This is a genomic window from Fluviicola sp. (assembly GCF_039596395.1).
Lineage (GTDB): Bacteria > Bacteroidota > Bacteroidia > Flavobacteriales_D > Crocinitomicaceae > Fluviicola.
In genome coordinates, this window is record NZ_JBCNJT010000001.1 from 57,672 (window position 1) to 173,014 (window position 115,343).

General features: G+C 42.9%; 100 protein-coding genes, 2 tRNA genes and 1 pseudogene (2 of these 103 cut by a window edge). 53 read left to right on the plus strand and 50 right to left on the minus strand.

The window, feature by feature from the left end; genetic code table 11:
* Window positions 1-1,791 carry the 3' portion of a T9SS type A sorting domain-containing protein gene (locus ABDW02_RS00195; RefSeq protein WP_343630949.1) on the plus strand. The gene continues 63 nt to the left of window position 1, outside the view, so 1,791 of the gene's 1,854 nt are visible here — the last part of the coding sequence; its start codon lies beyond the left edge, outside the window; it ends in the stop codon at window positions 1,789-1,791.
* Window positions 1,792-1,861: 70 nt separating this feature from the next.
* Here ABDW02_RS00195 and ABDW02_RS00200 read toward each other — a convergent pair whose 3' ends face one another.
* Both ABDW02_RS00200 and ABDW02_RS00205 read right to left on the minus strand, forming a co-directional pair.
* Window positions 1,862-2,470, minus strand: a complete 609-nt coding sequence (locus tag ABDW02_RS00200) for a sigma-70 family RNA polymerase sigma factor (protein WP_343630951.1) — start codon at window positions 2,468-2,470, stop codon at window positions 1,862-1,864.
* The gene (locus tag ABDW02_RS00205) at window positions 2,461-3,675 is read right to left on the minus strand and encodes a glycosyltransferase (RefSeq protein WP_343630953.1); all 1,215 of its coding nucleotides are present in this window, start codon (window positions 3,673-3,675) and stop codon (window positions 2,461-2,463) included. The genes ABDW02_RS00200 and ABDW02_RS00205 overlap by 10 nt, the downstream gene beginning before the upstream one ends.
* Window positions 3,676-3,679: 4 nt before the next feature.
* On the opposite strand from ABDW02_RS00205, the gene tgt reads away from it, so the two are divergent.
* The 4 genes from tgt (at window position 3,680) to ABDW02_RS00225 (ending at window position 7,026) form a co-directional block, all read left to right on the plus strand.
* The gene (gene tgt / locus ABDW02_RS00210; RefSeq protein WP_343630955.1) at window positions 3,680-4,810 is read left to right on the plus strand and encodes a tRNA guanosine(34) transglycosylase Tgt; all 1,131 of its coding nucleotides are present in this window, start codon (window positions 3,680-3,682) and stop codon (window positions 4,808-4,810) included.
* Complete coding sequence (locus ABDW02_RS00215; RefSeq protein ID WP_343630957.1) at window positions 4,811-5,923, plus strand: LptF/LptG family permease; 1,113 nt, start codon at window positions 4,811-4,813, stop codon at window positions 5,921-5,923.
* Complete coding sequence (locus tag ABDW02_RS00220; protein ID WP_343630959.1) at window positions 5,920-6,681, plus strand: DUF481 domain-containing protein; 762 nt, start codon at window positions 5,920-5,922, stop codon at window positions 6,679-6,681. The genes ABDW02_RS00215 and ABDW02_RS00220 overlap by 4 nt, the downstream gene beginning before the upstream one ends.
* A 129-nt stretch (window positions 6,682-6,810) precedes the next feature.
* Complete coding sequence (locus ABDW02_RS00225; RefSeq protein WP_343630961.1) at window positions 6,811-7,026, plus strand: hypothetical protein; 216 nt, start codon at window positions 6,811-6,813, stop codon at window positions 7,024-7,026.
* Between the two features lie 207 nt (window positions 7,027-7,233).
* Here the strand turns inward: ABDW02_RS00225 and ABDW02_RS00230 are convergent, their stop codons facing one another.
* Together ABDW02_RS00230 and ABDW02_RS00235 are read right to left on the minus strand one after the other, a co-directional pair.
* Window positions 7,234-8,463 carry an MFS transporter gene (locus tag ABDW02_RS00230; RefSeq protein ID WP_343630962.1) on the minus strand — a complete coding sequence of 410 codons (1,230 nt, stop codon included), beginning with the start codon at window positions 8,461-8,463 and terminating at the stop codon, window positions 7,234-7,236.
* 122 nt (window positions 8,464-8,585) lie between these two features.
* The gene (locus tag ABDW02_RS00235; protein ID WP_343630964.1) at window positions 8,586-10,721 is read right to left on the minus strand and encodes a DNA mismatch repair protein MutS; all 2,136 of its coding nucleotides are present in this window, start codon (window positions 10,719-10,721) and stop codon (window positions 8,586-8,588) included.
* 291 nt (window positions 10,722-11,012) lie between these two features.
* On the opposite strand from ABDW02_RS00235, the gene ABDW02_RS00240 reads away from it, so the two are divergent.
* Window positions 11,013-11,780: an exodeoxyribonuclease III gene (locus ABDW02_RS00240; protein ID WP_343630966.1), complete on the plus strand. Its 768-nt coding sequence runs from the start codon at window positions 11,013-11,015 to the stop codon at window positions 11,778-11,780.
* Window positions 11,781-12,081: 301 nt separating this feature from the next.
* Window positions 12,082-12,711, plus strand: a complete 630-nt coding sequence (locus ABDW02_RS00245; RefSeq protein WP_343630967.1) for a porin family protein — start codon at window positions 12,082-12,084, stop codon at window positions 12,709-12,711.
* 416 nt (window positions 12,712-13,127) lie between these two features.
* Here ABDW02_RS00245 and ABDW02_RS00250 read toward each other — a convergent pair whose 3' ends face one another.
* Window positions 13,128-13,967 (minus strand): hypothetical protein, encoded by an 840-nt coding sequence (locus tag ABDW02_RS00250; protein WP_343630969.1) that lies wholly within the window; start codon window positions 13,965-13,967, stop codon window positions 13,128-13,130.
* A gap of 167 nt (window positions 13,968-14,134) precedes the next feature.
* On the opposite strand from ABDW02_RS00250, the gene dnaB reads away from it, so the two are divergent.
* The 13 genes from dnaB (at window position 14,135) to ABDW02_RS00315 (ending at window position 31,217) form a co-directional block, all read left to right on the plus strand.
* Window positions 14,135-15,709: a replicative DNA helicase gene (dnaB, locus tag ABDW02_RS00255; RefSeq protein ID WP_343630971.1), complete on the plus strand. Its 1,575-nt coding sequence runs from the start codon at window positions 14,135-14,137 to the stop codon at window positions 15,707-15,709.
* A gap of 80 nt (window positions 15,710-15,789) precedes the next feature.
* Complete coding sequence (locus tag ABDW02_RS00260; RefSeq protein WP_343630973.1) at window positions 15,790-17,043, plus strand: asparagine synthetase B; 1,254 nt, start codon at window positions 15,790-15,792, stop codon at window positions 17,041-17,043.
* A gap of 296 nt (window positions 17,044-17,339) precedes the next feature.
* Entirely contained in the window at window positions 17,340-18,383 is a 1,044-nt protein-coding gene (locus ABDW02_RS00265) for a rhodanese-related sulfurtransferase (protein ID WP_343630975.1), read from the plus strand.
* A gap of 32 nt (window positions 18,384-18,415) precedes the next feature.
* Window positions 18,416-19,300: a prolipoprotein diacylglyceryl transferase gene (gene lgt, locus ABDW02_RS00270; RefSeq protein ID WP_343630977.1), complete on the plus strand. Its 885-nt coding sequence runs from the start codon at window positions 18,416-18,418 to the stop codon at window positions 19,298-19,300.
* 132 nt (window positions 19,301-19,432) lie between these two features.
* On the plus strand, window positions 19,433-20,746 hold the full coding sequence (gene rimO / locus ABDW02_RS00275) for a 30S ribosomal protein S12 methylthiotransferase RimO (RefSeq protein WP_343630979.1): 1,314 nt from the start codon (window positions 19,433-19,435) through the stop codon (window positions 20,744-20,746).
* 199 nt (window positions 20,747-20,945) lie between these two features.
* Window positions 20,946-21,248, plus strand: coding sequence for a hypothetical protein (locus ABDW02_RS00280; protein ID WP_343630981.1), 303 nt, complete (start codon window positions 20,946-20,948; stop codon window positions 21,246-21,248).
* Between the two features lie 10 nt (window positions 21,249-21,258).
* Complete coding sequence (locus tag ABDW02_RS00285) at window positions 21,259-23,544, plus strand: choice-of-anchor J domain-containing protein (protein WP_343630983.1); 2,286 nt, start codon at window positions 21,259-21,261, stop codon at window positions 23,542-23,544.
* 222 nt (window positions 23,545-23,766) lie between these two features.
* Window positions 23,767-24,120 (plus strand): hypothetical protein, encoded by a 354-nt coding sequence (locus ABDW02_RS00290; protein ID WP_343630985.1) that lies wholly within the window; start codon window positions 23,767-23,769, stop codon window positions 24,118-24,120.
* Between the two features lie 11 nt (window positions 24,121-24,131).
* The gene (locus ABDW02_RS00295) at window positions 24,132-26,411 is read left to right on the plus strand and encodes a choice-of-anchor J domain-containing protein (protein WP_343630987.1); all 2,280 of its coding nucleotides are present in this window, start codon (window positions 24,132-24,134) and stop codon (window positions 26,409-26,411) included.
* 240 nt (window positions 26,412-26,651) lie between these two features.
* Window positions 26,652-27,905 (plus strand): hypothetical protein, encoded by a 1,254-nt coding sequence (locus ABDW02_RS00300; protein ID WP_343630989.1) that lies wholly within the window; start codon window positions 26,652-26,654, stop codon window positions 27,903-27,905.
* Window positions 27,906-27,984: 79 nt separating this feature from the next.
* Window positions 27,985-28,989: a hypothetical protein gene (locus ABDW02_RS00305; protein WP_343630991.1), complete on the plus strand. Its 1,005-nt coding sequence runs from the start codon at window positions 27,985-27,987 to the stop codon at window positions 28,987-28,989.
* Between the two features lie 147 nt (window positions 28,990-29,136).
* A complete protein-coding gene (locus ABDW02_RS00310) occupies window positions 29,137-29,676 on the plus strand; it encodes an RNA polymerase sigma factor (protein WP_343630993.1) in 540 nt (179 codons plus the stop codon).
* Window positions 29,673-31,217 carry a hypothetical protein gene (locus tag ABDW02_RS00315; RefSeq protein ID WP_343630995.1) on the plus strand — a complete coding sequence of 515 codons (1,545 nt, stop codon included), beginning with the start codon at window positions 29,673-29,675 and terminating at the stop codon, window positions 31,215-31,217. Before ABDW02_RS00310 ends, ABDW02_RS00315 begins: the two co-directional genes overlap by 4 nt.
* Window positions 31,218-31,282: 65 nt before the next feature.
* Here the strand turns inward: ABDW02_RS00315 and xerD are convergent, their stop codons facing one another.
* Window positions 31,283-32,188 (minus strand): site-specific tyrosine recombinase XerD, encoded by a 906-nt coding sequence (gene xerD, locus ABDW02_RS00320; RefSeq protein WP_343630997.1) that lies wholly within the window; start codon window positions 32,186-32,188, stop codon window positions 31,283-31,285.
* Between the two features lie 2 nt (window positions 32,189-32,190).
* Between xerD and aroQ the strand changes: the two genes are divergently transcribed.
* A complete protein-coding gene (gene aroQ, locus ABDW02_RS00325; protein ID WP_343630999.1) occupies window positions 32,191-32,622 on the plus strand; it encodes a type II 3-dehydroquinate dehydratase in 432 nt (143 codons plus the stop codon).
* 470 nt (window positions 32,623-33,092) lie between these two features.
* Here aroQ and ABDW02_RS00330 read toward each other — a convergent pair.
* From ABDW02_RS00330 to ABDW02_RS00340, 3 genes and pseudogenes are all read right to left on the minus strand, one after another.
* Window positions 33,093-33,443, minus strand: a pseudogene (locus ABDW02_RS00330) (DUF1304 domain-containing protein); the annotation flags it as partial.
* Between the two features lie 12 nt (window positions 33,444-33,455).
* The gene (locus tag ABDW02_RS00335; protein WP_343634243.1) at window positions 33,456-34,253 is read right to left on the minus strand and encodes a class I SAM-dependent methyltransferase; all 798 of its coding nucleotides are present in this window, start codon (window positions 34,251-34,253) and stop codon (window positions 33,456-33,458) included.
* The gene (locus ABDW02_RS00340) at window positions 34,228-35,016 is read right to left on the minus strand and encodes a sterol desaturase family protein (RefSeq protein ID WP_343631001.1); all 789 of its coding nucleotides are present in this window, start codon (window positions 35,014-35,016) and stop codon (window positions 34,228-34,230) included. Before ABDW02_RS00340 ends, ABDW02_RS00335 begins: the two co-directional genes overlap by 26 nt.
* Before the next feature lie 299 nt (window positions 35,017-35,315).
* Here ABDW02_RS00340 and ABDW02_RS00345 point away from each other — a divergent pair, with 299 nt between their 5' ends.
* The 4 genes from ABDW02_RS00345 to ABDW02_RS00360 all read left to right on the plus strand — a co-directional run bounded on the left by ABDW02_RS00345 (window position 35,316) and on the right by ABDW02_RS00360 (window position 42,635).
* Window positions 35,316-37,685, plus strand: coding sequence for a T9SS type A sorting domain-containing protein (locus tag ABDW02_RS00345; protein ID WP_343631003.1), 2,370 nt, complete (start codon window positions 35,316-35,318; stop codon window positions 37,683-37,685).
* 249 nt (window positions 37,686-37,934) lie between these two features.
* Window positions 37,935-40,286 carry a TonB-dependent receptor plug domain-containing protein gene (locus ABDW02_RS00350; RefSeq protein WP_343631005.1) on the plus strand — a complete coding sequence of 784 codons (2,352 nt, stop codon included), beginning with the start codon at window positions 37,935-37,937 and terminating at the stop codon, window positions 40,284-40,286.
* A gap of 51 nt (window positions 40,287-40,337) precedes the next feature.
* The gene (locus ABDW02_RS00355; RefSeq protein WP_343631007.1) at window positions 40,338-41,573 is read left to right on the plus strand and encodes a DUF4374 domain-containing protein; all 1,236 of its coding nucleotides are present in this window, start codon (window positions 40,338-40,340) and stop codon (window positions 41,571-41,573) included.
* 210 nt (window positions 41,574-41,783) lie between these two features.
* Window positions 41,784-42,635: a hypothetical protein gene (locus tag ABDW02_RS00360; protein ID WP_343631009.1), complete on the plus strand. Its 852-nt coding sequence runs from the start codon at window positions 41,784-41,786 to the stop codon at window positions 42,633-42,635.
* 21 nt (window positions 42,636-42,656) lie between these two features.
* Here the strand turns inward: ABDW02_RS00360 and ABDW02_RS00365 are convergent, their stop codons facing one another.
* The 4 genes from ABDW02_RS00365 to ABDW02_RS00380 are packed head-to-tail and all read right to left on the minus strand — an operon-like array spanning window position 42,657 to window position 46,461.
* On the minus strand, window positions 42,657-43,538 hold the full coding sequence (locus tag ABDW02_RS00365; RefSeq protein ID WP_343631011.1) for an SdiA-regulated domain-containing protein: 882 nt from the start codon (window positions 43,536-43,538) through the stop codon (window positions 42,657-42,659).
* A gap of 60 nt (window positions 43,539-43,598) precedes the next feature.
* Window positions 43,599-43,970 (minus strand): hypothetical protein, encoded by a 372-nt coding sequence (locus ABDW02_RS00370; RefSeq protein WP_343631012.1) that lies wholly within the window; start codon window positions 43,968-43,970, stop codon window positions 43,599-43,601.
* Window positions 43,970-44,998 carry a glycosyltransferase family 2 protein gene (locus ABDW02_RS00375; protein ID WP_343631014.1) on the minus strand — a complete coding sequence of 343 codons (1,029 nt, stop codon included), beginning with the start codon at window positions 44,996-44,998 and terminating at the stop codon, window positions 43,970-43,972. The genes ABDW02_RS00370 and ABDW02_RS00375 overlap by 1 nt, the downstream gene beginning before the upstream one ends.
* A gap of 8 nt (window positions 44,999-45,006) precedes the next feature.
* Window positions 45,007-46,461, minus strand: a complete 1,455-nt coding sequence (locus ABDW02_RS00380) for a GWxTD domain-containing protein (RefSeq protein ID WP_343631016.1) — start codon at window positions 46,459-46,461, stop codon at window positions 45,007-45,009.
* A 176-nt stretch (window positions 46,462-46,637) separates the two neighbouring features.
* Here ABDW02_RS00380 and ABDW02_RS00385 point away from each other — a divergent pair.
* Window positions 46,638-46,722 (plus strand) — tRNA-Ser (locus ABDW02_RS00385).
* 261 nt (window positions 46,723-46,983) lie between these two features.
* On the opposite strand, the gene ABDW02_RS00390 is transcribed toward ABDW02_RS00385, so the two are convergent.
* The 5 genes from ABDW02_RS00390 to ABDW02_RS00410 form a co-directional block, all read right to left on the minus strand.
* Window positions 46,984-47,904 (minus strand): helix-turn-helix domain-containing protein, encoded by a 921-nt coding sequence (locus ABDW02_RS00390; protein ID WP_343631018.1) that lies wholly within the window; start codon window positions 47,902-47,904, stop codon window positions 46,984-46,986.
* Window positions 47,905-47,916: 12 nt separating this feature from the next.
* Window positions 47,917-48,801 (minus strand): NAD(P)H-binding protein, encoded by an 885-nt coding sequence (locus ABDW02_RS00395; RefSeq protein WP_343631020.1) that lies wholly within the window; start codon window positions 48,799-48,801, stop codon window positions 47,917-47,919.
* Window positions 48,802-48,898: 97 nt separating this feature from the next.
* On the minus strand, window positions 48,899-49,936 hold the full coding sequence (locus ABDW02_RS00400; RefSeq protein WP_343631022.1) for an MBL fold metallo-hydrolase: 1,038 nt from the start codon (window positions 49,934-49,936) through the stop codon (window positions 48,899-48,901).
* Between the two features lie 71 nt (window positions 49,937-50,007).
* Window positions 50,008-50,784 (minus strand): DNA-formamidopyrimidine glycosylase family protein, encoded by a 777-nt coding sequence (locus ABDW02_RS00405; RefSeq protein ID WP_343631024.1) that lies wholly within the window; start codon window positions 50,782-50,784, stop codon window positions 50,008-50,010.
* Window positions 50,751-51,782: a manganese catalase family protein gene (locus tag ABDW02_RS00410; RefSeq protein ID WP_343631026.1), complete on the minus strand. Its 1,032-nt coding sequence runs from the start codon at window positions 51,780-51,782 to the stop codon at window positions 50,751-50,753. Before ABDW02_RS00410 ends, ABDW02_RS00405 begins: the two co-directional genes overlap by 34 nt.
* A 177-nt stretch (window positions 51,783-51,959) precedes the next feature.
* Here ABDW02_RS00410 and ABDW02_RS00415 point away from each other — a divergent pair, with 177 nt between their 5' ends.
* The 3 genes from ABDW02_RS00415 to ABDW02_RS00425 all read left to right on the plus strand — a co-directional run bounded on the left by ABDW02_RS00415 (window position 51,960) and on the right by ABDW02_RS00425 (window position 53,548).
* Window positions 51,960-52,319 carry a nuclear transport factor 2 family protein gene (locus ABDW02_RS00415; protein WP_343631028.1) on the plus strand — a complete coding sequence of 120 codons (360 nt, stop codon included), beginning with the start codon at window positions 51,960-51,962 and terminating at the stop codon, window positions 52,317-52,319.
* Window positions 52,320-52,365: 46 nt separating this feature from the next.
* A complete protein-coding gene (locus ABDW02_RS00420) occupies window positions 52,366-52,899 on the plus strand; it encodes a Crp/Fnr family transcriptional regulator (protein ID WP_343631030.1) in 534 nt (177 codons plus the stop codon).
* A gap of 85 nt (window positions 52,900-52,984) precedes the next feature.
* A complete protein-coding gene (locus ABDW02_RS00425) occupies window positions 52,985-53,548 on the plus strand; it encodes a DinB family protein (protein ID WP_343631032.1) in 564 nt (187 codons plus the stop codon).
* Window positions 53,549-53,579: 31 nt separating this feature from the next.
* Here ABDW02_RS00425 and ABDW02_RS00430 read toward each other — a convergent pair whose 3' ends face one another.
* Together ABDW02_RS00430 and ABDW02_RS00435 are read right to left on the minus strand one after the other, a co-directional pair.
* A complete protein-coding gene (locus ABDW02_RS00430) occupies window positions 53,580-53,921 on the minus strand; it encodes a tRNA-binding protein (RefSeq protein WP_343631034.1) in 342 nt (113 codons plus the stop codon).
* A 1-nt stretch (window position 53,922) separates the two neighbouring features.
* The gene (locus ABDW02_RS00435; protein ID WP_343631036.1) at window positions 53,923-54,324 is read right to left on the minus strand and encodes a hypothetical protein; all 402 of its coding nucleotides are present in this window, start codon (window positions 54,322-54,324) and stop codon (window positions 53,923-53,925) included.
* A gap of 245 nt (window positions 54,325-54,569) precedes the next feature.
* Between ABDW02_RS00435 and ABDW02_RS00440 the strand changes: the two genes are divergently transcribed.
* Window positions 54,570-55,226 carry a hypothetical protein gene (locus tag ABDW02_RS00440; protein ID WP_343631038.1) on the plus strand — a complete coding sequence of 219 codons (657 nt, stop codon included), beginning with the start codon at window positions 54,570-54,572 and terminating at the stop codon, window positions 55,224-55,226.
* Between the two features lie 60 nt (window positions 55,227-55,286).
* Here ABDW02_RS00440 and ABDW02_RS00445 read toward each other — a convergent pair whose 3' ends face one another.
* Window positions 55,287-58,559 (minus strand): S41 family peptidase, encoded by a 3,273-nt coding sequence (locus ABDW02_RS00445; protein WP_343631040.1) that lies wholly within the window; start codon window positions 58,557-58,559, stop codon window positions 55,287-55,289.
* A gap of 397 nt (window positions 58,560-58,956) precedes the next feature.
* Here ABDW02_RS00445 and ABDW02_RS00450 point away from each other — a divergent pair, with 397 nt between their 5' ends.
* The 4 genes from ABDW02_RS00450 to ABDW02_RS00465 all read left to right on the plus strand — a co-directional run bounded on the left by ABDW02_RS00450 (window position 58,957) and on the right by ABDW02_RS00465 (window position 65,456).
* Window positions 58,957-59,541: a plastocyanin/azurin family copper-binding protein gene (locus ABDW02_RS00450; RefSeq protein WP_343631042.1), complete on the plus strand. Its 585-nt coding sequence runs from the start codon at window positions 58,957-58,959 to the stop codon at window positions 59,539-59,541.
* A 132-nt stretch (window positions 59,542-59,673) separates the two neighbouring features.
* Window positions 59,674-60,960: an aminotransferase class I/II-fold pyridoxal phosphate-dependent enzyme gene (locus ABDW02_RS00455; protein WP_343631044.1), complete on the plus strand. Its 1,287-nt coding sequence runs from the start codon at window positions 59,674-59,676 to the stop codon at window positions 60,958-60,960.
* Between the two features lie 254 nt (window positions 60,961-61,214).
* Window positions 61,215-64,085: a M43 family zinc metalloprotease gene (locus ABDW02_RS00460; RefSeq protein ID WP_343631046.1), complete on the plus strand. Its 2,871-nt coding sequence runs from the start codon at window positions 61,215-61,217 to the stop codon at window positions 64,083-64,085.
* Window positions 64,086-64,343: 258 nt separating this feature from the next.
* Complete coding sequence (locus ABDW02_RS00465; protein ID WP_343631048.1) at window positions 64,344-65,456, plus strand: hypothetical protein; 1,113 nt, start codon at window positions 64,344-64,346, stop codon at window positions 65,454-65,456.
* 70 nt (window positions 65,457-65,526) lie between these two features.
* On the opposite strand, the gene creD is transcribed toward ABDW02_RS00465, so the two are convergent.
* The 3 genes from creD to ABDW02_RS00480 are packed head-to-tail and all read right to left on the minus strand — an operon-like array spanning window position 65,527 to window position 67,775.
* Window positions 65,527-66,813, minus strand: coding sequence for a cell envelope integrity protein CreD (creD, locus tag ABDW02_RS00470; protein WP_343631049.1), 1,287 nt, complete (start codon window positions 66,811-66,813; stop codon window positions 65,527-65,529).
* A 54-nt stretch (window positions 66,814-66,867) separates the two neighbouring features.
* Window positions 66,868-67,167: a transcriptional regulator gene (locus ABDW02_RS00475; protein WP_343631051.1), complete on the minus strand. Its 300-nt coding sequence runs from the start codon at window positions 67,165-67,167 to the stop codon at window positions 66,868-66,870.
* A complete protein-coding gene (locus ABDW02_RS00480) occupies window positions 67,167-67,775 on the minus strand; it encodes a hypothetical protein (protein ID WP_343631053.1) in 609 nt (202 codons plus the stop codon). Before ABDW02_RS00480 ends, ABDW02_RS00475 begins: the two co-directional genes overlap by 1 nt.
* Window positions 67,776-68,007: 232 nt before the next feature.
* Between ABDW02_RS00480 and ABDW02_RS00485 the strand changes: the two genes are divergently transcribed.
* Window positions 68,008-69,225 (plus strand): YCF48-related protein, encoded by a 1,218-nt coding sequence (locus ABDW02_RS00485; protein WP_343631055.1) that lies wholly within the window; start codon window positions 68,008-68,010, stop codon window positions 69,223-69,225.
* Between the two features lie 32 nt (window positions 69,226-69,257).
* Here the strand turns inward: ABDW02_RS00485 and yidD are convergent, their stop codons facing one another.
* The gene (gene yidD, locus ABDW02_RS00490) at window positions 69,258-69,527 is read right to left on the minus strand and encodes a membrane protein insertion efficiency factor YidD (protein ID WP_343631057.1); all 270 of its coding nucleotides are present in this window, start codon (window positions 69,525-69,527) and stop codon (window positions 69,258-69,260) included.
* A 64-nt stretch (window positions 69,528-69,591) separates the two neighbouring features.
* On the opposite strand from yidD, the gene ABDW02_RS00495 reads away from it, so the two are divergent.
* Both ABDW02_RS00495 and ABDW02_RS00500 read left to right on the plus strand, forming a co-directional pair.
* Window positions 69,592-70,698: a hypothetical protein gene (locus tag ABDW02_RS00495; RefSeq protein WP_343631059.1), complete on the plus strand. Its 1,107-nt coding sequence runs from the start codon at window positions 69,592-69,594 to the stop codon at window positions 70,696-70,698.
* A 152-nt stretch (window positions 70,699-70,850) separates the two neighbouring features.
* The gene (locus tag ABDW02_RS00500; protein WP_343631061.1) at window positions 70,851-71,804 is read left to right on the plus strand and encodes a transglycosylase SLT domain-containing protein; all 954 of its coding nucleotides are present in this window, start codon (window positions 70,851-70,853) and stop codon (window positions 71,802-71,804) included.
* A 3-nt stretch (window positions 71,805-71,807) separates the two neighbouring features.
* On the opposite strand, the gene ABDW02_RS00505 is transcribed toward ABDW02_RS00500, so the two are convergent.
* Together ABDW02_RS00505 and ABDW02_RS00510 are read right to left on the minus strand one after the other, a co-directional pair.
* Window positions 71,808-72,179: a methionine-R-sulfoxide reductase gene (locus ABDW02_RS00505; RefSeq protein ID WP_343631063.1), complete on the minus strand. Its 372-nt coding sequence runs from the start codon at window positions 72,177-72,179 to the stop codon at window positions 71,808-71,810.
* 269 nt (window positions 72,180-72,448) lie between these two features.
* Window positions 72,449-73,939, minus strand: coding sequence for a hypothetical protein (locus tag ABDW02_RS00510; protein ID WP_343631065.1), 1,491 nt, complete (start codon window positions 73,937-73,939; stop codon window positions 72,449-72,451).
* Between the two features lie 101 nt (window positions 73,940-74,040).
* Between ABDW02_RS00510 and ABDW02_RS00515 the strand changes: the two genes are divergently transcribed.
* Window positions 74,041-74,607 (plus strand): hypothetical protein, encoded by a 567-nt coding sequence (locus ABDW02_RS00515; protein WP_343631067.1) that lies wholly within the window; start codon window positions 74,041-74,043, stop codon window positions 74,605-74,607.
* 81 nt (window positions 74,608-74,688) lie between these two features.
* On the opposite strand, the gene ABDW02_RS00520 is transcribed toward ABDW02_RS00515, so the two are convergent.
* The 5 genes from ABDW02_RS00520 to ABDW02_RS00540 form a co-directional block, all read right to left on the minus strand.
* Entirely contained in the window at window positions 74,689-75,564 is an 876-nt protein-coding gene (locus ABDW02_RS00520; protein ID WP_343631069.1) for a choice-of-anchor V domain-containing protein, read from the minus strand.
* 112 nt (window positions 75,565-75,676) lie between these two features.
* Complete coding sequence (locus ABDW02_RS00525) at window positions 75,677-76,042, minus strand: cytochrome c (RefSeq protein ID WP_343631071.1); 366 nt, start codon at window positions 76,040-76,042, stop codon at window positions 75,677-75,679.
* On the minus strand, window positions 76,043-76,447 hold the full coding sequence (locus ABDW02_RS00530) for a hypothetical protein (protein WP_343631073.1): 405 nt from the start codon (window positions 76,445-76,447) through the stop codon (window positions 76,043-76,045). It lies immediately after the preceding gene.
* 4 nt (window positions 76,448-76,451) lie between these two features.
* Window positions 76,452-76,991, minus strand: a complete 540-nt coding sequence (locus tag ABDW02_RS00535; protein WP_343631075.1) for a YceI family protein — start codon at window positions 76,989-76,991, stop codon at window positions 76,452-76,454.
* Window positions 76,992-77,075: 84 nt separating this feature from the next.
* Complete coding sequence (locus ABDW02_RS00540; protein WP_343631077.1) at window positions 77,076-77,990, minus strand: DUF5777 family beta-barrel protein; 915 nt, start codon at window positions 77,988-77,990, stop codon at window positions 77,076-77,078.
* 216 nt (window positions 77,991-78,206) lie between these two features.
* On the opposite strand from ABDW02_RS00540, the gene ABDW02_RS00545 reads away from it, so the two are divergent.
* Window positions 78,207-78,989 (plus strand): hypothetical protein, encoded by a 783-nt coding sequence (locus ABDW02_RS00545; protein ID WP_343631079.1) that lies wholly within the window; start codon window positions 78,207-78,209, stop codon window positions 78,987-78,989.
* Window positions 78,990-79,046: 57 nt separating this feature from the next.
* Here the strand turns inward: ABDW02_RS00545 and ABDW02_RS00550 are convergent, their stop codons facing one another.
* Window positions 79,047-80,003 (minus strand): acetyl-CoA carboxylase carboxyltransferase subunit alpha, encoded by a 957-nt coding sequence (locus ABDW02_RS00550; RefSeq protein WP_343631081.1) that lies wholly within the window; start codon window positions 80,001-80,003, stop codon window positions 79,047-79,049.
* Between the two features lie 59 nt (window positions 80,004-80,062).
* On the opposite strand from ABDW02_RS00550, the gene ispE reads away from it, so the two are divergent.
* A complete protein-coding gene (gene ispE / locus ABDW02_RS00555; protein WP_343631083.1) occupies window positions 80,063-80,866 on the plus strand; it encodes a 4-(cytidine 5'-diphospho)-2-C-methyl-D-erythritol kinase in 804 nt (267 codons plus the stop codon).
* Between the two features lie 104 nt (window positions 80,867-80,970).
* On the opposite strand, the gene ABDW02_RS00560 is transcribed toward ispE, so the two are convergent.
* The gene (locus ABDW02_RS00560) at window positions 80,971-83,226 is read right to left on the minus strand and encodes a T9SS type A sorting domain-containing protein (RefSeq protein WP_343631085.1); all 2,256 of its coding nucleotides are present in this window, start codon (window positions 83,224-83,226) and stop codon (window positions 80,971-80,973) included.
* A gap of 90 nt (window positions 83,227-83,316) precedes the next feature.
* Here ABDW02_RS00560 and ABDW02_RS00565 point away from each other — a divergent pair, with 90 nt between their 5' ends.
* Both ABDW02_RS00565 and ABDW02_RS00570 read left to right on the plus strand, forming a co-directional pair.
* Complete coding sequence (locus ABDW02_RS00565; RefSeq protein ID WP_343631087.1) at window positions 83,317-84,552, plus strand: PKD domain-containing protein; 1,236 nt, start codon at window positions 83,317-83,319, stop codon at window positions 84,550-84,552.
* Between the two features lie 417 nt (window positions 84,553-84,969).
* Window positions 84,970-93,267, plus strand: a complete 8,298-nt coding sequence (locus ABDW02_RS00570) for a T9SS type A sorting domain-containing protein (RefSeq protein WP_343631089.1) — start codon at window positions 84,970-84,972, stop codon at window positions 93,265-93,267.
* 289 nt (window positions 93,268-93,556) lie between these two features.
* Here ABDW02_RS00570 and ABDW02_RS00575 read toward each other — a convergent pair whose 3' ends face one another.
* The 3 genes from ABDW02_RS00575 to ABDW02_RS00585 form a co-directional block, all read right to left on the minus strand.
* Entirely contained in the window at window positions 93,557-94,075 is a 519-nt protein-coding gene (locus tag ABDW02_RS00575) for a YceI family protein (RefSeq protein ID WP_343631091.1), read from the minus strand.
* Window positions 94,076-94,179: 104 nt separating this feature from the next.
* Window positions 94,180-94,797: an NAD(P)H-dependent oxidoreductase gene (locus tag ABDW02_RS00580; RefSeq protein WP_343631093.1), complete on the minus strand. Its 618-nt coding sequence runs from the start codon at window positions 94,795-94,797 to the stop codon at window positions 94,180-94,182.
* A gap of 41 nt (window positions 94,798-94,838) precedes the next feature.
* Complete coding sequence (locus ABDW02_RS00585) at window positions 94,839-95,558, minus strand: pirin family protein (RefSeq protein WP_343631094.1); 720 nt, start codon at window positions 95,556-95,558, stop codon at window positions 94,839-94,841.
* A gap of 412 nt (window positions 95,559-95,970) precedes the next feature.
* Between ABDW02_RS00585 and ABDW02_RS00590 the strand changes: the two genes are divergently transcribed.
* The 6 genes from ABDW02_RS00590 to ABDW02_RS00615 all read left to right on the plus strand — a co-directional run bounded on the left by ABDW02_RS00590 (window position 95,971) and on the right by ABDW02_RS00615 (window position 99,321).
* A tRNA-Asp gene (locus ABDW02_RS00590) sits at window positions 95,971-96,044 on the plus strand.
* A 241-nt stretch (window positions 96,045-96,285) separates the two neighbouring features.
* On the plus strand, window positions 96,286-96,513 hold the full coding sequence (locus ABDW02_RS00595; RefSeq protein ID WP_343631095.1) for a hypothetical protein: 228 nt from the start codon (window positions 96,286-96,288) through the stop codon (window positions 96,511-96,513).
* Between the two features lie 6 nt (window positions 96,514-96,519).
* A complete protein-coding gene (locus ABDW02_RS00600) occupies window positions 96,520-97,407 on the plus strand; it encodes a hypothetical protein (RefSeq protein ID WP_343631096.1) in 888 nt (295 codons plus the stop codon).
* A 505-nt stretch (window positions 97,408-97,912) separates the two neighbouring features.
* The gene (locus tag ABDW02_RS00605; RefSeq protein WP_343631098.1) at window positions 97,913-98,131 is read left to right on the plus strand and encodes a hypothetical protein; all 219 of its coding nucleotides are present in this window, start codon (window positions 97,913-97,915) and stop codon (window positions 98,129-98,131) included.
* Window positions 98,132-98,192: 61 nt separating this feature from the next.
* Window positions 98,193-98,483, plus strand: coding sequence for a helix-turn-helix transcriptional regulator (locus ABDW02_RS00610; RefSeq protein ID WP_343631099.1), 291 nt, complete (start codon window positions 98,193-98,195; stop codon window positions 98,481-98,483).
* Window positions 98,464-99,321 (plus strand): reverse transcriptase family protein, encoded by an 858-nt coding sequence (locus ABDW02_RS00615; protein ID WP_343631101.1) that lies wholly within the window; start codon window positions 98,464-98,466, stop codon window positions 99,319-99,321. Before ABDW02_RS00610 ends, ABDW02_RS00615 begins: the two co-directional genes overlap by 20 nt.
* A 42-nt stretch (window positions 99,322-99,363) precedes the next feature.
* Here the strand turns inward: ABDW02_RS00615 and ABDW02_RS00620 are convergent, their stop codons facing one another.
* The 7 genes from ABDW02_RS00620 to ABDW02_RS00650 all read right to left on the minus strand — a co-directional run bounded on the left by ABDW02_RS00620 (window position 99,364) and on the right by ABDW02_RS00650 (window position 104,676).
* A complete protein-coding gene (locus ABDW02_RS00620) occupies window positions 99,364-100,008 on the minus strand; it encodes a hypothetical protein (RefSeq protein WP_343631103.1) in 645 nt (214 codons plus the stop codon).
* A gap of 8 nt (window positions 100,009-100,016) precedes the next feature.
* The gene (locus tag ABDW02_RS00625) at window positions 100,017-101,630 is read right to left on the minus strand and encodes a DUF6035 family protein (protein ID WP_343631105.1); all 1,614 of its coding nucleotides are present in this window, start codon (window positions 101,628-101,630) and stop codon (window positions 100,017-100,019) included.
* Between the two features lie 122 nt (window positions 101,631-101,752).
* Entirely contained in the window at window positions 101,753-102,478 is a 726-nt protein-coding gene (locus ABDW02_RS00630; RefSeq protein WP_343631107.1) for a sulfite exporter TauE/SafE family protein, read from the minus strand.
* A 54-nt stretch (window positions 102,479-102,532) separates the two neighbouring features.
* A complete protein-coding gene (locus ABDW02_RS00635) occupies window positions 102,533-102,970 on the minus strand; it encodes an Hsp20/alpha crystallin family protein (protein WP_343631109.1) in 438 nt (145 codons plus the stop codon).
* 32 nt (window positions 102,971-103,002) lie between these two features.
* A complete protein-coding gene (locus ABDW02_RS00640) occupies window positions 103,003-103,407 on the minus strand; it encodes a hypothetical protein (RefSeq protein WP_343631110.1) in 405 nt (134 codons plus the stop codon).
* A gap of 10 nt (window positions 103,408-103,417) precedes the next feature.
* Entirely contained in the window at window positions 103,418-104,239 is an 822-nt protein-coding gene (locus tag ABDW02_RS00645; RefSeq protein WP_343631111.1) for a universal stress protein, read from the minus strand.
* 11 nt (window positions 104,240-104,250) lie between these two features.
* On the minus strand, window positions 104,251-104,676 hold the full coding sequence (locus ABDW02_RS00650) for a hypothetical protein (protein ID WP_343631113.1): 426 nt from the start codon (window positions 104,674-104,676) through the stop codon (window positions 104,251-104,253).
* Window positions 104,677-104,851: 175 nt separating this feature from the next.
* Between ABDW02_RS00650 and ABDW02_RS00655 the strand changes: the two genes are divergently transcribed.
* The 5 genes from ABDW02_RS00655 to ABDW02_RS00675 all read left to right on the plus strand — a co-directional run bounded on the left by ABDW02_RS00655 (window position 104,852) and on the right by ABDW02_RS00675 (window position 109,212).
* Window positions 104,852-105,535: a BON domain-containing protein gene (locus ABDW02_RS00655; RefSeq protein ID WP_343631115.1), complete on the plus strand. Its 684-nt coding sequence runs from the start codon at window positions 104,852-104,854 to the stop codon at window positions 105,533-105,535.
* A gap of 183 nt (window positions 105,536-105,718) precedes the next feature.
* Complete coding sequence (locus ABDW02_RS00660; RefSeq protein ID WP_343631116.1) at window positions 105,719-106,900, plus strand: PAS domain-containing sensor histidine kinase; 1,182 nt, start codon at window positions 105,719-105,721, stop codon at window positions 106,898-106,900.
* 11 nt (window positions 106,901-106,911) lie between these two features.
* Window positions 106,912-107,970 carry a response regulator gene (locus tag ABDW02_RS00665; RefSeq protein ID WP_343631118.1) on the plus strand — a complete coding sequence of 353 codons (1,059 nt, stop codon included), beginning with the start codon at window positions 106,912-106,914 and terminating at the stop codon, window positions 107,968-107,970.
* A gap of 115 nt (window positions 107,971-108,085) precedes the next feature.
* Window positions 108,086-108,757, plus strand: a complete 672-nt coding sequence (locus ABDW02_RS00670) for a BON domain-containing protein (RefSeq protein WP_343631120.1) — start codon at window positions 108,086-108,088, stop codon at window positions 108,755-108,757.
* 59 nt (window positions 108,758-108,816) lie between these two features.
* Window positions 108,817-109,212 (plus strand): hypothetical protein, encoded by a 396-nt coding sequence (locus tag ABDW02_RS00675; protein ID WP_343631122.1) that lies wholly within the window; start codon window positions 108,817-108,819, stop codon window positions 109,210-109,212.
* A 357-nt stretch (window positions 109,213-109,569) separates the two neighbouring features.
* On the opposite strand, the gene ABDW02_RS00680 is transcribed toward ABDW02_RS00675, so the two are convergent.
* The 6 genes from ABDW02_RS00680 to ccoN all read right to left on the minus strand — a co-directional run.
* Complete coding sequence (locus tag ABDW02_RS00680; RefSeq protein ID WP_343631124.1) at window positions 109,570-110,292, minus strand: sulfite exporter TauE/SafE family protein; 723 nt, start codon at window positions 110,290-110,292, stop codon at window positions 109,570-109,572.
* Entirely contained in the window at window positions 110,292-110,717 is a 426-nt protein-coding gene (locus tag ABDW02_RS00685) for a FixH family protein (RefSeq protein ID WP_343631126.1), read from the minus strand. Before ABDW02_RS00685 ends, ABDW02_RS00680 begins: the two co-directional genes overlap by 1 nt.
* A 234-nt stretch (window positions 110,718-110,951) precedes the next feature.
* Complete coding sequence (gene ccoG, locus ABDW02_RS00690) at window positions 110,952-112,340, minus strand: cytochrome c oxidase accessory protein CcoG (protein ID WP_343631128.1); 1,389 nt, start codon at window positions 112,338-112,340, stop codon at window positions 110,952-110,954.
* On the minus strand, window positions 112,324-113,739 hold the full coding sequence (locus ABDW02_RS00695) for a c-type cytochrome (protein ID WP_343631130.1): 1,416 nt from the start codon (window positions 113,737-113,739) through the stop codon (window positions 112,324-112,326). The genes ccoG and ABDW02_RS00695 overlap by 17 nt, the downstream gene beginning before the upstream one ends.
* A complete protein-coding gene (locus ABDW02_RS00700) occupies window positions 113,736-113,930 on the minus strand; it encodes a CcoQ/FixQ family Cbb3-type cytochrome c oxidase assembly chaperone (RefSeq protein ID WP_343631132.1) in 195 nt (64 codons plus the stop codon). The genes ABDW02_RS00695 and ABDW02_RS00700 overlap by 4 nt, the downstream gene beginning before the upstream one ends.
* A 3-nt stretch (window positions 113,931-113,933) precedes the next feature.
* Window positions 113,934-115,343, minus strand: the 3' portion of a protein-coding gene (gene ccoN, locus ABDW02_RS00705) for a cytochrome-c oxidase, cbb3-type subunit I (protein WP_343631133.1). Its footprint extends 777 nt past the window's final position; only the last 1,410 of its 2,187 coding nucleotides appear in the window; the start codon falls outside the window, past its right edge; the stop codon is at window positions 113,934-113,936.

Genomic DNA, 115,343 nt, shown 5'->3' on the forward strand with positions numbered 1-115,343 from the left:
GCACAACAAACTATTAATGTTTCCACCGGCTGGAATAACGGTGTAGTAGCCTTAAACACCCTGGAAGATTCCTGGAATGTCACGACGCCAAGCAACACAGTGGTAACTCCGAAAAGCTGTCAGAACAGCGGGTTATGGGATTATACCAACTGTAGTCGTTGGATTTCTTCGGCTGTAGCATCCAATGGAAATGTACTCCAGACTACTCCGGGAACCTATACCTACCGGATGAATTTTACCATAACACCTCAGACTATTACTTGTGCACGGTTTGTGATCAATGCTATTGGTGCTGACAATACAATAAACGGTTTTTCGATCAATGGCAACAGTTATTTCTCTTCACTTGGAATGCCTTCCGGGAATAATCATTTTGATCCTTTGAAACAAAATGTGGAAATTTATATTAACCCGGCTCATCTCACTGTTGGAACGAATACCATCACTGTTACGACCTACAATAACCCGGATTTGGGCGGAGATTCAGATGCTGCGTTCAATTTATGTGGAGAAATACGCATTAATGAAGATTTCAATATTCATCCGGTGGTTACCGGGCCTACAACGATCTGTCAGGGAAGTCCTTTAACATTTGGAGGAGCTCTTGCTTCAGGAAGTAATCCTTCTACCCATTATTACTGGAGATTGTACGAATGTGATGCTGCAGGAAATATCGTTACAAATGGATTTTACTGGGAGTCTTTGTGGTTTACGGGTGTTCCAACCGGAACCTATACTTTTCCATCCAATCTAAGCGTTACATGCGGTAAATATTACATGGCAGTGTTGTCGGCTGTTAAAGAGAGCAGCTGTGCCAATTGGGCTCAGGATATTCATGTTTTCTATTATGCTTGTAAACCAACAGTGAATGCCGGTGTTGATCAAACTATTTGCCAGGGAGAATGTGTAACTATCGGAACGACAATTCTTACGAAAGGTGTTTCCTACAACTGGTCTGCTAATGGAACTTATGTCGGATCAGGAATAAATATCTCAGTTTGTCCGGAAACAACAACAACATATACCCTGACAGCTACCAACAATTTGACAGGATGTTCCAGTACGGACCAGGTAGTGGTTACGGTATTGCCTAACGAACCGCGATTCAATATTGCTACGAATACTACGAATAACAATTATTACACGGTAACAGGAACACCGATTGTAATGAATGCGAATACGGTGGCTGGTTTCGGTCAGTATTGGAGATTAGAAGAGTTGGATGCAAATGGGAATTCGCTGTTCAACATTGAAAGCCCGAATGTTTGGTGGCCTTATCCGGCAAGTTGTACATTTACCGGTTTTGATGATTACTCATTGAATTACTCAGGAACATACACGACACTTCCGAGTTCCCCTACTTCCGGACGTTTCCTTTACAACCATACTTACCGTATTACACGCGGAACATGGAATAATAACTGTGATTGGAATCAATTTTCTTATAGTCTGACTACCGTTAAAAGTGCAAACGGAGAAGGTTACCAGGTAATGGTTGAGGAAACAACTGCTCCTGATTTCAGATCATTGGCAAAAGAAGCAACTGAAAGTGGGTGGAATATCAGTCCAAACCCGAGTACCGGAATCTTCACAGTTGCGAGTGAATCCCAGGAAACAAAACAAACAATATTTGAAGTGTTTGATTTGTTCGGTAAAAAAGTAGTGAGTAAAGTGATTGAGGCAGGGACTACACGCTTATCACTTGATTTAAGCGGGAATGCTAAAGGTGTTTACATCCTGAACATTACAACAGACGGTGTGAGTAAAACACATAAGATTGCTGTAGAGTAATTCTTTTGAATATTAAAAAAGAGGCTATCCATTCGGGTAGCCTCTTTGCATTTTTATAAAATGATGTGTTTTAAATAGCGTCTTTTGTTTGATCCATCATCTGCGCCAGGAAATCGCGTGCGCGGAATAATTGTGCTTTTACGGTTCCAAGCGGAAGATTTAATTCCTCTGCGATTTCTTCGTAGCTCAATTCTTCAAAGTAGCGTTTTTCGATCAGTTCCCGGTAGCGTGGTTTCAATTTGCTTACCAGGTGGCGCATGTGTTTCACTTTTTGGTTGTGAATGATGTGTTCTTCCGGATCGCGCGTATCTGACCGGGCGTCGATTCCAACGGCTTCTCCGTCTTCATTCGTGTAGCCGGTATCCATGGAAGTGAGCTTGATGCGTTTCTTGCGGATAAAATCAATGCAGTTATTGGAAGCGATCTTGAACAGCCAGGTAGAAAATGCAAAACTCGGTGAATATTGATCCAGCCTGCTGAATGCTTTCCCGAAAGCTTCGATCGTCAAATCGTCTGCATCATCCGAGTTGCGGACCATCTTCATCATCATGAAATAGATGGATTCCCGGTAGCGGTCCATTAATTGGGCATAAGCAGCCTGGTCGCCATTTCTGGCCTGGTCAACCAACACCAAATCCACGCGCGCCTTGTCCGATAAATGATCTCCTGCTACTTCCATCTCGAAGAATTTTTTTGCAATGCTGAATAATAAAAAAATGGAAGCACCAAAACATATACCAAATCCGTTATCGGCAATAAAGCAATGAATCCCGGTGATTTTAACTTCTTAAAACAAAGTCCCAAAAGCCACCATTTTATCACTGTTACAAAACCAAAACCGGCTAAGGCATGTATCCACCATCCACTTTGTAAGATCAAAAGAACGAAAGATATCAGCATCAAAATCAGGCTGGCAGGATATATTCCTAACATTGCTTTCTTGAAAACCTTGTAACGCGGAGAAGTGGTGTAGTGCCGCGACTTTTGCAGAACAAACGACTCCCAGTTTTCTTTTGCTTCGCTGAATTGAAATGAATCGGGATCCAGCTGAAGCGTGTAATTGCCTTTTTTTGCCGCTTCCTGGATAAACAGGTCGTCATCTCCGGACATTAAGGAATAATGTGATTTAAATCCGTTGGTCGATTTGAAAACTTCTTTCGTGTAGGCCATATTCCGGCCAACTCCCATATAAGGAATTTTATTGATCGCCATGGAAAAATAGTTCACGGCAATCATAGTCGTGTCGAAACGAATGACTTTGTTCAGGAAACCTTTTTTCTTCCGGTAGGGTCCATAGCCCAAAACAATCTGTTTCTTGTCGTTGAAACGCTCGGCCATTTTGCGCAACCACAAATCACTTGCCGGTGTGCAATCTGCATCTGTAAGTATCAAATGCTCGTATTTCGCTTTTTTGATCCCTAAAGTCAGAGGAAATTTTTTGCTGGGAGTCAAATGGCGGCTTCGTTCCACCTCCATCACCACCAGGTTGGGATACTGGCGGCTTAATGCATCCAGCAAGTATTTCGAATCATCCATCGACTGGTTGTTGATGACCACCACTTCAAACGGTGACGGGTAATCCTGTTCCAGTATTTTCGGGAGGTTTTCGTATAAATTGTCCGACTCATTACGCGCCGCGATCACCACCGATACAGGCGGTAAATTGGTTTGAGCAGCTTTGCCTTTCCAAAAAGCCAGTCTCCCGAAGAACAGAACGGAATAGATCAACTGTACAGCCAACAATCCGGCAAAAATCCAAAAGATATAAAATACGCCTGTTTCCTGTAATTCGGGGATAATTTTCATGAATGTGTCTTCTTCGCGTACAAAGATGGGGCTCTTTCCGAAATCCCCGTTATCTTTGCAGCGTTTATTTTTCAACACAATTATGCACTTTGAACTGAAGCATAACGACCCACATTCGAAAGCAAGAGCCGGATTGGTTCACACGGATCACGGAACCATTGAAACTCCGATTTTTATGCCCGTGGGGACACAGGGAACGGTGAAAGGTGTTCATCAGCAGGAATTGCGCGATGATGTGGAGGCCCAGATTATTTTGGGAAATACTTTTCATTTGTACTTGCGCCCGGGACTGGAGGTCATTGAAGGAGCCGGAGGTTTGCATCAGTTTATCGGTTGGGAAAGACCGATTTTGACGGATAGTGGTGGTTACCAGGTTTATTCCCTGGCAACGAGCCGCAAAATTACCGAAGAAGGGGTTCGTTTCCAGTCGCATCACGACGGAAGCTATCACTTTTTCTCACCGGAAAGAGCAATCGATATCCAGCGCACTATCGGTGCCGATATCATCATGGCTTTTGATGAATGTACGCCTTATCCGTGCGATTACAACTACGCGAAACGTTCCATGCACATGACACATCGCTGGTTGAAACGATGTATAACGCAAATGGACGCGACGGAACCGAAATACGGCTATTCCCAGGCACTATTCCCGATTGTACAGGGAAGTGTTTATCCGGATTTGCGAAAAGAATCGGCGGAATTTATTGCAGAACAAGGCGCAGTAGGAAATGCAATCGGTGGATTGTCGGTGGGTGAACCGGATGAAGACATGTATAGCATGACGGATTTGGTTTGTTCCATTCTTCCGGCTGATAAACCGCGCTATCTGATGGGAGTAGGAACGCCGGTCAATATTCTGGAATCCATCGCTATGGGAGTCGATATGTTTGATTGTGTGATGCCTTCCCGCAACGCACGCCACGGAATGTTGTTTACTTCCGAGGGAACGATCAATATCAAAAACCACAAATGGAGAATGGATTATTCTCCGTTGGACCCGAACGGAACGGCTTACGTAGACCAGGTTTACACGAAAGCATATTTGCATCATTTGATCAAAGCAAAGGAAAATTTGGCAATTCAAATTGCGACAATTCACAATTTAGCCTTTTATTTGGCGTTGGTTAAAGAAGCCCGCCGACGAATTCTGGACGGAACTTTCAGAACCTGGAAAGATGAACAAGTAAAAAAACTGGGAAGAAGGATTTAAATGCTCAAGATCTTAGATCGTTATATCATCCGGAAGTTTCTCACAACATTCTTTTTTATGTTGGGGATTATCATGCTTTTGGCCATGGTATTCGATATTGCTGAGCGTTTATCTGAATTTATCAGCAACCAGGCGCCGTTAAAGGCAATCATTTTTGATTACTATTTCAATTTCCTGCTTTATTACGGGAATACCTTTTCGTCCATGATCGTTTTCATTTCGGTGATCTGGTTTACGGCGAAAATGGCCCAGGAAGCGGAGATTATTCCGATGCTGAACAGCGGAAGGCCTTTTACGCGCATTCTGCGTCCGTATATGATTGCAGCAACCATCCTGATGCTGATGTCTTTGGTGCTGAACCATTTTGTATTGCCGCGCTCCAACAGGGTTCGCCTGGATTTTGAAGAATCGTTTTACCGTGACCGTTTGCTGGTGGAAAATTATCATGCGGAATTTCCTGGGAATGAATTGGTGCATTATGCAAGCTACAATTCGCATGAGAATATCATCAACGATTTTGTGATCGAGAAATACGATAATCACAACCGGCTGGTGCACTTTTTAAAAGCCCGTACGGCAACTGTTGCGCATGATTCATCGAATTGGCATTTGGTAGACGTGTTTGAACGGGTCATTTCCTATGACGATACACTTGAGTTTAAGGAGCAAATGCTCAATCAGAAAATAAAACTGATCGAAAAGCACAACAAAGACACGATCCTGCCCTATAAAATAGAAGACATGGCAATCCGGGATAACATTGCCGAGGCGATGACCTATACCGAGTTGAAAGCATTCATTCAAAAAGAAAAACAAAAGGGAAATGCCAGTACGCCGAGCTTTGAGATTGAATTGTACCAGCGCACCAGTTATCCGTGTGCCACTTATGTCCTTACTTTGATCGGGGTGAGTGTTTCCAGCAGGAAAAAGCGCGGAGGTATCGGGGTGAATATTGCGATCGGTTTGTTATTCGTGTTTATTTACATCTTCGCGATGAAAGTGACAACCGTTGCGGCGACCACGGTTGGATTTCCTCCGGTGGCTGCTGTTTGGCTCCCGAATATCATTTTTGGCGTTCTGGCCATATTCATGTATCGAATTGCGCCTAAATGATGAAATGTATCGGGTTGCTTTTCGGAATGCTGTTCACTTTAGGGTTACACGCGCAAATCGTGAATATTGAGAACCGGCGTATTTATGATGATACTTCCGGGTGGAGCGGTGCATTGGATGCAGGATTTGCCGTCACTCAAAACTCACCGGACATTCTCTATTCTGGAAATTTCAGGCCAAGAGTCCAGTACAAAACGCGCAAGAACCATTTCCTCATTATTACTGATCTCAATTACACGGCATCCAATAAAACGACTTATGCGAATTCGGGGATGGCACATTTTCGCTACGCACGACGGATTAAAAACAGTCCGTGGAAATGGGAGGCCTATACGCAAATTCAATACAATCAATTGCTGAACCAACGTCTGCGGTATTTGATCGGTACAGGCCCGCGTTGGAAATTTATTGATACGAACAACGTGCGTTTTTTTGTCGGGACATCCACATTTTGGGAATACGAAGAATTGACCCAGGACGGTGTTATCAACGACAATATGCGCTGGAGTAATTACCTGAGTTGGTTCATTCGTACAAAAACCGGATTCAGCTTTTCAGCAACCACTTATTACCAGCCAAGGTGGGACCGGTTCAGTGATTTTCGCTTCTCGGGACAGTATACGGTGGCCCAGGCAATCACCAAAAGATTGGATATGCGGATTGAATTTAACATCTATTATGACAGTGCTCCACCTGTTGATGTGAGGAAAACAGTTTTTAGTTCAACCGCCGGGATTCACTTGCGGTTAGGGGAATAGCGCTGTTTTTGCTCATGTATATTTCCTGTTTTTTGGGACAATACCTCGCCGTTTTTTAACATACGTTGATTTTTTCATCTTTTTATTCGAGTTATCTTGATTTAGAATTAGAAACTAAAAACAGAAATTATGAAAAAGTTAGTTTTAGGAGTTTCAGCAATGGCATTGTTGGGCCTGGCATCGTGTAAGAAGGATTATGATTGTGAATGTACTTACCAAAATCAGAGTAGTACAACTGTCACAGAACACAAAACCATCAAGAACTCATCTTTGGATGACGCTAAGAAAACCTGTGACGGGTATGAAAGTGATGGTACAATTGTTAAAACATGTACGCTTTTATAAGCAGCTTGTTTACCAGGATTAATTAGAGGTTCTAAAAACCTTTTAGCATAAATGCCATGTCTTGATAATTAGTTGGCACGATTATTCAAGACATGGCTTTATTTTTTTAAGCAAGTTCAAAAGTTCAAAAGTTCAAAAGTTCAAAAGTTCAAAAGTTAAGATTTTATTTAATCATATTTGAACCCATTTAAACTTATTGAACTTTCCTTAAAATTCATCCAAATGCGCGTGTGCCACATCTCTTTTGCGCGTCAACAAGAAGACAATGAGTACCGTTATCGTACTGAAGAAGAAACCGATTCCCGCAACAATGGTAGTGATCTGATAATTTCCATCGCCGATTCCTTCGTAAATCTTATTTCCGATAAACATGGAAAGGAATCCGAACATGGCCAGGGCCGCTCCGGAGTATGTTCCCATCAGTTTTTTAGGCGCATGCTGAAGAATGAGGCTCAGGAATATGGGAACGATCAAAATTTCACCGATAAAATTCAGACACAAGAAGGCGGTCATGAATTTCGGATCGTCTGTTTGACTGTTCGACATGGTGATAATAGCGGCAAGAATTGAAATGGAAGCAGCCCCGAACCCGATAATAATTTTCAGAAGCGGATGGAATTTGAACCGGTTCCATAAGATTCCGAATACGATGTAGCCGATCAAAGGAATCAAGGCCGGGATCATATTCACAAGCAGGCTGTTGTCGGAAGACCGGAATCCGCTGTAGTTGAAGTTTTCCATCGTACGGTTCAGCAATGTTTCGAAGAGCCAGTAAACGAATAAACCTAAAATCGAAAGGAAAATGACCTCGTTCACACGGTTTCCGAATTCGGATGTGGTTTGGATTTCTTCCGCCGGCTCCTGAGGTTTTTTAATCAGGAAACAAAGTCCGATGATAAGGATGAAACAAACGATACAGGAAGTAAAGCCGTTTTTGAATGTATCGGCTAATTCCAGGTAGCGGAATGCCCGCGGTGCCAGAAAAGATCCCAGGTTTATGGCGAAAATACTTAAAGTCATTGCGCCGTCCATTTTTTGTTTCCGTCCGGAATAAGCCAGTCCGATGGATTTGAGGATGGCCGGTGAGAACATACATTGCCCCAGGATAAACACAAACATTCCCAGGTAAAACATTCCCAGCGATTCCTTCATGAATAACAGGATCCCGAAAATCTGAAGTGCCGAACTGACGATAATAGCGACTTTTGGCCCGAGTAAAAAATCAACGATCAGTCCGCCGAAAATACGTGCAAACAACAGGGCAGACGCAAAGGTCAGCAAAAGTTCATTGGCGTCATCGCCGTATAGGTTCATGGCTTCACTGATGAGATAACTGTAGGCAAAAGTCTGTAATCCGTAGAAAGCAAATCGCTCCAGGAAAAGCAAACTGTTCAGAAGGCTTGATTGTCCTAAGTAGTAATAGTTATTAGCTGGCATAGTTGTTATTTTATTTTATAAGTTCAAAGAGTTTCAGCCACGGCTGATTCAATAGTTCAATAGTTCAATAGTTCCAAAGGTTAAACTTTTGAACCCTTTGAACCCTTTGAACTTGTTTAATCTTACTTAATCCACATTAATTTTTCCCGTTCTACTTTTAAGCGCATAAATCCGAAAGCAACCGTCAGGATATGGCCTTTGATTTCTTCCACGGTTCCGCTTTGTTTGGTTTCGATCATTTTCACGATGGAACCCACTACAATTTTATCCCGCTGATACACATCTTCTTCCGGTTTTTGCGTTTTGCGCTTTTTCGCAACCGGTTTCTGAGGTTTGTTTTGTGCTTGTATCAATTCTGTTTTTCGTTTCGCTTCTTCGATTTTCGATTTTTCGACCATCAGGTACTTGCGCACGTCTTCCATCAGTGGATTGTTAGCGTCTTTTTTGCGTGTCCGGGTTTGATAGCGGTCAATGAAACTCTTCATCTTTTTCCCCGAATTAATGAACAGATTGTTCTTTTCCGCCAGTTCCTGCTGGTTTCGTAAACGCTCGTCGATCCGTTGTTTCTTTTCAATGAACTCCATACGGGCATTGTTTGCCAGTTCCTGCGCTTCGATGTGCTCTTTGTTCAGGCGCTGAAGATACATTTTTTCCTTGTTCAGTTCATTCAGCAAATGATCCATCTTCACACGGTTCTGGTCCAGTTTTCCTTTTGCCTGTTCGATCAGGTCCATCGGAATTCCGTTCATTTGGGCTACTTCAAATGTGAAGGAACTTCCCGGTTGGCCCATGGAAAAACGGTACAGAGGTTCAAGCGTTTCGGTGTTGAAAAGCATGCATCCGTTTACCGCATTCGGAAGCCGGTCTGCTTTCAATTTGATATTGGCGTAATGCGTGGTGATTACCCCGTATGATTTTCGTTTGTACAATTCTTCGAAAAAGACTTCTGCCAAAGCACCGCCCAGTTCCGGATCAGAACCCGTTCCGAATTCGTCCAGCAACAAAAGCGTTCTCCGGTTGGATACTTTCAGGAAGAACTTCATGCGCTTTAATCGGTATGAATAAGTACTCAATTCGTTTTCGATCGATTGATTGTCCCCGATATCGGTCAATACTTGCTGGAAGAAACAGAATTTACTGTTTTCATGAACCGGGATCAACAAACCGGCCTGCAACATGATCTGCAATAACCCGATCGTTTTCAGCGTAATCGATTTTCCTCCGGCGTTCGGCCCGGAAATAACTAGCATGCGGCTGTTTGCATCCAGGATCAAGCTTTGCGGTAAAGTTACTTTTCCTAGTCCTTTATTTGTTTTCCAAAGAATCGGGTGGAAAGCATCGATCAATTCAATGCGTGTGTTGCGCACAATTCCCGGTAAATTGGCATTTAAGTCCAGTGCCAGTTTGGTTTTGGCATTGATGAAATCAAATTCGACCAATAATTCCTGGTAAGCTTCAATCAAAGGCAAATGATGCGCAATTTCACGCGTCAGTTCCTGCAAAATGCGGAAAATCTCTTTGCGTTCGTCGTCCAAAGACATTTCCAGTTCGTTGTTGAGCGGAATATTGATTGCCGGTTCAATGAAAGTCAGACTTCCTGTTTTGGAAGACCCGACAACCATTCCGCCGATCTTTCGCTTATGACTGGATTGAACGGTTAAAACCCGTCGTTCATTGATAAACGCCTCTTTCGTGTCGCCAAGCAAACCTTCCTTCAGGTAGCGGCGCATTTCCTTGTCGAAATTGCGGTTGATCTGGTTGCGCAGTTTTGCAATTTGCTGACGGATCGCGAACAATTCCGGTGAAGCATCGTCCTTGATTTGTCCCCTGCGGTCGAATACTTTTTCAATGGCTTCGATGAGTTCGCGGGTGAAATACACGTTTTTCAGCAGGGCGAATAAGTTCGGGAAATCCTGCGAGCGCTTGTCGAAGAAATGCAGCATGTGGTTTACCAGTTCGGAGGCGCGTGTAATGCGTACAAAACCTTCCTGCTGAAGCACGGCATTGTGAATGGGAAGCAATTTGATTTCAGCGAGTAATTCCTCAAAATCAAGTGCCGGGAAGGATTCTCCTTCCACGCGAATGCGTTTGAATTCGTTCAGTCGGAGCAATTCAAATTCGATCGCATCGAAATCGTTGTTCGGCGATAAATTTTCCAATCTCTTTTGAGCAGTTGCCCCAATACTGAATGCAGCGAGCCATTCCCTGATTTGGTTGAATTCTAAATCGTGAAGTGTTTGCTGATCAAATCCTTTCATGATGTAAAAATAAGGGCAATTTGGAAGTTGGCAATGCGTTGGGGGTAATTCCGCAAAAATTACAATGAAAGGATTAGCCACTGATGCGCAGATGAAAAGCGAGCTTACCAGTCTCGCTTCAAATAAGTGCAAGCGCTTCCGTTAAGGCGTAACAAAAACCTACGAATCTGTGGAAAAGAATTAACGGTGTTTTGAGTAGGATCAATCAACAAAATTCTATTTTTACGGCTTCAAAAGTTCGTTGAGGTAATTGGAACTTTTGAACCTTAAACTCTTTGAACTTTTTTAGTCATGAAATTGCTCTCTTTTAACGTTAACGGAATTCGCGCCATCGCTGGAAAATCATTTATCACAGATATGCAGCAGGCAGATGTGGATGTGATTTGTTTGCAGGAAACCAAAGCAACTGTGGAACAGGTACTGGAAACAGTGAAACCTTTGGGGTATTCATTTGTGTATGCCAATGAAGCGGGAAGAAAAGGCTATTCCGGAACGGCAATTATTTCCAAAACAGAACCGCTTTCGGTGGTTTACGATATGGGAGTTGCGGAGCATGATGACGAAGGCCGCGTAATTTGTGCGGAATACGATCAATTTTATTTGATAACGGTTTATGTACCGAATTCCGGAAGTGAATTGCTGCGTTTGTCTTACCGCCAGGCGTGGGATGCAGATTTTCTGAAATACCTGAAAAACCTGGAAGCGAAAAAACCGGTAATCGTTTGTGGTGATTTCAATGTGGCTCACAAAGCAATTGATCTGGCACGGCCAAAAGCGAACTATAATAAGTCAGCCGGATTCATGCAGGAAGAAATTGACGGAATGGATGCGTTCATCGGTAGCGGGCTTGTTGATTCCTGGCGTGCATTGAATGGCGACGAAATAAAATATACGTGGTGGAGCTACCGCGGAGGTGCCAGAGAGAAAAACGTTGGCTGGCGGATTGACTATTTCTTAGTGTCCGAATCTTTCGTTCCAAGCCTGAAAGCAGCAACGATTCATAATGAAATTATGGGGTCTGATCATTGTCCGGTTGGATTGGAATTAGCATTGCAATAAAAACCACATAGGTCACATAGAACACCTAGATGTTTTTGAAGTGTCTATCATAGTGGGAAATAATCCACTTAAAACTATGTGCACTATGGTTCTATGTGGTTAAAATTCAGATGAGATTTCCAAAATGAAAACCATCTTTTTCAAAATGAAATGAATTTGCCTTTTGGCACAAATTTGAATTTTTCAATCGCTTTCCTGAATCCCTTTTCCTGTCTGGTGTTTAAGTTTTTTTAAGAACGCAATTCTCCTTCATGGGCACAGATTTGGCCTTTGGTGTTTCAAACGGATAAAAAATTGAAACATGAAAAAGGTTACAGCAATGCTCATAGCATGTATTTCAATATTCGGAATGAATTTGAATGCGCAGGAAGATTACAGAGGAAATTTGAAATTCGGTTTAAAAGCCGGTGCTAACTACTCCAATGTTTGGGACGAACAGGATAATGATTTTGAAGCAAACGGGAAGGCAGGTTTTGCAGGAGGTGCTTTCTTACACATTCCGATCGGGAAATTCTTAGGAGTTCAGCCGGAGGTTTTGTTCTCACAAAAAGGATTCCAGGGTTCCGGTTCGGTTCTTGGCCAGGAATATGCCTTTAAACGAACAACGAATTATCTGGATGTACCGATTCTATTCACCTTTAAGCCGTTTCCTGCATTTTCAATCGTTGCAGGTCCGCAATACTCTTTTTTAATGAGCCAGGAAGATAATTTCACAACAGGAACTTCTTCCGCTACGGAATTCCGGGACTTTGACACAGACATACGTCGAAATACCCTTGGAGCAGTAGTAGGCTTTGATGTAAACGTAAACCACTTTGTGGTGTCTCCGAGAGCAGGATGGGATTTTCTAACGAACCATAGTGATGGTTCCTCATCCGCTCCACGCTATAAAAATCAATGGCTTCAGTTAACACTGGGTTACAGATTCTAATCTCGAGCCGGTTATTGGTTTGGAAAGTCTCTGACATTATTGTCGGGGACTTTTTTTGTTTGTTACTGTTCCTTTGAATTTGAAAACCAGAAAATCGGCATTGCTTAATCGCAAAACAACAGACCGTTCGATTTTTCCCTGGTGTTCCCTGGGATCGTACTTTAAATGAATGGTTAATTCAGACTTCGGATCAATGCTGCGTTTATTGAGATCGAATTGCGTGCAGCCACGGATTTTGAAATGTTCACAATGTTGATTTGGTTCCGGGTGGAATTTATAATTGTCAACGGTATGGATTGAATAATTGTGGGATCAATCGTGCCCAAATCCATGTTATTTTTTTTCAGGGAAACAGTTCCTGAATCGGATTGTGAACTGCAGGAAGCCAATAGCAAAAGTAAAACAGGAAGGTCAGTTTATTTTTCATGGAGAAGTTTTTGAATGAGCTCAGAAGTGTTTTTGATATAAGTGCTTTCTGCCTCCTGATTATACCCGTTTAATCTTCTGACAGCCTTTCCGTTTTTAGAGTAAATGATTTCAGTCGGAGCGCCCTGTATTTTAAGCGTTTTGGCCAGGTGATCCAAAGAATCGTGGTAAGGTTCTGTATAATCGAAATAATAATCTTCCCGGAAGATTTCTATCGATTCGTTGAATGAATGTATCTGTATGATTTTGAAAGGGCTGTGCTTGAATTGTTTTGCCAATGCTTTCAATGCGCTTTTCTTATGCCGGCAGGGCAGACAGTTCCGGAAACTGAAATTGACTAAATAAACCGTATCCGGATTGAAATAAGGATGTTGGCCATGGTGCCCGGTTAAAAAATCCCGGTTTTCATTCAAAATGGCTAGTTCACTTTTTTCCTGGTATTGATAGTTCAACTGATTGATGTAGCTGATCTTGATAAAGACCAAATAGAGGAATGAAACAAGAAACAAAGCAGCAGCGGACTTGTAGTGTTTTTTCTTGAAGAGAGCCATTACTACAATGCCAAGCAGGCAGAACGATTCTTGAATGATGTGAAATAAATTCAGGTTAATATCCGAAGGGAGTACAATAAGAAGAACTGATATGAGAACAAAAAAACCAATAAACGGATATTTTGAAAATCGGGTGGAGATCAGGAAAGCAATGAATAAAGCAGGGAAATTAATCATAGAACGCCCTCCTGCAGTGAACCATTGAGCCAATATGAAAGCTACGAATGAAAGCAGGATGGATAGTAAAATCCACCCCGCGATAATGATTTTTTCTTTCATTTAATAGTGCGAATAAATGATTTGGAAAACATAAATGTGTAAAAAATAATCAATATTCACACATGTGAGTAATTAACAATTGCTGATAAGTATTGTTCATTTCCTTTTAACAACTAATTATTAAGCATTACCCTTTTTGCCTGCTTTCGATTCCGTATCTTTGCTCAATGGAAGAACAACAGCCGAACAATTCCCGCAGAGTAGGAGCTCGTACCAAGAACACTATTTTACCGCTTGCCAATGAAATGGGGAAAATACCACCTCAGGCAATTGATGTAGAACAAGCTGTTCTCGGGGCAATGATGCTGGACAAAAACGCTGTAACCGATACCATCGATATGTTGTCGGCAGAAAGTTTTTACGATCCCAAACACACATACATTTACGGAGCAATCCGTGAGTTATTCGGAACTTCCAATCCGATTGACTTGTTGACAGTTGCCGATAAATTAAAACAAAACGGTGAACTGGAAGCAGCAGGTGGGGTGGTTTACCTTTCATCCCTGACACAGCGTGTAGGTTCAGTGGCACACATCGAATACCATGCGCGGATCATTGCCCAGAAATACATTCAGCGTGAAATTATACGCATGTGTTCCGAAACATTGCGGGATGCATACGACGAAACTACCGATGTTTTTGAATTGCTGACCAAAGCAGAAGGAGCCTTATTCGGGATTGCCGAAAACAACATGAAAAAGACGGTTGCCACCATGAATATCGTGGTGAGTGAGGCCATCAAGGAAATTGAACAGGCAGCGAAAAACAGCGACGGACTTTCTGGAGTTCCGACCGGCTTCCGGAAACTGGACGAATTGACTTCCGGGTGGCAGCGTTCGGATATGATCGTAATTGCGGCACGTCCTGCGATGGGAAAAACAGCATTCGTATTGTCCATGGCTCGAAATACAGCCGTTGATTTCAATATGGGAGTAGCGATCTTCTCCCTGGAGATGTCCTCTGTGCAGCTGGTAAAACGTTTGATCTCCGCAGAAAGTATGATTTCAGCAGAGAAATTGAGAAAAGGAAAACTGGAAGAATACGAATTCCAGCAGCTATACAGTCGTGTAACGAAACTGGCGGAAGCGCCGATTTATATTGACGATACGCCCGGTTTGAGCGTCTTCGACCTGCGTGCAAAATGCCGCCGCTTGAAAATGCAGTACGACATCCAGATGGTGATCATTGATTACTTGCAGCTGATGTCTGCCGGAGGTGGAAAAGGAACCGGTAACCGCGAGCAGGAAATTTCAACGATTTCCCGTTCCATCAAGGAAATTGCGAAGGAATTGAACGTTCCGGTCATTGCACTTTCCCAGCTTTCCCGTTCGGTGGAAACCCGAGGTGGAGATAAGAAACCGGTACTTTCCGACTTGCGTGAATCCGGAGCGATCGAGCAGGATGCCGATATCGTAGGATTCCTGTACCGACCGGAATATTACGGAATTACAACCGCTGAAGATGGTTCTTCCAACGAAGGAGTAGGTGAGATCATCATTGCGAAACACCGGAACGGTGCCCTGGAAGATGTGCGGATGCGTTTCGTTGGGAAATATGCGCGTTTCGAAAACATGGAAGATCAGTACAATTCAGGAGGCGGAGATTTCAACCCGACATCCATGAGTGCCGGAATGTCGATGAACCGCGGATTTGATGAAGCGCCGCGAACAATTACTCTGGGAAGTAATATGAACAATGTTCCGGATGAAGATTTCAACGGGCCGGATGAAACACCGTTTTAACAGATTGATTCACAATTTATGTTGGAATTCAGGCGTTATCCCTTTTTTGAATTACATTTAGAGTCTATCACAAGCATACTATGAGATTTTTTCTGGCAATCGCATTTTTGATCGTTGTTAAATCCGCATCAGCTTCTTCTATCCTCGTTCCAATGGATGATAGACAGGCAAACCATTTGAAGGCTTACGGGGTTTCTTTTTGGGTACTTGAAAACGGCGTGGTTATGGAATGGCTGCTAAATTACCGCGGCGGATCTTTCCTGTTTCCGCATTTGAAAACCATCGAAGAAGAATTGATCATTCGCGGAGTGAGCTATGAAATTGTTGCTGACGGACAGGTAAATGCCATCCGGACGGAGATTTCCAACCCGGAAGTGAATATGGAAGTTGTCCAGTTGGAAAAAGCGCCGAAAATTGCGGTTTACACACCTAAGAGCGCTTTGCCCTGGGATGATGCCGTAACAATGGTACTTGATTATGCTGAAATTCCTTACGACAAGATTTACGATTCAGCCATTGTAATGGGAGTTCTCCCGAAATACGACTGGCTGCATTTGCACCACGAAGATTTTACGGGCCAATACGGAAAATTCTATGCTTCCTTTCACCGTGAAGCGTGGTACATCAACCAGGTGGCAGATGCGGAAAGAGATGCTGCAAACCTCGGATTCTCGAAAGTTTCCCAATTGAAGCTGGCCGTTGCCAATAACCTGCGGAATTTCGTGATAGGCGGTGGTTTTTTGTTCACCATGTGTAGCGGGACGGATAGTTTCGATATTGCACTTGCCGCACATGAAACGGATATTTGTGAGCGCATGTTCGACGGAGATCCGCGTGATCCGAATTGCCAGAACGAACTCGATTACAACATGACCTTTGCTTTCAAAGATTTCATTCTGGTGCAGGATCCGATGGTTTATGAGTACTCGAATATCGACGGAACCGAATTGCACCGCTTGCCTCCGAACCAGGATAAATTCACTTTGTTTGACTTTTCTGCGAAATGGGACGTGGTTCCTGCCATGCTGACTCAATGCCATACAGACGTAATTGATGGATTTATGGGACAGACAACCGATTTTCGCCGTGATCTGATCAAGTCGAATGTGTTGGTGATGGGCGAAAACAAAGCTCTGAATACGGCTCGTTATATTCACGGAGAACTGGGGCAGGGAACCTGGACGTTTTATGGCGGCCACGATCCGGAAGATTTCCAGCACAAAGTGGGTGACCCGCCAACTGATTTGAACTTACATCCGAATTCTCCGGGATATCGCTTGATCCTGAATAATATTCTCTTCCCGGCAGCAAAAAAGCAGAAACGGAAAACATAAAATTAAACATGTAGGGGCGAAAATTTTTCGCCCCTACATGTTTTTTATTTCCCCGAAATCCAAAAATCCTTTTCATACGTATGTCTGTTATCTGTAGCGTGGTAACTGCAGATGTGTGTTTTAGGTACGGCCTTTTCCAGGGCCAGATAAATTTAGGGGTTAGGTTTATAATTGAAATCCTGGTTTGCTTCGGCAGATCAGGATTTCGTGTTTTTGAAAAAAGTTTGAAGTCTTACTATCCCGAAGTCCCAAGATCTTAATATCTTTGCAGGACTTTTTACAAAAACAAACATAGCATGCAACTGTGGAACACATTTAGTAAAGAGGAATTAGAGCAAAAATTGCGCGAGGCCGGTCACGAGTTTGTGACGATCTCTTTCTACAAATACGCAAAAATTGCCAATCCTCAAATTTTCAGAGATTACTTATACCAATTATTGGACAACTGCCAGGTATTGGGCCGTATTTACGTAGCTCACGAAGGAATCAATGCCCAGATTTCGGTGCCGACGAACCGGTTGAATGATTTCCGTTCGGAATTATACTCGATCGATTTTCTGGATGGCGTAAGATTAAACATCGCGGTAGAAGAAGAAGGAGCAGAATTCCCTTTCCTGAAACTGAAAGTAAAAGTGCGCAATAAGATCCTGGCGGATGGTTTGAGTGACGAATCCTTCGATGTGACCGATATCGGGAAGCATTTGAAAGCGGAAGAATTCAATGAACTGACGAAAGATCCGAATACGATCCTGATTGATTTCCGGAATCATTACGAACATGAAGTAGGCCATTTCAAAGGAGCAATTCTTCCGGATGTGGATACTTTTCGTGAATCACTGCCGATTATTGAAGATGCTTACCTGAAAGGGAATGAAGATAAAAATATCGTGATGTATTGTACCGGTGGAATCCGCTGTGAGAAAGCTTCTGCCTGGTTTAAGCACCGCGGATTCAAGAATGTGCACCAGCTGGAAGGCGGAATTATCAAGTACGCGAACGAATGCAGGGAAAAAGGCCTTGAAAACCGTTTTATCGGGAAGAACTTCGTGTTTGATGAACGCCGCGGAGAACGCATTACGGATGATATTGTTTCAAACTGTCACCAGTGCGGTAAGCCGGCAGATGTACACGTAAACTGCGCAAACGAAGCCTGTCATTTGTTGTTCATCCAATGCGAGGAATGCAACGCGAAATACGAAAGCTGTTGTACGCCGGAATGCCAGGACATCATTCACCTTCCTTTCGAAGAGCAAAAAGCCTTGAGAAAAGGACAGGATAACAGCAACAAAATATTCAAAAAAGGACGGGCGGAGCACTTATTGCAGAAATTGAATCAATAAAACAGCTAACTTAGGCCAACAAAATCAAACACGTGGAATTAGCAATTGACTGGAAAGTAGAATCACAACTTATTGACGGATGGTCTACTCCTAACTTATACGGATTGTTGTTCGTAGGAGGAATGATCCTGGGATATTACATCATCAAGAGAATGTTTAAATCCGAAGGGATTTCTGAAAAATACCTGGATCGTTTGCTGTTATATGTCGTTCCGGCAACAGTTATCGGTGCGCGATTGGGACACGTGTTGTTTTATGGGCCATACTGGGATACCTTTGATGCGAATGGAAGATTGATCGAAGAAGGATATTTTTCCCATCCGATGTCTATCCTGAGAATCTGGGAAGGCGGTTTGGCCAGTCATGGCGCGGCAATTATGATCTTGATCATGTTGTATGTGTATTCCCGCACAGTTGTTCACCGCCCGATGTTGTGGATTTTGGACCGCATCGTAGCACCGATCGCAATAGCAGGATGTATGATCCGCTTGGGGAACCTGGTAAACCATGAGATAATCGGTACGCCGACAGATTTGCCCTGGGGATTCAAGTTTTACCATGCACCGGAATATTTTGATGCGAATGGAAATCCGGTTCCGCGTCACCCGGCGCAATTGTATGAGTCCCTGACGTATTTATTCTCTTTCATCGTACTGATGAGAATGTACTGGAAAACGAATGCGAAAGCAATTCCGGGCAGACTATTCGGAATGTTCATGATCCTGATCTGGACAGCCCGTTTCGTAATCGAATTTATCAAGGTCGGGCAAACACAGCGCGATGATGTTTGGGCGTTGAACACCGGCCAGCTTTTAAGTATTCCGTTTATTTTGATCGGATTGTATTTAACCTTCCGGAAAGTTCCCCAAAAAGAACAAGCCAGATTTGACAAAGCCGTAGCAAAACCGCTTCCGTAAAAAAAAAATAGATAATTAAAAACCTGTAGGCGCGCGATTGATCACGCGCCTACAGGTTTTATAGCCTTCCGCAAATTGCATTTTAAATATTGAATTACTAGTCGTATCTTTGCGCCCCATTTGGTTGATTTCATGAAAACAAAAACACTTCGTAAGAATAAAGTAAATGTCGTAACACTTGGCTGTGCAAAGAACACCTTTGACTCCGAGGTTATGATGGCTCAGTTGAAAGCCAACAAATTTGAAGTGGAACATGAAGCAACCCAGGATGACTCCGAGATTGTGATCATCAACACTTGCGGTTTCATCGACAATGCAAAACAGGAATCCATTGAAACCATTTTGCGCTATGCAGATGCGAAGAAAGAAGGATTGGTAGACAAAGTATACGTGACCGGTTGTCTTGCTCAGCGCTACAAAGACGATTTGGAGCAGGAAATTCCTGAAGTGGATGCGTTTTTCGGAACGAGAGAGTTGCCGCGATTACTGAAAACATTAAAAGCAGACTACAAGCATGAATTGGTAGGAGAACGTTTATTAACGACGCCTTCCCATTATGCTTATTTCAAAATAGCGGAAGGTTGTGACCGTCCGTGTTCATTCTGTGCGATCCCCTTGATGAGAGGGAAACACGTTTCCACTCCGATAGACCAGTTGGTAAATTCTGCGAAAAGCCTTGCAGCACAAGGAGTGAAGGAGATCTTACTGATCGCGCAGGATTTGACGTATTACGGATTGGATATTTACAAAAAACGCAACCTGGCAGAATTACTGGACCAACTTGCTGCCGTGGAAGGAATTGAGTGGATCCGTTTGCATTATGCTTTCCCGGCAGGTTTCCCGATGGATGTACTGGATGCGATGGTGAAACATCCGAATGTGTGTTTGTACCTGGATATGCCTTTACAGCACGGATCAACCAAAATCCTTCAGTCGATGCGCCGCGGAATTACCCGTGAAAAAACGGAAGCGTTGGTGAACACCATCCGTGAGAAAGTTCCGGGAGTTGCCATCCGCACCACATTGATTGCCGGATATCCCGGAGAAACCGAAGAAGATTTTGAAGAAATGTATGAGTTCGTAGAGCGTATGCGTTTCGACCGGTTGGGAATATTCACTTATTCCCACGAAGAGAATACCCATGCTTATTCCCTGGAAGACGATGTGCCGGATGAGGTAAAACGTCAGCGGGCAGATGAGATCATGGAATTGCAATCCGGGATCAGCTACGAACTGAACCAGGAGAAGATCGGCAAGACCTTTAAAGTATTGTTTGACCGTATCGAAGGAGATTATTTCATCGGCCGCACGGAATTCGATTCCCCGGAAGTAGATAATGAAGTATTGGTGAAAAAATCCGAAGGTTACGTAAGCATCGGTGATTTTGCAATGGTCGAAATTACTTCTGCAGACCATTACGATTTGTACGGAAAGTTTGTACTATAATTTTAGTACATATTAAGATTGTGTTAAATATAAACTCAGCGACCTATTTCGTTAATTAAGAGGCGTAATACAGTCATTTGTCGATAGTGTTTTTTGCAACGGTTTGATTTCTTTGTAGTTTTGCCGGAACATACAAATACTATTACTTATGAAAATAAAGTTACTATTCACGGGACTTTGTTTTTGCTCATTATCTTATATGAGCTACGGACAAACCCAAACTCATGCGTCAAAAGAGCCAACACCACTCGTTGTTTCTTCAAATCCAGGATTAAATGCACAACGTTCCAAACTGGATTCCAAACAAGCTGAGATCAATCAGGCTGTTACTTCTTCCAGGACTCAGATGAGTAAATTGAATGACGAATTCCGCATTTTAAAAGAAGAATATGTGCGATTGCTTCAGGCAGAAATGGATAAAGCCACAGATACGCAATTGAAAGCACAGTTGCAGCAAGAGATTACACGTTATTCCGAAACAACGAATTCACAATCCCGCTAATCACTTATTTATGAAAACACGAATTTTAAAAACAGCTGCTTTGTGCGGCTTATTGGCTTTGGGGTCAGTTTCCAATGCTTATTCCCAGGCTTATACGGAAAATTTTGACAATGTGGCCAACCTGACAACAAATGGTTGGTACCAGCAAAATAACAGTACAACCATTGGTACTAACCCGAACTGGATTCAGGGTGTTGCAACACCGACCGGGCCTTTTGATGCGTACAACGGTGCCGCAACTGCATACATTTGTGCAAACTATAACAGTACGACCGGTGCAAACACAATCAGCAACTGGTTGGTAACTCCAAACAGAACGCTTAGAAACGGAGACGTGTTTACGTTCTATACCAGAAGGCCAACTGCAAACCCAACGGAATATCCGGATCGTTTGGAAGTGCGTTTGAGTACCAACGGTGCAAGTACCAATGTTGGAACAGGATCTGCCGGTTTGGGAGATTTTACAACACTTCTATTGAGTGTGAACCCTTCCCTGGTTACAAACGTTTATCCGGCAGTTTGGACACAATTTACCATTACCATTTCAGGGCTTCCTGCACCGACTTCGGGTCGTATCGCTTTCCGTTATTACGTAACCAACGGAGGGCCTACAGGTACAAATTCTGATTTTGTAGGTATTGATAACGTGGTGTACACACCATATACTTGTCCGGCATTTACAGTTTCCCCGACATCAGTGGCGGGAGGAGTAGCAGGCACGGCTTATTCTCAATCGTTATCTCAGACGGGAGCTTTGGGAACACCGAACTTTGCGGTTACTGCAGGAGCACTTCCTCCGGGATTAACGTTGTCGGCAAGCGGAACAATTTCCGGAACACCTACAGCAACCGGAACATTCAACTTCACGGTTACCGTTAGTGATAACAGCGGATGTTCAGGTTCACAGGCGTATTCCCTTACAACAGTTTGTCCTGCAAATCCGATTACTTTTTCACCGGCCCCGGCCTTGTGTAGTAACAGTTCTGCTTATACATTGGTAGAAGGTTCGCCGGCCGGAGGATCGTATTCCGGAACCGGGGTTTCGGGAGGGACTTTTAGTCCAGCGTCCGGAACGCAAACCGTTACTTACGATTTAACAGATGCTTACGGTTGTGCGCACAGTTCGAATTACACCGTTACGGTAAACAATGCTCCGGCAGTTACTCAAAGCGCTATTGCTGCAGTTTGTGACAACGCGGGAATGGTTGCGTTGACAGGTGGAAGCCCGGCAGGAGGAACATATAGCGGCACCGGAGTAACAGCAGGAAACTTTGATCCGATGGCGGGAACTCAAACCGTTACTTATACTTACACAGATGGAAACGGTTGTACAAACAGTGCATCCGCTATGATTACGGTAAATACAGCTCCGGTAGTTTCTCAAAGTGCAATTTCAGCAGTATGCAGCAATTCCGGGACATTGGCTTTGACAGGCGGAAGCCCGGCGGGAGGAACTTACAGTGGAACAGGAGTTTCCGGATCTGATTTCGATCCTTCGGCAGGAACTCAAACGATCACTTACATGTTTATGGATGCAAACGGATGTATGGACAATGCTTCGACAACCATTACCGTAAATGCAGCTCCAACTGTTACGCAAAGCGCTATTTCGGCGGTGTGCAGCAACGATGGTACAGTCCCATTATCAGGAGGAAGCCCGGCGGGTGGAACTTATAGCGGAACAGGGGTTACAGGTACTAATTTTGATCCTGCAGCAGGAACACAAACAATTACCTATACATTCACGGATGGAAACGGATGTACGGACGATGCTTCAACGACTATTACAGTAAATACTGCTCCGACAGTCGGATTTACATCCCCGGTTTCGAATATGTGTGTGAACCACGCGCCATTGACACTTTCGGGTGGAACACCGGCGGGCGGAACGTATTCCGGAACAGCAGTTACCGGAGGAGTTTTCAATCCTGCAACAGCAGGAGCAGGAAATCACGTGATTACTTATACTTTTACAGATGCTAACGGCTGTGATGGTCAGGCAACTTTTACCATCAATGTAAGCACTTGCCTGGGACTTGCTGAAAACGGGCAGGAATTCGGTTTGGAAGTATATCCGAATCCGACAACCGGTCTATTTACGGCAAGCGTATCCTCCGGAAAAGAGTTCTCGGTTATCAATGTGGTGAATGTTCAGGGGAAAGAAGTTGTATTCGGAGCTTCCAAATCTTCCGCTACAACAACAGCAATTGATTTATCCGGCCAGGTTCCGGGACTTTACTTTGTAAACGGAATAGTTGACGGTCAGCGCTTCATTTTCAGAATTCAAAAGCAATAGTTGAGTTACACGACTAAAAACAGGAAAAGCCGTTCAGAAATGAGCGGCTTTTTTGTTTCCGGGAAATCCCTGGTTCGTCCATCTTTCATCCGGATTTTAAATCTGTAATCGGGCATTCGTAGTTCGTGATTTGCGTAGCAGGGGGAAACCCCTGAATTGCTCCGGCAGCTTTCACTGCGGAAGATAGTTGCCTACTTTTGAGCGAATTAAATACCAAGTACTATGAAAATAAAGTTACTATTCACCGGACTTTGTCTTTGTTCAGCTGTATCATTCAGCTACGGGCAATCTCAAACTCAAGCGTTAAAGGAGTCAACCCCTATTGTTGTTTCATCACACCCTCAATTAAATGCTCAGCGTGTAAAACTGGATTCAAAACAAACTGAGATCAATCAGGCTGCTACATCCTCCAGGGCACACATGAACCAATTGAACGAGGAATTCCGTGTGTTGAAAGAAGAATACCTGGGAATGCTTCGCGTAGAGCTTGAGAAAACTACAGAAACGCAATTGAAAGCTCAGTTGCAGGAAGAAATCACCCGTTACTCACAAGTAGCGAATGCTCAAACACGTTAATCCCTGAACTTATGAAAACACGAATTTTAAAAATAGCTGCATTAAGCGGTTTTCTTACTTTGGGATTGGTTTCGCTATCCCATGCACAATCCTTTTCGGAAAGTTTTAATGACATTACGACCCTTGCAGGAAGCGGATGGGCAACAACCAATGCCAGCGTTGCAGTTGGTTCCACAGGTTGGTTCCAGGGTAATGCGACATCTGCCGGCGGACCGTTTGATTCTTACAACGGTGCTGCAAATGCATACATCGGAGCAAACTATAATAATACAGGGAACGTCGGAACGATCAGCAACTGGTTAATGACTCCGAACCGTACTTTCAGAAACGGTGACGTTCTTACATTCTATACCCGTAAACCTTCCCCGGATAACTATGCAGATCGTTTGGAAGTACGTTTGAGTACCAACGGTGCAAGTACCAGTGTCGGAACAGGATCAGGAGTCGGGGATTACACAACATTATTGTTGAGTATCAATCCGAGCCTTACCCTGGGAGTTTATCCGACAACCTGGACGATGTATACGGTCACTATTTCCGGTTTGCCGGCACCAACTTCCGGTCGTATCGCATTCCGTTATTTCGTTACAAGCGCAGGTCTTTCAGGAACAAACTCGGATTACATCGGGATTGACCAGGTAGACTATACACCGTATGTTTGTCCGGCATTTACAATGACAGCCGGAGGAGCTTTGACAGGTGGATCGGCCGGGAATGCTTATACGAACACATTGACGCAAACGGGAGCGCTTGGAGCACCAAACTTTGCAGTTACTTCGGGTGCCCTTCCTCCGGGATTGACATTGGCTGCAAACGGAACGATTTCCGGAACACCTACGGCAACAGGAACATTTAACTTCACCGCAACAGTAAGTGATGCAAGCGGATGTTCCGGATCACAAGCCTATTCTTTGACCATTGTTTGTCCTGCCAGCCCGATTTCTTTTTCGCCTGCACCGTCATTATGTACGAACGGATCTGCTTATGTCTTAATGGAAGGAAGTCCTGCAGGAGGATCGTATTCCGGAACGGGAGTCAGCGGAGGTCAATTTGATCCTGCAGCCGGAACACAAACCATTACCTATGATTTAACGGATGCTTACGGTTGTGCACACAGTGCAAATTATAACATCACGGTAAATATGGCACCAATCGTTTCCCAGGGACCAATTCCTGCTGCTTGTGATAATGCGGGAATGGTAACCTTGATCAATGGAATCCCGGGTGGCGGAGTTTACAGCGGAACAGGAGTTTCAGGAGGTCAGTTCGATCCTGCAGCCGGAACACAAACCGTAACTTATACTTATACGGACGCAAATGGTTGTTCGAATACTGCTTCAACAGTGGTTACCGTAAATACATCTCCTGCTGTTACACAAAGTGCGATCGATGCGGTGTGTATCAATTCGGGAACTTTGGCTCTTACAGGTGGAAGCCCGGCAGGAGGAACTTACAGTGGAACAGGAGTTAACGGAAGTAACTTTGATCCTACAGCTGAAACGCAAACCGTAACTTATACTTATACAGATGCAAACGGTTGTTCCAACTCTGCGTCCACAACAATCGTTGTCAATGCTGCTCCGATGGTATCTCAAAGCCTTATTTCTCCGGTATGTGCGAATTCCGGAGCTTTGGCTCTTACAGGAGGAAGTCCGGCAGGAGGAATTTACAGCGGAACAGGAGTTACCGGATCTGATTTCGATCCGACAGCAGGAACGCAAACAGTAACTTATACTTACACGGACGCGAACGGATGTATGGATGATGCATCAACAACTATTACCGTAAACCCTGAGCCGGTTGTTACATTTAATTCCCCGGTTTCAAATCTGTGTTTGAATCATGATCCGTTGACACTTTCAGGAGGAATGCCTGCGGGGGGAACATACAGTGGAGCAGGAGTAAGCGGTGGAGTAATGGACCCGGTAACTGCCGGAGCCGGAAATCACGTGATTACTTATTCTTTTACAGATGCTAACGGATGCGACGGTGAAGCAACATTTACGATCAATGTAAGCGGATGTTTGGGACTTGCTGAAAACGGACAGGACTTCGGTTTGAATATCTACCCGAACCCGACAACAGGTAAGTTTACTGCAAGCACAGTTTCAGGATCTGAATGCTCTATTGTAAGCGTGATGGACGTTCAGGGGAAAGAAATTCCGTTCGGATCCTCTGTGTCTGCAGCTGCTTCAGTAGAAGTAGATCTTTCCAGCCAGGTACCTGGAATTTACTTCGTTAAAGGATTGGTAAACGGAGAACATTTTATCTTCCGCGTACAGAAACAATAAGCTGATATATCAATTATTTAATTATCAGTTATTTAGAAAGCTGTCTTGCGATGCAAGGCAGCTTTTTGTCGATAAATAGGATTGTATTCTCGACGAAATTTGGAGTTTGTTTATTGAAATCGGCTAAATACTAATTCATGTGACTAAAAAATTTAGAAGAGGCTAACTTAGCCCTGAAACTTAAACACAATGACATATTCACTACAACTTAAGGCAATTAAGGTTGCCTTGCTACTACTTATGGCTAATTCGGCCGCCCTTGCGCAATCGAGTTATAAAATCTTTACGCCATACAGCTATCTGACGAAGAATTATCTGGCCTCAGCTACCGATAATATCCCGAATCTAGGACAATACGTATTTGATAACCGGTTTGAATTGGTTCTGGAGCAGGAACATGCAGAAAACTACGTGCGGTCAATCTTTGAATCCGCAGGAATTCCGGTGCTAAATGTTACCGGTTCCAAAATCATGGTCCCGTTCAAAGAGAAGGCAGGAGGAAACAATTGTGAAGCTGCTGAATTGTTGTGTTCCAATACTTCCCAGACTGCAAACAGCGGTGGTGCGGGAACACAGGAACTGACAGGTAGTAATCAGGGATGTCTGGGAATTGAGCACCAGTCTTCGTGGTATTACCTGAATGTCCAAACCGGTGGTACACTAACCATGACCATTGCCCCGACCAATGGAGGCGATGATTATGATTTTGCCATTTGGGGACCGTTTACAACTGCTACGGCAGGGGCGAATTGTCCACCTGTATCGGCGCCGATCCGCTGCAGTTATTCGTCTGCAACCGGGAATACCGGACTTATGATTCCCTACACCGGTCAAAGCAGTTCCTTCGGCTGCGGATTTCTGGGATTATTCGCCTGTACAGGTACCATTACTTCTACAAATAACCCGGTAGATAACAGCGAAGGTGCAGGCGGAGACAAATGGGTAGGAAATCTCAACACCACCGCGAACCAGATCTACATTCTGCTGGTCGATAACTTCTCCAATTCCGGACAACCTTACAACCTGTCTTTCGGTGGTACTTCCGTTTTGGGATGTACACCGGTAGTTTTACCTGCGGGGCTTACGGCTTTCAATGTTCAAAAAACATCGCAGGGGAATATCTTAAGCTGGACAACCGAAACAGAAGATCGTTCCAACTTCTTCACGGTAGAATGGACAACCGATCCTGCTTCCGGAAACTGGAAAGAGATCGCGCAGGTACCCGCACAGGGACAGTCCCAGGAAAGTCATGATTATAGCACCTTGCATGCAATTCCGTCACAAACTGAGGTCAATTATTACCGCCTGAACCTGACAGATCTCGATGGTTCCAGGACGACTTATGATGCAAACCTCCTGAGTGCCGATAATGGCGTGGTATCCAAAAAAGTGGAGCGCGTTTTCAATACGATGGGACAGGAGGTCGATGAAAATTGCAAAGGAGTGGTGATCTATTATTACTCCGACGGAACGACGGAACGGGTTTACAGATAAAAGAACGAATTCCGATGAAATAAACCGATTAAAGTCGTTCAGCAATGGACGACTTTTATTTTTTTCTTATTTTGGCGACATGGACATTCAAAACCGACTACTTGAACAGCTAAAAGCAAAATTACCTCCTGAAACTTCGTTGGGTAAGTTACTGATGGACGATTTGGAATTGTCACGGGATTCTGCCTACCGCAGGGCGCGTGGCGAAACAGCTTTGAAACCGGAAGAGATTAACTTACTGTGTCAGAAGTACGACCTGTCTATCGATAAAATTATCGGAGTTTCGGGGAAAAGCGTCACTTTTCAGTATAATCCGATCCAGCGTTCCGAGTTTTCATTTGAGACTTATCTGAACGGAATCATGGACGGTTTTAAACGAATGGTTGCACAACGCACGCAGGAATTGTATATGTCCAATCTCGACCTGATCATTTTCCAGTTGTTGAATTCACCGGCTCTTTTGCGCTTTAAACTGCTCTATTTCGGGAAGTGTTACCTGAAGTTGGGGCAATTGGAAAACGTGAAGTTTCACAAAGGATGGAAAGGAGATATTTCGGATGAACAGTTGCAGCAAATGGCGAATTTCTATATCCGGGTAAAGTCAACGGAAGTCATCGGTTACGATGCCGGAAAAGGATTGATCCGGGAAATCGTTTCATTTTATGAACTGGGTTATTTCGAAACACCGGAAGACGCCCTTTTCCTGATCGACGAAGTAGCTGAATTGGTGGAGCACATTAAGAAACAGGCAGAAATCGGACGAAAGTTCATCAAAGGACAACCCGTTATTACCGAAGCGGATAATTTCCATTTATACCTGCATCAAACCTACATCCAGGACAACACCATTATTTCGGAAACGAATGCATACCGCATGTTGTATATCACCCACAACATGCTGAACTATTTGTTCACGATCGACCAGGATTACGTCAATAAATCATTTGCCGTTTTCCAGTCGATGCTCAAAAGCTGCGTGAAGATCTCCGAAGAAAACCAGCGCCAGCGCAACGCCTACTTTGAAAGTCTCGGTCAGTTTATCTCAAAAGCTCGCATCCGGATCGAGGGAACAGAATTGTTCTAAATTTTTTTTACGTCCGGGCAACCTTTGATTTCGGAAGGAGTAACTAAGTCAGAATGATGAAAAATGAAGGGGGAAGTGTTTTCTATTCGTTTGACCAATTGATTTTGTGAAAGTTGAAAGAGGTGAGGATGTGAGAACCGGTTTGAAGTGTTGACTAAAGAAATAGAGGAACAATTTACGAAGGGCAATCGGAAAGCTTTCGATGCCGTTTATGCTGCATTTTCTGCGGCCATGTTCGCGCTATGTCTGCGGTATACACGCTGCCAGGACGATGCACAGGATGTCTTGCAGGAAGCATTCATCAAGGTGTACAAGAGTTGTGGCCAATATTCAACCGATAAACCGCTTGCGGCCTGGATCAAAACGATCACTATAAACACGGCTTTATCCTACATCAAAAAGAATTACCGGTTTGAATTGCACGAAGACGATGCGTTTTTTGACGAACAGCAGGAAATTCAGTTTGATGCGGAAGACCAGGAACACTTAAAGAACAAATTATTACAGATACTCAATGAATTACCAGACGGTTACCGAACGATTTTCAATCTTTTTGTAATCGAAAATTTAACGCATAAAGAAATTGCAGAATACCTGTCAATTTCCGAAAGTACCAGTAAAACCCAATACTTCAAAGCTAAGAAGATGATTCATAGTTTACTTGAAGCTGCAAACCAAAAAGCATGACAGAGGACGATAACATAAATAAGTTATTCCGGGATGTCTTTGAGAATCTCGAAGTGACGCCTCCTGTTTCTGTGAAAATGGGAGTTGACAAAGAGCTTGGACCGAAGGTGAAATTCCGGTCCATCTTTTGGTGGCTTCCTGTTTTGGTTTTATTACTGACAGGTGTTGCCTTTGCAGTGGTTCATTACGGATCAGCTGCAAAGCAACCCGTTTCCACCACTTTGCAGGCAAATTCCACTTCTTCGGACGATGAAGCGTCTCCGGAAAGTAATGCTTCTGAGAAACTAAATAACTCCTCCGGAACCGAAATCGACTCAGCGAATCTAGAACAGGAATTAACTGAAAACCGATTGGCAAAAAACAGCGGAAAGGTGCAGCCGGATGCAAATCACCGTTCATTGAATGGGGGAAGAAAACAGCAGCACGTTCAATTGAAAAAAGGACGGATGCAGCATGAGAATTCGAAGGAGATTTTCAAGCACTCCGGATTAAATGAGAAACGAAATACAGCGATCGGAAAATCCGGTGCGGTTTCAACTCAAAAAACACCGGTAACTAAACCGAAAATCCGGGCGAAGAGTTCATTCCGGAAAACAAAAAAGAATCCGAAAGAAACCGGAGGGAAATTGGCCACAGCTGCAACCGGTGACGGGAAAACGGTTTCCGGTACTTTGGGTGATGCGACTTCAAGCGATCGGGGAAAAACAGATCCGGCTGCAGGCGGAAGTGAAAAGGCCGGGCCGGCAACAAGTTCAAGCCCCAAAGACAAGGAGTTGAAGGAAAAGGAAAAAGTGGATTCCGTGCAGAAAGCGGATTCGTTAGCGACTATTACTCCTGCAGATTCTTTGCCTGAACCGGATAAACCCAAAGAGAAACCGTCTAAAGATGATTCGAAGGCTAAAAACTGGATGGTCGAATTGCATGGCGGGCCGCGTTTCGGAAGAAAAACATCGAAATCCGACTTTGCCCTGAAAGAAGCAACTTCGTATCAGATCGGTTTGGGCTTTTCACGCAGGTTGAATCTGGGCCCGTTGAATTACGTCACTTTAGACGGTGAATATGGGGCCGGGAAAGAAAGTTACCGTTCGGAAAGTACCACTACTACGGTGAATTTGATTGGAATTGATTCGGTGCCGATTTTGGATTCAACCCAGACAGATACCATCGGTTACACATACACGAATAGTTACGATACGATAAACTCCACGATTGAAAATAATGTGACATCCGTCATTACGCGTTTTGCATTTGGTTTAAGAACCGAATTCAACTTCAATTTGGGAGCAGGCTTCGGATTGGCAGTCATTCCGGGATATTATTACTCCATGAGCAAATTCAAATTCTCCGATGGTACAACAGGTTCGAGCCGCAATTCGCAACTATTACTTGGTTTGGGTGTTTATTACGATTGGAACCGTTTCCGTTTCCGCGTCGGGCTGGATAGCAGGTATGAACTGATGAGTAAAAATCAAAACGCATTCATCGATAAGAGAAAATCGATGCTGTTCTCGCCGCAATTCGGGATTGCAGTGAAGTTTTAATTAGTGGCGACTGAATGCTTGCGTTAAAGCTTCAGCAAAGGCGCAGCGGAGTTGGAGTATCGTCTTTAGTTAATCGTATTCCTCGGATGATAAGTCAAAATTGCATCCCGCAGGAATCGCTGGTCCAAATGCGTATAGATTTCTGTCGTCGTTATGTTTTCGTGTCCGAGCATATCCTGCACTGCCCGTAAATTCGCTCCGCCTTCGATCAGGTGGGTTGCAAACGAATGGCGGAAGGTATGCGGACTAATTGTCTTCTTGATTCCCGCCGCTTCGGCCAATCGCTTGATAATCGTGTAGATCATAATACGAGTTAGTTGTGCACCGCGCCGGTTCAGGAATACAATCGCTTCACTGCCTTTTTTTGCCGGAACATTCTGCCGGTCGTTTTCAGCATAAAAAGTCACTTCTTCGATCACGCTCGGACTCACGGGAACCAATCGTTCCTTGTTTCCTTTCCCGATAATGCGGATAAATCCTTCCTCGAAAAAACAATCTTCAAAACGCAGGGAAACCAATTCGCTCACACGCAATCCGCAGCTGTAAAGTGTTTCCAGGATCGCTTTGTTGCGTTGTCCTTCGTTGGAGCTCATGTCGATAGCCGCAATCATGGCGTCAATTTCTTCAACAGTCAGCACTTCCGGGAGTTTCCGGCCAATTTTAGGGAGTTCCAGATTTTCGGAAGGATCATCTTTCCGGACGTCTTCCTGGAGCAGGAAATCAAAAAATTGTTTCCAGCCGCTGATTATCCGGGCCTGGGAACGCGCGCTCAACCCCATATCATACAATTCGGCAATAAATTGTTTCAGGTGCCCCGTTTGAATGTGCTCGGGGGAAAGTGTGTAAGATTCGCAAAAGTCACGTAACTTAGCAACATCCTGTTGATAGGCGAAAATGGAATTCTCAGCCAGGCTTCGTTCAATTTTCAGGTAATGAACAAATTGTTTAATATAGCGTTCCCAATCTTTCAATGATGCGTATTCTGATTCTCAATGGCCCGAATTTAAATCTTTTAGGAACACGTGAGCCTGAAATTTACGGAAATCGTACATTTTTACATGTTTTGGAAGAGCTCAGGAAACATTTCCCGGGAGAGATCGACTACCTGCAAAGCAATGTTGAAGGTGAATTGATCAATGCACTCCACGAATCCAGCCACGACGGAATTATCCTCAATGCAGGAGGTTACACACATACCAGCGTCGCAATCCGGGATGCCATTTCCGGGATCCAGGTACCGGTCGTTGAAGTACACATCAGCAACCTTGCACAACGCGAAGAATTCCGCCACAATTCATTCATTACCGCCGTTTGTGCAGGTTCCATCATGGGCTTCGGAATGGACGGATACCGTTTGGCGTTGGAATGGTTTAAAGGAAATCTGCGGGGTAAAATCGGGTATTGACACAAAAAAATACAGTAGGTACGCGAAGCCTCGCGTACCTACATTTTTGGTGTCATACCTTTGTTTTCCGTTTCCATGGTGAGCAACCTTCCCAGCCCCAGGGCAATAATCCGGTTGATGCTGTCATTGTTGGTGTGCAACACTTCAAAATTCCTCCAGGTTATGGAGTGTTCGTACACTTTACCGATTCCTTCGATATACCCGTAATTTTGATCATCATCCACACTTGCATAATGTACATTCGTATAAAGTGCCACGCCGATACCTTTACCATTCACATCATCAACAAAACCGATCCCGATCAGGGAATCCCGGTCGTTTCGTTTAAGAATCCCGGTTTTTGATACGGTGTCCATTTCTCCTCTTCCGTCATTGGGCATGTAAAAGTAGGTCAGTCGTTCTTTTAGATGGTCGCGCTCGTCCTCGTATTCCCGGTGTTTTTTCCCATCGTGCATTCCCTGAGAGAATGCCAATAACGCAATTCCGATCAATGCCGGAAGTGCCTGAACAAAAAAGATTTTCTTGTCTGCTGTCAAAGCACCGTATATTCCCGCCACTGCTACACAGATCAGGAAGAATAAGCTCACATTGAACCTCCATTCCGAGTTGCAGATAAAGAGCGACCAGATCAATCCAGCTGCCAGAAAGCCATTGTACAATCCCTGATTAGCTGCCAGTGATTTTGTTTTCGGGAACAACTCTTTATCGAAGTTCTTAAAAGTTTTCGGCCCTTTGGTGGTCCAGGCAAACATTTCGAGCCACATCACATATACGTGAAAAAGAGCCACAATTCCGATTACAATTTTAATAGCGATTTCCATATAATTTTCAGTTTAAAGTGATTTTTTAATTCCTACTATCGAATACATCATCGGGATGAAATTCCCCAGATGTTTGATGCGGTATTTTCCCGGTTCGAACTCATCTGTATGCGCAAAGCAATTGTAGTTGGAAAAGTCGTATTCCTGCAAATCCTGCAAGTGGATTCCGTGTTTCAACAAGCTGGTTATGACTTCGCTCATGGCATGATTCCAGCTCACGGATGTGGTTTTGATCTCAGCGTCCCGGTCGGCATAGGTTCCGCTGGCTGTTTCTACGATCGGTTCGGACTTGAAATAGCGGTAACCGACTTTCTGAAAATCGTCATCGAACATCCAAACCACCGGATGGAACTCTACAAACACAAATTTTCCGCCCGGTTTCAAAAAATGAGTGATCACCGAAGCCCATTTGTCCAGGTCGGGAAGCCAGCCAACTGTTCCGTAGGAAGTGAAAACGATGTCGAATTGTCCTTCCAGGTGTTGCGGAAGATTATACAGATCACAGCACACAAAAGTAGCGTCGGCACCGGTAGAAGCCGCAATTTCCCTTGCTTTGTCAATGGCTTTGTCTGAAATATCCGCGCCGACGGTACTCGCGCCCATGCGTGCCAGTGAAATCGTATCTTGCCCGAAATGACATTGCAGGTGTAAAATGCGTTTTCCCCTTACGTCTCCCAGTAAAGCGAGCTCTGTTTCCTGCAAGGAGTTTTTTCCGGCTAAAAAGGCCGCATGATCATAAAATTCGGACTCCACGTGCGGATCTACCCGCTGGTTCCATTGCTCTTTATTTATTTCCTTGTAATTCTCCATGAATGATTGCTTTTCGGTTCTTGACTTCATCGAATGTTTCGTCGTAATCTGCCCGGAGTGTCCCCATCCAGCGGTCCCAGAACAGAAAGTACAACCCGTAGTTCCCGGTGAAGTGTTTGTGGTGCTGATTGTGTGCTACGGAAGTGTTGACCCATCTTCCGATCCAGGTTTTGTGAAAACGCGCAGGGAATAATTCGAAGCCCAGATGTCCGTAGACATTGATGATAAATTGCCCGAGTAAGAAGAGCACCAAAGCGCTGGAGTGAACGGGGATCGTAAACGCAATAATGGGAATGATCATCGCCTCCAGGATGCTTTCCGAAAAATGGAACGAGTAGGCTGCAAGCGGAGTCGGATTCGTGGATTGATGGTGCACAAAGTGAATGTGACGAAATAATTTCGGATGATGAATGGCCCGGTGCATCCAGTAAAAATAGGTGTCATGGATGACAAACATCACCGGAATAGTAAAAAGGTAATAAGCCAACCCATAAGAATCAACATCCTTGTAAAGATTCGTATACGGCCGCAAAACGATCACGACCAGTAAAAAGATAGTAGCAAAAATGATGGTCGTTTGCATGGAATACAGGACTTCCATCCATACGCGCTTATTCTTCGGAAAAACCAATTGGATCTTTCGCTGGAAAAACTGGTTTCGGAACAACACATAGAAGAGGAGGTAAGCACCTCCGGCAATGATCAGGTAACGCAACGAAATGTAGTATGCGATTTTCGGCCAAAAGCTGTAAAATGTTTCCATGCTGTTTGAATTCAATTAAAGTTCGGAATTTTAGTTTGAACTGGCACCCAAGTTCCGGAATTTCTTTTTTTTGGATCAGTTTTTCTCCAAAAAACAACTTTCCGGACAGTAAAAAATTGATTTTGAAGCAAGTTGTTAAGTAATGATTTATAACTATTTGTGTATCAACTGTCTGCTTGGGCTAAATTTAGCTGTTAATTTATTTTTCAATTGTTAAAAAACAGAATTTTAACAAAGCTAATTGTTTTAATTCAAACAATAGTCGTAATATTCTCCCCAGCTAACATTAAAACGCTATTATGAAGAAGATGAACTATTTAGTGACGGCCATACTGGTCGTAGGAGGTGCGTTGCGTGCTTATTCACAAGAATTTAAAAAAGTAGCCCTTCCAAAGGGAATCTACTCGGAAGCAAAATCATTTGAACGGTTAAATCAGAAAAAAGTGAACAATGCGTTCAAGGGAATGAAAGAGGTTTACGCTTTTGATTTCACAGCTTCCAAGGCGAAATCTGTTTCTCAGCAGATCGAATCTACCGCAAATCTGGCGCTCGAAAAATCCGGGTTTGTGGCGTATTCAAACGCCGTATCCATTTCAAACCTGCTTGCAATCCGGCCGGAAGTACTTTCCGTGCAATTGCCGTATGAAGACCGTGTTTTAAGCCTGGATCTGGTGCAGGTCGATCTGTTTACTGACGAATTTAAAATCGAAACCAGTACACCAGGTTTGGAACAAGGTGTGAATCTGGGGTTGTATTACCAGGGAACTGTTCGCGGTGAAGATGCCGTTGTGGGAGTGAGTTTCTTCCGGGATGAATTTTTTGTGCTGATCAACCGGAATTCTGCGGAGGATGCAACCATTGAGGCAGGTTTGCTTCGCGTTCCGGAAAATACCGATGGCCTTCACGTGATTTATTCGGATGACGACCTGAAAGACAAACCGGTTTATTCCTGCAGTGCCGAATCTCTGGAGCAATATCACGAAGCGGTGGAGCGGCTTTCTTCCCAAAAAGAAGAACTGAACCAGCTGGAAAAAGCGACGTACAAATGTGTGACCTATTTCTGGGAAACGCGCTATAATCTGTACACGGCAAAAGGAAGTACGCAGGCGGTGACAAACCACATCACCAACATCTTTAACAATTTCAAATTGATGTATGAAAATGAGCAGATCGGGTCGAAACTGAACCAGCTTTATATCTGGACAACAGCGGATACTTACAACGATGACCTGAATACATTTTCTGCCAACCGTTCAAATTTCGGGGCGAATATCGCTACGCTATTCTCGAATACCGGCGGTGGCGGAGTAGCCTGGCTGGACCAATTGTGCGGAAGCAACGAATATTATAAACACGGATTTTGCGGCGCTGTCGGTGGAACGGTAAATGCGGTTCCTACCTATAGCTGGGCTGTCAATGTGACAACACATGAGGTTGGGCACAACCTGGGATCACCGCATACACATGCGTGCAGCTGGACGGGAGGAGCCATTGACGGATGTGGCCCGCAAGCAGGTTATTCCGAGGGTTGTACCGGCCCGATTCCTTCAAATGGTGGAACAATTATGAGTTATTGCCACCTGGTAAGTGTCGGGATGAATTTCACACTTGGTTTTGGCCCTCAGCCCGGAAATCTTATCAGAAGCCGCGTGAACAGCTGTATCACTTTGACCTGTGATACCGGTGGTGGCGGACAAACCTGTACGAACGCTTATGAACCGAATGAAACACAGGCTGCTGCAACTGCTTTAACAAGCGGAACGGCTGCTTCGGCTGCCATTGCAACTGCCGGTGATGTGGATTATTTTAAGATCACCACTTCGACAACCACGAACAATGTGTTCAATCTTGCAGGGCCTTCCGGAGTGGATTTCGACCTGGTGATTTACAACAGTGCCGGAACACAAATCGGTTCGAGCGCAGGAGGTACCGCAACAGAATCCGTTACCTTGAACGGACAAGCTGCCGGAACTTATTATGCAAAGGTTTTCGGTTATAACAACGCGTTCAGTACAACTTGTTATACCATGACGGCAACCGCAACGGCAGTAACGAATTGTTCAACGGCTTACGAACCGAATAATTCCTCATCAGCAGCTGCCACGATTCCTTTGGGAACGACCATTTCCGCGGCAATTTCATCGAACACCGACCAGGATTATTATAAAGTAACCACAACTGCTGCAGGAACACACTTGTTTGCCCTGGCAGGACCAAGCGGAGTTGATTTTGACCTGAATGTATACAACAGTTCAGGAACCCTGATCGGATCGGGAACGAGTTCAACAGCAACCGAGAATGTGTCGATCGCAAATCTGGCTGTCGGAACTTACACGGTACGTGTTTTCGGATATAACGGAGCAAACAGCCCGACTTGTTATACCTTGAATGTGGCGAGAACATCTGCTTCTTTCTTCGGGGGAGAAACACCGGAGCCAGGTTATTCGCTTTACCCGAACCCGGTTAAAGACAAATTGTCCGTTGTATCCTCCGACCCGGATGAAGTAATGAAAGTAGAAGTGATGGATATGAGTGGAAAAGTGCTTTCAGTGACTGAACTAAGAAGCAATGGAACCATTGATGTTTCAGCGATCAGTCCGGGAGTATATTTCATAAAGATTACTTCTGCAATTACAGAAGTAGCACCGATCAAGTTTGTGAAAGAGTAACACCTATGATTTGATTTAAGGAAGGGAGGCATCCGCGATGGATGACCTCCCTTCCTTATGTCCTTTAATTTGAAAATTTTCAGAAAACACTCCGAAGGGAATAGCAGTGATATCAATCATTTCAGCACTTTGTATACTCTCTGCATGGTATACAGCTCTTTTTTTACACTCAATAAGGTATTGATTCCAGCGTCAAAGGCTGCGTAGTTTTGCAGAAAAATCCAGGCATCTGGATAAAACAAACAGGCTGTGAAAAATACCCTTCTTCTTCTTTTCTTAGTGATTTCCAGTCATTTTTTAATGGCACAGCAAGGCGTAATCGGTGGTAAACTCCTGGATGGCGATCAGGCTGTTCCGTTCATCACAGTAGGATTGGAAGGTACTTCATTTGTGGTTACCACCGATGAGAACGGAGCGTTCCGCATTCCGAATGTTCCGTATGGAAAGTATGTCCTGAAAGCTCACAGTTCGGAGCATGAATCCTTTGAGAAACCGGTAAATCTCGATCAGCCTGAATTGGAACTGGGAGCATTGTCCCTGGCTAAAATTGCGCAAATCGATGAGGTTACCATTCTGGCGAAATCGAAAGTGCAGGAAGTCAAGGAACAACCTTTTGCCGTAGAATCCATCGACATGAAACCTGTTCAGAACCTGAACCTGAATGTGAACCAGGTCTTGAACCAATCAACTGGGGTGCGCATTCGTGAAAGCGGAGGTTTGGGGTCCGATTTTGTTTTTTCACTGAGCGGTTTTACCGGCAACCAGGTGCGTTTTTTCGTAGATGGTTTACCGACAGATGTCATGGGAAGATCGTTCAGTATCAATGCCATTCCGGTGAATAATGTAGAACGGGTGGAAATTTACAAAGGAGTCGTTCCTATCAACCTAGGATCAGACGTATTGGGTGGAGCAGTAAACATTGTAACCAATAACAGCGTCCGGAACTTTTTGGATGTTTCCTACGGATACGGTTCGTTCAACACGCACCAGGCGAGTCTGGTAGGAAGATATACTACCAAAAAGGGATTCCTGGTTAGTGCGAGTGCATTTTACAATTATTCCGATAACGATTTTAAAGTGGATATCAACCTGTTTGACAAGAAAACGGGGAAAATTGATGAAAACACGACCGCTGTCCGCCGCTTCAACGATGCATTCAAATCAGCAACAGGAATGCTGGAATTCGGTGTTGTCAACAAGAAATGGGCAGATCGTCTGATGGTCGGTTTGATCGCGAATACAGCTTACAAGGAAATCCAGCAGGGAGCGAACATGACCATTGTTGCGGGAGAAGTCCACCGGACGGAAACCAGCCTCATCCCGACATTGAAATACGAAAAAAACAACCTGTTCGTCAAAAATCTGAGCCTCAAAGTATCCGGACTTTACAGTACAATTGAGCAACAGACTGTTGATACGAGTTCGCGTATTTACGATTGGGCTGGAAATCATACCGATAAATTGCTTTCAAATACTTCGGGTGAATTGAACTGGTACAAAACCCTTTATACATTTAACGATCAGGCAGCTTTGGCTGTTGCAACGCTGAATTACAAATTGGGGAAATACCACCAGTTTACGCTCAACAACACCTATTCCCGAATGCGAAGAGTGGGGAGTGATCCGCTGAAAGTAGATCCGCTTCCGTTTGAAGATCCGAATATCCTGGAGAAGAACTTTACGGGAATTTCCTATCAGTTGAAATTATTCCGTGACCGCTGGACAACGTCCGTTTTCGGGAAGATGTTCAACATGAATTCCATTTTGTACAAGTCGGACGATGATACCGGGGATATTCGCAGAATGGATAACCGGTTCCAGCTTCCCGGTTATGGAATTGCGACCAGTTTTTTCGTGCTCAATTACCTGCAATTGAAAGCTTCTTATGAAAACACCTATCGTTTACCGGAAGGGTACGAAGTGTTCGGTGACGGATTGCTTCAATTGCCGAATCCGGACCTTCAACCGGAAAAAAGCCAGAATTTCAACGCCGGGTTTCTGTTCGGGAAACGCTTCGGAAAGCATTTGGTAAATGTGGATTTCAATTACATGTACCGCTTGCCTGAAAACCTGATCCGTTCGGTTGCTCTCGGAATTACTTCCCGCTATGAAAACCTGAGCAAGGCAAAAGTGAATTGCCTCGAAGGAGCTGTCAGTTATTCCTGGAATGACCTGTTCCGGATTGAATTCAACGCCACTTACCAGAATATTTTGAATGCATCCCTGAAAGATAACGGGGAGCCGGATGAATTGTACATGGACCGCTTGCCCAATGCTCCCTATTTATTCGGAAATGGTTCATTTACTTTCAATACAAAACAATTCGGTAAGTACAAACAACGGTTTGGGTTTACCTGGACGACCTCTTACATCGAGGAATTTTATTTGAAGTGGCCGAGTCTGGGATCTTTGAGTTCGAAGTTCATCATTCCGCGCCAGGTTGTAAGCAATGCTTCCGTGAGTTTCACCAGTCATGCAGGTCGTTATAACATTTCATTTTCCTGCATGAACCTGTTTGATGCCATGTGCTACGATAATTTCCGGATACAAAAGCCCGGAAGAAGTTTCAACGTCAAACTTCGCTACTACTTGTCAAAATGATAAACGATCTGTGTTGGCAGATTACTAATAATTAAAGCAAAATAAAGTCGAATGAAAACAAAAAGTACACTTGTAATTGCTGTGATTGCCCTGTTGGGAATGACATCAGTTACTGCTTGTAAGAAGAAAAAAACAACGGAGGAAGAAGAAACAACTGTTCCTGCTTCAGGATATGTTTTGGGACTGAAAACAACCAGTGCCGGAGCAGATGCCGAGTATTTGGTAATTTCAACGGATTTGATGTCGGGAACCATTTCTGCTACCGGAAACGGAGTTGAGCAAATGGGATGGATGTATTACCACCGGATCGGGAATAAGTACCTGGCGATGGATTACACGAACAACATCTGCACAGGATACCAAATCGCAAACAGTACGTTGTCTACCGCCGGAAGTTTCGTTTTTGACCGTCTGGATGTTTTGACGAACGACCCAAGCGGAAATGTATTTGCTGTTAGTGCACCATGGGGTGGCGGATCTTATGATTGCAAGTTCCAGACAGTGAACCCGAACTCCATGTCGATTACCAGTACACAAAGCGTGCTTTTGAACGTGATGTACAACGATACCATGGCGCAACTGAACATGTGGCCGACAGGAACTTACATCAATAACGGGAAATTGTATGTGGCTTATTACCCATTGCACGGTGCTTCCTGGGACACGCCAAAAACAGATACGGCTTACGTAAACGTGTACACATATCCGGGATTGAACTACGTGACTACGTTTAAAGATGCACGTACCGGGCCGATCGGGTATTACGGAGGCTCACCGGCCATCATTGAAGATGAGAACGGAAATCACTACACGATTTCCACTTGTTCATTGGCAGCAGGATATACACAAGCTACCAAGCCTTCCGGGATTTTGAGAATCAACTCAGGCCAGCAGCAGTTTGATAACAGCTATTTCTTCAACACCGAAGTATTGGGATACAAGATCCTGACAGGTGTCTATGTGGGGAACGGGAAAATGGTAGCACGGGTTGTTCCGAATTCGGTGGATTCTCAAACCGGTGGAACCTGGGCGGCTTTCGGTATCGATGTCCCGATTCACCAAATCGCTATTTTAGATTTGAACAGCCAAACTTTGCAGATCGTGAATGATGTTCCGGCACACGGCGGACAATATTACACGCCATTCTACATCGAGAACGGAAAAGTATTTATTTCTGTGAATACCGGATCCAACGCTTACATCTACCGCGTAGATCCTTCAAACGGAACAGCACAGCAGGGAGCAACCATCGACGGAAAATCCATTCAGTGCTTCTTTAAATATTAAGGATATACCCTATAACCCGATTACTACCACGAAAAAGACTGTTGCGGATGGCAGCAGTCTTTTTTTTTGATGGCTTCCAGCCGAGTGTTCAGCCACCGGAATATGTTTTCCAACTTTGGTCACCGAGCGGGGTTGAGATACCAAAGTTTTAACTTTTTGTGCCGTTCCATGAAAAAAATTCTTTGTTAAATTTGCACCAAACTTAAACGAATGAAATTTCATGTTCTTCTAATAGCCCTGGCTACGGCCATGCCTATTGCTATGGCCCAAAATCAAAAGGCCGAGATCTGGAAGCCTAACAAAAAAGGATCTTTTTATCTGTATTGGGGATGGAACAGGGACGCCTATACAAAATCAGATATTACTTTTTGGGGAAAATCATACGATTTCAAATTAAACAATGTCATTGCAAATGACCGCCAGTCCCTATACCGCTCCAACCTGTATTTGAATCCGTCAACCATGACGATTCCTCAATACAATCTGAGATTCGGGTATTACTTCAAAGATAAGTACGAAATCTCGATCGGTGCGGATCATATGAAATATGTGATGAAGGCTTTCCAGACTGTGGATATGAACGGGCATATTGAAAATTCGGGAACTCCTTATGATGGAGAATACCACGATCAGCCAATGGTGATGGATACTTCGTTTTTGATGTTTGAGCATACGGACGGATTGAATTACCTGAATGCGGAAATCAGAAGGTCGGATGCTTTATGGAATTTGAAATATTTCAACGTAAGTGCCAACTATGGAGCCGGAGCCGGAGTGCTGGTTCCAAGAACCAATACCACGCTTTTGGGAAATCCGCGACACGATGAGTTTCACCTGGCTGGTTACGGGTTAGGTTTGGTCGGAGGACTGAAATTGAGTTTCTTCAAATACTTCTTCATCCAGGGCGAGGCGAAATACGGATTCATCCACATGCCGGATATCCGCACAACGACAAATCCTGCTGATAAAGCAAAACAGCACTTTTTCTTCATGCAGTACAATGTGGTCTTCGGAGCGCAGTTCCAGATAGCAAACCGGGAGAAAAAGAAAAAGGCAGAATAGGACAGACTTTTATTTTAACCGCTAAGGATGTTTTGATTTGAAAAGCAGGATCTTCGGATCTCCGCTTTGTCCTTCATTCGAAATGTACAAATCTCCGTTTTGCATGATGACAATTCCTTCTGCTTTGTTGAATTTTTGAGGGTCCAGCACTTCCAGGTGAATGATTTCTCCTTCGTGATTGAACACGAACAGGTAATAATCCGAAGCGCTTAATACATAAAGCAACTTGCTTTCCGGATGAATATAAAGCCCGGAAATCTGGAATTTCAATGCCGGTTCTTCTTCGTTCGGATTCTTCTTACTAGGTTTTGTCGGTAATTCGATCTTGTTTCGCGCAGCAAAATCCTTGATGGAGTTAATGTCGTAGCGGTAAAGCGGTTCTTGATCGAGTTTGTTCTTTTTGAGGTCGAAAGCGTAAACCGTGCGCAGGTTCTTGAATTCCGCGCCTTTTGCAACTTTGCTTTTTGAGCCGATGAGCAAGCGGTTGTTTTTCGCATCAAAACACAAACCTTCATTGTCTTTGTTGGGAATTCCGGTTGCAATGGAATCCAGCGACCATTTTTCAGATTGGAAGTTGTGAATGTGGAACAAAGTAGCATCGCTTCGCAATACAAACAGGTCTTTTCCAACGGCAGCTATTCCTTCGTAATCACCCGGCCCTGCAAAATGAATCCGGTGCTTAATGGTTTGATTTTTCAGGTCGTAAATGAAAACCGTACCTGCCTCGTCCTGGACACATCCCAGCGTTTTAGCATCAATACTCGTGATTCCCGAAACTTCCCGCAATTCAGCAGGTAAAATGATGCTTTGATCTTCTTGTTTCAGGTTGTAGGGAATTCCCTGCTGGCCAAAGGAAGCGAAGCCGATTGTATGAAAAAATACAAAGAGGAGTTTGTTGCTCATGGCATAAATGTAGTAAAGGCGTCGGAAAAGAGCTTTTGCTTTTAGGAGGAATTAACGTTTTTAAGACCCGGAAGTCATGTCGTGGAACAGTTTTGCGTGACGGATTATTTCCAGTAATTCGGGCTTTTTAAGCAGTGCCTTGCTCATTTCCACATAACGCGTTTTCTTCCCGTCTCCTTCCAGTAGTTTGTGCTTTTTGGAAAGTTCCGCACCTTTGCTGAAAGATAATTTCACTCCTTTTTGGGATGGAAACAAGACGCAAATCATTCCTTTGTATCCCGGTCCATAGCTGAAAGCCAGCATCTTTGCTGGAATATCGAGTTCTTGTTGACTGTTCGGAAGTTCTTTTTCCAGTAAAAACTGCGTTTCCAGGAATAATTCCCTGACTGCCGGAGGATATCCACCCAAGAAGATTGCGAGAGAAGAACTCATTACAGATCAAATTTTCGTTGGTTCAAATCTTTGAATTTAGTCACTTTTTGGATGTAAAGCGCCCAAAGAATACTGCCTTTGTAAAAAGTAATGTGCGATCCGGTGTCGAGTTTTTTCCACTTCCTGCGTTCTTTCATGGAAGAGGGAAGGTGTTTGTAGAACGACATATGCGCCCTGAAAACTGCCCAAAAGTGCGGGAATTGGCCTCTTAACAGGAAAATGAAAGCCGCCAGTCCGTCGAAACACAATCTCCGGAACAAGACATAAGTCAGCGCAATCCGTTGATTTTTATGGATCATCAAAAGACTGTTCCGGAAGTTCAGGAAAGTCTTTTTCGGGTTCATGTAATTGAGGGTTCCTCCGCCGACATGGTACACGACACTTTGCGGATTTACCTCAAAATGAAGTCCCATGCGCTGGATGCGCCAGCAAAGGTCAATTTCTTCCATGTGGGCAAAGAAACGTTCATCCAATCCGCCTGCTTCCCAGTAAGTTTTCGCGCGTATCATCAGACAAGCCCCGGTTGCCCAGAATATCCTGGAAGGATAATCGTATTGGCCTTCGTCCGTTTCAACATGATCCATAATGCGGCCGCGGCAAAAAGGATAATGGTATTTATCCAGAAAACCTCCCGAAGCTCCTGCATGCTCAAAAGTATCGCGATTCCTGAAAGCATGAACTTTGGGCTGGCAACCCGCAACCTGCTCGTCTTTCATCGTTTCCACCAAAGGCAAAAGCCAGTTCTCACTGACTTCCACATCGCTGTTGAGCAATACATAATAATCTGCCCGGATTTGCTTCAGCGCATCGTTGTATCCTTTGGCAAATCCACCATTGGATGCATTGACCACAATTTCCATTTCGGGAAAGTGCTCACGGGTCCATGAAACGGAATTATCGGTCGAGGCATTATCTGCAAGCACCACCCGAAAAGGTTTCGAATGCGCAATGACCTCGGGTAAAAATTGTTTTAAGAAGTGTAGGCCGTTCCAGTTCAGGATGACAACGGCAATGTCAGGATTTTGCACAAATACGTTTAATCTTGTTTGTAATAATAGCCGCTGTTTGTGCCGTATTGATTGTTCCCGCTATTGCTGTCCACATTGGTGCTTCCTGCATTACGTTTCACAAGCATTTCCTGCCATTTGTAGTTTTGTTGTTCCCCGACCATATCCGAATGCAATAAACGGTATGCGTTGTTTACCAAATCCGGGTTGTAGAATACAAAGCGCTTGTTACTGAATGTTTTGATCTTGTAGTAATGCCAGATCTCGTAAGGGTATTCAGCAGGTGATGTTTCACGAACAATGATCGTATTCGGCTGGCCGTATTGCAGGTAAACCCTTCCACGGTCCGTTTCAAAACCATCCTGGAAATTGTTCCCGTAGTTCTTTTCTACCAACTGTACGTTTTTCTTGTAAGTCAGCCATTTGTTGTAAGCTTCCGCTCCGGCAGTTTGTACCCAGAATTGCTGAATGTGCTTGCGGCAAAGATCCGGGCTTTTTGCTTTCAGGGTTTTCATGATGGATTTCACTTCAGCCGGTCTTGCAATCGGGATTAAACTTGCCAGGTAATAGTTCAGGGAATCATCCGTTATGGAAGTCTGGAAATTCGGGTCCAGAATGATCTCTTCCACATTTTCAGCCAATTCGATATCATTGATACGCTCGAAGAAATAATCTGCTGCCTTACCGATGGTTTTGCTGTTACGGTCAATCACTTCCAGAGTCAAATGATAAGAACCCGAAGGCAATTTCGAGATGTCGATGTTTCTGAGAATCGGAACTACCGGACTTGGCTTTAGTTTCGTAAAGCGCGAAAAACCGGGCATGATCTGGTTGGTTTGCGTGGACACGATTTGCTGTCTCAAACCAAAACTGCTGTCCTGGATCTGGTTTGTATTGTAAACCTCCACATAATAAGGAATGTTGGACATCGTCTGACTGTAGAAGTTGGAAATTCTCGGGATGATTTCATAACCGCTTTTTTGGAAAGGAGATTCCATATTGTTGCTTGGTGAAGCAACTTCGGCAATTAAGATATCGGAAGTAGAAACTGTTGTGTACGTATCCGGAATGGAAACTTCCACTTGTCCGTCAAGAGTTTTGTCTTTTCCGTTCAGATCCTGCAAACTCACATGTGCGATGTAATTTCCGGGCTGTAAAGGAATACGGATGTTGTCGAAGAAATCTTCCACGATGGAATCACGCATTCTAGGACTTTCCAGAGCAAAAGCGTTGGTGTAAACCGTATCTCCGGCCGGTTCGCTGGTAACAACCGTAGACACGGCAATTTTTGCCTGAAGAACTGAATCTACCGGGGCAAATTTAATGGTATATGCTACAAACTGGAATTGCAGATCAATATAAGGTCCTTGTTCAGGCGAATAATAACTTTTATAATCGATGAAAGCTTTCATCTGGTTCTTCTGTCCAAAAGCATTTGAAACCAGAAGCAGTAAAGTTAAAATCACCAAAAATGGCTTTTTCATAATTCAAAAATAGGTATCGTAAAGTTAATGAATTTGGAGGGATTAACTGAAAAGGATTGCTTAGAAAAGAAAAATCATTGATTAAACGGTACTGATTCTCAGATAACAAGTAAATAACTTTTGTTTTTTTTTCACTTAACACTTGCCAAAAAGGAAAATAGCACTACTTTTGTCGCGGAGAGTTGGCAGAGTGGTCGATTGCGGCGGTCTTGAAAACCGTTGTACCGAGAGGTACCGGGGGTTCGAATCCCTCACTCTCCGCACGACATTGAGCCCATTTCAGCATTGCTGAGATGGGTTTTTTCGTTTGGTACATTCAGTAAGTTTACTTAACTGAATGGAGTTGCGAAAAAAAGATTTCTCGAAGAGAAATGGGGTCTTGTCGTAAGCTACCCCCAACCGGGATCTGTAATCCCTCACTCTCCGCACGACATTGAGCCCATTTCAGCATTGCTGAGATGGGTTTTTTTCGTTTGGGACATTCAATCTGTTGGGACACGATGTTTCGCATCCCAACTGTCTTTAAGAATGAAACGTCCGGCGGAAATCCTGCGGCGAAAGATCTGTTTTTTGTTTGAAGAATTTGCTGAATGACTGCGGGTGTTCAAATCCCATGGCGTAGGCAATTTCACTGACCGACAAAGCCGTGGTGGATAATTTTTCCTTGGCCTTTTCAACCAGTTTTTCATGGATATGCTGCTGGGTACTTTGCCCGGTAAGAGCCTTGAGCAAACCGCTCAGGTAATTGGGCGAAATGTTCAGTTTTTCAGCAATATAGGCTACCGTTGGCAAACCTTTAGAACTTAGATCATCACTGTTGAAATAGTCTGAAAGCAATTGCTCCAGCTGATCCAGGATTTGGTGATTACTGGCTTTCCGGGTAAGGAATTGCCGGTGATAAAAACGATCCGTATAGGTCAACAGCAGTTCTATTTGGGCAATGATTACTTCCTGGCTAAAACTGTCTACATTGGAACGGCATTCCTGGTCGATCTGTTGCATGATACCGATCAGCGTTTCTTCTTCTTTGGGCGAAAGGAATAAGGCTTCGTTTACCGAATAATCGAAAAATCCGTACTTTTTGATGGTTTTGGCCAAAGGAGTATTCCATAACAAATCAGGGTGGAATACCAGGTTCCACCCTTTATTTTCTACTTTGTGTGTTTGGTCGTATTCAATCTTCAATACTTGTCCCGGCGACATGCAAAACAGGACTCCCTCGTCAAAATCGTACTCCTGCTGCCCGTATTTTATTTTCACATTGAAATTCCGTTTAACGGCAATGGAATAAAAGTCCATGATCCTGCTCGCTGGCTCAGTGTATTCGCGTTTGCTGTCTTCAAATCTTGCCACGCTTACCAATGGATGATCGGGTTTGGGCAATTGCATGAACTGGTGATATTCACTGATCGTCTTAATGCGTATGGGCTGCTGATTCGGCATAAGGAAAGATACTTAATTCTGCTGATATGTAGCTGCAAATTCCCGGATGAATTCCGGTAATTTCACCTTTCCGGTTGCATGTTCGTTCTTTTCGTAATCGCTGTTGAGCAAGCCGCTGTGGATTCCCGCTCCCAATTCAACCAGCATGTCCACGGTGCTTTCAGGCATTCCATGTTCCAGCAGGGTGTTTTTTACCTGTTCATCCGTAAAAGTAAGCCACTGCAGGTCCGGTTTGCCAATAGCTTCTCCGATGAGTTTTGCTACTTCGTTGCAGGTGCGTTCATCGCTGACAACATACCGGATTTTATGAGTGGAATCCAGGTTGGTGAGTTCTTCGGAAACTGCAGTTGCAATGTCAAGCGGTGAAACCAGTACCAATTTATCCTCCCCGCCATAATTGCTGCCAATGATGCCCTGCGTCTTGATCATTCCCATAAAATTGTTCAGGTTGTAGAACAGGTAACCGGCGCGCAGAAAGGTAGTATTCACTCCTTCGAGCTCGCTCAGGATATTTTCCCCGAAATGAGAGCCAAGAATAATTCCCGAGCCTTTTTCCAAATCAGCGCCATAACTGCTGAGGTATACGAAACGTTTGATACCTGCGCCTTCTATAGCTTCAGCATAAGCATTTGTGACGTCTTTGTAGTATTCCATCATATCGGCTGCACCGTAGTTGGGAGGTGTCATTCCATAAACTGCATCCGCGCCGGTGAAAACTTTTTCCAAAAATGCGGCATCCAATACCGATCCGATTGCCGCTTTTGCTCCCAGGGCTTCGATTTCGGCGATCATTGCGTTTTTGCTACTGATAACCGTTACATCATGGCCTTTTGCGATCAGTTCAACAGCAAGCGGTTTGCTGATGTTTCCCAATGATCCTGTTACTATAATTTTCATATACTTGATTTTAATAGTACAAAGGTATCGGGAGGAAATCAGGACTTATTAGCCGGATCTACTGTTGTCGTAGCCAAAAAAAATTGGTCTTCCGGTGCTACTGTTTGGTGTATTTCCCGTTTGAATCCACGAGCATGACAATAGTTCCTGTCCAGCAGGTGCAGTAAACTTCTTTTTTCAGGTCGATGATTGCCGGAGCTACTTCCTGGCTGGGGTATGCGTGCACTTTGATCGGTTGATTCCGGTTTGCTAAAGAAGCTTGTGTATTCAGTAATTCCAGGGTCGATTTTCTCGGATGTCCATGATCCCAGGCTGAACCGCCGTTCCGGTTGGTGCTGTCTCCGGCACTGATCAGGGCAATTTTGGGCGTCATGATCTCCAACAATTCTTTCGTTGTACCGTTTTCAGCTCCGTGATGCCCCACGTGGTAGAAATCCACATCAAATAATGAGAGGTTGTTGTGGTATTTCGCTGTCAGGTATTCGATGCCCTCGTGTTCCAGGTCTCCGGTAAACAACATGGATGTTTTTCCATAAACCAGTTTGGAAACGATGGAGTTGTTATTCGGGTTCGAAAAGTTGGAAGGAGGGAAGGTATGACCATTTACGGTGTGCTTGACTTTTACAGAAATTTCACCGGAATAAAGTGTCAGTTTTGGGATGGTGGTACCGGCGGTGACTAAGTTTTTAAGGTCGACCTCATAGCCTTTGAGCATCAAGCTATCCATGAATCGATAATCCATGAATTCCAGCTGGATCTTTTCGTTTTTTGCAGCTTTCTTCAGTTCTTTGGTAAGCTTGAATTTGGAAGTGATGATCCGTTTGATGGTGTAATTCTTTGACAGATCAGTGATCAGGCTGATGTGGTCGTAATGGTTGTGAGTAATGATGAGCACATCAATGGTTTTCTTCAGATCGGTTCTTCTTTGGTAAAATGTTGTGAGGTAATTGCCCAGGGAAGTGCGGCTTGATTTGATGTTATGCAATTCTCCACCGGCATCAATCATCACGGTTCCTTTGCTGAATTCGAGTAAAGTAGCATCAGCCTGCCCGACGTTGATAAAATGTGCTTTGAAATCATCAGCTTTTACGGAAAAACTGAAAACCACCAGGATAGTGAATAGTATGTGTTTCATGTTGCAGGTTTTAAACCGGCAAAATAGTCATTTGTCCGCGAATAAAACCAGGGAGATCAAAATAACTGCTTTCAGGCATATAAAACCTGGCAATTGGTACAGAAGAAACTGCGACGTTTTTTAATACCCAGGTGTTGTTTTTTTTCAATGGGCAGATTGCAGCGTAAACACCAGGTTTTGGTATGAGCCAGCCAATGTTTTTTTAGTTCGAATTGCTTTTTCCACTCCAGGAACTGGAAGCTGTAAATGCGTGCTTCTTTGATCATCTCATCCAGCTTTTTGGCCGGCAGTTTTCCGACACGTGATTCGGGATGGACTTTAATCCGGTACAGGACTTCGTTCTTAATGATATTACCCACTCCTGCGAAAATATCCTGTTCCAAAAGCGCGTCACAAACCAGCATTTCCGGGTGTTCTTTGAGTTTGGCTTTTGCTTTTCCCGGATTCCAGGCGTCATTCATCACATCCACGCTCCAATCGTAGTGAGCATCCAGATCGCCTTCCAGGAATTTGACCGAACAGGAATAGAAATTCAATTCGCCGTTCTCGAAAGTAAAAGCCAGGCGTGGATTTGCATCCGGTTTTTCTTCATCAATGCGGTAACTGCCAAACAGCAGGAAATGAATACGCAGGGTGAAACCGGTAAAACAAATCAGGAAATGTTTCCCCCAACTTTGTATTGCTATCACTTTCTGACCTTCAAGACGTTCCTGGTCAATTTTACTGTTTCCGCTAACGGTCAGGATTTTCTTTCCCGTAAATTTCCAGGCTTCTTCTTTCAGAATAACTATGGACGGACCTTCTGGCATGGCTGTTAGAATAAAACGATGCGCCCCGAAAAGACGCATCGTTGCGTTTTTACTATCCTATTTTTTTGACTGGATTTCTTTTCTTTCGGGCTCTGTACAGGATCATCAGACCAATCGAGTACCCCTTCCGCCGATGGCTGGGCAGCTTTGTTCGCTTCTTCTCTGCGCTCGGCACTCAAAGCTTTATTGGCTTTTTGAACCGATTTTTCGGTACGGTCCGTTCCTATGATTTCTTCGTTCAGCAAACCATCGGTTTCTCTTACATGCTGCACGGGATCTTCAACAACCTGCCATTGTTCTTTCATTTCCGGGCTTAAGCCTTCATTCCATGGGCCTGAGAAATTATTTCCGTCGGACATATTGAAATACTTGTTGCTGAATTTCGGGTCACTTTGCAGGATGCCCGGAGGAAAGTTCGGCTGAATGCTGTCCAGTGCTGCCTCGAACATTTGCAAGTGAGCCACTTCCCGGGTCATCAGGAAACGCAGGGTTTCTTTCACATACGGATCGTCGGTAAATTTCATCAGGTTTTCATAAACGAGTTTGGCTGTTGCTTCCGCGGCGATGTTCTCCCTCATATCCACTGTCGGATCACCCATTCCCATAATGTAGGTCGCCGACCAGGGATTTCCGTTGCTGTCCGTTAATGCCGGTGTTCCTCCGCTTACCAGGAAGAAATGCGGATCCACCAAAGCATCGTGGATGTAAGTTTCCTTAGCCGCTGTTCCGTCCAGCATCTTGTTGAGATCGGATTCATCTGCGGCATTTTTCAGTTCACCGTTCACACCCGTTAGCAGCATCTGGATTGTAGCACCTACAATTTCCAAATGACTGAACTCTTCGGTAGCAATATCCATGAGCATATCGTACTTGTCCGGATACGGTTTTTTGCATCCGAAAGCCTGCACGAAATATTGCATCGCGGCTTTTAATTCACCGTTCGGCCCTCCGAATTGTTCCAGTAGCAAACGCGCAAAACGCGGATCAGGCTTGGAAACCCTGGCCTTAAATTGAAGCTCTTTTACATGATAGAACATACTCTTTTTTTTTTGTTTGACAATTCAATTACTTTCCGGAAAGGCTAATGATCCTACTCAAATGTCAGGACTTCAGGCATGGTTTCTATTGTATGATCGCATTGAAAAGTTGCAGGATTTACAGGTTTGTGCGGACTCATTGAGTCTTTTCGTATTTTTAATTCAAAAGCATCCAAAATGACACCGAAAGAAGTTTTAGAGAAATGGCTTCAGTATTTCAATGAGGCGGATAGTGAGAATATTGCGGAATTGTACGCGGAAAATGCGGTGAATCACCAGGTGGCGAACGAACCGGTTATTGGTAAGGAAGCGATTAAAGACATGTTCAAACGCGAGTTTGGCAGTGCTGAAATGGTGTGCATCCCGGAGAATATTTTTGTGGACGGCGAATGGGCAATCCTGGAATGGAAAGATCCGAAGGAAATGCGCGGTTGCGGGTTCTTTCACATCCAGGACGGTAAAATTGTATTCCAGCGCGGATATTGGGACAAACTTTCCTTTCACCGGTTGTACGATATTCCTTTAAGTATTCATTAAGTCCACACTTTTCCTATCTTTAAAAGATTCGAGAAAAAGTGAGTGAATGAAGACTTCAGATTTGATCGCGTTGATTGAAGAAAACCAATTGGTGGAAAAAACGGTTGCGATCGAACGCAATGAATTCCTGAAAACGGAAGGAAGTACCGATACCAATATTTATTTCGTGGAAGAGGGTAGTTTGCGCGTGTATGTGATGGATGAAGACGAAGAACGCACCATCCGGTTCGGGTATCAGAACAATATCCTGGTTTCACTGGATTCGTTCCTGACTGAAAAGCCCTCGGGATTCGTGATCCAGGCATTGAAAAAAACACGGGTGAAAGTCATTCCTAAAAAACCGTTCATGGAATTCATTTACCGGGATGAACATACGCTGCGATTGTGGGCGAAAATTCTGGAAGACCTGGTGATTCAGCAAATTGAGCGGGAAAAAGACTTATTGACCGCATCTCCGAAAGAACGCTATGAACGAGTATTGAAACGAAGTCCGATCCTGTTCCAGGAAATTTCAAACCGGCATATTGCAAATTATTTGAGAATGACCCCCGAAACACTTTCACGTTTGAAAAAGTCTTGATTTCAATCAATGTTTTTTGGAAGCTGAAGCCTGACCTTTGTCAAAAATCACCAACGATAAATGTTGGTGTCTAAAGAAAGAAACGATGAAAGTACAGACGGAAGTATTGGTGACCGACCTTCTAAACAGAACGAACCAATTGATCAGGGAAGCAGAAGAGCTTAAAACAAAACCGGAAGAAGCGCTGAATTACAAAGAACACGCTGAAAGCTGGAGCGTATTGGAATGCCTGGAACACCTGAATTTATACGGCCGTTTTTACCTTCCTGAAATAAAGAAACGGATTACTGCTTCATCTTCTGCCTCCGAGCCTGTTTTCAAAAGCGGCTGGCTGGGAAACTATTTTGCCAACAGCATGCTTCCGAAGGAGAAACTGAACAAGATGAAAACCTTCAAAAACATGAATCCGTTAAACAGCAAACTGGATAAAAAAGTGATCGATGAATTTATCATTCAGCAACGGGAAATGCTGCAGTTACTGGAGGCTTCGCGGAAAGTCAGCCTGAACAAAACCCGGACAGCGATCAGTATTTCGAAGCTGATCAAATTGAAATTGGGAGATACGTTCCGTTTTGTGATCTACCACAATCAACGGCATATGGTGCAGGCACTTCGACTACGCTCAGTGACCTTGCTCCAAAACCAATAAGCGGTGGCTGAGTCGCGAAGTTTCGGAAAAGTCACCCGATTCGCGTTCCGTTTTTCACAGGTCGTTCCGGTTGCAGCAAAGTCACTTCCTTGTTTTCCCCGATTCCGCCCAGTACGAGGCATTCGCTCATCATGTTGGCAATTTGTTTGGGCGGGAAATTAATCACGGCAACCACTTGTTTCCCGATTAGTTCTTCCGGGGTATACAATGCAGTGACTTGTGCGGAAGTTTTCCGCAGGCCGAATTCCCCGAAATCGATCGTGATCTTGTATGCGGGATTGCGTACTTCCGCGAATATTTCTGCTGAAACGACCGTTCCGACGCGCATTTCCACGTGCATAAATTCGTCCCAGGTGAGGGTGTTGTTGTTCATTTCAATTAATTCTTACAAATCGGGACCTGCTCGTTCCTAAGTACGTGTGCCCGATAATAAACAGGTTTCCGTATGCCTTGTACTGTGTTTCACTGCAATTGGTTACAGTGATTACTCCGTTTGCATAGGTTCCTGAGGTTGGATTTCCTATTGAAGTTTCGTCATAGCACAAATCTCCGTTGCTGGTAATGGTTCCGTCGGCTTTGACGGTAATTGTTTTTTCACTGGTAACATCCGTAAAGGACGCTTCTCCTGAACCGGTTACGTCGGTGCCATATGCTATTCCGGTTAATTTGTAAGTACCGTGAAGGATTCCGCTGTTGGGTTTCGGTTGTTGGTCTTTTTTACAGCTGGAAAGAATTCCGATTGCAAGAAGATGCAGGAGTAAAAATATTCTTTTCATAGCAATCATGTGTTGGGCGAATGGTTCGAATATAGGATGTTCAGGACTGCCTCACAAATTCTCCGGAAATAAATCGTGTTGTTTTGTCTGCTTATTGATTGAGTGGTGTTCCGGGTTGATTGACCTTACCGGCTAATTGTTACTTAATCCTAAATTCGGTCCGGTGCTCGTTAAATTAAGCCAAAAGACTCCGGCAGATTTCTTCTGAGAGCTTATGTTTGAGACCTGACATTTAAATCATTATTATGAAATCACCTGAATTGTTGCAAATCATCGGCGTGGCCGGTGCTATTTTTCTGACCAGTTTCGGAACGTCTGCCCAAATTGAAAATCCTCCTCCGGTAAAAGGCAGGTGGGGATTAAGTACGGGAGTGTTTTTTGATAATTATAAGTATGATCCTTTCTGGCGCCGTGGAATGAAGCCCGGCATCTCACCCATGATTACTTATACCCGCGGGAAAAACCAATTTGAAATAGGACCACAATTTCAATTTGTACGGCAAAGATATCTCAATCAATACCTTGGGATTAATTTTAATTATAAAAGGTATTTCAATGGCTTTGGGAATAAGTTTGTTCCCTATCTGTATTCCGGTATCGCTTTCTCAACATCCTCATCTGAACATGTTTTAATCGGAGGAGGAGGTCTTTACTCGGATCAGCGGGGGTATAAACAGGTAGGAGTGAATTTAAGTATCGGTTATGGATTGGAGTGGCAGCTGGGAAAACATCTTTATATAGGGTCGGCTGTTGGGTTTAATCCCGGCTTTTACTCGGTTACCAGAACCTACGAGAATTATTCGGGAGCAGGAATGAATCCTGTTATTGAAAAGTCAACAATGAACCATATCGGGCTGAATTTCAATGTGAATGCGCAGATCGGGTACCGATTTGGGAAATAAAATATAAGGCATAAAAAACGTAAAGCCGGAAAATTTTCCGGCCTTACGTTTTTTGAATAGTTATTTTCCTAATAGTACATCGACCGCCTTTTTCAATTGCGCATCTTCGCCTTTCAACATGGTGTTGTAGTCGTTTGCCACTTTGAAATCCGGTTCGCACTGATTGTTTTCGTAGTATTTTCCGTCCATGGTCATGACACCAACCTGCGGAATTCCGAATACGAGTGAATTGTCCTGCAGGTTTTCCCACCAAACGGCAGTTCCTGTTCCCGGCACCGGCATTCCGACCAGTTTCCCGATGTTCAACGTTTTGTAAACAACCGGGAACATGTGCGCATCGGAGTAGTTTCCTTCACCCATGATCACACAGCTTGGTTTAGTCCATTTGGAGCCCGGCTCAATCCCGATTTTCTGTCCGCGCGGTACAAAATTGATGTATTGTTTCCCGGAAAGGAACGTTGCCAGGTCGTCGTGCAACCAGCCTCCGCCGTTGAAACGTGTGTCCACGATCAAAGCTTCTTTGTTGATGTATTTCCCCATGACCTGGTTGTAGAACTCGCGGTAGCTGTTGTCGTCCATCCCGCGTACGTGCATATAACCCAGTTTTCCTCCGGATAATTTTTCAGTCATGGCCTGCATGCGCTTGATCCAGCGCTGGTAAAGCAATTCGTTCTGTGCCCCGGCGGAAATTGGTTTGATGATTTCTTCCCAGCGTTTTCCACTTGCAGGATCGTAAATAGAAAGAAGAACTGTTTTACCGGATTTGCGGTTCAATAACGGATAGTAATTCAATTCAGGTTTGATTTCCACCCCGTCGATTTTCTCGATAATGGCACCTGCTTTTACTTTTGTTTCGGAACTAACCAAAGGCCCTTTATCCAAAACCTCCGCGATTTTCAATCCTGTTCCGGTGAACGTTTCATCGAAGATTACTCCGAGCTGTGCTGTTTCATCGCCATTTTCTTTCCGGGAATAGAAACGGCAACCTGTGTGGGAAGCGTTCAATTCGCCCAACAACTCACTGCACATTTCTGCAAAGTCGTAGTTGTTATTGATATGAGGAAGGAATTTCGCATACGTTGTTTTGTAATAGTTCCAGTCTGTTCCCTGTAAATCGGTTACATAGAATTTCGTTTTTACCTGTCTCCACATGTGCTCAAACAAGTAAGCGCGTTCTGCATAACTGTCCTGTGTGCGTTCCGCTCTGAACGGAATATCCTTGCGTTCTCCTTTTTCAAGGTCCAGACGGGTCAGTTTTCCTTCGATAACAGCATAAATGTTCTTTCCTTCTTTGTCCATGGAAGTACTCCACACGCCACCTGCTTTCAAAGGAATCAGTATTTTGGTTTCGTGCTCCTTGAAGTTGCGCACATATAAATTCGTTCCGTCTTCGTTCGGAGTCAGGTAGTACAGTTTTTCACCTTTCGGGCCAAGGAATGCGTCCTGCAAGAACGAAGAATGCTCTGTCAAACGAACCTGGCGATCCATCAATCCGTTCATGTCGATTTTTAAAGGTTCGGTTTTCTTCGTCGTATCGGCTTTTTCACCTTTTCCTTTTTTGTCTGCCACGGCAGATTCTTTGGATTTCTCTTTGTCCTTATCGTTTTTCTCTTTTTGTTCCTTCCAAAGCTCGTAATCTGCCTTTTTCATTTTAAACAGGTCGTAAGCATTCTGGTCCAGGAACAGGGCATAAGCATCCTGTTGCGAACCATGACTGGCCACATTTTTCATCCCATCTCGGTTAGAGAACCATAGAACAGCTTTTCCATCCATCTGGAATTTCGGTCCGCCATTGGAGAAACCGTTCTGAGTCAGTTCCAGCATCGGTTTGCTTCCGCTAACATCTACCAACCCGATTTGTTCGTGCCAGTTTCCGTCCTGTAAAAATGAAACCAGGATGTATTTGCTGTCCGGAGCCCAGTTGAAAGTCTGGTCGCCGTCGCTGTAAGAATAGTTCTTTGTTTCAGGAAGCACATTGCGGATCTTCTTGCTTGCGATATTGTAAACGCTGACTCCTGTTCTGTTTTCCAGGAAAGCAATTTCTTTTCCGTCCGGGGAATATTGCGGCTGGAAAGATTCGTTTTCGGTTACTACCAGAGCTTCTTCTTTCAAAAGGGTAGAAGCATAGAAATAGGAATCTTCTTTGCGTGTCATCGTTGTCTGGTAGATTCCCCAGATCTTATTCCGTTCGGAAGCATACAGGATGGCTTTTCCGTCCGGTGAAAAACTGACGTTTCGTTCTTCTTCCGGAGTATTGGTAATTTGCTTCGTAACTCCGTTTTCCAGGGAAACTGCAAAAACATCCCCGTGGCTCGTGAATACGACTTCTTTCCCGTTCGATGAAACAGCAATTTCTCCCGCTCCGCCGGTTTCTACTTTGTTCTGAATATCTGCATTGCGGTCTTCGGTGTTGATCCGGATGTTTACTTTTTCCGGATTCGATCCGTCCTTTTGGGTATAGATTTCTCCGTCATACCCGTAGCAAAGTGTATTGTTTTCCGAAATGGAAAGGAAACGCACCGGGTTTTTATCGAATTTGGAAACCTGTGTTGCCGAAGCCGGTGCATTCGGATTCATTTTCCAAACATTGTAAGAACCGCTTTTTTCACTTAAATAATAAATGCTGCTTTCGTCGTTGCTCCAAACCGGATTGCGGTCTTCACCGGCAAATTCGGTCAGTTTGGTGAATTTGTCACCGCTTTTTTCATACATCCATATGTCGCGGGTAACAGAAGATTGGTGGTGTTTTCTCCACGCATCTTCGTATCCTTTTTTGTCGTGGAAGATCATTTTCGATCCGTTCTTATTCCATTTGATATTTTCAGCAGTAATCGAAAGTTCCTGCTTTTCGCGGCCTCCGTCAATTCCAACAGAATAAATCTCGCCCAAAGCTCCGTAAGGGAATTGAGACATTGCTGCATTATCTACGCGTGATGCGGTAAAAACGATCCGTTTTCCATCCGGTGAAACACATTGAGGATAATCATTGCTGGAATGGAACGTCAGTCTTTTGGTAGATCCGCCGGTCAAAGGGACGGAGAACACATCAAAATTCCCGTAACGGTCGGAAGCGAAATAAATGGTTTTTCCATCCGGCGAAAAAACCGGCATAAAGTCGTAAGCCTCGCTTAATGTAACAGGAACAGCTGTTCCACCGGTTGCCGGAACCTGGTAGATATCTCCTTTATAGGTAAATACAATTGTTTTTCCATCGGGGGAAATAACCGGGTAACGCATCCATAACGGCGTGTCGGAAGTTTGTTCCGGCGGGTTTGGCAAGCGAAGGCTCATAACCATCGCGCCAATCATGACCCAAGCAAATAGTTTCTTCATAAATTGATTTTAGAATTTTAAAAATAGAGAAACTTTGGATATGACGGTCGGGACAAATGTGGGACGGATAAAACTAATTGCGAATGATGAATTGCGAATGCCGAATGGTGAAGAAGGTTTAAAAATGTGCAAGAAGTTCAATATGTTCAAAAAGTGAGCAATTCTTATTTGGATTATGTTTGAACCATTTGAACCATTTGAACCATTTGAACCATTTGAACCATTTGGATACTTAAACAACGTCGGAATAAAAATGTCTTCGGCGGGTTGTGATTCGTAATTTGCAATTGTCGATTCGTAATCGGATTCCAACCTTTCTTAACATTGTGCATTATTTCTTCAGAAATAATTAATTAAATAACAAGGTCTTCGTACCTTTAAGTAAAACAGTAAGCTTATGAAGAAATTTACGCAAGTGATGATGATGTGTGTGGCGCCGGTAGCATTCGGGCAAACAAATTACACGATTAATGCACAGTCAATGTCCTGGTCGCCAAATGACCTGACAATTGACATGGGGGATTCTGTTACATGGGTCAACAATGGATCGGGTTCACACAACCTGAACGGAACTACTGCGACATATCCTGCAAATCCGGAATCTTTCGGAATGCCTACAGTTGGAACAACCTGGACATTCGGAAAGCGTTTCAATGTGCCGGGAATCTACATGTACCGTTGTGATCCGCATTCTTCGGTAATGACAGGAAAAGTAACAGTAGTTGATCCGAGTTTGGGATTAGGTGAAAACACTGCTTCTGCAATCAGTTTCGGGCCTAACCCTGCAGGAGAAACGATTACTATTCAAACGAAAGCAACGGATTTCAACGTGGTGATCTATGATATGGCTGGTCACCAGGTGTTGTCGGAAAATTTGAAAAACAAGCATGAAGTGAATGTTTCTTCGCTGAAACAAGGGACTTATGTGATTGAGATCCGTGCGGAAGGAATGATTGTTCAGGATAAGTTTATCAAGAACTAATCGATATTTCAGTAATGAAGGAAAACCCGGGGCATGCGTGTTCCGGGTTTTTGTTTTTAAATGAATTTTAAAGTTTCATTTCCGGATTGCTAATATTTGTGTATATTTTTGCAACACTAATTTAAAGTAGTCATGGATACAAAAAATGAACTATCAACTCCCCGCGTATCTAAATTGGCGGAACACATCATTGGTTCCGAGATCATCAAATTGGCCGCAGAGGTCAATGAGAAGATCAAGCAGGGAGAGAAGGTGTACAATTTAACGATCGGGGATTTCAATCCGAAAGTTTTTCCAATCCCTGCAGAGTTAAAGCAATTGATACAGGAAGCTTATGCTGACGATCAGACCAATTATCCGGCTGCTGACGGAATGCTGGAATTACGCCAGGCTGTTTCTCAATTGTTGAGCAAGCGCGGTGATTTGGAATACGCAACCGATGAAATTGTCATTACAGGCGGTGCGCGCCCTGCAATTTATGCCATTTTCAAAGCTGTTGTCGATCCGGGAGATGCCGTTATTTTCCCTGTTCCGTCGTGGAATAACAACCATTATACCTATTTGAACAATGCACGTCCGATCCTGATCGAGACGAGTCCGGAAAACAATTTCATGCCACGTGCAGAAGAGATTGCTCCGTTCCTTGCTGAAGCAAGTTTGCTGGCTTTGTGTTCCCCGTTAAATCCCACCGGGACTGTATTTTCCAAAGAAGACCTGGAACAGATCTGTGATTTGGTATTGGCTGAAAATAAAAAACGCGAATTATCCGGTGTAAAACCTTTGTACGTGATGTATGACCAGATTTACTGGCCTTTGACACATGGTTCTATCGAACATTACAACCCGGTTTCTCTTCGACCTGAAATGCGTGAATATACTTTGTTCGTTGACGGAATCTCCAAATCATTGGCGGCCACGGGGGTTCGTGTCGGCTGGACAATGGGGCCGAAGTTCCTGATCAATAAAATCAAATCGATCTTAACACACGTGGGTGCCTGGGCTCCGAAAGCTGAACAAGTTGCAACAGCCGCTTATTTGAACGAATTGAGCCAGTACGATGCATATCTGAACCACATCAAGTCGGAAATCAATGCGCGTCTGGTTGGGTTTTACAACGGAATTCAATCTTTGAAATCTGCCGGACACCGTGTAGATGCAATAGCTCCGGAAGCTGCGATTTACTTAACGGTGCAGTTTGCATTGCACGGGTTGAAAACGGAATCGGGAAAGGTTTTGGAAACAACCCAGGACGTTACGAAATACATATTGGATGAAGCTAAAGTGGCGATTGTGCCGTTTTATGCTTTCGGTTCTTCTACCGATTCCAACTGGTACCGCCTTTCGGTAGGTACTTGTAAGCTGGAAGATGTAGACGGGGTGATTTCGAACCTGAAAACTGCTTTGGAAAAATTGAGTTAAGAGCGAGTTTCGGCTTAAAATAATTTTGATGATGAATCCGGATTGCAACCAGTTTGCGGTCCGGGTTTTGTTTTTTCATACCGTTTCATTTTTGGGTTTTCGAGTCGTTTTTTGTGAAATAATTGGTGCGTCAATCCTTGAAAAGATATTCACAATTTCAGTTATTGAGATGAGGATGAGGTTTCTGAAACGATTTTTTTCATTAAATTTCACACACAGAACTATAAAACTATATTCTAAATTAAACTACGCTTATGAGAAAACTCGTCTTTTCTGTAGCCGTGCTATGTGGATTTACGTCCTTTTCGCAGGTTACCCAATTGAACAATCAGCAGCTTGCCTCTCCCCAAGAAGTTGAAAAATGCAGCCAGCATCACCGCATGCAGGAAATGTTACTGAAAGATCCGGCGCGTTATGCAACGGTATTCAGAGAAACCATCGACCCGAAACCAAAAGGTCAGTCTACTTCAACCGTTAAATCTACCGGGTTAATTTATACCATTCCTGTCGTTTTTCACATTCTCCATAACGGCGGAACAGAGAATATTTCCGATGCCCAGGTAGCAGATGCTTTATCAATTCTAAATCGCGATTACCGCCGATTAAATTCAGATGCCAATACGGTTCAAACACCATTCCAGGGAATGCCTACCGATGCGGAGATTAACTTCGTTTTCGCTACGGTTGCTCCGAACGGGAACTGTTTTTCCGGGATTACACGTACTCAAAATGCATTGACTAATGACGGTTCCGACGGACAGGCACAGGTAAATGCGATCATTGCAGGAAATAACGTGTACAATGGAGTATGGGCGCATAATAAGTACCTGAACATCTATGTGTGTAAGGATATCGGAGGCGCGGCAGGTTATACCTTCAACCCGAACGGTAACTCTACTGCGAATGCAACAAATATGTATTACAACGGTATTTTCATTTTGGATGATTACTGTGGTTCTATCGGAACGGGTTCAACAACTACAAGCCGTGCTTTGACACATGAGGTCGGTCACTGGTTAAACCTTTCCCATACCTGGGGAGACAATAACAATCCCGGGAATGCTTCAAGCTGCAGTCAGGATGATCACGTACAGGATACTCCGATGTGTATCGGGGTTACAAACTGTAATAACGTAAGCACCATCAACACTTGTGACGATACGAATGACCCGAATAACTTCAGTTCCTGGACAACCAACGTAATCGACAACATTGAGAACTACATGGATTATTCCTACTGCTCCAAAATGTTTACACAAGGCCAGGTTACCCGTATGAGAAATTCCCTGACAAGCAGTGTCGGCGGAAGAAGTAATATCTGGACAACTGCGAATTTGAACGCAGTAGGTGGCGGACCGGGAACATCTCTTTGTGCCCTGGATTTCAGTGCGAACCAAACAACCATGTGTACAGGAACAACAGTTACTTATACTCCAAGTCAAACTACAGGTATTGCAACTTATTCGTGGTCTTTCCCGGGTGGAACTCCAAGTACTTCTACAGCTGCAAGTCCAACGGTTACTTACCCGACAATCGGAACTTACAACGCGAGTTTGAGTGTGACTGCTACATCGAATGGGGCTACTTATTCGAAATCAAAGACAAATTACATTACGGTGACTACGGCAACAACAGTAAGCTTACCAATCAGTGAAGGATTTGTTTCAACGACTTTCCCTCCAGCAGGTTGGACCATACTTGATAATGGAGCTACAGGTACCTGGACGAGATCTTCTACGGTAGGTCGTGCACCAACAGCCGGAAACTCTTTGAAATTCGACAATTACAACATTACATCTGGTAATGATGAAATGCGCTTGCCGAAAGCAGATATTGCAGCTTATTCAAGTGCTCAATTAGTGTTTGACGTAGCTTATGCTCCATACAGTGCTGCTTATTATGACGGATTGGAAGTATTGGTTTCCACAGATTGCGGAAATACCTTTACGACGGTTTATTCCAAATCCTATACAACACTGGCAACGGCAAATGCTACCCAAAGTTCCTTTTCTCCATCAACTTCCCAGTGGAGATCTGAAACAGTTGATCTGACTCCATATGTTGGAAACAGCTCTGTTTGGATTTCATTTAGAAATATCGGAGGAAACGGAAATAACCTGTACATTGATAATATCAATATTACAGGAGTTAGCGGTACTCCTACAACACCGGTTGCTTCATTCAGTTCAACCAGCCAGTCTATTTGTGCCGGACAATCGGTTACTTACACAAGTACTTCTACGAATAACCCGACTTCATACAGCTGGTCATTCCCTGGAGGAACACCTTCAAGTTCTACTTCTGCAAGCCAGGTGGTGACATATGCAACTGCGGGAACTTACAACGTTTCATTGACTGCTACCAATGCCGGTGGATCGAATTCATCCAATCAGACCAGTTACATTACCGTGAATGCTGCACCGGCTGCACCGACAATCAGCGCAGGAGGAACAACAACATTCTGTCAGGGTGGTTCCGTAACATTGACTTCTTCTACAGGATCGGCTACAACCTGGTCGAATTCTGCAAGCGGTTCTTCCATTACGGTAAATGCAGCAGGAACTTATACGGCAACAACAACCGTTGCTTCTTGTCCTTCGGTTGCATCAAACAGCATTGTTGTAACAGTTAACCCGAATCCAAATGTAAGCTTCGGTTCCGTTCCGATGTTGTGTGTGAATGACGGAATTTACACCCTGACACAGGGAAGTCCTGCGGGAGGAACTTACTCCGGAACAGCTGTAACAGGAAACCAGTTTAACCCGGCAACGGCAGGAGTTGGTTCTACGACAGTAACTTATAACTATACGAATGGAAACGGATGTTCCGGATCTGCTCAGACTACAGTTACCGTTGACGGTTGTGCATCCATTTCTGAGAATGAACTGAACTTCATCACGGTTTACCCGAACCCTTCATCCGGGGCATTTACCATTTCTTCCGGTGAAGTGAATATGAATTCGGTGAAAGTATACAATGCACTGGGTCAGGTTGTTTATGAAGTTTCTGATTTGCAGACTTCCAAACAAGACGTTGATCTGAAGAATATGGCAAAAGGTGTTTACACGCTTCGTATTTTAACGGATGTGGGAACACAGCATATTCCGATCGTATTGGAGAAATAATAAAATCCGATTAATCAGGAAGGCCGTTACAATTTGTAGCGGCCTTTTTTGTTGAGTACATCTGGCGCAACTTGGCATGTTTGCCAAATGGCAAACCGTAAAACGGTGCGTTATTTTTTGCACAAAAAATACTGACTACTGTTTTATTTAAAAATGCTGTACGGAAAATCGCAACTGTCAACAACTAACATGCGGAATTCCGTTTTCTAATCCTATGCATACCTAGCAAATTTGTCCCGAAACTTAAAATTAAAAACCATGAAAAAATTAATTCTAATGTGCCTGGGATTATATACATACGAATCTTTTGCACAAACTACTCAATTGCCATCCATGGTCATTGCCGGAATTGAAGTCCGGAATATTCCTTCCAATGAAGATATTCTTCGCTCTGTCATCTATAAAAGCCTTGTGAACTCCAAGAAGTACGTTGTAAATGACCGGTATGATGTAGCGGAGAAGTTGGGCGACAATAAAATGAAGGAATGTATGGGAAAGGATTGCCTGGGAAAAGTAGGTAACCAGTTGAGTGCTGATTTTGCGATGAGTGCCAGCTACGAAGGTTTGGGTGACAGGATCCTTATTTCCATGAAGATTGTGAACGTAAAAACCGGTGAGATCGATCGAAATGAAATTGAACAGTTCGAAAATCAGCCGCGCGAATTAAACCGTATGACGGATATTATGATCTACAAATTGCTCAAAATGGATGTGGACCTGTCTGTTTACAAAGCTTTGTTCTTCAAAGACGGACCAACGGCAAGTACCGGCCTGGGGAAAATGAACAATTCAGGGCCACGGATCGGTTTCGCAGTGGCAACAGGTGAAAACGGCGAATTCTTTACCCGGAATGAACGTGACGGAGGCGTTGGAACGTTACCCGTACTGTTCAATATCGGCTACCAGTTGGAAGTACAATATGCCGGTAGTGAGAAGTTTAGCGGCTTGTTTGAGTTTTTGGGAAATGTTGCAGGAATGGAACACGGTACTCCGATACCTTCACTGGCTATTATGCATGGTGTCCGCTTTGGTAAAGGTGCCTGGGAAATTGCCATGGGACCGTCGTTCACCATGAAGCGCCTGGTTTCCGGAACAACGGATTATGACGGGAATTTCCACACGTTCCAGGAATTGTCGGATATGGGCGTAGGAACTTCCGCAACTCACATGGCTTATTTCAAGCGGCCGGATACACGCGGGGCTACTTATTTTTCCACCAACTTCCTGTTTGCGGTAGGAAAAACCTTCCGTCCGGGAGCTTTGAACGTACCCTTGAATTTTTATGCCAGCATGAATAAATACGGAACTACATATGGGGTTTCGCTAGGAATCAACATCACCCGGTCACGTAAATACACCTACACCAAATAAATCAAGAGGATTAAATGTGGAGGAGAGAAGTCCCCGGTTATCGCATAGCGAAGCCGGGGATTTTTGTAACTCAAACTTTCAATCGTCTGGTAAAGCTCATGATCGCAGCAAGCACCACAAATAATCCCAAACTTCCTACAATTAAAGCGTAGGTTTCCAGGTTTACAATGACATAAAGGAAACTGTACAGAATGAAGATGGCTGCAAAAATGGTGAGCGAAAACTTCAGGGATCGAAGAACCGAATAAGCATACCAGCTTAAAAGTGCCAAAATTCCACAGCCTGCTGCCACGTAAGACCGGGCAAATCCGAACTGCTCTGAGAAAGATAGCAGGATGACATAAAATAAAATGAGGGAAAGTCCGACCATCAGGTAGTGGATAGGATGGATAATCCTTTTTCCGATCAATTCGATGAGGTAAAAAACCGTGAATGTTAAAAGAATGACCAGGATGGCATATTTTACGGTCCGTTCGTTTAATTGATACTGATCAATGGTTTCCAGGAAATCAACCGATGCTTCGGATAGTTTTCCGTAAGGTTTGGAATGGTCGATCCCAAGCTTCGTATTCTGGGCAATATTCATCATGCTCCAGGAACTTTTGAAACCTTTTGTTGCCTCGAAAGCATCCGGGTTTGGCAGAGAAGTCCCGGAAAAAGATGGATTTTCCCAGTTGGAGGTCATGTTGTAGGTACTTTTCTTCGCAAAGCCTTTCAGGATAATTTTCCCGGATCCGTTGATTGTGTAGCTCGTTTTGACGTTGATTTGGGTGGTTGATTTGTCAATAGCGAATGGAGCTGTAGCGTAAAATAATTTGTCGGGGCTGGTTTCTGCCATGGTTTCCTGCTCGATTTGCAGTCCTTTCCCGTTGACTTCTATGTTCCCCATGTTTGAAATCCGGGTTTCAGCCAGGGCCAGAAGTCCGATTTGCGCTTTTGAAAGATCGAGATTCGGATTGCTGAGGTTCGGCATGAATTCCGCATCGGTATAGTTGGCCGATTGAAAGACCGGGAAGTGGTAAATTCCTCGCTTTTTAGTACTGGCATTTACGTTGAGAGTGGTTTTTTCCGTTTCGGGAAAGAAGAAGTAATACTTTTTACCGGCATTATTGCCTTTTAGAGGAATGCGAAGTACCAATCCTTTATACAGGAAATCACTTCCCCATTCGGAGCGAATTTCTTCTTTGATCGTATCAGCACGGTCTTTGCGCTCCTGGATCAGGAAGATGACCCGCGCCAGCGGAGCGAGCAGAATAATGGTGATGGTTCCGATGAGAATGAAACGACCGAACGGGGCGTTTAAAAACTTCATGAACTCACTGGTTTCCGGTTTGTTTGTTTCCGATTGATTTTCCATTTTTAAATTAGTTAAAAGAACTTTGAATTTCAAAGTAAATAGATAAAAAAATAGTTATTTGCTGGTTTTAATCAATTGCTCAAGCGCGGCCAAATGCCTGGCAAATGTTTGTTTTCCAAGTAGAGTTGCTTCATAGGTGGTATTGGGTTTTTTACCGATAAATTGTTTGCGGATAAGGATGTATTCAGACGTTTCAAGTGCCTTGATATGCGATGCCAGGTTTCCATCGGTTACTTCCAGCAGTTCTTTGAGCCGGTTAAAGTCCACGGAGTCATTCACCATCAGCACAGACATGATTCCCAGCCTGATCCGGTGGTCGAATGTTTTATTGATATCTGATATGATACTTGTCATTATTTCTTGTAATCGTATTTCAGGTACATGTAAGCACCATAAAAAATGTGGCAAACTCCGAAACCGAACATCCAAAAGTACAAACCATAACCAATATAAAGGCTATTTAATAAGCCAAGAATGATAAAGATGAACCCTAAATTTCTCAGGGTTTCGTATGAATACCTGCTTGCGCTGACCAATGCGAGGCCGTAAAACAATAAAGTAACCGGTGCAACAAGTCCAACGGCGCCTTTTGTAATCAGTATGACAGCAAATAGTCCTCCGGTAATTAGCGGGACCATAAAGCTCATAATAAACTGTCTGGATACCTGGTTCCAGATCACTTCCTGTTTTTTGCGCGCTTTGCGAACAGAGAAAATAATCCCGGTTCCCAGTGAAAGTACCATTACGAGTATGGCGGTAGTTACGATGGTAATGAATTCAGCGGAATCAAAAGGAATGGAGGAAGTCAATCGCTCTCTCATGGAATAAACGATTCCGGCACCGATCAACGCATAGGTTCCGGCCAGGATTCCGGAAATACCGGATAAAGACAAAAACTTCGAAGATTTTTGCATCATGGACTGGATCTCCTGAAGCTGTGCTAAATATTTTTCATTTTCCATAAAAGAACTTTGAAATCCAAAGTAAAAGAAAATAAATGAATCGGTCAACTAATTTTGAGATTTTTTTGAATAATTCGGATTAAGTTGCTGATTCTCAATTGAGGTCTTTTGTTGTTTCGGATTTATTTTATCTTTGGAATCAGTTCCTGGCAATTAAGCAATATTCCCTTGTTTAGGATTGAGTCTCAAACTTGTAGTCAGGAGATTTTTAATATCACTTAAATTATTTTCAATGAATAAAACGTTACTTTTTTTATCAGGACTTTTACTTACATGTACTGTTTCTGCACAACCTTTTGTTCCGCAAAACAGCGGATTAAGCAGTAGCAGTGTCCTTTCTTCAATCGATTTTGTGAATGATGATATCGGAATGGCCGTATCTTATGACGGAGAAATTGTGAAAACCATTAATGGCGGAACAAACTGGGTTTCTCAGAATTCGGGAACAAGTACTGCGCTGAGAGATGTGGTCATGATTGATGCCCAGACTGCGGTTGCTGTAGGATACAACGGATTAATTATAAGAACTTCTAACGGCGGATCTGCCTGGACACCGATTGCTTCCGGAACAACGCAGAACCTTGTTTCTGTAATTCTTAATAATTCGGTGTTATATATTTCGGGAGTTGACGGAGAAGTCCTCAAGTCAGTTAATTCCGGACTTACGTGGACTACATTGACTGTAGGTAATGGCTCGAATCCTAAAACAGTTTATTTTACCAGTGCAACCACCGGATACGTAGGATGTGAGTATGGAGAGATTTATAAAACAATCAATGGTGGGAGTTCCTGGACTCAGCAAACTACCGGGCTTGAAGGACTCTCAGGCAATTACCAGTTGATAGGTATGTATTTCACGGATGCTAACAACGGGATTGTTGTGGGAGGAAATGCCCAGACCGGTGATGGCGTAATTTTAAGAACGGTGAATGCAGGAACTATCTGGTCTTCGCAATTCCTGGCGAATAATTACATGGGATCAGTAGATTTTCTGAACAGCACAACCGGTTTTATTTCCGGGGGAAGCATTAGCGGAAATACCAGTACCATTTTGAAAACTACAGATGGCGGAGCTACCTGGAATGTTCAGTCTACTTCTTCATCAAGACAAGTTGGTGCAGCATTTCCAAGCCAGACTGCCGGGTATACCTGCGGACTAAACGGAACGATTTTGAAAATAAGCAATATTGCTTTGGGGACGGATGAATTAGCACCGGAAATCAAATTGGATGTATTCCCGAATCCAGGTAACGGACAGTTTAACCTTTTTGTAGCGGAAGAAATGGTAACTGACAACACGTTGGTTGAGGTTTTAAACCTGAACGGGGAAGTTGTTCTCGAACAGGAATACCGAACAAACGTGGATATTTCAAACCTGGTAAACGGAATTTATTTTATACGTGTTCGCAATAAAACGTTCAGTGTGGCCAAAAAGGTAATCAAGGAATAATAATTTCAGAAATAAAGTGAGAGAGGGAGGCGTTACTGCTTCCCTTTTTCTTTTTGGCAGGAACATCTTTTTTCCGGAACAGGATCGTAACCAAATCCACCCCACGGATGGCAACGGCTGATTCTTCGTGTTCCCAGCCACAAACCTTTGACCGGCCCATGGATTTTCAGTGCTTCAATCATGTAAGCGGAACAAGTAGGATCATACCTGCAGGCATTCGGAAGAATGGGGCTGATGATCCACTGGTAAATCTTTACCGGGATGATCAGGATTGAAATAAAAAACTGTCGGATATATTTCATGTGTTTCTTCCACGCAAAGTTACGCAAGAATGGAAGACTTATTTTGTAATTTTAGCCAATACTTATGGAAGAAATTCAGAAGAAGCGAAATAAAAGCCTTGCATTCCGGCTCGGAAATACGTATTTGAGTAAAAAAACAGCTGCTATTCGCACTACCGGAAGACACGGTTATACCTTGAATGATTCCCAGAAAAAGCAATTGAAAAATCTGCAGCTGAAAATTTACCTGATCGCCGGTGTGATCGGTGCCTGCGCGGTGATGATCGTTATTTTCCCTTTCCATTTTACAAACTTGCTGGACGCTCAGCATTTGGATGTTTTCGGCTACCAATTCGACTTTGAGCTTTATTATACGATTTACGCCGTGGTGATGATCTTCCCCGAGATTTGGCTGCTGAATATGCTGAATATTTATGCGGTGCGGCGTATTTGCGAAATTTACCGGTATCCGTCGGCTTCCCAGGAAGATTACAAAGAACAGGTGGCATTACTGACTGAAGCCGGTTTGGAAATGCCTGCCAAACACATGCAACTGCTGGAAATAGATCCTTATGTAGGTCTGACCAAATTTTCCTACTACGCGCTGCTGATCGGTACAAAACTGAAGGCAACACTTTCCAATGTACTGATGAAATTCCTGGTGCGGCGCTTCCTGGGAAGGTACGCACTACGTATCGTTACCGACCTGATCGGTGTTCCTATTTTTGCTTTCTGGAACGCGTGGAGCAGCAGGCAGGTAATGAAAGAGGCCCAAATGCGGATCGTTGCAACGGCTGCTACGAAAGATTTCATGAGGGAGTTTTCGGAAGAAAAACTACTGACAGTGAAGCACAACCTGAATAAATTGTTTCATTTCGTAGCCCAGCAAAAACGGCAGTACAACTTCGCGCTTTATTCTTTTATGAAGGAGATGATGGTTGTTTTCCCGGATTTATCTTTGAAATACGACCGGGAAGTAAAGATCGACGAGTTGTTTGGCCCGAATCCGGAGGAAAATAAGGTCATGGCACGTTTGCTGGTGTTCGGATTAATTGTTGACGGAACGCTTTCGGTGAAGGAGCGCTTAACGATCCGTAAAATTGCCAAAGAACCGTGGTTCCCGGTTTCTATTGATGAAATGGAAATCATCCTGAAAGGATATGTGAACGGAGAAGGATTGAAGCGGTTTTAGGAAAGGCGGCATGAGAATGAGAATCCAGGGCAGATTTTCAAGGCGGTTTTGCACTGAATCGAAATACGTCTAAACCGTTAAAATTTCACCTGTTTATTGTGTTTTTGACTTCAATTTCTTAATTTGCATCACCCAAAAAGCCCACAACAACAATGAAACGCAAAACTCTCCTTGCAATACTTGCGTGTATTCCATTTATTGCTTCCTCGCAAAATTCCACCTGGGAAAAAGAAATGATTGCCGTTACCGAAGGCCCTTCCGAACACATCATTATGGGAGCAGCAGGTATTGAGGCTGCTCATTGGGATCAATTACAACATCCGAGATTCTGGCAGCAGATCATGATCCTTTCACCGGATTCGGTTTTGATCAATGTGGCTTCAACCCGCCAGATTATCGGGAAAATGTCGAACAAGGACTGGCATGCACAAACGGAAGCGCAAAAAACGATTTTTAAAGACAGTATCCGCACGCTATACAGTTTGGCTGCCGATGAACGCATCAATGTTACGACCGGGAAAAACGACTTTTACCGCTTCGACCTGGTTTTTGAAAGTTTACCGAAAGGAGTTTCCGCGTTCGAGGCTTATGGCGTAGATCCGTGGTACGCACAATCCATTTTATTGATCGAAAGTCCGGGAAGAATGCAGAAATCTTCTGTTGGGGCATACGGGCCGTTCCAATTGATGCCCGGTGTTGCGCGTTCGATGGGATTAACGGTAAACCGTTCAGTGGATGAACGAAAAGATTTTATGCGTTCGGCGTACGCAGCATCTCAATTATTGAAGCGTATTTGTATTCCTTCCGCGAAAGGGATTGCTGAAGGTGCCGGATTGGTTGTTGATGAGCAGTCTATCTGGTTCCGTTTATTGACCATGCATGTTTACCATGCGGGTGCCCTGAACGTAAAAGCAGTTGTAAATGCAATCGGGCCGGTAAGTTCCGGTGAGGAATTGATCCAAAAAATGTGGGTAACAAGTGCCGGAAGTTTCGGAAATTGCTCTCAGAATTATTCGCAACTGGCATTGGCTGCACATATTCAGTTGAATGATATGATACAACACATGGGAGTTCCTGTCTACAATTGCAATACAATCGTAGAGTAAATCTTAAGCTTTCTTAAACAGGATACTCAGGGAATTAACGCAATGACGGGTATCTTTCGGTGTGAACCGTTCACCTGTGAATACGTGCCCCAAATGACCTTCGCAATTCGCACAGATGATTTCTACACGTCTTCCGTCCGGATCGGGAATTCGTTTGACACTTCCTGGAATCTCATCATCAAAAGACGGCCATCCACATCCGGAATCAAATTTATCTGAACTTCTATATAACGGAGCTTCGCAACGGCGGCAAACAAAAATGCCCTGTTCGTCCCATTTATTGTATTGACCTGTAAACGGATATTCTGTTCCTTTTCGAACAATGATGCGCTCTTCTTCAGGATTAAGTGTGTTCCAATCTTTTTGCTCTTTCATGAGTTCTATTTGGTGATACAAGGTACGAAAAAAAGGAATGGATGAGACAAGAAAAGGTTAAGAAAAAATAAAATAATTCTGAAATTTAACAGCTGATTTTGGAGGTGCTTAATCGGTAAAAGGTAGTTTGCGAATTTGTAAATTCGGGTGTTCCCAAAGTTACGAACAGATTTAAAGTTAATAGTTTGATTTTAAATAGTTTATATTTTGTTTGTTTTATAAAAAAGGCTGTCCGAACGAACAGCCTTTTCAATGCTATAATCGTTTGCTTACACACCCATTGCATCCATTTTTTCCATGATCTGGTTCGCGTAGAAATCAGTCACTTGTTTCAGGATGTTTACATTTTTCTTTTTAGCGGCGATCACCATTTTGGAACCATCTCTGTCTGCGTGAATAGTCACATACTGAAGGATCTCAACCACTTTTGCGGCATCTTCCAATTCCAGGCTCTTCACATCAATTCTTTCAAATGCGATGAATAGGGAGAAGCTGTCTTCTCCGAAGTTTTTGGCATAAGAAGGCAGATTTAACTTCCCGCCCGTTTCATTTCCGCTTGAAGTGAATATCCCTTTTGGGGTCGATTTCAGGTGAATATTGTCCATGATATAGGTATCGCCTTTCTTTTCTCCGAAAACTGAGAACTGGTCTTCCATGATTTTTCGTAGAATATCTCCTTTCGGGCCAAGTCCCAGGTAACTGCTGTATTCCAGTTCCATTCCCCATTCAGGCTTCGGATTTCCTTTTAGAACTACCCCGGCCTGGCCGGAAAACAATTTCGAGAGTGGGTTTTCACCCAATGCCATCAATGCCAACTTTGCTTCTCCCGGAAAATCTGCCATAATGCGTTGTTTTGCATTTGGTAAATAAGTGCTTAGGAAACTTTCTCCTTTTCTCAAATCCAGGTTCATGGCAACACCCATCCACGGATTTCCGCCGCCCAATTTACTCACCAAAGTGGTTCCGTTGTTGTCCTTGAAGAACAATTCGTCTTTTAGGTCGTCAGAAAACAAATTCTGCGATTCAACAGTCGCCATTCCATTGGTAAAGTTTGCTACCGTTTTGATGTAAGCATCCTCCACCAATTCGTTCAGGTGATCTTTCTTGTCAGCAGGAAGTTTTTCCAGTTCCGTATTGGATGTATGCAATAAACGGGCAACATCGATTCCTGAAACAATGTCTCCTTTTTGGGCAATAATGTCGGCTGCTTTATCTTCGGAAAGATCTCCTTCCGTTAAAGTAAATGCTTCCTTCATTTTTGCTTTTCCGTCATAATCTCCGGGCTTGCTGATGATGATCAGCAATTTGTTACGGATCCCGAAAGTGACATCATCTTCCTGGTGGTAAGAAATGTCTCCGTCCTTGTCCAATGCATAGCCCATTTCACTGATGATTGAAGCCAGGCTGTCGGGATTTTTGATATTGATCACTGCGTAAACGGTTTCCGGCGTTCCGTCATGTGCAAACGGTGCTTCCAGGGCGTAGTAAATCGGTTTGTCAATTTCCAATCCTCTTTTCCAGTTCCCAAGCACGCTTCCCAGGATCGTATTTACCTTCGGAATGCTTTTGTAATCGGCATTATTCAAAATATTCATAGCACTGATATGGCCGAATGCAACGATTTTTTCATTACCTTCAATCATTGCTGAAGTTGCTTCGGCGGCATCGCGTTCCGAAGAATCGGAAGAACAGGAGCTGAAGAATAAAATTCCGCTGATCGTTAAGATGCTGAATAATAGTGATTTATTATGTTTTTTCATTGGTAAATTTTTGTTTCAAATGAACACTCAAATGTAGACTTTCTTTTTAATTTCGAAGTTCATTTTTACAATTTTTATTCCAAACTTAAAGAGTTGATTTCGTGCATTTTATAGAACCATATTTTAATTGGAGACACTTATACATCGCTTCCGAGGATTCACTTTCCCCGTTTTACGACAGGGAGTACAGTGAATTTGAATTTACGGACCGGATCTACAATTTCCTGATTCATCCGCAATGGGACAATATCGGTTCGAGAACGCTTTTCGCCAAAATCCTATTTGTGGATTATGAAGAAGGGTATGCGATCATGGAATTTATCGGGGAATGGAACGATGCGATAGAAAATGACATCATGACTTTAAAACGCAATGTGATAGAAGAAATGATGCCTCATGGAATCAATAAATTCATCCTGATCGGGGAAAACGTGTTGAATTTCCATTACTCAGACGATTGTTATTACGAAGAATGGTTCGATGAAGTAGAGGATGGGTGGATTGCATTGGTCAATTTCCACGATCATGTGATCCATGAATTTGAAAGAGCACGCGTGGATCATTATTTTGTAATGGGAGGCGACCTGGAAGATATCGAATGGAGAACAAGTACTCCTTCGCAGTTTTATGAACGGGTGGAGGAATTGGTGCAAAGAAGAATCGGGTAAAAACAGGTAGGGACGCGATGCTTCGCGTCCCTACCATATTTTATACAGCAGTATGTGTGCGATTAATCGCGCACATACTGCTTATTTTGAAATGAAAACCTTTTTCATGGTCATGTTGTTATCAACCGAAACATTCACCATGTAAATTCCGCTGTTCAATTCATTGTCCAGTCTTACGGAAAGCGCGCTTTCTCCTGCGCTTACATTTCCCAGTTTTTCAGTGAAAACAGATTTTCCGCTCAGGTCTACTACATTTACGAAAACAGATCCGTCTATTTTGCTGTTCAAGTGGATATTCAATGAATTCGTAGCAGCCTGGTAACCGATCTGTGTTTCCAGGTTGGCTGAAACCTCCTTGATTCCTGCTTGTGAACCGAATACGTGCTGTGAAGTGCGGATAACATCTCCGTCATCGCTGCTGCTGTTGTTTGTTTGGTTCGTTGCCAGATAGAAGGTCACGTTTCCAACATTGGTAGCCGGTGAAGTCCAGTTAAACGTCCAGCTGGTTAAACTGGTTCCTGCCAGTTTGTGTGTAACGCGCGATTTTCCTCCGGATGTAATCGTTTTCGTATGCGTAGCATCTGTAATCGTCCAAGTACCTGCAACCGTATTGTTCGGGTTCAAAGCCACGATTTCGAATCCGTTTTTGATATTGGTAGTGGCCATGCTGACCTGAACCTGGTATGTAGTACTTGTTTCATATTCCGTTACCGGGTTTCCGCCAAGCGATAAAGTCACGTTATTGAATCCGGAGCCGCTTTGTACTGTTCCCGAATGGCATTGCGTACATACACCGTCACCGGGAGCACCTGTTCTTCCGCCCGGGCTTCCTGCCTGGTTGAACGAATGGAAATCTTTACTGAAATTTTTAACCGTTTGAGCGGATTGGTTCCCGGAGAAACTCAATAGTAAGCCTGATGCTGCTACTAATCCGATGTATACGTAATTTTTAGTCATAATCATTTTTTATTGGAAGTAGTTTTTCGTTTGCTCCAAATGTAATTCGATGCGTACAGTTTACTGTTATGAAATTGCCGCGATAAGTTTTGAATTTCCGGAGCCGGACTATCTAATTCTGTAATTTTCCCTGCTCCATCCAGCATTGAAATTGCTGGATCAATGAATCCGGAAGTGCCGGTCCTCCCTGCGGCATTAATTCCGGCGTTCCGCGCATGGCCTGAATCATCGCTTCCGCATTTGCCGAGATTTCCGCGTGGTTGGAGAGCGTTGGTGAAGTTCCCGCCCCGGCTCCATGGCATGAAGCGCAGTTTGCATCAATCATCGGAGCGATTTGTGCGCTGAACGAAATGGTACTGCTGCAAGTTACCTCGGGAAGAGGTACAGGTGCTTTTGCCTTCGTACATGCGCTCGGAAGAAATAATGCCAAAACGGCCATGCTGCCAAATGCCAGGAAAATAGAAACTGTTTTTTTCATTTATTTAATAAATAAAGGTTTAAAGGTCATCCATGAAAGTGCCGGAATGAACACAAACGGAATCAGATAACCTTTGAAATAATCGATCATTGCCATGGAGTCTTCATTCTTAAACTCGGGATCATTCATGGTAAAGACATAGAATACCAGCGAAACGGAAAATCCCGACAAGATGAAATTGCAGGTAAAGGATGCTGCGGATTTGTTTTTGACCAGCGCATAAATGACAGCTCCCAGAATACTGATTCCAAGAGTAATCATTGCGGAAAAACAGAGCAGGTGCCAGTAACCGCTTACTTCTGTGAAATCTGCGATCATATTCTTATAAACGGAAGAATAGATCCAGGATATCAACGAAGCAAACAGGCCTGCAATGACTGCCAGGAAGAAGAAGCGTTTGAACATCGTATTACTTTTCAGTTACCGGAATGGAGTAGGAAATATTCATGATGTCCGGAACGGCATCGCTTTTGTGCCCTACACCGTAATCAATGCGGTTAACGGTAAATTTCCCGCTAAATGTCAAATCATTCCCGGATTTGGAAACCGCAGCAGGAATCTTTTTCTCCTTGGTAATACCTTTCATTGTTAGTTTTCCGGTAATGGAATACCCGTCTCCGGCTCTTTCCACTTTGGAAGAAACAAATTTGATGGTCGGATACTTGTCGGCTTCGAACCACTCGGAAGTTTGAGCCTTTTTGTTCTGCATCGAGTTTCCGGTATTGATGGAATTCACATCGATGGTCAGATCGAATTTGGAATTCGCCAAGTCATTCTCGTCAAATTTGATCGTTCCTTTGGCTTTTTTGAATTCACCGGATGGATCTTTACTCTTAAAAGCAATCGTAAAACCTTCTTTGAAGACGTAATCTTTCGATGCTGTCATGGTTACAAATGCCGAACCTGCGAATAAGCAGATTGCTAAAGCTGGATACACTAATTTTTTCATAATCATTTATTTAAATAGTTCAAATGTTCAATGGTTCAAATAGTATTGAACTTTTTGAACAGTTTTTAACCTGTTGAACTTTCTTTACTGTCCGAACTCGAACTTTCTTCCGATGCAAAAACCAATCCTAAATTGACCTTTCAGCCAATTGTCGTAAGTATTGGTAATAAATTGAGTTTCTCCGAATCCTCTTGCGTTTGTAAGGTAAATGGTGAAATTGTGCCCGAAAGTCAGCCATTCTACAGCGAAACCGAGGCTGTTGAAGTTTTGTTTACGCATACCTTTATCCTGGAAAACCTGGTAGTATTCGACCATGATTCCCAGACGTTGTGTGATGGACCAGCGCATGGCCCCACCCAATGCGAACAGCGTATTCTGATCATCTGCCGCTACATAATTCCGGTGAACCATTGTTGGCATAACGGCCAAACTTACCAAATTACCAAACTTGCGGGCAATGTTCAATTGAGCGGAGTAGGAAAAACGGTATTCCTGTTTCGGGAAATGAGCAACCGCATAAATATCCGGAAGTGCCTTCATATATGTGTAGAACATGCTTCCTGTTACTGCCAGAGAGATCGGCATTCCTTTTTTCTTTTGCTGCAAAATGCGGTATTTTCCGAATCCGTCGAGCAATGAGCGGTAAGGTGTTCCTGTTCCTTTGCTTCGTCCTACACCAATCATCAAATTATTGGTAATTCCGTATTCGAATCCCAGGCGGATATCACTCGAATTATCAAATCCGAACCAGTTTTGCACACCGCCGTTTGAACCTGCCAGATCCCCGAAACGGTGTTCCACACGAAATTCCAGGACTCCTTTTCGCAAGCATTCCACGGAATGACCGCTTACAATGCGTGTCGACTGAAATGTTTGTTCTACGAGGTTGTCATCGACTGAAGTTTCGGTTTCTACCGCTTCCGTCGAGTCGGTTTCCTGTGCAATAGAAAAATGTGAAAAACAGCATGCTGCCCCAATAAATAATAGCCTTTGAATCATTTTAGTCTTTTTCTTTGGTCGCCAAGATAATATTTACCCTGATAAATAACTACGTTTTTAATACAGAATTGAGCGGATGGTTGGAATGCTTTTTTAAAATTACTCTACTTTGTTGATAGGAAACAGGGAACAAACTAGGAATCCTAAAATAAAAAAAATCCTTTTTTGAGAGTCCGGTTTAATTACTAAGTTTGTAATACTGAAACTGATAAGAGTTTGAAAAACTTTCTGACTTGCGTATTTGTATTGCTTTTCCTGAATGCCTGTTCAGGAAGTCAATGGGTGGTCCTGGAATGGAAATTTAAGGGAATAGAGCCCGGATACGACCATCCGAACAGAAGTAAAGTCACCGTTGACGGAGTTGATTTACCTGCTTCCGATTCCTGTCGTCAAAGTAGCGGCGGTACTTATTCTTTAAAGCTTTCAAAAACGGTTCATCGCATCAGGTTGGTAAACGAGGCTTACTACAAAGGCCGGTGGGTGGAGCATACTTTCGAAAACGGGTTCAGTATCAATGCGATATGTGAATTCGAAGTGAACGCCAAAGAAGTTTCCAAAGTGTTGATCGAATTTAACCTGAACAATTCGGAGTGTTCCATAGTTCGTTTTGGTCCGGATGGCAATAAACTATCGAAGAAAAATCCTGTTTTCAAAGGAAAACATTATCCGATGACCGTCGACTGGAAATTTATCAATGTTGAAAAAGGATACGATCATCCTTCCCGCATGCTGGTTTTCGTGGATGATATGGAATATGGTTCCTCTGTTCAATCGGTGGAAAGTACCGGGGGGAATTTTACAATCAACATTCCCAAAGGACAGCACCGGGTCCGGATCGTGAACCAGTCTTTTGTGAAAGGAGTGTGGCAGGATCACAAGATCATCAACAATTATTCGCTGGATGCGGTCTTTGAGAAATCGTTGAATGTGAGAAAAGCGGTTCGGGTGACGTTGGTCATCGATCTGAATAATGAGCAGACAGTAAACCGATGGGAATAAAATAAGTAGGGGCGGAAAATTTTCCGCCCCTACTTATTTTTCATAAATTCCTCTGTGTTATCCGTTCCAAACACCCATTGAGTTGAATTTCTCAATGCGTTCTTCGATCCGTTGTTCCGGCGTTTTTTCGTCCAGTTCTTTTAAGTATTCAATGATTTTATTCTTCACGTTTTCAAAACTTGCTTCCTGGTCTCTGTGAGCTCCTGCAAGCGGTTCTTCGATTACGTCGTCAACCAGTTTCAGGCGCTTCATATCCGAACTGGTCAGTTTCAATGCTTCAGCAGCTTTTTCCTTGAAATCCCATGATCTCCACAAGATGGAAGAACAAGATTCCGGAGAAATAACGGAGTACCAGGTGTTTTCCAACATCACTACTTTATCTCCGACACCGATTCCCAAAGCTCCACCGGATGCACCTTCACCGATGATGATACAAATTACCGGAACTTTCAATTGCATCATTTCATAAATGTTGCGTGCAATTGCTTCACCTTGTCCTCTTTCTTCTGCTTCCAGTCCTGGGAAAGCTCCCGGAGTGTCGATGAACGTTACGATCGGCTTATTGAATTTCTCCGCCATTTTCATCAGGCGTAAAGCCTTGCGGTATCCTTCCGGATTCGGCATCCCGAAATTACGGTACTGGCGCATTTTCGTGTTAATCCCTTTTTGCTGACCGATAAACATGACCGTTCTTCCGTCAAGCAAACCAAAACCTCCGATCATTGCCTTGTCGTCCTTCACCGTTCTGTCACCGTGCAATTCCTGGAAGGAAAAACCGGTAATAGCATTGATATAAGCCAATGTATAAGGTCTGTCGGGATGACGTGACAACTGAACGCGCTGCCAGGGAGTCAACTTACTGAATATTTCTTTCGTTTTTTTGGTGAGTGCCTCTTCCAGATCATGGATCTTATCGGTCATATCGACACCTGTGCTGTTGCCGATCTCACGCGTTTGTTCAATTTGTTCTTCTAAAGCCTTTAAAGGTTCTTCAAAATCTAAATATGTGGACATAATTGCTATTTTGAGGGGCGAAATTTACGAAAATAGTTCGCATCTATTAATTTTACGTCATGATTAATTTTCCAACATGCAAAATAAATCTGGGTTTACACATCCTGGGAAGACGCGATGACGGCTACCACGATGTGGAAACTGCCATGTTGGAACTTCCTCTCTACGATATCCTGGAGTTTGTTGAAAGTGAAGAGCCTGCTTTTATCACATCCGGACTGGAAATTCCCGGATCGGGGAATTTGGTTCTGAATGCTGAAGCTGTATTCCGGAAGTACAAATCGTTTCCGAAACTCTCTTTTCATTTGCATAAACTCATTCCGATGGGAGGTGGTTTGGGTGGTGGTTCTTCCGATGCTGCATTTGCTCTAAAAATGATGCGTGACAGATATTTGCCCGGTATTCCGAATGAAGTGTTGAAAGAAATGGCTGCCACAATCGGTTCGGATTGCGCTTTTTTTATCGATGGAGGAATCCAGTTCGCAACCGGAAGGGGAGAAGTGTTGGAACCTTTGGACCTGAACCTGAAAAATTATTTTGTGGTATTGGTAAATCTGGGAATTCACGTGTCGACAAAGGAAGCGTATGAAGGAGTAATTCCGAATCCGGACCGGACACCTTTGAGAGAAATCCTTTCGAAACCGATTCATACCTGGAAAGACCGCCTGGAAAATGATTTTGAGAAATCCGTTTTTTTGAAATACCCGGAACTGGCGAAAATTAAACAGGATCTTTATGCACATGGCGCGGTTTATGCGTCCATGACTGGGTCCGGGTCTACTCTGTATGGGATTTTTGAATCGGAAGTTCAGGGAATTCAATGGTCAAGTCCGGTTAGTTATGAAGCGTATCTAAAGCTTTGAGATTTTCTGAAAAAAATCCTGAATTTTCAAATTCACTTCTTCACAAAGATGTGAACAGATTTAATAATAACGCATTGATTATTAGTGTTTTATTTTTTTAGGAGTTAGTTTTTAACAAAACTCAAATGCTCGATTTTCCCATTTGTTTCAAGCACAAAGAAATAGGAACCATTACTCAAATTACTCACATCTATTGTCATCCCGGAAAGCTCCACCGCTTGCTTTTGTCCCAGGTTATTATATACCCCAATCAGTTTCAGATCAGAGGAACCTTTTTTTGAAAGGACCTGTACCAATTGATTTCCCGGATTCGGATAAAGGACCAGGTTCGATTCGATTTTCCATTCGTGCACAGAAGATGTACTCAACGGATCCGCTTCGAAAAGGAATAAACCTCCCAAATCCTGCCCGACAAATAAGTTCAGGAAGCCGTTTCCATCAATGTCATTCACAAAAAAGCTGCTGTAAAGGCCAACGTCCATATTCAAATATGTGTCCGAATACAAACTGAATGTATCACCGTCCGTTAAATGCCCGTCGATGTTCCGGTAATAATTCATCTTTCCGTTATAAGCACCTACAAATAAATGAGTCGTATCATTTTCCCGGAAGAAATGCGGGGCTGCGTAACCGTCGGGCGAGGAAGAGATGTCCACTTGTCCCAAATTGGAGGTTATCAGCGTGAAAATAGGATTGGAGCTTGTTCCTGTATTTTGATAATAAGAGATTTCCCCGGTCTTTTTTCCTACGATCAAGTCCAGCAATCCATCCTTATTCAGGTCGAAAAGTTGCGGGAATGCATAAGACAACACATTAATTGCTGTTCCGGTATTGTCTGTCAGAGAAACAGACGGTCCGAAATTCAGGTTGTTTCCCGGGCCGGCGTTATTGGTATAACGCAGCAAAGTTCCGTTTTCTCTTCCGATGATCAGATCCTGGTCGCCATCACCGTCCAGATCCCCGAAAGTTGGAACAGATCTTAATCCCAGACCAAGTGTCGAAAGCCCCAAATAGTCATTGTTTATTAGGGTGAATTCCGGGTTGGAAGCCGTTCCGGTGTTGCGGTACAATTGGAATGCGGATTCCAAAGCCAAAGTCGGTTTGTAACGTATCAAAGTGGCTACCAGCAGATCTTTCAATCCGTCGCCGTTTTCATCCACCAATACCGGAATACTTCCCAGGCCGTTTTCAATCATGTCTTTCTGCAGGAAGTTGTTTTCCTGGAAAACGAAATTCGGAAGGGCGTTTGTGCCGGTATTTTTGAAAAATTGCACGCTGTTCTGGTTTTCGGAAACTGTCCGGGCATTGGGAGCGATGATTAAATCTTTCTTTCCATCGAAATCCACGTCTTCCCAATAAATAGCCGGGAAAAGTTGCATGAATCCGGGATTGGCGGCAGAGGGATAATCGTGAGTTTGGCTGATCATGGCGGAGTTGGTGTTTGGCGCGGTTCCGCCGTTCATCAATAAGGTAATTCCCGGGTAGGAAACATCGCCCAGGATCAGGTCCATTACTCCGTTGTTATTGACATCGATTGCTAGTAGAGTAGATCCGGAGTGACGCGTAATGCTTTCGTCTTCTTCCGTTTCTTTTCCCGGCTTTGCCGGTCTCAGCGGATTCGGAACATCGCCGTTTGTACACGGATAAGCAGTTTCATTCAGGAAGAGATCGTTGCTGTTTGCATCTTCGCTGAATTTTCCCCAGCACTGATTTTTCATTACAAAGATCAGTGAGTCCGGGATTCCGTATAGCTCCATGCTCTGGTTCTGGTGATACAGCAAATTTTGTCCGCCGATGTGAAAAGTCAGCACATCAATGTCTCCGTCGAAATCCACATCCACATATGCCGGAATATCGCTCGCACTCACGTACAGATTGGAAATATCGCCCGCATAATCTGTTTGAAGATTATCCGTAATCAACTGCCATTGTAAGCCGATGGACGTATTTCCGATGTTGCGGTAAACTTTTACGCCTCCCAGGCCATAGGTAAAAAGGTCTTTTCTCCCGTCCGAATCATAATCCACGAAAGCTGCCCGGTACTTACAGTCAGCCGGAAATTGCTCGTATCCTTTATAGATGTATTCATAGCCATGAACAGATGCGTTGACAGTATGTTTCATCAGGATGAATTCATCGGCACTGCGGTCAAAAATGACCAGGTCGTCCAGGCCGTCGAAATTGTAATCTATCGTAGAGAACTGGCCGTAGTTAATTCCGCCGGCCCATGGATTCTTTAGCGTTCTGGTTCCGTCCTTAACCGGGATATTCGGATTGTATTCGAATCCCAGATAAGTTTGTGAAAGTACCGGAAATGCGCTTATCAGTAATCCGATCAGCATCATGTAACATTTTTTCATATTTTTAGGCTACAATAGTTATTGTAAATTAAACCAAAACTAAAAGCAACTTCCAAGCAGATTGCCGTTTAGAAATAAAAACGTACTAATATGAAAAAAATTCTTCTGGTTTTCTTTTGTTTTTCATTTGTAAATACAATTGTTCATGCTCAGGATTCAATTTCCGTGTTATTTATCGGAAACAGTTATACCTATTACAATGATCTTCCGGGTATGGTCAGTACGCTTGCAGGCAGTTTGGGAAAAGAGATTACGGTTGATTCTAAAACGAACGGCGGCTATACGTTTCAAAACCATACGAATGATCCGTTGACCTATACAAAAATCCATTCCAAACCCTGGGATGTGGTAGTGATCCAGGGACAAAGCCAGGAACCGAGTTTTTCCGATGCCCAGGTGAATGCTCAGACCTTACCTTATGCCCTGAAGCTGTCGGATAGTATTTGGGCGAATAATTTCTGCAGCAATGTGATGTATTATATGACCTGGGGAAGGCAGAACGGCGATCCGCAATGGTCGGAAATCAATACGTTTGATAAAATGAATACGCGTTTGTATAATGCATATATGCGCCTAGCCGATTCCAGTGATCGTGCAATGATTTCTCCCGTGGGAAGGGTTTGGGCATATGTCCGGCAAAATCATCCGTCGATTAATTTATACAATGCAGATCAGTCGCATCCATCTGCTGAAGGAACTTATTTAGCTGCCTGTACTTTTTATGCGGCCCTTTTCAGGCAAAGTCCGGTTGGATCTGTATATTATGGAGGATTGCCTGCTGCAACGGCCGGGATTTTGCAAAATGCCGCCGCAACTGTGGTACTGGATTCCCTGGATCATTTTCACCTGCACCCGGTTAATGAACCGACACAAGCTTATTTCTCGATGATACAGAACGGATCGACCATTGAATTGGCCAACGAAAGCTCACGGGCCACGGCTTATTCCTGGAATTTTGGTGACAACCAGGGAGCTTCCACCGAAGATGCCGAGCACACATTCGATTCAGACGGGACATATACCGTTCAGTTGATTGCTTCTTCGGTTTGCAATTCAGATACTTTTTCGATTCAGGTGCAGGTAGGTCCTCTGGAATTGACGGATGCAATTTTTGATCAATTAACGATAAAAACCGGTGAAAAGTTTATCGAATTGAATAGTGAAGAAACTGAGTTTTTTATCCGGATTTTCAGTGTCGACGGAAAATTGCTTACTGAGAAAAAGTTGCAAAATGGGAATCCGGTAATGATGCCCAGAACGGGCCAGGTTCAAATTGTTCAATTCACCGATTCCAGAGGGCTTACGAAGGTTGTTCGTCTCTTTTGAACAGATACCTTATTCGTTGAAAGTGCAAGAATATAGTTCATATTGTAAACTATTATTTAACATCTTTGTGAAAAAACATTTTTTTAAAATTGACGTATCAAAATTCAACAAAAAAATCGGAAGGTTAACGTTTTAAGGCTTTTTGAAACGGTGGTTTTTGGCATGTTGATAAATTGTTTTAAATTATTACGTTAAATAATTAACATCCTTTAACTTTTTGATTTACCCTTGTTTTAAGTCAGTTCACCCTGTTTTTACTTGTATTTAACTATTTATTAAGTTTCTGTGAAATTTACTAAATCGGTTTATCATATCAAATATTAGCTTGTCAATAGTTGACGCGATTTTGTTTGTAAGCAGGATAGTAACATTTTTGCAGTGTTACTTAAATTATAGATTATGTTGAAAAACAGTACCATGAATTTTTCAAGGCTCCTGATGTGCTTCGCACTTTGGGTCTTTGGTTCGGGGAGTTTGTTCGGGCAGGTCTCGGGAGTAAAAGCTATTCCTACTGATTACGCTACGATTGCAGACTTTGTCACCGACATCAACACAAACGGCATTGGTGCCGGTGGTGTTACCTTAAACATTCCTTCGGGTTATACGGAAACGGCACCTGCAGGAGGGTTTACAATTACCGCTACAGGAACTGTAGCAAATCCGATTATCATCCAGGGAACAGGCGGAGCGCCGCTTCCAATAATTACGGCTTCAGCATCTCATGTTGTGGGTTCGGTGCATGATGCGGTTTTTGAATTGATCGGATCTGATTATGTGACGATCGCAGGATTGGACTTGCGGGAAAATGCAGCGAACACTGTTGCAACTGTTGCAAGTAACACAATGACGGAATTCGGTATTGCTATGTTTATGGCATCAGCAACGAATGGATCTCAGAATAACTCCTTTATCGGAAACACGATTACCTTAGGAGCAACTTATCAGAATGCGATAGGAATATTCGCAACTTCTTCTTCTTCCTCTACGAATTCAGCATTGATTCCAACAGCTGTTTCAGGAACAAACTCAAACAACAAGGTTTATGGAAATACCATTTCCAGCGTAGCTTATGGGGTTTATTTTATTTGTGAACCTATTACAGCAACTCTTTTCGAGACAGGTAACGATATCGGTGGTAGCTCAGCTGCAACGGGTAATACGATCACGTTTGGAAACAACACTGCAGGAGATTTAGGATTTACGCGTTTTTCCGGAGCTCAGGCTATAGGTATCAATTTCCGTAATGGACATGGTAATTCTACGCGTTTTAACACTGTAACGACAAATTCAGGTCTGACACGCGCTATTTTTGGTTATAACCAAAATGCGGCTGCTACAGGAGTTACGTATACATCAACTGTAAGTAACAATACATTTAACCTTACGACTGTTGGTACAACAGCGGTGACAGGTCTTGACTTCGGTTCTGGTTTAAGTACCGGAACAATAGTCGCAAGCAACAACAGCATTACGATCAATCAGAACGTTTCTGCGGCGGCTTCTGCTAATATTACTGCTATCCGTGCAAGTTATACTTCTGCTACAAGTACGATCTCAACGAATACGATCACTATCAATCAAAGTACTTCCGCAGGATCTTTAACAAGTACTTTGTTGGGGGTGAATGCTGCCGGAGCCGGTACAACTGTAAATGTTACCGGTAACACGATTAACGTAAACCAGGCTGCTCCAACCGGAACGGGAAGTTACGGAAGCGGTGATATTACATACATTGATGTAAATGCTGCATCGGGAACAATCAACGTAACCGGGAATACGCTAAATAACTCAGGTTTGAATGTGCGTACAACTGGTGTTGTTAAAGGAGTTAATCAGGATGCAACCGTTACGGCATTGTTTAACGTGAAATCCAATACCATCAATGTAAACAGAACTGCAGCGGGAACAAGCTACTTTGCTTTTACATCAACTTCTCCTTCTGAAGTTGCAGATACCATTTCATTAAATAACATTACGTTTACCGGTATCACAGGGTCTTCCACTGTTACTGCTATTCAGTCTTATGGTGGTCCGTCTGCAGGTGGAACAAAAAACATTAACAACAACACAATCGTCATTAATGGTGCATCAACTGCAACCGTTACCGGAATTGGTATCGGATATGCCACCAACAGTAATGTCAAAGGGAATAACATTACAATTACTTCCGGAGCTTCTGTAAACGGTATTTTGTCGAATACGGGTGCAGCGATCATTAATTACTTAAACAATACAATCGGTCTGACTTCTTCGGGTACAGGTTCCACACTTTCCGGAATTAATATCCAGGTTGGAAGTACGGGGACGTTGAATTCAAATGTCATCCACATTGCTTCTACAGCAGGGGGTACATCAACACCTGTGATTAACGGGATGTTGCTTGCTACAGGTACGAATACCGTTAGAAATAATGAGTTTTCTGCTTTGACTACCGTGGCAGGAACCGGAGCGGTAGCAATCAATGGAGTAAACGCTACAGGTGGTACATCTTTGAATTTATCCAATAATAAATTCTTCAATCTTCAGAATTTGAGTTCTGCAGGATTAGTAAGTGGTGTATTAATTGCCGGTGGAACTTCTACGACTATTGCGAATAACCTGATTAGTGGTTTAACAGCACCGAATGCTTCTGTTGCAGATGCGATCAGAGGAATTAACATTACTTCTTCAACATCATCTTCCGGTATAAACGTATATTACAATACCATTTATCTGAATGCGACTTCTGCCGGAACTAACTTCGGTACAACAGGAATTTTCCATACAGTAAGCGGAACAGCAACTACAGCGGCTCTTGATATGAGAAATAACATCATCATCAATGAGTCTGGCCATAACGGAACCGGTTTAACTGTTGCATACAGAAGATCCGGAACCGGATTTGCAAATTATGCATCTACTTCAAACCGTAACATGCTTTATGCGGGAGTTGCTTCAGCAGCGAATTTGATTTTCACAGACGGTACTACGCCGCAACAAACCATTTTAGGTTACCAGGGAGTAGTAGCACCACGTGATGTGAATTCTTTCGGTGGCGAATCTCCTTTTGCAGCTTCCGGGTACGGAACAGCAGGTAACTTCTTTATCAGCTTAACCGGTTCAAGTTCTGATTTTCTTCGTCCTGTTGCCGGTATCACAACGCAGGTTGAGAGTGGTGCAGCAACTATTTCTGGTATTACTACTGATTACACAGGAGCAACCAGACCAAGTAGTCCTGACCTTGGGGCTTATGAATTTACGGGAGTTACACCAACACCTGTTATTACTTTGAATTCGGTTACACCTCCGACAACAGCTCAGTGTACGGCTTCTGCTCGTGTAGTATCGGTGAACATAACAACTGCTTCAGGAACTATTACCGGAGCTAATGTTACTTATACGCTTAACGGTGCAGCACAAAGTCCAATTGCGATGACTAATGTTAGCGGATCAACCTGGACAGCTACCATTCCGGCGGCGGTTCCGGCCAATGCTACTATTGCATGGGGAGTTGTGGCTACAAATTCCGTTGGATTGAACGGATCTTATATCGGAACAACTTATTCGGATGAGCCTTTGTTGGGTGCTACGGCAAGTGCTTCGGCATCTTCAACTACGGTTTGTGCTTCTTCGCCAACAACTCTAACTGCTACTCTGATTAAACCAGGGACAGTTGTTACAGGAACCGGTTCGGGAACTTCGTCATCAGCAGGGATTTCTCCTTTTTATCACGGATATGGAGGTGTGAAAACACAGTATATCTACCGTGCGTCTGAATTGACTGCAATGGGGCTTGTAGCTGGAAACATTACTGCATTATCCCTGAATATTACAAGTTTGGGAACTACTCCGATGAATTCGTTCTCAATCAATATGGGACATACCGCTCAGAATGCTGCTGTAACTAATACTGCAATCGTAAGCGGACTTACCCAGGTTTATTCAAATGCTGCTCAGGCATTAGTGGCAGGAACAAATACTTATACGTTCTCCACTCCATTTAACTGGGATGGTGTATCGAATGTTGTTATTTCGATTACTTATACAAATGTCAATACAGGAGGAACAAGTTCAACGGTAACAACTGATCCGGCTGTTGCATTTACTTCTTCCCTGGCGATTTATGCTGATAATGCTTCTGCAGCTTGTTTGTTGCCTGCGGTATCTTCAGGTCAGGCTTGTATGGGAACCAATTCCAATACAACAACAAGTACGCGTCCTACCTTTACACTTACAGGTAATAAAATTCAGACAATTAGTTCTGTTTCCTGGTCGGATGGAGTTGCTACTGTTGGAACGACAAACCCATTGTCTGTTTCTCCAACTGCAACTACAACTTATACAGCAACAATTACAGCTGCGGGTTGTATCTTTTCACCTGCTCCAACAGTATCAGTTACTGTAAATCCTCTTCCTGCTGCACCGACAGCAACAAACAGTGCACAATGTGGTGTTCAGGTTCCTACTGCGAGTGTAAGCTCTACAAGTGGTTTGCCAACTCCAACATTTAAGTGGTATGCTGCTTCTACAGGAGGGTCAGCTTTGCAGACAAGTACTTCAACGACGTATACTTCTACGGTTGCTGCAACAACTACATTCTATGTAAGCGAATTGAATACAACTACAGGTTGTGAAAGTACAAGAACGCCGGTTACGGTAAACGTATCTACTCCGGATCAGGTTTCTTTGACTCCATCTGTTTCTGCTATCTGTTTGGGTGGTTCATTTACATTGACTGCTGCTAACATCAGCGGAACACCACTCCAAAACTACACTTACTCTACACAAAGTGCAACAGCAGGAAGTGGTGCTCAAACGCCACTTGCAGGAGCTACTGTTTCTGTAACTCCGACAGCTGCCGGTTCATTTACATATACGGTAAGTGCTGTAGATGGTGGATGTGCTGCATCTGCAACGGCAACAGTGGTGGTGAATGCGCTTCCTGCGATTGCCAGTGCAACTGCTACTCCGGCTACAGTTTGTAGCGGAAATACGATTACGCTAACAGGAAACATCTCTTCTTCCAATGCAACATCTGCAACCTTAGGTACTTCAACAACTACTGAATTTGGTGGTGGTGTCTACAGAAACGGATACGGTATTGGTGATTTCAGACATCAGTTGTTGTATACAGCTGCTGAGATGACTGCTGCAGGATTTGCTGCAGGTAGCATTACATCACTTACATTTAATGTGTCGAGTGCGGGTAGCGGTAGTGCAAATAATTATACGATTAAATTGGCTAACGTTGCAACAGCAGGTCCTTTGACAGGAACTTTTGCAACCGGAACATTTACTACTGTATATTCTGCGGCAACTTATACTGCTATTAGTGGTAATAATACACATACGTTCTCTACACCATTTGTATGGGATGGAACATCTAATATCTTAGTGGATATTTGTTACAACATTTCAGTAACAGGTAGTTCTTCTACACTTTCTGCAACAACACCGTCTGTGGTTTCAAACGCGAATTTATTGGGTAGTGCGGGTGCATGTTCTGCAACAGGCGGTGGAACAACTTATGCAAACCGTCCGTTGATTGCGTTTACTATGAACTACAATTCCAACTATAACTGGTTGTGGTCACCGGGAACAGGTTTAAATACTCCGGTTGCAACTACTTCTATTACAAATACAAGTGGTTCTGCAATGAACCAGGCGTTTACTGTCACTGTAACGAATCCGGCAACGGGTTGTTCGGCTACGTCAACAACACCGGCTGTAACGATTAACCCTGCGCCGGCTGCACCGGTAGCTAACAACGCTACTCAGTGTGGAACAGGGAATACAACGGTATCGGTTACCGGAAGCGGAACCCCTGGAAATACGTTCTCATGGTACCTTGTTCCTACAGGTGGTACGGCTATTTCGGGTCAAACAGGATCTTCCCTGAGTGCATATTCGATTTCAGCAACAACTACATTCTATGTTTCTGAAAGTAACGGAACGTGCTCGGGTACGAGAACTGCCGTAACAGCAACTGTTACAACTCCGCCTGCAATTAGCGTTTCAGGTACTGCAACAATCTGTAACGGAGGTTCAACGGCATTAACTGCTTCAAGTACGAACGATCCGAACTATACTTACACCTGGTCTGGTGGTTTGGGAACAGGAGCTACTGTAACGGCTTCTCCAACGGCTAACACCACTTACACGGTTACCGCAACAGACGCTAGTGGCGGAGCTAATAACGGATGTGTTACTACAGCAACTTATGCAATTGTTGTGAACCCTGTTCCGACTTCTGTGGTTGCAAGTGTAAATGATGCTTCTATCTGTAACGGTGAAACAGTTAACTTAAGCAGTTCGGCAACATCCAATTCTGCAAACGTTCCGGTTACGGCTCTTACGCAGAACTTTAACTCCGGATTCGGAACATGGGCAACTACTGTTTCAGGAACTGCTCCTGCAACAGCTGGGTTTGTTATTCAAACACCTCCATATTCTTACACTACTTATTTCTCTAATTTCGCTACTGCAAACGGTGGTGGTTTTGCTATGTCGAATGCAGATTTGACCGGTTCGGGGAATAAAGTAAGAACAACGTTGGTTTCTCCTTCGTTCAGTACGGTTGGATTAACCAGTGCGAACCTTACATTTGAGAACCTTTACCAGAAATGGAGTTCAGGAGATAGTCTTGTGCGTCTTGAAATCTCTACTAACGGAGGTTCAACCTGGGCAACTCTAAAAGATTATCTGACACTTGGAAATCAGGGAGTAAATACTTCCAATGCTCAGGTTCCTGCAAATGAGAATATTTCATTGGCATCTTACCTGAATCAGGCGAATTTGAAGATCCGATTCAATTATGTGACAACCTACGGTTACTACTGGGTTATCGATAACGTGGTTGTGTCAGGATTGCAGCCGGCTGCTCCAACTTACAGCTGGACATCTTCTCCTGCCGGGTTTACTTCTACGGCTCAGAACCCAACCGGTGTGGCTCCAACTGTGAGTACTAATTACACGGTTACGGTGTCAAATAGCTACGGTTGTTCGGCTTCAAGCTCTGTTGCTGTTACCGTAAACCAACCGACAAGTGCAACGGTTGCCCAAACAGCTTGTGACACGTATACATGGCCGATCAACGGAGCTACGTATACGACTTCAGGTACACATACGGCAACAATTATGAACGCTGCAGGTTGTGACTCAGTAATTACTTTGAACCTGACTATCAAGAACAGTACATCTGCAACAGTTACCCAAACAGCTTGTGACACGTATACATGGCCGATCAACGGAGCTACGTATACGACTTCAGGTACACATACAGCAACTATTCCGAACGCTGCAGGTTGTGATTCAGTGATTACTTTGAACCTGACAATTAATAACAGTACATCTGCAACGGTTAACCAGTCGGCTTGTAGCAGCTATACCTGGCCAATTAACGGTCAAACGTATACTACTTCAGGTACGCATACAGCAACAATTACGAATGCTGCCGGTTGTGATTCAGTGATTACCTTGAACCTGACAATAAACAACCCGACTACAGGAACGGATGTTCAGTCAGCATGTGGTTCTTATACCTGGATTGACGGTGTAACTTATACTGCATCCAACAACACGGCAACATTTACTATTGCAGGTGGTAACTCCAATGGTTGTGACTCGATTGTTACGTTGAACTTGACAATTAACAACGCTACAACCGGAACGGATGTTCAAACGGCGTGTGTTTCCTACACATGGATTGATGGAGTAACCTATACTTCTTCCAATAACACGGCAACGTTTACAATCGTAGGTGGTAACTCCAATGGTTGTGACTCTGTTGTTACTTTGGATCTTACCATCCTTCAGCCTGCAACATCATCTGTTACCATAACGGAATGTACTTCGTATACCTGGGCTGAGAACGGAATTACTTATACAACTTCCGGTGCCTACACGGCTACATTGCCAAATGCAGCTGCAAATGGTTGTGATTCGATCATTACATTGAATTTAACGATTATCCAGCCTACGACATCTTCTGTTTCTGCAACGGCATGTTCTTCTTATACATGGGCACAAAACGGAATGACGTATACTGCTTCAGGTGCGTACACGGATACGATCCCGAATGCTTCGGGTTGTGATTCAGTGATTACATTGAACCTGACGATCAATACTCCGACATCTTCTGTGTTCACCGTTTCAACATGTAGCCCTTCTTATACGTGGGCACAGAACGGAATGACTTACACTGCTTCCGGTATGTATAACGATACAATTACCAATGCTGCAGGATGTGATTCGGTGGTGACTTTGAACCTGACAATTACAACGTTTGTTGCAACGGCTACAGATAACGGTAATGCGACTGCTACGGCTTCTGCAGGTACAACTTACCAGTGGATCAACTGTACAACAAATACACCGATTGCGGGTGCAACAGCACAAACTTTTGCTGCAACGGCAAACGGTTCGTATGCAGTAATCGTATCAAACGGAACTTGTTCGGATACATCGAACTGTGTGAACATTACAAATGTTGGAATCAAGGAACATGCAATCTCTACGATTGAAGTTCATCCGAACCCGACTCACGATGTAGTATTCGTGACCATGGACGCTTCTTCAGCTGTTGTTGAAGTAATGGATGCTCAAGGAAAATTGGTTCAGACAACTCAGATTAAGTCCGGAGATCAAATTAATCTTAGCGCTTACGAAAGAGGTGTTTACACATTGAGAATTAAAACAGATTCAGGTACTTCCATCGAAAGAATCGTGAAGAACTAATCAGTCGTTTATTTGAAAAGAAAAGCGGTCATTCGAAAGAGTGGCCGCTTTTTGTTGTTGGGACGTAGCGTTTTGCGTGCCCAAACAATATTAAAAAAAATAGATATTGAATTTGTATCCATAGAACACATAGTGAATATTCAAGTTTGAAGCTTGAATTGTTACCTGATTATTATTTGGCAAGTATGGACACATCAAGTTTGATTAATCGTACCTAATATTCAATGAATTTGTTACCACAAAAAAGGGCCGCGATACATCGCGGCCCTTCCTTATCGTTGTTTTTTTCTTATGCTTTTACCAATTGGATTTCTCCACGCAATTTTACGTCTTCTCCAACCAATACACCACCTGTTTCCAAAGCGGAGTTCCAGGTCAAACCGAAATCTTTGCGGTTGATGGATGATTCAAAGCTGAAAGCTGCTTTTTCATTTCCCCATGGATCTTTTCCTTCTCCGTGGAATTCGATTTCCAATGGAATACGCTTCGTGATTCCGTGTAATTGGAACTCACCTTCGATCTTGCCTGATTTCAATTCAGGAAGTTCTGCTTTGAAGGTAATTTGCGGGTGATTATCCACGTCGAAGAAATCTGCACTCTTCAAGTGTCCGTCACGCTGCTCGTTTCTTGTATTTACGGAAGCTGTATCGATTGTTGCTTCGATAACTGCGTTCTTAAAACCGTCTTCTGCTTCAACTGTTGCGTTTACCGCGTCGAAAGTTCCGGTTACTTTTGTAAACATCATGTGTTTTACGCTAAATCCTACTTCACTGTGAGAAGGGTCAATTGTCCATTTAGTTGTACTCATTTTGATTGAATTTTAATTATTATTTGTTTGTTTTTAGTTGTTCAAAAGGTTTAAAAGTTCAAAATGTTAAGTCTTGATATCCTGAAGTCTTAATGTCCTGATGTCTATTTTACTGTTACTAACTGTTCCAAAGTCTTGCGGACTTTTTTGTGGTGCTGGGTGTGATCTTCATCCGAGCGGTAACCGAAGGTCAGGACCAGTACCGAATGGTCATCCGTCAAACCTAAGATTTCGTCGTATTTGTCTTTCTGAAAGCCTTCCATCGGAGTGCTGTCAATTCCCAAATGTGCGGCCATCACCAAACCGAATCCCAAACCGATATATGCCTGCTTGGTATTCCATGCGATGAGCTCCGTTGAACTCAGATTGGACAATACCCCGACAATATTTTGCTGGAAGCGGTTCAGTTTTTCGCGGTCCACTTCACGAATGTCTGAAATGCGCTGCATGTATGAATCGATGTGCTGATCTTCTACATTTTTGTTTACGGTAAACACAACCACGTCTGAAGCGTCCGTAAGAGGCGATTGATCATAAGATGCCGCTCTCAATTGTACACGCAGTTCCGGAGACTTCACGTGAATCAGTTTGAAAGGCTGTAATCCGTAGGAAGTGGGAGCACTGTTAATGGCTTCCAGGATTTCCTGCATATCTTCCGGACTGATTTTCTTCGTCGGATCGTATTTCTGTGTGGCGTAACGCCATGCTAACGCATTTTTCATTTCTTCGGTTTTAGATCCCGGCATTTATAGCCGGGACTCTGTTACAATTTCACTTCCATCGGAACTTCCATTAATAAAACGGTAGATCCTTTGGTTATGTGCAAAGTTACGGAGGAAGTGTCTACAATTCCTAATGCATCCCGACGATTTAATTGCTGTCCGTCGATTACCGAACTTCCTTCGACCTGCATCACGTAAACCCCGTTCTTTGGATTTTTCAATTCGTAAGTCACGGTTTTATCTTCGGTGAATTTTCCCATGTTGAACCAGGCATCCTGGTGGATCCAAACTCCTGCATCGTCTTTATCCGGTGAAAGGATTTGTACGAATTCATTCAAATGGTCGTCTACTGCGATCTTTTGCTGATCGTAGCGCGGTTCCACGTTGCGTTTATTCGGGAACAACCAGATCTGGAATAATTTCAGGTCTTTATCCTCGTTCGGATTAAATTCCGAGTGTTGTACTCCTGTTCCTGCACTCATTACCTGGATTTCCCCGGCTGTAATGGTTGCACTGTTTCCCATCGAATCTTTATGTGCGATTGCTCCTTCCAACGGGATCGTGATGATCTCCATGTTGTCGTGAGGGTGTGTTCCAAATCCCATTCCCGGTGAAACGGTATCGTCATTCAATACACGTAACGTACCGAAGTGAACTCTTTCCGGGTTGTACCAGGAAGCGAAGCTAAATGAATGTTTCGCATTCAACCAACCATGGTTGGCATGACCTCTTGAGTTTTCTGAGTGGAAGATTGTTTTCATGTTTTGTTTCTCCTTTTTGGATTGTTTGATGAAGCAAAGATACAACAACTTTTGAAATAATTACCATGGTAGATATTATTTTATCATTTTTTAAGAAAACAACAGAATGAAAAGAAGGGTAAACAGGCAAAAATGATGGAGTAGAAGCGTAGCAACACATTCTATTAACTATAAAGTATAGTAACGTTCCATCCAAAAACACGAAATTCATGAAAAGTTTATGTCCCGGATATTTAAAATTAATTTGCTGATTTCTAACAGTAACGGGGTTTTGGTAAAATAAAATTGACTTTTTTTTCAAATTTTCCTTGCGGAAATGAAAATTGAGTGTATCTTTGCAACGCTTTTAACGTAAAGCATTACACAATTTCTGAATCAGGCTGTTGCCTGAGTTTGAAAAAACAAGAAAATTGGTTTGGTAGTTCAGTTGGTTAGAATACATGCCTGTCACGCATGGGGTCGCGGGTTCGAGTCCCGTCCAGACCGCTACAAACGTTAAAAGAAAATAGCTTATATGGCTGTAAGCTTAGAAATCCTCAAGATGTATCAATGTCTTGGGGATTTTGTCTTTTATCTAGTTCCTCCGGGAAATCCTCTAAATCCTTTAAATCCGTTGTTTTATCACCCCGAAAAGAACCCCTGCGGTTTTTGCGGGGGTGATTCTGGTTTAAATTTGAAATTCTAATTTTTTATTAACTTAGATTAAATTCAAAAATTTAACCCTGCTATGACAACTGAAGAGAAAGATGTTTTGTTAGAAATTTTCAAGAAATTGAAAGGACTATACTACCGTCAAAAAGTAACAGATGATACTATTGAGAGAATTCTAAGAAAGTTACCCGATGATACACTTCCTATTGAGGTTCTAGATAGGATAGAGAGAACAGATGGCAAACTCACTCAAGTAGAGTTAGAAGACTTAGAAAAGAGAATTCAGAATATCACGATCAATTGATATTTTATGACTCTTTGTTTAGCTTGGAAGCAAGGAAATGATATAGTTTTTGCTTCTGATTCAAGATTGAAAAACGGTGAAATGACAGCATCGAATTCAGCTACAAAAATATTCTCTATTAAGGTTAAGATCATTGGGACTTCAAATAGCTCAAATCCTGCGGAATCCGAGAAGCTTTTACATTATGGGAATTTCGGTATGTGTTTTACTGGTAGTTATCTAAATGGAAGTTTATTAGCTGATACGTTTGGCGAAGTATTAGAAAATATTCAAGGTGCTGAAGGAATCTCTGATTTTTCTATTGAAAACTTAACTGATATTGCGTTTGAGATTTATCAAGACGTCTCAAGGAAGATGATAGAAATTCATCGGGTAGATGGTGGATCTTCGATTCTTATTGGAGGTTTTTGTCCTGAAGAAACAATACCTAGATTTTATCATTTTTTTCCTCAACAAAATGAAAATAGAGAAATTGAATTTGTTAAGGAAGAAGTTGAAATTAATGAAACCCCTTTCATTATTGGTGACAATAATGCAAAGAGAGCTTGTCAAACAATATTAGATCGAGAAGCATCTAATTCTGAATATACGCCCTTTCATGCATTGCGAGAAGTAATTCGAGATACTTCAATAATTACAGTCGGAGGAAATATTCAAGCTGGATTATTTGATAACCATAATTTTAGAACTTGTGGCATAGCAGAATATTTCGAAGGAGTTGATGAATGGGGAAATCCTACGATAGAACAAGTGTACAGTTTCCGGGGACACTCTTTAGGATTAGATGATAGTTCCTTACGGAAAGGGAATATTAATATTGCTAAAACGCTTCTTAATCCTTTTGATGATGAACGAATGAAGTTGTTCAAAAAGAATTATGGTGACTTAGATTGATTTTAATTATCAATTCATCACTGAGTTTAGGTAGAGAGGGAAATGGAGGTGTTAGAGGTTTTAAATGTTGAAACAGGTTGTTTTTGTTGATAACCACCTCAAAATGTTGGTAAGTTCAGAAAATTCATTTATTAACCATGAGTAATATTTCTATATCTTTGTCCTATCGTTCTTTGAAAATGTTTTGAGGTCAAATTTCTAGATGAAGTTCAACTTATAGCCAATTGGCAACCCTTGTGGGTTTTTAGCGGAAAGAAAACATTCATAACGCGTCCTTCCTATCTTCTTCCCCTAACACGGCGAAAGTCTATAGCGATACTGGACTACATGAATATAATTGCGCTTAGCGTTAATGCTTTATCCTTTTAAAGTCATTTAATGCAGGAATTTTAAGTGAGTGTATGAGAACATTGTTTACGCATTTGGATTATGCGACCTAATTCTTCCGAGTAGATATTGCTGTAATGCAGGGCAATAATGCTCAATAATAAATAATCTATAAGTTATGGGAAGAGTTAGTCAAACTCAAAACATCGATAGCTTGATTGCATGTCTGCAAGTTATCATTGAGAACCAGTGTTCTCTCTCGGATCAAGATTTATTAATCTTGAATGAAGCATTGAAAAAGCTTCAAATCCTAAGAAACAAGAAAGGTAAGACGAATAAAGAGCTTCGTAAAGAGGTTCAGAAAATCGTAGAGTTATTTGCTCGTTATTTTTCTTAATCATGGATTCGGAAAGTCAATGTATGTCACTAACCCGAGCACTCCTTAAATTTTTCAAGTCATGGATTTAGGAACTGTAATTAAAAATAATAGAAAGCAAAAGAGGCAGACTCAAGAAGAGTTTGCCAAAGCTTGTGGTATAACTCAAACTTACCTTTCTCAAATAGAGGGGAATAAGAAAGAGCCTAATTTATCTACGTTAAAAGTGATCAGCGACGAATTGGATATTCCATTGCCGGTTCTTTTTTTTATGTCAATTGATTCTGAAGATGTACCTGTTGAGAAAAAAGAACAGTTTGAAAATATTGGTCCAAAAGTAAAAGCATTGATAAGTGATTTCTTCGGAGTTTGAAAAGTCAGAATTCAAAAAGTTCTGTCATAACATTGGTATTAAAAAGGAGTTGGTTTCTGAGATCTCTTCAAACCTTGATTCTTATTATAAGGAATGGCAAGAAATTAAGAAAGATAAGGTTACAGGTGAAAATAAGAAGTACAAAGATGGTACGGTGAAAAAACGAATCATTCGACCTTCTTTGAAAGAACTTAAAGTTATCCAACGAGCAATTAAAGAAAGAATATTGGTTCCGATTTCTATGCCATCTAACATTCATGGAGGTGTAAAGAAGAGAAGCAATATTACAAATGCGAAACCCCATCAAGGTAAGAAGTTTCAATTTACAACCGATCTTCAAGATTTCTATCCAAGTATTAAATACGAAAGAGTTTTTGACACGTTTTTGAAATTGGGTTATTCGAATCACTACGGTCATTGGCTTACTAAATTCACAACTTGGAAGTATGAGCTTCCACAGGGGACTCCGACCAGTACTCATGTATCTAATATTGTGTTCTTAGAAACTGACTTTAGATTAATCGAGTTTTGTAATAGAAATGGGATAACCTACACAAGGTATGTTGATGACTTAACTTTTTCTTCGGCACAATGCTTTAAAGAGCATCTACAAACGTTGCTTGAAATTGTAACTGACAGTGGATTTAAGTTAAGTTATCGGAAAACAAAGTATAAAGGTTTTCAAAATATTACCGGAATAGACGTGTTCAATAATTACATCGATGCTCCGAAGAAGATTTTAGAAAAAACAAAAGAAGGCATTGCTTTAAGACGAGACCTTAAGGGATATCAAATATATGTTGAGAATATTCGAAAGACGAATAGGAAACGGAAATAAGGGATTTAAAGGATATGGAGGAGTGCAATAAAAACGGAAGCATCACCCACCTTTACCCAGGCTAATCGACATTGCTTCCTCCATTGTAATTAATTGAGCACAGTTCTCCAACGAACCAATTTGAATAACTAATGGTTCTATCTCGGTATGTTCAACGTAGAATCTAAACTCTTTTTGATATTCAAATTCTTTAGGTTTTTCAAAAAGGGTCACTTTTCCACTTTTGATTTTCTTATCGTAGTATTCGATAAACCCATGGTGAAAATGAAGTTCTCTTTTTTTGAGTTCCTCTTCGATTCTTTTAAGAAAATGAGCATTGTCTTTGATCATCACGCAATGTGTTCCAAATCTTTCGTTTTGTTGGTCTAATTTAAAACCTAATGGATTTGCAAAACCATGAGAAGAGATACTATACAACGAATAAATATTTCCAACTACTTCTTTGTACGATTCAATCAAATGAAGATGCTGAAAGTTGAATTCTTGTTCAATACCGGGAATTTTAAAATTCCCGGATGTGGAGTTAATTATCCCACTCGCTCCTTCATATTTATCCCCTCTTAATTCAGCGTCTTCTATCTTTCGGAAGTATTGAATCGGATTCATGTAGATGGTTCCGTTATTGAATAAGTCCGTCATGTTTTTGAGATTCCCAAATTTCAGGAAAGCTAAGATTGTATGTTCCATAGTTTTAATTATTTCAGTTCAGGGTAGATTTTATCAAACAATCTTTTAAATTCTGTTTTCTGCTTTGGGAAGTCGAACTTTAGCATTTCAACTTTGTTCTGAAAAGTACCTTTTTTATCCATTTCAATGATTTTATTCCATATCCCGAAATAGGTTAAGGCATTTTCTATATACTCCCAATAATCATTGTAATGTTGGGCAAGGTTATTCCCAAATGCTAACCAATCTTCAGATTTAAAGCCACTTTTTAATATTTGACCTCGTTTTATCGATTCAATGATAAAAATGAGTTTATTTGTTTTTGATTCGAAAATTTGATCTATATCAGAATCTAACTCTAGTCTTTCTGCGATTTCGTAAACAATCATTTGATAATACTGTTTCTCATTGATAAACCTTTTGTCATCATCTGTTAGTTTATATCCTCGTTTGAACATTTCTCTCATAATAGATTCATGAAAAAGGTTTGAATTATCATGAAGAGTTTGAAACGGAGTTTTATTTTCAAAACTAAGGTTAACATCCAAGTCAATTCCTTTGCATCCAAGAATAAAAAGGATAAAGTGTGAATTATTGGAATTCTTTAACCATTTGGAAAACGAAGGTTTTCCGGTAATATCGAGTTTATCATTAAATACTTTCAATTCAATGTCAGAAAGGTTTGAAATTCTTTCTGCAATGTCATCAAAATGAAATGAGTTTTTTTCCTTTCTAGTCTTTATTTGTTCTCTAATTGAGATAGCGGTCGCGTTAGCTTGTTCAATTAAGATTCTTTGCTTTTCTGCTATCTCAGCCTGATTTTTTTCTTCTTTTAAAACTTCGGCTTTTTCTTCATTCAGTTTGCGATTCGCTTTATAATCCAAATAGAAAACCTGGTAGTTTGAATCATTGAAAGTTACTTCTTCAAGTGTTACCGACTTTGTAACCCATTTATCTTGAATCGTAAAAAAAGATGTTACATAAGATTCTTTGAATTTGCTCTGCAATTTAAAAGTTTCGGATTTTTCATCCAGTTTGAAGAAGTTTTGATACTCATTTAGATACTTTACATCTCGAACTAATTGAGTTGACTTTTCAGGATCAAATTTGTCCAGAATCCAAATAAGGTATATGCCGTTTTTCTTGTAGAATTCATGTCTAGATGTTAAATAATTTATTGATAAATCAGATAACTGAATTTCAAAAACGATTTCTTTATTTCCGAACTTACAGTAAACATCGGGTTTTCGTTTTTCATTACCCCTAACTATGAATTTATCATCAATTTGAACGGAGGTGATTCCCGAATGATCTTTAAGCTTATTTCCAATTTCATTTTTCAGAAATTTATGTCTTGGACTTTCCTTTGAAGCGTAAAACTCATTGAAAATTCGAATTTCTTCCAAGGAGGCATTTTTAAGTGTGCATTCTTCCGAATTTGGTAAATGCCTGAAGTAAATAAAGTCCTTTTTACTTACCGCTAAAGTTAGCGATTGTCCACATTCAATACATTCAAAATGCCGTTTCTTTCGTTGCACTTGTTCACGAAGTGAGAATCGCTCTATTTGGGAATTTGTATTTTCCGAGATGCTAAATCGTTCTCCATTTTCAGAGTTGTATGCGTGTTCAATGGCTCTAAACATCATTTCATAATACTACAAATCAAACACTAATTTTCAATTTTAAGTTCGTAATCTATTTATGTTTTATAAACAAATGGAATGAAAATATCAAAGCGACGGAATTTAAAAGGCTATTCCTGAATTTACTTCACCCCATTTATGAGCGTAACAATGCCCGTTATGAAGACCAGGATGAGGACCACGTATTTGAATTGATTTTCTGAAAAACGGGTAAGCAGTTTTTTCCCGATAAAAGTTCCGGTAATACCAACCACTAATAAAATGGGGATGAGGTAATAATCGTGTTTGTGCATGTACCCGTTTGAGAAATAAACAACACTTCTGCTGAGGTCAATTCCTAAATCTATGATGGCTGAAGTGGCTATAAAACGTTTCTTATCGAGATTGAATGCGGCGAGAGTGAGTCCGCGAATCGCGCCCCCGGTTCCCAGAAGGCCGGCCGTTATTCCGGATAAAGCACCTCCGGCAATCGAATTGGTGGTTGTGGGCTTTAAGTGCAGGTTTTTGTAAATCATGAGCAATAAGCTCAAAAGAATCAGGAAGACGGATAAAAGGATCTGAAGCAGGGATGTATTTACAAAACGACTGAGAAAAGCTCCCGCGATGACGAAAATAACTGCCGGAACTCCAATCGTTAGGACTAATTTCTTATCAAACCCCTTTCTGAAAAGTGCAATTTTTGAAACATTGCTTGACAGATGAAAAAGTGCGGTAATTCCGAGAACGGAATGAAAATCGAAGAAATAACCGGCAATCGGGACGAAAAACATGGAAGACCCGAAACCGCCGATTGTACCGAGGATTTCGGCAATCAGAGCAAGAATAATGAATAAGGGCAAAAATTGCATAAGGTTTTGAAATAAAATAAAATGACTGCCCGGAATTTCCGGGCAGTCATCTACTTAAGAAAGTCGGATCTTTTTCTTAAGGGTTGGTTTGCGTTTTTCCTTTTTAGGGATAATGAGTTGAAGTATGCCTTCCTGATAGGTCGCTTCAATGTTGTCCGCATCTACGTTTTCAGGAAGATTAAACGTTCGTGAAAACGATTTGCTTTCGAACTCTTTTTTGGTATACCGTTCGTTCGATTCATTGGTTTCCCGGGTTTTATCTGCGCTGATAGTCAGATAAGATCCATCAACATCAATCTTGAAATCCTTTTTTGAGAATCCCGGGACTGCCATTTCCGTGTGAAAGGCGTCATCACTTTCTTTAATATTTACTGCCGGAAACAGTTCCATTTTATGGAATGGCCACCGGTTCGAGAAAACACGGTCTGCAAAAAAATCAGACCAATTAGGAGCCGTTAATTCTTCGTCTTTCGATGTTTTTACTGAATTCATAACTTTATTTTTAAGGTTAAACAACATGTTCTTCAATCCCGGTCCTGGTAGTACTCAGGCTCTTGCGGTTCAATACCTTTGCTGAGAAATTCTCCTTCGGCGTTTTGTTCTGCCAAGGTCCAGGTATCCGTTAAAATGGTTTCCAGCCACACGTTCCCGGATTTACGGAACACCTGAACGCCCAATCCGAAGTCTGTCCAGAGAAGCTGTTCCAGTTCACTCACACGCATGTCCGGAGTAATGATTATTTCACCGGAGTGATGCACCTTACGGCATTCTTTCAACGTAACATCCTTCCGGATTAAAAACTGAAGCGATGAGGCCTGGCCGGATTCATGCCTTTTCGAAAAAAATTCCAGTTTCAGGAAAGGAAATTGGTTATTAAACGAATGACGTATCTGTTCGATGCTTTGCTGATCGTTGATAATTAACTTCATGGGGTGTAAATTATTCGTGAAGGACCAATAGTGGTACAAGACTATGGAAAGTCATTGCTTTTGTCAACGGTTCGCGAAAAAGACGTCCGATCAGGGAATGCGTTCGCGATATGATGGTTACCAGGTCTATGTTGTGCTTTTTGACAAAATTGTTAATGCCCAGAACGACATCCGGGTGTTCAACCTCAAAAAAGGTATGATGCGTGTGTTTTAATGTCTTTTCGAGCCGGAAACTTTCGGCAATTTCACCGAATGTAGGAATGACATTGGCTTCGGTGAATATATTGAGGATGCAAATGTGTGACTGGTATTTTGCAGCGATTTTTTTAAGCGGTGCCAAAACCATCTGATCGTCTGTTTCAGCAAAATCAACGGCTAAAACGATCTTTTTTGGTTCTCTGAATCTGACATGTTTATCGATAATCATCAAAGGTGCCTTCACTTTCCTGATCAGGGTTGAAGCAGTATTGCCCAATACCCGTTCCTGGATATATCCTGCTCCCTGCGCACCGATGATAATCATATCCACGTGCTGTTTGTGGGCATAGTCGGTTATTTGTTCGACAGGAAATCCTGCTTTGGCAGCATAACTTATTTTCAGATCCGGGTACGATTCTTCAATAGACTCTTTTAATTGTTCCAAATTGTCTAAAGCATCTTCCAGCAAGTACTGTTCGGTGCTGATCAGTGTCGGGTCTTCCGGAAACACGGGAATGGTATAAACGTGGAACAATAGCACCTCGGCTTCTGTTTTTTTTGCCAGCTGAACAGCATAATCCAACGCATTGGCGGATAGTTTGGAAAAATCTGTCGGTACAAGTATTTTTTTCATGATTCAATTTTTTAAAGTTTAAAGAATAAATGATCCAATGACAGGCTGTGCCATTCCACAGGAGTCAGTAAAAGGAGAAGAACCAGGGCCAGGCGCGGAAATACATGGCGCGTATCCCAAAGCGGTTCGTTCATTCCGAATCCGATTCCGGTAATGATGAGGTTGATTCCCAATAGGTAAAGAGCAATTGTCTCAAAAACACCAGGAACAAGTAAAGCACCGCAGATAAATGCTGAACAGGATGTAAACAGGGCGGCAAGTGCAGTTAACAACCGCGGAATTCCTTTCAGACGGAACCGCGCCTGATAAGTATTGGTTACCTCTTTCAATCCGATATTAAAAAGAGCATCATACCCCTGAAACAGGAACAAAAATCCGATGAATACGCGCGCTATGGTAATTCCTGCGATGTAATGATAATGAGTAATGAGTTCCATGTTTACCGATTTTAAAGCAAAATTACAGGCAGTTAAATGGAATATAAATGAGGCTTGTCAACTATCGGGATGATGTACGTCAGTGAGTAAGCTCAATTACCGGGGTGATTTGAATCATTTTACAACTTGCTGTGAATCTGAATCTTTGCTGTGTTAACTTTTAAAATCAGTTGGTATGAAAACAGATGTGGAGATTCAGAAACATGTGATGGAAGAGTTGAAGTGGGAACCTTCTATTCATTCATCGGAAATTGGCGTAGCGGTAAAAAACGGAGTTGTTACGCTATCGGGAACGGTTGATACCTACCTGGAGAAGACAACCGCTGAAAAAGCCGCACTTAAAGTTGCCGGGGTGAAAGGCCTTGCTGAAGACATTCAGATTAATCTTCCGTTCAATCATCAGAAAACCGATACGGAATTGGCTCAGGCAGCATTGGATGCATTGAAATGGAATGTGCTGGTGCCGAATGACCAAATAAAGATCAAGGCGGAAAATGGTTGGATTACTGCTAAAGGAACCGTGGAATGGGCTTATGAACAAAATGCAGTCCGGGATGCTATTGCAACTATCAAAGGAGTAAAAGGAATCAGTAACCTGGTAAAAGTTATTCCTAAAGTTGATCCGAAGGATGTGAAGAAGAAAATTTCCGCCGCATTTGAAAGAAACGCTTTGGTGGATGCCAATCATATTCACGTAGAAAACAGTGGCAGCAAAGTTATATTGGGAGGAAAAGTGTCTTCCTATGCAGAAAAGCGGGAAGCCGAGCATGTAGCCTGGAATGTGCCGGGAGTTGCTACTGTTGAGAACAACATCGAGGTGAAAATTCCCTCTTATGCTGAGATCGGAAGAAATCTATAATCCTTGGGTTGAGTTACAAAAAAGCACCTTCACAAGGTGCTTTTTCAGTTTTCGGTTTCGTGTTTTGGATGACAATAATCAGCGCGACAGATGATAAAAATCATCTGTTCGGCAGTTCCTGGTTTTTACTTTTGATCTCTGTGCAAAAAGTGTATATTCGTTATGGACTACGAATTCAAAAAAATGGAGAGCAAAGAAGGGGTTGATGCATTGTTTTTGCACGCAACGGAAGGGATCCTGGTTACCGATTCACAAGGAAGCATTACACGGATAAACCCGAGTGCTGAAAAATTATTCGGCTACAACCCGGGAGAATTGACAGGAAGAAAAATAGAAACATTAGTACCCTCCAGATTTTCACAGAAACACGAAGATAACCGGGCAGAATATGCACATCATCCGCATGCAAGGGCAATGGGATTGGGAATGGAATTGTTCGGATTGAAAAAAGACGGTTCCGAATTCCCGGTGGAAATCAGTTTAAGTCCATATAGTAATGAAGAGGGAAACTTCGTAATTGCCTTCATTGTAGACGTGACACTTCGAAAAGAAGCTGAGATGAAACTCCGGAATTATTCCGAAGACCTGGAAAAACAGGTTAGGAACAGAACACTTATCCTGGAAGAAGCCATCAGGGAACTGGAACGCACCAAAGGAGAGCTGGATGCTTCGCTCGCCAAAGAGAAGGAATTAAATGAGATGAAGTCCAGGTTCGTTTCAATGGCTTCACATGAATTCCGCACTCCACTTACCACTATGATGTCCTCTTTATCGTTGGTAAGTAAGTACAATGAACGGAACGATACGGCCAATCATGCCAAACACATTCATAAAATTGAAAGGTCCATTATTAACCTGACAGATATACTCAATGATTTTCTCTCTGTTTCCAAACTGGAAGAAGGAAAAGTGGGGAACCTTCCCGAAGAAGTGAACCTGAAACAATTCCTGTTGGATATTTGTTCCGAAATGCAGGGAATGTTATCCGGAAAACAAACCATTGTCCAGGATTATTCAGGAGATGAGCAGGTGTTTTTAGATCCTAAATTACTTCGCAATATCCTGTTCAATTTGATTTCGAACGCCATTAAATTCTCTCCTGAAGAAGGTGTAATTGAATTAACAGTTCTGGTCGGAGAAGATACGGTTTCCATATCGGTGAAAGACCATGGGATCGGTATCAGTGAACAAGATCAGAAACACCTCTTTGAACGGTTTTTCCGCGGAGGAAATGCAACGCATATCCAGGGAACCGGTTTGGGATTGAACATTGTTGCACGCTACGCAGAACTGATGAACGGAAAAGTTACCATTGAAAGTGTTCAGAACCAGGGAACAACCGCCAGATTATTAATTCCACGTTAATTCACACACTTATGAAAAAGATATTACTGATTGAAGACAACCCGGATATTCGTGAGAACACCGCCGAAATACTGGATTTGGCGCAGTACCGGGTATTGACCGCCGAAAATGGCAAAGAAGGAGTTCAGCTGGCACTCAAAGAACTTCCCGATTTGATTATTTGTGATATTATGATGCCGGTTCTGGACGGATACGGAGTCTTGCACTTATTGTCAAAGAATGAAACTACGGCCGCTATTCCTTTTGTTTTCCTGACTGCTAAGGCAGACCGGGGTGATATTCGTAAAGGCATGTCTATGGGAGCGGATGACTACCTGACAAAACCTTTTACGGACCAGGAATTACTGAGCGCAATCGAAACCCGGTTAACGAAAAATGATATCCTGAAAAAACAATTCTCAAGAGATGTGGAAGGAGTTAATCATTTTTTGAACGAAGCCAGGGGTTTTGATGTTTTGACTGAGTTATCCAAATCGCGCGACTTAAGACACTACAAAAAGAAAGACGCTATTTTCCTCGAAGGTTCTTATCCCAAAGGAGTTTATTTTATTGAAAAAGGAAAAGTAAAGATCTATCAGAAAAATGACCAGGGCAAAGAACTCATCAGCAGCCTTCACAAAGCAGGTGACTTTTTCGGTTTTCTGTCTTTATTGAAAGATGAACAATACATTCATTCTGCAACAGCTTTGGAGGATACAGAGATTTATATGATTCCCAAAGAGGATTTCTTTTCCCTGCTTTATAAGAATACGGCGGTTGCACGAAAATTCATTGAGTTGCTTTCCGATAACCTGCTTGAAAATGAGCAACAATTGATGCGCCTTGCCTATAATTCTGTCAGAAAACGGGTAGCAGAAGCATTGGTTAAACTGTCGGATACCTATAAAAAGGAAACTGATCAGCAATTCAGTATGCATGTTTCGCGCGAAGACCTGGCCAATTTGGTCGGTACGGCCAAAGAAACGGTAATCCGTACCCTGAGCGACTTTAAAGAGGATAGATACATCGAAATCTCGGGAAGTACGATCACCATTCTGAATTACGATCAGTTGGTTGGTATGAAAAACTGATCCTGATACCCGTCAATTCAGAGGCTGAGTAGCGTCATAACCTGTTCTGAGTAAGCTCATTTCATTTAAACAGTTGATTGAATTCCTTTGTGATGTAATCTAAAAAGGAGAAATCATGAAAACAAATGAACAGTTACAAAAAGATGTACAGGATGCTATTAAATGGGAGCCATTATTAAAAGCAGCAGAAATTGGCGTTATTGTCAAAGATGGAATTGTGACCCTGACAGGGACCGTTGATAACTACGCCAAAAAACTGCAGGTTGAAAAAGCCGCAAAAAGTGTTCTTGGAGTGAAGGCAATTGCAGAGGACATAGAAGTGAAATTTGCCGATTCCAAAAAGAAAGACGATGCGGAGATCGCCGAAGATGTTGTTTTTGCCTTAAGTGTTGATTTGATTGTTCCGGATAAAAAGATCCAGGTGAAAGTCGAAAACGGGTGGGTGACTTTGGAGGGCGAAGTACACTGGAATTTTCAAAGAGAAGCTGCCAAGCGTGCTATTGAACACATTACAGGAGTGCGCGGGGTATTTAATCATTTAAAGATCAAATCCGAACTAAACGATGCAATTGAACAAAAGGAGATAGAAGCAGCACTTCACAGAAGCTGGGCTGTCAATGACAAAGATATCCGGGTTCATGTTGAAGGTCGAACTGTCAGACTTACCGGAACCGTTGCTTCTTTGTATCAGAAGGAAGAAGCCGGCCGTATTGCATGGAAAACTCCGGGTATTTGGCACGTCGAGAATAATTTGGAAGTCGATTACGAATATGCACTGATCGACTAGAAGTCAGCAGGTGGAATCGGTTTTTCCACCTTTTTAGTTTCATCAAAAAAACAGAAAAAATGGACTCAACCAAAAACGCAGGAATATGGATGGATTATTCCACGGCGCACGTGATTGATGCTACGGATTTCAAGACAGAGATTATCGCATCCAAATTTTCACCGGACATCCGGAAAGAGGTCGTGAAGAAAGGCGAAAAACACTTGCATAACAAAGAACAGCAGTTACAGGAAGCCTATTTTAAACAGATATCTGATAAAATAATGGGGTATGACAAGGTGCTGTTATTCGGCCCGGAAAATGCCAAGACTGAACTGCAGCACTACCTGAGCAATGAAAGTCGGTTTAATCATATAACGGTGGCTGTTGAATCAACGGATAAAATGACGGAGAACGAGAAAAAAGCATTTGTAAGAATGCACTTTAACTTTAGATCGAATGGTAACTTGGCATGATTAAAATGACGTTTTATGAAGATAAACAAGGATTGGCATGACAAAAACAAAATGCCTAAAAATGCCACTTTTGAGCAACGGGTTAAATGGCATGTAGAACATCAAAAGCATTGTTCTTGCAGGCCCATTCCGGAGAAATTGCTTCATGAAATGGAGCAGCGGAAGAATCTGGAGTGATTATCTAAGCAATGAGACAAATCAATCTGGATCATGAGATGTATTAGCTGGAAAAGGCACCCGATCAATCTTTTTTGCGCGTTGTTCCGCAAATTTAAACAAGATTCCGCTTGCTATTGTGACAGGCTCATCAATTCTGGTGGGCCTTTTTGTTTCCGGGAAATTAGATTGTATGAATGATTACTTTTCAGGCTGATGGCATTCAACAATCACTGATTTTGGATGTCCCGGGTTCAATTGCTCAATCTTCGGGCTTAAGACCGGAATTCCGAAATTAGCTCCGCGCAAAATCACCAATAAGCCGATGATGGACAAGAGGTATGGAAAAGCCCCGGTTAATCTGTTGCGAAACGATTGATTGAACCGTTGAGCAAAGAATCCGACTCCGATGAGTGCCGGGAGTGTACCCAATCCGAATGCAGCCATGGCGGATGCGCTTCCAAGAGGATTTTCCGCTAAAAGCGCATTGGTTAAAGCCAAAAAGATCATGCCGCAAGGAAGTAATCCGTTTAATAAGCCTATGCCGAACAGTTTTAAAGTCCCTTTTTGTCGAAGTAAAAGCTGCATGCGTCCGGAAACCCATTTTTGAAATCCCGGGGATCGAAACTCGATGTGCCGGAGTAACTGTTTTCTCCAGGCAATTGCGATCAGTAACAGGCCGAACAGGATACTCAATACCTGGAATAACCGGAACAACTGAAGCGAAAACCCGATACTTCCGATTACAAAACCCAGAAGCGTATAAGTAATTATCCGGCCGGTATTTGCAGTCAAAAGATCAGCCAATACGGTTGCGGGTGATTTCCGGTTAACCGGAAGTGCGAGTGCTATTGGCCCGCACATCCCGATGCAGTGAAACGAACCCGCAAGTCCCAAAATGAAAGAACTGATCAGGAAAATCATTACGGAATGGTGATTTGCTGAGACATTTCATACGGCCGATCCTGAATGGAACCTTGAATAGTACAGTTGAAAAGCCCTTTCGGGAAAGAAGAGGTCGGAATGATCACTTTTTCGATAGGTACGATCATGAAAGAAACGTCCTTGTTTTTGTCATTCGGTCGCTGAAAACTAACCTTTACTTCCTCCGATTGAAAGTCTTTCGGAAAATAGATCAGTAAGCTGTCGGACTTACTCTCAATACTGATTTTTTCTATGGCGGAAGCATAGACTTTTTGAGCGTTAAACTGATCGTCGTAATTCAACTCACGCGTGTAATAATCTTCTTCCACCAGGTCAATGTTCTGACGCATCAGGATGCTTACCAATAGTAAAATAAACGCCATAAACAGTGCCATCCCGATAATGATTCCTTTTCCCCAATTCATAATTTAAGTATTTGTTATGTAATAATTTCAGCCGGAGCAGATTAAATAGTTCAATAGTTCAATAGTTCAATAGTTCAATAGTTCAATAGTTCAATAGTTCAATAGTTCAATAGTTCAATAGTTCAAGATCTTGTAAAAAACCTATTCCGACTTATCGATTTTTCAATGGTCCATTTTCAATTTTCTAATCTTTTAAACGTTTTGAACCTTTTGAACCTTTGAACTTTCTCCCCTCTAAAAGCTCGGCCCGATCACTTTAATTCTCACCCGGTCCATTTCTTTTCCGTTCCCCACAATGATAATGTCAATTTTCCGGGTCCCGTTTTGAATAAAAGAGTAGGGGAACCGTGCTAAAAACCGTTCACGGATGTGTTTTTGACCGGGGAGTTCAAGTGAGTCGCTGGCTAATTCCAATTTCACCGAAGGATCTGAAGAAACCAGCTTCACCCGGAAAACTTCTTTGGTCTTGTTGGTCAGGTCGATTTCAAAAATATTACTGATATCCTTTTCCCTGGTCAGTTGGTAGGTAGATCCGCGCTGACGTATAATGGTCGTGGAAAAATCTTCGCGAATGGCCATCATGGTAACCCAGATCCCGATTAAGATCACCAACAGAACGGTATACGAAATCACCCTTCTTGTCCATTGAAAACGCGTGCGGTTCCGGATCCCGTTTTCCGAAACAAAACGGATCAATCCTTTTTCCAGGCCAACACCTTCCATCATGGAATCGCAGGCATCAATGCAAGCCGTGCAATTCACACATTCCAATTGTGTCCCGTTCCGGATGTCAATTCCCGTAGGACAAACATGAACACATTGCGAACAATCAATGCAATCCCCTTTTTTAGCGGAGGGCCTGTCTTCTCCCTTTCGGAATTTACCCCGGTCTTCTCCTCTCACATAATCATAAGCCACAACCATGGAATTTTGATCAAGCAAAACTCCCTGTAACCTTCCATACGGGCAAATGGTCGTACACACCTGTTCTCTCAGCCAGGAAAAAACGAAATAGAAGATGGTTGTAAAAATTCCGATGGAGATCAATCCCCCGATATGTTCACGGACCGGTTCCGTAATGATTTTAAGTAAGGCATTACTACCTATAATGTAAGCCAGGAAAATATTTGCAATCACAAAGGAGATGAGCCAGAAAATCGTGTGTTTGAGTATTCTTTTTGCCCATTTTTGCGCGTTCCATGCTTGTTTGTCCAATGCCCTTTGTTTGGTCCAGTCTCCGTCGATCCAGTATTCAACCTGGCGAAAAACAAATTCCATAAAAATGGTTTGAGGGCAGAACCAGCCACAAAACAACCGTCCATAGATAATCGTGAAGAGAATAACGAAAACGATGGCGATAATGAGCATTACAGCAAATAAGTAAAGGTCTTGCGGCCAGAACGTAGCCCCGAACATGGAAAACTTCCGTTCCAGGATATTTATCTCAATGAGCTGATCTCCATTGATTTTTATAAATGGCGCACTTAGCAGGAAAACCAATAAAGAGTAACTGATCAGTTTCCGGCGGTTGGTGAATTTTCCCTTCGGTTTTTTAGGATAAACCCACACGCGTTTTCCATCCTGGTTAACTGTTGCAATATGATCTCTAAATGCTTCTTCCATTTCGTTTATTTTTCGGGAATTCTTTCCCCTGCGGTTCTTTTCCGGGTTTGTATTTCAGGCTCAATACGTAAGAAGCAACCTGCTGCAATTGCACCGGGTTCAGTTTGGAAGCATGTTCGGGCATTCCATTCGTGGTTCCGTTCTTGATCGTCCCGAAAACGGTCTTAATATCGTTTCCATACAGCCAGAAGTTGTCCGTCAAATTCGGGCCGATATCACCGCTTCCGTCTTTGTGACAGGCTGTACAATTGGCTTCGAACAAGTGTTTCCCGCTCCCCAATCCCGTTTCGTCGGTCAGGAGAGTTACCGTGTTTTCATCCACGTTCATCGCTGCTTCTTTCAGATACAGATCGATTTCCTTTTGTGCAAGAGCCATGGACTTATTGTATTCTTCGGTCTGCAGATCACCTGTGTTGAAAAGGTGATAGTTGAAAAGATAGATGAAGGCGAAAACAATACTTGCGTAAAATCCCCAAACCCACCAGGGAGGTAAATTGTTGTCCAATTCGCGAATCCCGTCGTATTCGTGTTCCATTAAAATGCTGCTTTCTTCTTCGATCGGAACGGAATCTACCAGGATTTTTACCGCCCGTTTTTGTGCCGGTTTTGCCGGCTTCACTTTACGGGGATAAACCATGTAGTAGAAATCATTGAATAATCCCCGCAGGTATAGTACAATCACCAGTAATATCAGGTTAATCCCGATTAGAACATACAAGTCGAATTTTTCAACCAGCAACCAGGGATATTCAGCTTCCGCCGGGTTGGCCGGATCCGGAGTACTCATCCCATAAGAAGTTCCGGGGAAAAATACAGCCCCGACACTGATCAGGATAATCAGCAGCCTGGTCAGGTTCTCCCGGTCTTTCAATTTCTGCCTGAAAAGATCGGATTTTACAAATGAAAGGATGGAACTGCTCATCAGGATAATGGCAAGCAGTAAAATAACCATCAGCGTTCCCAAAGCATAAAAAATGTTCAGGTTCCCCTTATAATCGGGAATGAGTTTGACTTCTTCAGTTGCACCGGGAGTTCCTGTTTCAGTTGCTTTTACAGGAGGCGTGTAAGTATCTACATACTCCAGGATTTGATCAATTTCTTCATTGCTTGCCTGTTGCGGCGGCATTTCAGAACCTGAAAAATCTTTGATTGCCAATGCCATTTTACTGTTACCTCCGGCAATTAAACTTTTAGAGTTTTTGACCCAATCATACAATAATTCTCCCTCACCGGCATCGCTCCATTTTGCCTTGACACCTTTGAGCCACGGCCCGGTAGAATTTTTGTCAACCGCATGACAGGTATTGCATTTTGATTTGAATAAGGCTTCACCCTGGCTAAAAACAACGGTTGTTTGCAGGAACAACACAGGTATAATAAGTAGTTGATGGATTTTCATGGCCTTTCATTTTGAGTTATATCATCCGTACTAAGAGGAATAGCGCTTAATTCTTCGATGGTGGATTTTTTCATTTTCCACAGGCGAATGAATACGATCAGGAAGAAGAGCACAAAGATCATCAGGGAGAATATCCCGTAAAATGCTACTCCCGATTCACTTGCCAAATGGTGTTTAATAAATCGTAACATACTTTATTTTTTAGTTTGTTTGACTTTAATATCTGTACCCATACGCTGCAGATAGGCGATCAGAGCGATGATTTCTTTCTGTTTCAATTCGTTGATCTTTGCATTTTTATCCTGGCCGTTCAGCGCAATTTTCGGCGTGTTTTCAACAATGTCAGTAGCGATTTCCAATGCTTGTTGATCTAAATCGGCCTTTGCTTTTTGCGCGTATCCTTTTGGATAAGGAACCCCAAGCGTTTGCATCGCTTCAATTTTTTTCGCTAATAAATCCGTATTCAAATCGTCGTCTTTCAACCAGGTGTAAGCCGGCATAATAGATCCGGGAGACAACGCTTTCGGGTCTATCATGTGCTTATAATGCCAGAGGTTTCCGCGTAATCCTCCTTCACGGGCCAAATCAGGGCCGGTTCTCTTGGAACCCCATAGGAACGGATGGTCGTAAACATGTTCACCTGCTTTTGTGTAGCCTCCGCTTTCCGGAGTGGGCGCATAGCGGGCCGTTTCAAAACGCAGCGGGCGGATCATTTGGGAGTGACAATTGTTACAGCCTTCTCGGATGTAAATGTCCCGGCCTTCCAGTTCGAGCGGAGAATAAGGTTTTACACTGCTGATCGTCGGGATATTGGATTTCACGGCGATGGTCGGAATAATTTCTGCCAGTCCTCCTATTGCAACAACCAAAATACTCAGCAGCATGAATCGAACCGGTTTTCCTTCAATTCTGCGGTGCCAATATTCCCTGCCTTTAGCCGCATGTGCTCTTTCTACAGCCACTTCTACTGTTTCATTTGCAGCAAACGAACCTTTTTTGACCGTTTTAATCACATTGTAAACAAGCATCAAAGCTCCGATGATGTAAAGGAAGCCACCGACTGATCTCAGGATGTAATACGGCTTCATGTCGATAACAATTTCTAAAAAGTCTTTGTGGACCAGAGTTCCGTCAGGATTGAAATGCTGCCAGCTTAGTCCCTGCATAAACCCTGCGATATACATCGGAACCGCGTACAGGATAATTCCCAAAGTTGCAATCCAAAAATGCTGGTTTGCCAGTTTTCTGGAGTACAATTCCGTCTTGAATAGTTTAGGAATTAGCCAGTAAATCAATCCGAAAGTCATCATTCCGTTCCAGCCAAGCCCTCCTACGTGTACGTGAGCAATGGTCCAATCGGTAAAGTGGGAAAGCATGTTCACTGATTTTAAAGAAAGCAGCGGTCCTTCAAAGGTGGCCATCCCGTAACAAGTAAGTGCTACCACCATAAATTTCAGCATCACATCATCCCGTACACGATCCCATGCACCACGCAATGTCAGCAGTCCGTTTAGCATTCCACCCCAGGAAGGAGCAATCAGCATGACAGAAAATACAACACCCAGACTTTGAGCCCAATCCGGTAATGAAGTGTACAACAGGTG

Coding starts and splice junctions, on each gene's coding strand:
- ABDW02_RS00200 (WP_343630951.1), bottom strand. CDS start 2,470: ATGGAAGTAGCAGGAGATCATTTATCGGACAAGGCGCGCGTGGATTTG.
- tgt (WP_343630955.1), top strand. CDS start 3,680: ATGCACTTTGAACTGAAGCATAACGACCCACATTCGAAAGCAAGAGCC.
- ABDW02_RS00215 (WP_343630957.1), top strand. CDS start 4,811: ATGCTCAAGATCTTAGATCGTTATATCATCCGGAAGTTTCTCACAACA.
- ABDW02_RS00220 (WP_343630959.1), top strand. CDS start 5,920: ATGATGAAATGTATCGGGTTGCTTTTCGGAATGCTGTTCACTTTAGGG.
- ABDW02_RS00225 (WP_343630961.1), top strand. CDS start 6,811: ATGAAAAAGTTAGTTTTAGGAGTTTCAGCAATGGCATTGTTGGGCCTG.
- ABDW02_RS00230 (WP_343630962.1), bottom strand. CDS start 8,463: ATGCCAGCTAATAACTATTACTACTTAGGACAATCAAGCCTTCTGAAC.
- ABDW02_RS00235 (WP_343630964.1), bottom strand. CDS start 10,721: ATGAAAGGATTTGATCAGCAAACACTTCACGATTTAGAATTCAACCAA.
- ABDW02_RS00240 (WP_343630966.1), top strand. CDS start 11,013: ATGAAATTGCTCTCTTTTAACGTTAACGGAATTCGCGCCATCGCTGGA.
- ABDW02_RS00245 (WP_343630967.1), top strand. CDS start 12,082: ATGAAAAAGGTTACAGCAATGCTCATAGCATGTATTTCAATATTCGGA.
- ABDW02_RS00250 (WP_343630969.1), bottom strand. CDS start 13,967: ATGAAAGAAAAAATCATTATCGCGGGGTGGATTTTACTATCCATCCTG.
- dnaB (WP_343630971.1), top strand. CDS start 14,135: ATGGAAGAACAACAGCCGAACAATTCCCGCAGAGTAGGAGCTCGTACC.
- ABDW02_RS00260 (WP_343630973.1), top strand. CDS start 15,790: ATGAGATTTTTTCTGGCAATCGCATTTTTGATCGTTGTTAAATCCGCA.
- ABDW02_RS00265 (WP_343630975.1), top strand. CDS start 17,340: ATGCAACTGTGGAACACATTTAGTAAAGAGGAATTAGAGCAAAAATTG.
- rimO (WP_343630979.1), top strand. CDS start 19,433: ATGAAAACAAAAACACTTCGTAAGAATAAAGTAAATGTCGTAACACTT.
- ABDW02_RS00280 (WP_343630981.1), top strand. CDS start 20,946: ATGAGCTACGGACAAACCCAAACTCATGCGTCAAAAGAGCCAACACCA.
- ABDW02_RS00285 (WP_343630983.1), top strand. CDS start 21,259: ATGAAAACACGAATTTTAAAAACAGCTGCTTTGTGCGGCTTATTGGCT.
- ABDW02_RS00290 (WP_343630985.1), top strand. CDS start 23,767: ATGAAAATAAAGTTACTATTCACCGGACTTTGTCTTTGTTCAGCTGTA.
- ABDW02_RS00295 (WP_343630987.1), top strand. CDS start 24,132: ATGAAAACACGAATTTTAAAAATAGCTGCATTAAGCGGTTTTCTTACT.
- ABDW02_RS00300 (WP_343630989.1), top strand. CDS start 26,652: ATGGCTAATTCGGCCGCCCTTGCGCAATCGAGTTATAAAATCTTTACG.
- ABDW02_RS00305 (WP_343630991.1), top strand. CDS start 27,985: ATGGACATTCAAAACCGACTACTTGAACAGCTAAAAGCAAAATTACCT.
- ABDW02_RS00315 (WP_343630995.1), top strand. CDS start 29,673: ATGACAGAGGACGATAACATAAATAAGTTATTCCGGGATGTCTTTGAG.
- aroQ (WP_343630999.1), top strand. CDS start 32,191: ATGCGTATTCTGATTCTCAATGGCCCGAATTTAAATCTTTTAGGAACA.
- ABDW02_RS00335 (WP_343634243.1), bottom strand. CDS start 34,253: ATGGAGAATTACAAGGAAATAAATAAAGAGCAATGGAACCAGCGGGTA.
- ABDW02_RS00340 (WP_343631001.1), bottom strand. CDS start 35,016: ATGGAAACATTTTACAGCTTTTGGCCGAAAATCGCATACTACATTTCG.
- ABDW02_RS00345 (WP_343631003.1), top strand. CDS start 35,316: ATGAAGAAGATGAACTATTTAGTGACGGCCATACTGGTCGTAGGAGGT.
- ABDW02_RS00355 (WP_343631007.1), top strand. CDS start 40,338: ATGAAAACAAAAAGTACACTTGTAATTGCTGTGATTGCCCTGTTGGGA.
- ABDW02_RS00360 (WP_343631009.1), top strand. CDS start 41,784: ATGAAATTTCATGTTCTTCTAATAGCCCTGGCTACGGCCATGCCTATT.
- ABDW02_RS00365 (WP_343631011.1), bottom strand. CDS start 43,538: ATGAGCAACAAACTCCTCTTTGTATTTTTTCATACAATCGGCTTCGCT.
- ABDW02_RS00370 (WP_343631012.1), bottom strand. CDS start 43,970: ATGAGTTCTTCTCTCGCAATCTTCTTGGGTGGATATCCTCCGGCAGTC.
- ABDW02_RS00380 (WP_343631016.1), bottom strand. CDS start 46,461: ATGAAAAAGCCATTTTTGGTGATTTTAACTTTACTGCTTCTGGTTTCA.
- ABDW02_RS00390 (WP_343631018.1), bottom strand. CDS start 47,904: ATGCCGAATCAGCAGCCCATACGCATTAAGACGATCAGTGAATATCAC.
- ABDW02_RS00395 (WP_343631020.1), bottom strand. CDS start 48,801: ATGAAAATTATAGTAACAGGATCATTGGGAAACATCAGCAAACCGCTT.
- ABDW02_RS00400 (WP_343631022.1), bottom strand. CDS start 49,936: ATGAAACACATACTATTCACTATCCTGGTGGTTTTCAGTTTTTCCGTA.
- ABDW02_RS00405 (WP_343631024.1), bottom strand. CDS start 50,784: ATGCGTCTTTTCGGGGCGCATCGTTTTATTCTAACAGCCATGCCAGAA.
- ABDW02_RS00410 (WP_343631026.1), bottom strand. CDS start 51,782: ATGTTCTATCATGTAAAAGAGCTTCAATTTAAGGCCAGGGTTTCCAAG.
- ABDW02_RS00415 (WP_343631028.1), top strand. CDS start 51,960: ATGACACCGAAAGAAGTTTTAGAGAAATGGCTTCAGTATTTCAATGAG.
- ABDW02_RS00420 (WP_343631030.1), top strand. CDS start 52,366: ATGAAGACTTCAGATTTGATCGCGTTGATTGAAGAAAACCAATTGGTG.
- ABDW02_RS00425 (WP_343631032.1), top strand. CDS start 52,985: ATGAAAGTACAGACGGAAGTATTGGTGACCGACCTTCTAAACAGAACG.
- ABDW02_RS00430 (WP_343631034.1), bottom strand. CDS start 53,921: ATGAACAACAACACCCTCACCTGGGACGAATTTATGCACGTGGAAATG.
- ABDW02_RS00435 (WP_343631036.1), bottom strand. CDS start 54,324: ATGAAAAGAATATTTTTACTCCTGCATCTTCTTGCAATCGGAATTCTT.
- ABDW02_RS00440 (WP_343631038.1), top strand. CDS start 54,570: ATGAAATCACCTGAATTGTTGCAAATCATCGGCGTGGCCGGTGCTATT.
- ABDW02_RS00445 (WP_343631040.1), bottom strand. CDS start 58,559: ATGAAGAAACTATTTGCTTGGGTCATGATTGGCGCGATGGTTATGAGC.
- ABDW02_RS00450 (WP_343631042.1), top strand. CDS start 58,957: ATGAAGAAATTTACGCAAGTGATGATGATGTGTGTGGCGCCGGTAGCA.
- ABDW02_RS00455 (WP_343631044.1), top strand. CDS start 59,674: ATGGATACAAAAAATGAACTATCAACTCCCCGCGTATCTAAATTGGCG.
- ABDW02_RS00460 (WP_343631046.1), top strand. CDS start 61,215: ATGAGAAAACTCGTCTTTTCTGTAGCCGTGCTATGTGGATTTACGTCC.
- ABDW02_RS00465 (WP_343631048.1), top strand. CDS start 64,344: ATGAAAAAATTAATTCTAATGTGCCTGGGATTATATACATACGAATCT.
- creD (WP_343631049.1), bottom strand. CDS start 66,813: ATGGAAAATCAATCGGAAACAAACAAACCGGAAACCAGTGAGTTCATG.
- ABDW02_RS00475 (WP_343631051.1), bottom strand. CDS start 67,167: ATGACAAGTATCATATCAGATATCAATAAAACATTCGACCACCGGATC.
- ABDW02_RS00480 (WP_343631053.1), bottom strand. CDS start 67,775: ATGGAAAATGAAAAATATTTAGCACAGCTTCAGGAGATCCAGTCCATG.
- ABDW02_RS00485 (WP_343631055.1), top strand. CDS start 68,008: ATGAATAAAACGTTACTTTTTTTATCAGGACTTTTACTTACATGTACT.
- yidD (WP_343631057.1), bottom strand. CDS start 69,527: ATGAAATATATCCGACAGTTTTTTATTTCAATCCTGATCATCCCGGTA.
- ABDW02_RS00495 (WP_343631059.1), top strand. CDS start 69,592: ATGGAAGAAATTCAGAAGAAGCGAAATAAAAGCCTTGCATTCCGGCTC.
- ABDW02_RS00500 (WP_343631061.1), top strand. CDS start 70,851: ATGAAACGCAAAACTCTCCTTGCAATACTTGCGTGTATTCCATTTATT.
- ABDW02_RS00505 (WP_343631063.1), bottom strand. CDS start 72,179: ATGAAAGAGCAAAAAGATTGGAACACACTTAATCCTGAAGAAGAGCGC.
- ABDW02_RS00510 (WP_343631065.1), bottom strand. CDS start 73,939: ATGAAAAAACATAATAAATCACTATTATTCAGCATCTTAACGATCAGC.
- ABDW02_RS00520 (WP_343631069.1), bottom strand. CDS start 75,564: ATGACTAAAAATTACGTATACATCGGATTAGTAGCAGCATCAGGCTTA.
- ABDW02_RS00525 (WP_343631071.1), bottom strand. CDS start 76,042: ATGAAAAAAACAGTTTCTATTTTCCTGGCATTTGGCAGCATGGCCGTT.
- ABDW02_RS00530 (WP_343631073.1), bottom strand. CDS start 76,447: ATGTTCAAACGCTTCTTCTTCCTGGCAGTCATTGCAGGCCTGTTTGCT.
- ABDW02_RS00535 (WP_343631075.1), bottom strand. CDS start 76,991: ATGAAAAAATTAGTGTATCCAGCTTTAGCAATCTGCTTATTCGCAGGT.
- ABDW02_RS00540 (WP_343631077.1), bottom strand. CDS start 77,990: ATGATTCAAAGGCTATTATTTATTGGGGCAGCATGCTGTTTTTCACAT.
- ABDW02_RS00550 (WP_343631081.1), bottom strand. CDS start 80,003: ATGTCCACATATTTAGATTTTGAAGAACCTTTAAAGGCTTTAGAAGAA.
- ispE (WP_343631083.1), top strand. CDS start 80,063: ATGATTAATTTTCCAACATGCAAAATAAATCTGGGTTTACACATCCTG.
- ABDW02_RS00560 (WP_343631085.1), bottom strand. CDS start 83,226: ATGAAAAAATGTTACATGATGCTGATCGGATTACTGATAAGCGCATTT.
- ABDW02_RS00565 (WP_343631087.1), top strand. CDS start 83,317: ATGAAAAAAATTCTTCTGGTTTTCTTTTGTTTTTCATTTGTAAATACA.
- ABDW02_RS00570 (WP_343631089.1), top strand. CDS start 84,970: ATGAATTTTTCAAGGCTCCTGATGTGCTTCGCACTTTGGGTCTTTGGT.
- ABDW02_RS00575 (WP_343631091.1), bottom strand. CDS start 94,075: ATGAGTACAACTAAATGGACAATTGACCCTTCTCACAGTGAAGTAGGA.
- ABDW02_RS00580 (WP_343631093.1), bottom strand. CDS start 94,797: ATGAAAAATGCGTTAGCATGGCGTTACGCCACACAGAAATACGATCCG.
- ABDW02_RS00585 (WP_343631094.1), bottom strand. CDS start 95,558: ATGAAAACAATCTTCCACTCAGAAAACTCAAGAGGTCATGCCAACCAT.
- ABDW02_RS00595 (WP_343631095.1), top strand. CDS start 96,286: ATGACAACTGAAGAGAAAGATGTTTTGTTAGAAATTTTCAAGAAATTG.
- ABDW02_RS00600 (WP_343631096.1), top strand. CDS start 96,520: ATGACTCTTTGTTTAGCTTGGAAGCAAGGAAATGATATAGTTTTTGCT.
- ABDW02_RS00605 (WP_343631098.1), top strand. CDS start 97,913: ATGGGAAGAGTTAGTCAAACTCAAAACATCGATAGCTTGATTGCATGT.
- ABDW02_RS00610 (WP_343631099.1), top strand. CDS start 98,193: ATGGATTTAGGAACTGTAATTAAAAATAATAGAAAGCAAAAGAGGCAG.
- ABDW02_RS00620 (WP_343631103.1), bottom strand. CDS start 100,008: ATGGAACATACAATCTTAGCTTTCCTGAAATTTGGGAATCTCAAAAAC.
- ABDW02_RS00625 (WP_343631105.1), bottom strand. CDS start 101,630: ATGTTTAGAGCCATTGAACACGCATACAACTCTGAAAATGGAGAACGA.
- ABDW02_RS00630 (WP_343631107.1), bottom strand. CDS start 102,478: ATGCAATTTTTGCCCTTATTCATTATTCTTGCTCTGATTGCCGAAATC.
- ABDW02_RS00635 (WP_343631109.1), bottom strand. CDS start 102,970: ATGAATTCAGTAAAAACATCGAAAGACGAAGAATTAACGGCTCCTAAT.
- ABDW02_RS00640 (WP_343631110.1), bottom strand. CDS start 103,407: ATGAAGTTAATTATCAACGATCAGCAAAGCATCGAACAGATACGTCAT.
- ABDW02_RS00645 (WP_343631111.1), bottom strand. CDS start 104,239: ATGAAAAAAATACTTGTACCGACAGATTTTTCCAAACTATCCGCCAAT.
- ABDW02_RS00650 (WP_343631113.1), bottom strand. CDS start 104,676: ATGGAACTCATTACTCATTATCATTACATCGCAGGAATTACCATAGCG.
- ABDW02_RS00655 (WP_343631115.1), top strand. CDS start 104,852: ATGAAAACAGATGTGGAGATTCAGAAACATGTGATGGAAGAGTTGAAG.
- ABDW02_RS00660 (WP_343631116.1), top strand. CDS start 105,719: ATGGAGAGCAAAGAAGGGGTTGATGCATTGTTTTTGCACGCAACGGAA.
- ABDW02_RS00665 (WP_343631118.1), top strand. CDS start 106,912: ATGAAAAAGATATTACTGATTGAAGACAACCCGGATATTCGTGAGAAC.
- ABDW02_RS00670 (WP_343631120.1), top strand. CDS start 108,086: ATGAAAACAAATGAACAGTTACAAAAAGATGTACAGGATGCTATTAAA.
- ABDW02_RS00675 (WP_343631122.1), top strand. CDS start 108,817: ATGGACTCAACCAAAAACGCAGGAATATGGATGGATTATTCCACGGCG.
- ABDW02_RS00680 (WP_343631124.1), bottom strand. CDS start 110,292: ATGATTTTCCTGATCAGTTCTTTCATTTTGGGACTTGCGGGTTCGTTT.
- ABDW02_RS00685 (WP_343631126.1), bottom strand. CDS start 110,717: ATGAATTGGGGAAAAGGAATCATTATCGGGATGGCACTGTTTATGGCG.
- ccoG (WP_343631128.1), bottom strand. CDS start 112,340: ATGGAAGAAGCATTTAGAGATCATATTGCAACAGTTAACCAGGATGGA.
- ABDW02_RS00695 (WP_343631130.1), bottom strand. CDS start 113,739: ATGAAAATCCATCAACTACTTATTATACCTGTGTTGTTCCTGCAAACA.
- ABDW02_RS00700 (WP_343631132.1), bottom strand. CDS start 113,930: ATGTTACGATTTATTAAACACCATTTGGCAAGTGAATCGGGAGTAGCA.